Annotated in this window: 94 protein-coding genes, 9 pseudogenes and 1 riboswitch; of the genes and pseudogenes, 73 read left to right on the top strand and 30 right to left on the bottom strand. The window is 39.5% G+C overall.

Annotation, left to right across the window (positions count from 1 at the left end; all coding sequences use genetic code 11):
• Positions 1-176 precede the first annotated feature (176 nt).
• Entirely contained in the window at positions 177-416 is a 240-nt protein-coding gene (locus ABT996_RS06470) for a hypothetical protein (RefSeq protein ID WP_035446916.1), read from the bottom strand.
• Between the two features lie 256 nt (positions 417-672).
• Here ABT996_RS06470 and ABT996_RS06465 point away from each other — a divergent pair, with 256 nt between their 5' ends.
• Positions 673-2,868, top strand: coding sequence for a PTS transporter subunit IIBC (locus ABT996_RS06465; protein ID WP_035446918.1), 2,196 nt, complete (start codon positions 673-675; stop codon positions 2,866-2,868).
• A 67-nt stretch (positions 2,869-2,935) separates the two neighbouring features.
• Positions 2,936-3,745 carry an endonuclease/exonuclease/phosphatase family protein gene (locus ABT996_RS06460; RefSeq protein ID WP_035446920.1) on the top strand — a complete coding sequence of 270 codons (810 nt, stop codon included), beginning with the start codon at positions 2,936-2,938 and terminating at the stop codon, positions 3,743-3,745.
• 84 nt (positions 3,746-3,829) lie between these two features.
• Here the strand turns inward: ABT996_RS06460 and ABT996_RS06455 are convergent.
• The 3 genes and pseudogenes from ABT996_RS06455 to ABT996_RS06445 all read right to left on the bottom strand — a co-directional run bounded on the left by ABT996_RS06455 (position 3,830) and on the right by ABT996_RS06445 (position 7,346).
• A pseudogene (locus ABT996_RS06455) lies at positions 3,830-4,459 on the bottom strand (ATP-binding cassette domain-containing protein).
• A gap of 380 nt (positions 4,460-4,839) precedes the next feature.
• Positions 4,840-5,835: a LacI family DNA-binding transcriptional regulator gene (locus ABT996_RS06450; RefSeq protein ID WP_010688416.1), complete on the bottom strand. Its 996-nt coding sequence runs from the start codon at positions 5,833-5,835 to the stop codon at positions 4,840-4,842.
• 14 nt (positions 5,836-5,849) lie between these two features.
• Positions 5,850-7,346 carry a sucrose-6-phosphate hydrolase gene (locus tag ABT996_RS06445; RefSeq protein ID WP_035446922.1) on the bottom strand — a complete coding sequence of 499 codons (1,497 nt, stop codon included), beginning with the start codon at positions 7,344-7,346 and terminating at the stop codon, positions 5,850-5,852.
• A gap of 225 nt (positions 7,347-7,571) precedes the next feature.
• Here ABT996_RS06445 and ABT996_RS06440 point away from each other — a divergent pair, with 225 nt between their 5' ends.
• The 6 genes from ABT996_RS06440 (at position 7,572) to ABT996_RS06415 (ending at position 16,977) form a co-directional block, all read left to right on the top strand.
• Entirely contained in the window at positions 7,572-9,500 is a 1,929-nt protein-coding gene (locus tag ABT996_RS06440) for a sucrose-specific PTS transporter subunit IIBC (RefSeq protein ID WP_005919028.1), read from the top strand.
• Between the two features lie 268 nt (positions 9,501-9,768).
• Positions 9,769-10,497, top strand: a complete 729-nt coding sequence (locus ABT996_RS06435; RefSeq protein WP_010688413.1) for a DUF975 family protein — start codon at positions 9,769-9,771, stop codon at positions 10,495-10,497.
• 158 nt (positions 10,498-10,655) lie between these two features.
• Complete coding sequence (locus ABT996_RS06430) at positions 10,656-12,317, top strand: alpha-glucosidase (RefSeq protein ID WP_035446924.1); 1,662 nt, start codon at positions 10,656-10,658, stop codon at positions 12,315-12,317.
• 18 nt (positions 12,318-12,335) lie between these two features.
• Positions 12,336-14,093 (top strand): glycoside hydrolase family 13 protein, encoded by a 1,758-nt coding sequence (locus ABT996_RS06425; protein WP_035446926.1) that lies wholly within the window; start codon positions 12,336-12,338, stop codon positions 14,091-14,093.
• Between the two features lie 65 nt (positions 14,094-14,158).
• On the top strand, positions 14,159-15,106 hold the full coding sequence (locus ABT996_RS06420) for a Dyp-type peroxidase (RefSeq protein WP_035446928.1): 948 nt from the start codon (positions 14,159-14,161) through the stop codon (positions 15,104-15,106).
• 101 nt (positions 15,107-15,207) lie between these two features.
• Positions 15,208-16,977, top strand: a complete 1,770-nt coding sequence (locus ABT996_RS06415; protein ID WP_035446930.1) for an alpha amylase N-terminal ig-like domain-containing protein — start codon at positions 15,208-15,210, stop codon at positions 16,975-16,977.
• 168 nt (positions 16,978-17,145) lie between these two features.
• On the opposite strand, the gene ABT996_RS06410 is transcribed toward ABT996_RS06415, so the two are convergent.
• Positions 17,146-18,483 (bottom strand): C40 family peptidase, encoded by a 1,338-nt coding sequence (locus tag ABT996_RS06410; protein WP_035446932.1) that lies wholly within the window; start codon positions 18,481-18,483, stop codon positions 17,146-17,148.
• Positions 18,484-19,044: 561 nt separating this feature from the next.
• Between ABT996_RS06410 and serC the strand changes: the two genes are divergently transcribed.
• On the top strand, positions 19,045-20,145 hold the full coding sequence (gene serC / locus ABT996_RS06405) for a 3-phosphoserine/phosphohydroxythreonine transaminase (protein WP_035446934.1): 1,101 nt from the start codon (positions 19,045-19,047) through the stop codon (positions 20,143-20,145).
• Between the two features lie 125 nt (positions 20,146-20,270).
• Positions 20,271-20,846 (top strand): uracil-DNA glycosylase family protein, encoded by a 576-nt coding sequence (locus ABT996_RS06400; RefSeq protein WP_035446936.1) that lies wholly within the window; start codon positions 20,271-20,273, stop codon positions 20,844-20,846.
• Between the two features lie 124 nt (positions 20,847-20,970).
• On the opposite strand, the gene ABT996_RS06395 is transcribed toward ABT996_RS06400, so the two are convergent.
• Positions 20,971-21,504 (bottom strand): folate family ECF transporter S component, encoded by a 534-nt coding sequence (locus tag ABT996_RS06395; RefSeq protein ID WP_010688405.1) that lies wholly within the window; start codon positions 21,502-21,504, stop codon positions 20,971-20,973.
• A gap of 58 nt (positions 21,505-21,562) precedes the next feature.
• A riboswitch (THF riboswitch) is annotated at positions 21,563-21,667 on the bottom strand.
• A gap of 283 nt (positions 21,668-21,950) precedes the next feature.
• Between ABT996_RS06395 and ABT996_RS06390 the strand changes: the two genes are divergently transcribed.
• A complete protein-coding gene (locus ABT996_RS06390) occupies positions 21,951-22,604 on the top strand; it encodes an HD domain-containing protein (RefSeq protein ID WP_035446938.1) in 654 nt (217 codons plus the stop codon).
• Positions 22,605-22,949: 345 nt separating this feature from the next.
• On the opposite strand, the gene ABT996_RS06385 is transcribed toward ABT996_RS06390, so the two are convergent.
• Genes ABT996_RS06385 through ABT996_RS06375 form a run of 3 tightly spaced genes read right to left on the bottom strand, consistent with a single transcriptional unit; the run spans position 22,950 to position 25,292 of the window.
• A complete protein-coding gene (locus ABT996_RS06385) occupies positions 22,950-23,750 on the bottom strand; it encodes a metal ABC transporter permease (protein WP_035446940.1) in 801 nt (266 codons plus the stop codon).
• Positions 23,750-24,409: a metal ABC transporter ATP-binding protein gene (locus tag ABT996_RS06380; protein WP_010688402.1), complete on the bottom strand. Its 660-nt coding sequence runs from the start codon at positions 24,407-24,409 to the stop codon at positions 23,750-23,752. The genes ABT996_RS06385 and ABT996_RS06380 overlap by 1 nt, the downstream gene beginning before the upstream one ends.
• A 16-nt stretch (positions 24,410-24,425) precedes the next feature.
• Complete coding sequence (locus tag ABT996_RS06375; RefSeq protein ID WP_035446942.1) at positions 24,426-25,292, bottom strand: metal ABC transporter solute-binding protein, Zn/Mn family; 867 nt, start codon at positions 25,290-25,292, stop codon at positions 24,426-24,428.
• Between the two features lie 309 nt (positions 25,293-25,601).
• On the opposite strand from ABT996_RS06375, the gene ABT996_RS06370 reads away from it, so the two are divergent.
• The 4 genes and pseudogenes from ABT996_RS06370 (at position 25,602) to ABT996_RS06355 (ending at position 28,577) form a co-directional block, all read left to right on the top strand.
• Positions 25,602-25,973 carry a PD-(D/E)XK nuclease family transposase gene (locus tag ABT996_RS06370; protein ID WP_161633755.1) on the top strand — a complete coding sequence of 124 codons (372 nt, stop codon included), beginning with the start codon at positions 25,602-25,604 and terminating at the stop codon, positions 25,971-25,973.
• Positions 25,974-26,146: 173 nt separating this feature from the next.
• Positions 26,147-26,782 (top strand): annotated as a pseudogene (locus tag ABT996_RS06365) (IS607 family transposase).
• Positions 26,783-26,801: 19 nt separating this feature from the next.
• Positions 26,802-27,911 carry an RNA-guided endonuclease InsQ/TnpB family protein gene (locus ABT996_RS06360; protein WP_349924649.1) on the top strand — a complete coding sequence of 370 codons (1,110 nt, stop codon included), beginning with the start codon at positions 26,802-26,804 and terminating at the stop codon, positions 27,909-27,911.
• A 258-nt stretch (positions 27,912-28,169) separates the two neighbouring features.
• Positions 28,170-28,577 carry an RpnC/YadD family protein gene (locus tag ABT996_RS06355; protein ID WP_005917884.1) on the top strand — a complete coding sequence of 136 codons (408 nt, stop codon included), beginning with the start codon at positions 28,170-28,172 and terminating at the stop codon, positions 28,575-28,577.
• A gap of 58 nt (positions 28,578-28,635) precedes the next feature.
• Here the strand turns inward: ABT996_RS06355 and ABT996_RS06350 are convergent, their stop codons facing one another.
• From ABT996_RS06350 to ABT996_RS06335, 4 genes are all read right to left on the bottom strand, one after another.
• Positions 28,636-28,902 carry a hypothetical protein gene (locus ABT996_RS06350; protein WP_005917882.1) on the bottom strand — a complete coding sequence of 89 codons (267 nt, stop codon included), beginning with the start codon at positions 28,900-28,902 and terminating at the stop codon, positions 28,636-28,638.
• 77 nt (positions 28,903-28,979) lie between these two features.
• Positions 28,980-29,267 carry a hypothetical protein gene (locus tag ABT996_RS06345; protein WP_005917880.1) on the bottom strand — a complete coding sequence of 96 codons (288 nt, stop codon included), beginning with the start codon at positions 29,265-29,267 and terminating at the stop codon, positions 28,980-28,982.
• Positions 29,268-29,599: 332 nt separating this feature from the next.
• Positions 29,600-30,241: an HD domain-containing protein gene (locus ABT996_RS06340; RefSeq protein WP_010688398.1), complete on the bottom strand. Its 642-nt coding sequence runs from the start codon at positions 30,239-30,241 to the stop codon at positions 29,600-29,602.
• Between the two features lie 14 nt (positions 30,242-30,255).
• Complete coding sequence (locus tag ABT996_RS06335) at positions 30,256-31,035, bottom strand: alpha/beta hydrolase (protein WP_035448684.1); 780 nt, start codon at positions 31,033-31,035, stop codon at positions 30,256-30,258.
• A 137-nt stretch (positions 31,036-31,172) separates the two neighbouring features.
• Here ABT996_RS06335 and rsmG point away from each other — a divergent pair, with 137 nt between their 5' ends.
• From rsmG to ABT996_RS06265, 14 genes and pseudogenes are all read left to right on the top strand, one after another.
• Entirely contained in the window at positions 31,173-31,916 is a 744-nt protein-coding gene (gene rsmG, locus ABT996_RS06330; RefSeq protein WP_010688396.1) for a 16S rRNA (guanine(527)-N(7))-methyltransferase RsmG, read from the top strand.
• Between the two features lie 2 nt (positions 31,917-31,918).
• Entirely contained in the window at positions 31,919-32,755 is an 837-nt protein-coding gene (gene noc / locus ABT996_RS06325) for a nucleoid occlusion protein (RefSeq protein ID WP_035448682.1), read from the top strand.
• An 11-nt stretch (positions 32,756-32,766) separates the two neighbouring features.
• A complete protein-coding gene (locus ABT996_RS06320; protein WP_035448680.1) occupies positions 32,767-33,534 on the top strand; it encodes a ParA family protein in 768 nt (255 codons plus the stop codon).
• The gene (locus ABT996_RS06315; RefSeq protein WP_010688393.1) at positions 33,524-34,405 is read left to right on the top strand and encodes a ParB/RepB/Spo0J family partition protein; all 882 of its coding nucleotides are present in this window, start codon (positions 33,524-33,526) and stop codon (positions 34,403-34,405) included. The genes ABT996_RS06320 and ABT996_RS06315 overlap by 11 nt, the downstream gene beginning before the upstream one ends.
• A 13-nt stretch (positions 34,406-34,418) precedes the next feature.
• Entirely contained in the window at positions 34,419-34,604 is a 186-nt protein-coding gene (locus tag ABT996_RS06310) for a DUF951 domain-containing protein (RefSeq protein ID WP_010688392.1), read from the top strand.
• 25 nt (positions 34,605-34,629) lie between these two features.
• The gene (gene ychF / locus ABT996_RS06305) at positions 34,630-35,730 is read left to right on the top strand and encodes a redox-regulated ATPase YchF (RefSeq protein ID WP_010688391.1); all 1,101 of its coding nucleotides are present in this window, start codon (positions 34,630-34,632) and stop codon (positions 35,728-35,730) included.
• 19 nt (positions 35,731-35,749) lie between these two features.
• Positions 35,750-36,472: a DUF1129 family protein gene (locus ABT996_RS06300; protein ID WP_103050413.1), complete on the top strand. Its 723-nt coding sequence runs from the start codon at positions 35,750-35,752 to the stop codon at positions 36,470-36,472.
• A gap of 281 nt (positions 36,473-36,753) precedes the next feature.
• On the top strand, positions 36,754-37,380 hold the full coding sequence (locus ABT996_RS06295; RefSeq protein ID WP_136363788.1) for a hypothetical protein: 627 nt from the start codon (positions 36,754-36,756) through the stop codon (positions 37,378-37,380).
• Between the two features lie 123 nt (positions 37,381-37,503).
• Positions 37,504-38,202, top strand: a complete 699-nt coding sequence (locus tag ABT996_RS06290; RefSeq protein WP_225361420.1) for a DeoR/GlpR family DNA-binding transcription regulator — start codon at positions 37,504-37,506, stop codon at positions 38,200-38,202.
• A gap of 6 nt (positions 38,203-38,208) precedes the next feature.
• Positions 38,209-38,334 (top strand): annotated as a pseudogene (gene araD, locus ABT996_RS06285) (L-ribulose-5-phosphate 4-epimerase); the annotation flags it as partial.
• Between the two features lie 130 nt (positions 38,335-38,464).
• Positions 38,465-39,661, top strand: coding sequence for an acetate/propionate family kinase (locus tag ABT996_RS06280; protein WP_035448678.1), 1,197 nt, complete (start codon positions 38,465-38,467; stop codon positions 39,659-39,661).
• 113 nt (positions 39,662-39,774) lie between these two features.
• Positions 39,775-40,296 carry an HdeD family acid-resistance protein gene (locus tag ABT996_RS06275; RefSeq protein WP_005921008.1) on the top strand — a complete coding sequence of 174 codons (522 nt, stop codon included), beginning with the start codon at positions 39,775-39,777 and terminating at the stop codon, positions 40,294-40,296.
• Between the two features lie 61 nt (positions 40,297-40,357).
• Positions 40,358-42,874, top strand: coding sequence for an excinuclease ABC subunit UvrA (locus ABT996_RS06270; RefSeq protein ID WP_035448676.1), 2,517 nt, complete (start codon positions 40,358-40,360; stop codon positions 42,872-42,874).
• A 265-nt stretch (positions 42,875-43,139) separates the two neighbouring features.
• On the top strand, positions 43,140-44,009 hold the full coding sequence (locus tag ABT996_RS06265; protein ID WP_035448674.1) for an Rpn family recombination-promoting nuclease/putative transposase: 870 nt from the start codon (positions 43,140-43,142) through the stop codon (positions 44,007-44,009).
• A 66-nt stretch (positions 44,010-44,075) separates the two neighbouring features.
• Here the strand turns inward: ABT996_RS06265 and ABT996_RS06260 are convergent, their stop codons facing one another.
• The gene (locus ABT996_RS06260; protein WP_137422624.1) at positions 44,076-44,156 is read right to left on the bottom strand and encodes an IS3 family transposase; all 81 of its coding nucleotides are present in this window, start codon (positions 44,154-44,156) and stop codon (positions 44,076-44,078) included.
• A 206-nt stretch (positions 44,157-44,362) separates the two neighbouring features.
• On the opposite strand from ABT996_RS06260, the gene ABT996_RS06255 reads away from it, so the two are divergent.
• From ABT996_RS06255 to ABT996_RS06240, 4 genes are read left to right on the top strand one after another with little or no spacing between them, the layout of a single operon-like run.
• Complete coding sequence (locus ABT996_RS06255) at positions 44,363-45,085, top strand: metal ABC transporter ATP-binding protein (protein ID WP_035448672.1); 723 nt, start codon at positions 44,363-44,365, stop codon at positions 45,083-45,085.
• Positions 45,066-45,452, top strand: a complete 387-nt coding sequence (locus tag ABT996_RS06250; protein ID WP_225361414.1) for a hypothetical protein — start codon at positions 45,066-45,068, stop codon at positions 45,450-45,452. Before ABT996_RS06255 ends, ABT996_RS06250 begins: the two co-directional genes overlap by 20 nt.
• A gap of 12 nt (positions 45,453-45,464) precedes the next feature.
• The gene (locus tag ABT996_RS06245; protein WP_225361415.1) at positions 45,465-45,866 is read left to right on the top strand and encodes an ABC transporter permease; all 402 of its coding nucleotides are present in this window, start codon (positions 45,465-45,467) and stop codon (positions 45,864-45,866) included.
• Between the two features lie 4 nt (positions 45,867-45,870).
• Positions 45,871-46,491: an alpha/beta hydrolase family protein gene (locus ABT996_RS06240; protein ID WP_010688382.1), complete on the top strand. Its 621-nt coding sequence runs from the start codon at positions 45,871-45,873 to the stop codon at positions 46,489-46,491.
• Positions 46,492-46,554: 63 nt separating this feature from the next.
• Here ABT996_RS06240 and ABT996_RS06235 read toward each other — a convergent pair whose 3' ends face one another.
• Both ABT996_RS06235 and ABT996_RS06230 read right to left on the bottom strand, forming a co-directional pair.
• Positions 46,555-47,226 carry a histidine phosphatase family protein gene (locus ABT996_RS06235; protein WP_035448670.1) on the bottom strand — a complete coding sequence of 224 codons (672 nt, stop codon included), beginning with the start codon at positions 47,224-47,226 and terminating at the stop codon, positions 46,555-46,557.
• A gap of 100 nt (positions 47,227-47,326) precedes the next feature.
• Positions 47,327-49,192: a monovalent cation:proton antiporter family protein gene (locus ABT996_RS06230; RefSeq protein WP_035448668.1), complete on the bottom strand. Its 1,866-nt coding sequence runs from the start codon at positions 49,190-49,192 to the stop codon at positions 47,327-47,329.
• Positions 49,193-49,320: 128 nt separating this feature from the next.
• Between ABT996_RS06230 and helD the strand changes: the two genes are divergently transcribed.
• Positions 49,321-51,621, top strand: a complete 2,301-nt coding sequence (gene helD / locus ABT996_RS06225; RefSeq protein ID WP_035448666.1) for an RNA polymerase recycling motor HelD — start codon at positions 49,321-49,323, stop codon at positions 51,619-51,621.
• A gap of 311 nt (positions 51,622-51,932) precedes the next feature.
• Here helD and ABT996_RS06220 read toward each other — a convergent pair whose 3' ends face one another.
• Positions 51,933-52,496: a GDSL-type esterase/lipase family protein gene (locus ABT996_RS06220; RefSeq protein ID WP_035448663.1), complete on the bottom strand. Its 564-nt coding sequence runs from the start codon at positions 52,494-52,496 to the stop codon at positions 51,933-51,935.
• A gap of 92 nt (positions 52,497-52,588) precedes the next feature.
• Between ABT996_RS06220 and coaA the strand changes: the two genes are divergently transcribed.
• The 3 genes and pseudogenes from coaA to ABT996_RS06205 all read left to right on the top strand — a co-directional run bounded on the left by coaA (position 52,589) and on the right by ABT996_RS06205 (position 55,800).
• Positions 52,589-53,509 (top strand): type I pantothenate kinase, encoded by a 921-nt coding sequence (gene coaA / locus ABT996_RS06215; protein WP_010688377.1) that lies wholly within the window; start codon positions 52,589-52,591, stop codon positions 53,507-53,509.
• A 136-nt stretch (positions 53,510-53,645) separates the two neighbouring features.
• Positions 53,646-55,199, top strand: a complete 1,554-nt coding sequence (guaA, locus tag ABT996_RS06210; RefSeq protein ID WP_010688376.1) for a glutamine-hydrolyzing GMP synthase — start codon at positions 53,646-53,648, stop codon at positions 55,197-55,199.
• A gap of 250 nt (positions 55,200-55,449) precedes the next feature.
• Positions 55,450-55,800: pseudogene (locus ABT996_RS06205) on the top strand (YjdF family protein).
• Between the two features lie 440 nt (positions 55,801-56,240).
• Here ABT996_RS06205 and ABT996_RS06200 read toward each other — a convergent pair.
• The 3 genes from ABT996_RS06200 to ABT996_RS06190 form a co-directional block, all read right to left on the bottom strand.
• Positions 56,241-56,369 (bottom strand): hypothetical protein, encoded by a 129-nt coding sequence (locus ABT996_RS06200; RefSeq protein ID WP_263851999.1) that lies wholly within the window; start codon positions 56,367-56,369, stop codon positions 56,241-56,243.
• 2 nt (positions 56,370-56,371) lie between these two features.
• Positions 56,372-56,659, bottom strand: a complete 288-nt coding sequence (locus ABT996_RS06195) for a type II toxin-antitoxin system RelB/DinJ family antitoxin (RefSeq protein WP_035448661.1) — start codon at positions 56,657-56,659, stop codon at positions 56,372-56,374.
• A gap of 81 nt (positions 56,660-56,740) precedes the next feature.
• Positions 56,741-57,217: a flavodoxin gene (locus ABT996_RS06190; RefSeq protein ID WP_010688372.1), complete on the bottom strand. Its 477-nt coding sequence runs from the start codon at positions 57,215-57,217 to the stop codon at positions 56,741-56,743.
• 563 nt (positions 57,218-57,780) lie between these two features.
• Here ABT996_RS06190 and ABT996_RS06185 point away from each other — a divergent pair.
• A complete protein-coding gene (locus ABT996_RS06185; RefSeq protein WP_052006376.1) occupies positions 57,781-63,660 on the top strand; it encodes a Rib/alpha-like domain-containing protein in 5,880 nt (1,959 codons plus the stop codon).
• A 58-nt stretch (positions 63,661-63,718) separates the two neighbouring features.
• Here ABT996_RS06185 and ABT996_RS06180 read toward each other — a convergent pair whose 3' ends face one another.
• The 5 genes from ABT996_RS06180 to ABT996_RS06160 all read right to left on the bottom strand — a co-directional run bounded on the left by ABT996_RS06180 (position 63,719) and on the right by ABT996_RS06160 (position 68,839).
• Positions 63,719-64,696 carry a LacI family DNA-binding transcriptional regulator gene (locus ABT996_RS06180; RefSeq protein WP_035448658.1) on the bottom strand — a complete coding sequence of 326 codons (978 nt, stop codon included), beginning with the start codon at positions 64,694-64,696 and terminating at the stop codon, positions 63,719-63,721.
• Positions 64,697-64,802: 106 nt separating this feature from the next.
• Positions 64,803-66,197 carry a glycoside hydrolase family 32 protein gene (locus ABT996_RS06175; RefSeq protein WP_035448656.1) on the bottom strand — a complete coding sequence of 465 codons (1,395 nt, stop codon included), beginning with the start codon at positions 66,195-66,197 and terminating at the stop codon, positions 64,803-64,805.
• 16 nt (positions 66,198-66,213) lie between these two features.
• Positions 66,214-67,491: an MFS transporter gene (locus tag ABT996_RS06170; protein WP_035448654.1), complete on the bottom strand. Its 1,278-nt coding sequence runs from the start codon at positions 67,489-67,491 to the stop codon at positions 66,214-66,216.
• Between the two features lie 179 nt (positions 67,492-67,670).
• Positions 67,671-68,234 (bottom strand): GNAT family N-acetyltransferase, encoded by a 564-nt coding sequence (locus ABT996_RS06165; protein WP_010688366.1) that lies wholly within the window; start codon positions 68,232-68,234, stop codon positions 67,671-67,673.
• Positions 68,231-68,839: a sugar O-acetyltransferase gene (locus ABT996_RS06160; RefSeq protein WP_035448652.1), complete on the bottom strand. Its 609-nt coding sequence runs from the start codon at positions 68,837-68,839 to the stop codon at positions 68,231-68,233. The genes ABT996_RS06165 and ABT996_RS06160 overlap by 4 nt, the downstream gene beginning before the upstream one ends.
• Positions 68,840-69,257: 418 nt before the next feature.
• On the opposite strand from ABT996_RS06160, the pseudogene ABT996_RS06155 reads away from it, so the two are divergent.
• The 4 genes and pseudogenes from ABT996_RS06155 (at position 69,258) to ABT996_RS06140 (ending at position 73,007) form a co-directional block, all read left to right on the top strand.
• Positions 69,258-70,548, top strand: a pseudogene (locus ABT996_RS06155) (MFS transporter).
• Between the two features lie 190 nt (positions 70,549-70,738).
• Positions 70,739-71,884, top strand: coding sequence for a DUF3114 domain-containing protein (locus ABT996_RS06150; protein ID WP_035448650.1), 1,146 nt, complete (start codon positions 70,739-70,741; stop codon positions 71,882-71,884).
• Positions 71,885-71,908: 24 nt separating this feature from the next.
• Complete coding sequence (locus tag ABT996_RS06145) at positions 71,909-72,265, top strand: PadR family transcriptional regulator (RefSeq protein ID WP_035448648.1); 357 nt, start codon at positions 71,909-71,911, stop codon at positions 72,263-72,265.
• Complete coding sequence (locus tag ABT996_RS06140) at positions 72,240-73,007, top strand: DUF1129 family protein (RefSeq protein ID WP_010688361.1); 768 nt, start codon at positions 72,240-72,242, stop codon at positions 73,005-73,007. The genes ABT996_RS06145 and ABT996_RS06140 overlap by 26 nt, the downstream gene beginning before the upstream one ends.
• A 200-nt stretch (positions 73,008-73,207) precedes the next feature.
• Here the strand turns inward: ABT996_RS06140 and ABT996_RS06135 are convergent, their stop codons facing one another.
• Positions 73,208-73,957 carry a macro domain-containing protein gene (locus ABT996_RS06135; RefSeq protein WP_035448646.1) on the bottom strand — a complete coding sequence of 250 codons (750 nt, stop codon included), beginning with the start codon at positions 73,955-73,957 and terminating at the stop codon, positions 73,208-73,210.
• 225 nt (positions 73,958-74,182) lie between these two features.
• Here ABT996_RS06135 and ABT996_RS06130 point away from each other — a divergent pair, with 225 nt between their 5' ends.
• The 16 genes and pseudogenes from ABT996_RS06130 (at position 74,183) to ABT996_RS06055 (ending at position 86,620) form a co-directional block, all read left to right on the top strand.
• Positions 74,183-74,497, top strand: a complete 315-nt coding sequence (locus ABT996_RS06130; RefSeq protein ID WP_005919046.1) for a response regulator — start codon at positions 74,183-74,185, stop codon at positions 74,495-74,497.
• Positions 74,498-74,588: 91 nt separating this feature from the next.
• Entirely contained in the window at positions 74,589-75,197 is a 609-nt protein-coding gene (locus tag ABT996_RS06125; RefSeq protein ID WP_005919050.1) for a metallophosphoesterase family protein, read from the top strand.
• On the top strand, positions 75,194-76,000 hold the full coding sequence (locus tag ABT996_RS06120; RefSeq protein WP_035448644.1) for an alpha/beta hydrolase: 807 nt from the start codon (positions 75,194-75,196) through the stop codon (positions 75,998-76,000). The genes ABT996_RS06125 and ABT996_RS06120 overlap by 4 nt, the downstream gene beginning before the upstream one ends.
• A 3-nt stretch (positions 76,001-76,003) precedes the next feature.
• On the top strand, positions 76,004-76,630 hold the full coding sequence (locus ABT996_RS06115) for an HAD family hydrolase (RefSeq protein WP_035448641.1): 627 nt from the start codon (positions 76,004-76,006) through the stop codon (positions 76,628-76,630).
• Positions 76,631-76,694: 64 nt separating this feature from the next.
• Positions 76,695-76,880 (top strand): annotated as a pseudogene (locus ABT996_RS06110) (nucleoside transporter C-terminal domain-containing protein); the annotation flags it as partial.
• Between the two features lie 22 nt (positions 76,881-76,902).
• Positions 76,903-77,841, top strand: coding sequence for a pyrimidine-specific ribonucleoside hydrolase RihA (gene rihA, locus ABT996_RS06105; RefSeq protein WP_035448639.1), 939 nt, complete (start codon positions 76,903-76,905; stop codon positions 77,839-77,841).
• A gap of 213 nt (positions 77,842-78,054) precedes the next feature.
• The gene (locus ABT996_RS06100) at positions 78,055-78,588 is read left to right on the top strand and encodes a PfkB family carbohydrate kinase (RefSeq protein WP_052006375.1); all 534 of its coding nucleotides are present in this window, start codon (positions 78,055-78,057) and stop codon (positions 78,586-78,588) included.
• Complete coding sequence (locus ABT996_RS06095) at positions 78,540-78,815, top strand: hypothetical protein (protein ID WP_035448637.1); 276 nt, start codon at positions 78,540-78,542, stop codon at positions 78,813-78,815. The genes ABT996_RS06100 and ABT996_RS06095 overlap by 49 nt, the downstream gene beginning before the upstream one ends.
• A gap of 65 nt (positions 78,816-78,880) precedes the next feature.
• On the top strand, positions 78,881-79,207 hold the full coding sequence (locus tag ABT996_RS06090) for a hypothetical protein (RefSeq protein WP_146024643.1): 327 nt from the start codon (positions 78,881-78,883) through the stop codon (positions 79,205-79,207).
• 485 nt (positions 79,208-79,692) lie between these two features.
• Positions 79,693-80,511 carry a sugar-phosphatase gene (gene yidA, locus ABT996_RS06085; protein ID WP_035448633.1) on the top strand — a complete coding sequence of 273 codons (819 nt, stop codon included), beginning with the start codon at positions 79,693-79,695 and terminating at the stop codon, positions 80,509-80,511.
• A gap of 258 nt (positions 80,512-80,769) precedes the next feature.
• A complete protein-coding gene (locus tag ABT996_RS06080) occupies positions 80,770-81,249 on the top strand; it encodes a PTS sugar transporter subunit IIB (RefSeq protein ID WP_225361416.1) in 480 nt (159 codons plus the stop codon).
• A 14-nt stretch (positions 81,250-81,263) separates the two neighbouring features.
• Positions 81,264-82,252: pseudogene (locus ABT996_RS06075) on the top strand (PTS transporter subunit IIC); the annotation flags it as partial.
• A gap of 162 nt (positions 82,253-82,414) precedes the next feature.
• Positions 82,415-82,624 (top strand): helix-turn-helix domain-containing protein, encoded by a 210-nt coding sequence (locus ABT996_RS06070; protein WP_035448631.1) that lies wholly within the window; start codon positions 82,415-82,417, stop codon positions 82,622-82,624.
• A 12-nt stretch (positions 82,625-82,636) separates the two neighbouring features.
• Positions 82,637-83,896 carry a DNA (cytosine-5-)-methyltransferase gene (gene dcm, locus ABT996_RS06065; RefSeq protein WP_035448629.1) on the top strand — a complete coding sequence of 420 codons (1,260 nt, stop codon included), beginning with the start codon at positions 82,637-82,639 and terminating at the stop codon, positions 83,894-83,896.
• Between the two features lie 20 nt (positions 83,897-83,916).
• Positions 83,917-85,323 carry an McrB family protein gene (locus ABT996_RS06060; protein ID WP_052006374.1) on the top strand — a complete coding sequence of 469 codons (1,407 nt, stop codon included), beginning with the start codon at positions 83,917-83,919 and terminating at the stop codon, positions 85,321-85,323.
• Positions 85,307-86,620 (top strand): 5-methylcytosine restriction system specificity protein McrC, encoded by a 1,314-nt coding sequence (locus ABT996_RS06055; RefSeq protein WP_035448627.1) that lies wholly within the window; start codon positions 85,307-85,309, stop codon positions 86,618-86,620. Before ABT996_RS06060 ends, ABT996_RS06055 begins: the two co-directional genes overlap by 17 nt.
• A 108-nt stretch (positions 86,621-86,728) precedes the next feature.
• On the opposite strand, the gene ABT996_RS06050 is transcribed toward ABT996_RS06055, so the two are convergent.
• Positions 86,729-87,889, bottom strand: coding sequence for an AIPR family protein (locus ABT996_RS06050; RefSeq protein ID WP_035448625.1), 1,161 nt, complete (start codon positions 87,887-87,889; stop codon positions 86,729-86,731).
• Between the two features lie 59 nt (positions 87,890-87,948).
• On the opposite strand from ABT996_RS06050, the gene ABT996_RS06045 reads away from it, so the two are divergent.
• On the top strand, positions 87,949-88,260 hold the full coding sequence (locus tag ABT996_RS06045; protein ID WP_225361417.1) for a helix-turn-helix domain-containing protein: 312 nt from the start codon (positions 87,949-87,951) through the stop codon (positions 88,258-88,260).
• Positions 88,261-88,412: 152 nt separating this feature from the next.
• Here the strand turns inward: ABT996_RS06045 and ABT996_RS06040 are convergent, their stop codons facing one another.
• On the bottom strand, positions 88,413-88,823 hold the full coding sequence (locus ABT996_RS06040; protein WP_035448623.1) for a hypothetical protein: 411 nt from the start codon (positions 88,821-88,823) through the stop codon (positions 88,413-88,415).
• A gap of 394 nt (positions 88,824-89,217) precedes the next feature.
• On the opposite strand from ABT996_RS06040, the gene cas6 reads away from it, so the two are divergent.
• The 13 genes and pseudogenes from cas6 to ABT996_RS05975 all read left to right on the top strand — a co-directional run bounded on the left by cas6 (position 89,218) and on the right by ABT996_RS05975 (position 99,146).
• Positions 89,218-89,817 (top strand): CRISPR-associated endoribonuclease Cas6, encoded by a 600-nt coding sequence (gene cas6 / locus ABT996_RS06035; RefSeq protein ID WP_081797087.1) that lies wholly within the window; start codon positions 89,218-89,220, stop codon positions 89,815-89,817.
• Positions 89,810-90,415 (top strand): HD domain-containing protein, encoded by a 606-nt coding sequence (locus ABT996_RS06030; RefSeq protein WP_052006372.1) that lies wholly within the window; start codon positions 89,810-89,812, stop codon positions 90,413-90,415. The genes cas6 and ABT996_RS06030 overlap by 8 nt, the downstream gene beginning before the upstream one ends.
• Before the next feature lie 3 nt (positions 90,416-90,418).
• On the top strand, positions 90,419-92,119 hold the full coding sequence (gene cas10, locus ABT996_RS06025; protein WP_081797086.1) for a type III-A CRISPR-associated protein Cas10/Csm1: 1,701 nt from the start codon (positions 90,419-90,421) through the stop codon (positions 92,117-92,119).
• On the top strand, positions 92,109-92,519 hold the full coding sequence (gene csm2, locus ABT996_RS06020; RefSeq protein WP_052006370.1) for a type III-A CRISPR-associated protein Csm2: 411 nt from the start codon (positions 92,109-92,111) through the stop codon (positions 92,517-92,519). Before cas10 ends, csm2 begins: the two co-directional genes overlap by 11 nt.
• Positions 92,520-92,524: 5 nt before the next feature.
• Positions 92,525-93,202, top strand: coding sequence for a type III-A CRISPR-associated RAMP protein Csm3 (csm3, locus tag ABT996_RS06015; RefSeq protein WP_035448619.1), 678 nt, complete (start codon positions 92,525-92,527; stop codon positions 93,200-93,202).
• Complete coding sequence (csm4, locus tag ABT996_RS06010) at positions 93,202-94,089, top strand: type III-A CRISPR-associated RAMP protein Csm4 (RefSeq protein WP_035448617.1); 888 nt, start codon at positions 93,202-93,204, stop codon at positions 94,087-94,089. The genes csm3 and csm4 overlap by 1 nt, the downstream gene beginning before the upstream one ends.
• Before the next feature lie 9 nt (positions 94,090-94,098).
• Complete coding sequence (gene csm5, locus ABT996_RS06005) at positions 94,099-95,100, top strand: type III-A CRISPR-associated RAMP protein Csm5 (protein ID WP_035448615.1); 1,002 nt, start codon at positions 94,099-94,101, stop codon at positions 95,098-95,100.
• 7 nt (positions 95,101-95,107) lie between these two features.
• Positions 95,108-96,007, top strand: a pseudogene (gene cas1, locus ABT996_RS06000) (type II CRISPR-associated endonuclease Cas1).
• Positions 96,007-96,315, top strand: coding sequence for a CRISPR-associated endonuclease Cas2 (gene cas2 / locus ABT996_RS05995; protein ID WP_035448613.1), 309 nt, complete (start codon positions 96,007-96,009; stop codon positions 96,313-96,315). Before cas1 ends, cas2 begins: the two are co-directional and overlap by 1 nt.
• A gap of 583 nt (positions 96,316-96,898) precedes the next feature.
• Positions 96,899-97,429, top strand: a complete 531-nt coding sequence (locus tag ABT996_RS05990; RefSeq protein WP_035448610.1) for a hypothetical protein — start codon at positions 96,899-96,901, stop codon at positions 97,427-97,429.
• A 5-nt stretch (positions 97,430-97,434) separates the two neighbouring features.
• The gene (locus ABT996_RS05985; RefSeq protein ID WP_035448608.1) at positions 97,435-98,067 is read left to right on the top strand and encodes a hypothetical protein; all 633 of its coding nucleotides are present in this window, start codon (positions 97,435-97,437) and stop codon (positions 98,065-98,067) included.
• A gap of 46 nt (positions 98,068-98,113) precedes the next feature.
• Positions 98,114-98,578, top strand: a complete 465-nt coding sequence (locus tag ABT996_RS05980; RefSeq protein ID WP_146024644.1) for a hypothetical protein — start codon at positions 98,114-98,116, stop codon at positions 98,576-98,578.
• Between the two features lie 22 nt (positions 98,579-98,600).
• Positions 98,601-99,146 carry a hypothetical protein gene (locus ABT996_RS05975; RefSeq protein ID WP_010688313.1) on the top strand — a complete coding sequence of 182 codons (546 nt, stop codon included), beginning with the start codon at positions 98,601-98,603 and terminating at the stop codon, positions 99,144-99,146.
• 111 nt (positions 99,147-99,257) lie between these two features.
• On the opposite strand, the gene ABT996_RS05970 is transcribed toward ABT996_RS05975, so the two are convergent.
• Positions 99,258-99,788, bottom strand: coding sequence for a sunset domain-containing protein (locus ABT996_RS05970; RefSeq protein ID WP_035448605.1), 531 nt, complete (start codon positions 99,786-99,788; stop codon positions 99,258-99,260).
• 148 nt (positions 99,789-99,936) lie between these two features.
• On the bottom strand, positions 99,937-100,608 hold the full coding sequence (locus ABT996_RS05965) for a sunset domain-containing protein (protein WP_052006369.1): 672 nt from the start codon (positions 100,606-100,608) through the stop codon (positions 99,937-99,939).
• Between the two features lie 163 nt (positions 100,609-100,771).
• Between ABT996_RS05965 and ABT996_RS05960 the strand changes: the two are divergent.
• Positions 100,772-100,890 (top strand): annotated as a pseudogene (locus ABT996_RS05960) (6-phospho-beta-glucosidase); the annotation flags it as partial.
• Positions 100,891-100,972 lie beyond the last annotated feature (82 nt).

Raw genomic sequence — 100,972 nt, 5'->3', positions numbered from 1 at the left:
CGAACACAGAAGTTAAGCTTTGTAACGCCGATAGTAGTTAGGGGATCGCCCCTTGCGAGGGTAGGAAGTTGCCACGCGACCAAAGTCGTTAGTCGATTTGACTAGCGGCTTTTTTTGTGCAGTTAGAAAAAACTCAGCAGTAATAAAGCCACTGCTGAGAGGTAGTAGACAAAAGATCATAAAAAGATGATGAATAGCAGACAGAGAAAGACAAAGAGTAGATATAAGCTCGTTTCGAACCAAGATGTCCCACGCTGATACTTATTAGAGAAGAAAGTCTGCATGATAAGTAAAATAAATGCCGTTCCATAGCCTAAAATACGGAGTGTGAGATCAAGCTCAAAAAATAATTCAATGATCAGTAGACCGATCAGCAAAAGATCGCTCAATAACAGATAGAGATCAAACTTCTTCATCAAATATCTCCACCTTCCTTAGCTCAATTTTAAATTAACTATAGCACATTTTCATTGGTCTAGTTTATTTGTTGCCTATGTAAACAGCTAAAATATTTGCTTTTAGATAAGTTTAAAAAAATTATGTGAAAAATATAAGCGAAAGGGTTTACATTTTTAAGAAGAGTCGCTATAATAAAAAATGTAATGAAACCGATTGCATAAACCGGTTGCATAACTTAACGATTTAGAGATAATTTTTAAAGGAGTGAGGTAGTTGAAAGCACAATTTCAAAAGTTTTTCAGTTTCGAATTTTGGCAAAAGTTCGGTAAATGTTTGATGGTCGTTATCGCCGTAATGCCTGCTGCTGGTTTGATGATCAGTATCGGTAAAACATTGGCAATGATCGATCCGAATATGACCGCCCTAGTTACGACTGGTGGGGTTATTGAACAGCTCGGTTGGGGTGTTATCAATAACTTGAATATCCTCTTCGCATTAGCGATCGGGGGTAGCTGGGCTAAGGAACGTGCTGGCGGTGCTTTTGCTGCAGGTTTAGCATTTATTTTAATTAACATCGTAACTGGTACTGTCTTTGGCGTTAATGCTGAAATGATGGCAGACTCTAAGGCTTATGTACATACCATCTTTGGTAGCAAGATCTTAGTTAGTGATTACTTTGTTAACGTTTTAGGTGCACCAGCACTTAACATGGGTGTGTTTGTCGGTATTATTGCTGGTTTTGTTGGGGCTACAGCTTACAACAAATACTACAACTTCCGTAAATTGCCTGATGCTTTATCATTCTTCAATGGTAAGCGCTTTGTTCCATTCGTAGTTATCTTACGTTCCACGATCGTAGCGTTAATTTTAGCTATTATTTGGCCAGTTATCCAATATGGGATCAACAGTTTCGGTATGTGGATCGCTACTTCCCAAGAAACAGCACGCTTCTTGGCACCATTCCTATATGGTACTTTAGAACGTCTCTTACTTCCATTTGGTTTACACCACATGTTGACGATCCCGATCAACTACACCTCATTAGGTGGGACTTACGAGATCTTAACTGGTGCTCAAGCTGGTCACCATGTGTTCGGACAAGATCCATTGTGGCTTGCTTGGACAACTGACTTGGTCAACTTGAAGGGTGCCGGCGACATGGCTAAATACAACTATGTCTTAACACACTGGACACCAGCTCGTTTCAAAGTTGGTCAAATGATCGGTTCAACTGGTATTTTGATGGGTCTAACACTTGCAATGTATCGCAATGTTGATCCTGATAAGAGAAAACAATACAGCTCAATGTTTATCTCAGCTGCACTTGCTGTCTTCTTGACCGGTGTTACAGAACCACTTGAATACATGTTCATGTTCGTTGCAGTGCCACTATATATCGTTTATGCGATCATGCAAGGTTTAGCCTTTGCATCAGCTGACCTTATCAACTTACGTGTTCATTCCTTTGGTAACATCGAGTTGCTTACACGCTCACCAATGGCATTTAAAGCTGGTTTAGGTCAAGATATCTTCAACTTTGTTTGGGTATCCTTGCTCTTTGCTGTAGCAATGTACTTTATCGCAAACTTCATGATCAAGAAATTCAACTTGGCAACACCAGGGCGCAATGGTAATTACGATGGTGTCGATACTGGTGATACAGGTTCTGATTCTGCAACAACAGCTGATGGTCAAGCTGATCCTAACTCACAAGTTGTTAAGATCATCAACTTGCTTGGCGGTCGCGAAAATATTTCCGACGTTGATGCCTGCATGACGCGTCTACGTGTAACTGTTAAAGATAGTGCCAAAGTTGGTTCTGAAGAAGAATGGAAGCAAGTTGGTGCGATGGGCTTGATCGTTAAAGGTGAAGGTGTACAAGCTGTTTACGGTCCAAAAGCCGATGTTTTGAAATCTGACGTCCAAGACTTACTTGACTCTGGTGTCGAAATTCCAAAAGTCGACGTTATGAGCGGTACAGTCACAGAAGAAAAGAAGATCCAATTCAAAGGTGTAACTGAAGAGATCCATACTGTTTCTGATGGTGATGTGATCAAGATCGAAGACGTTAATGATCCCGTCTTCTCACAAAAGATGATGGGTGATGGTTTCGGGGTCAAACCAGATAACCAAAATGTTTATGCTCCAGTTTCTGGGACAGTAACAAGCGTCTTCCCAACTAAGCATGCGATCGGTCTAGTAACTGATGCAGGACTAGAAGTCTTAGTTCACATGGGACTTGATACAGTTGGACTTGACGGTAAACCATTTGAAGTCAAAGTTAATGACGGGGCTAAAGTTAAAGCCGGTGACTTACTTGCCTTAGCCGATCTTGAACAGATCAAGGCAGCTGGTAAAGATGATACAATTGTTGTAGCATTTACTAATGTACAGGATATCAAGGAAGTCAAAATTGATAAATTAGGCCATCAAGCTGCTAAGACAGTTGTCGGAACAGTTGAAGTCTAAATGATTTAAAACTAAGCGACGCCCAGATATCTGGCGTCGCTTAGTTGTGTTTATGGAGGAATTTTACGTGGCAAAATTTTTAACGTTGAATACACATAGTTGGTTGGGTGAAGATTCAGAGCTTGCTTTGGAGATCTTAGGTAAACAGATCTTGGCTGCAGATTATGATGTGATCGCATTACAAGAGGTAAATCAACGGATCGATTCACCCGATGTTTTGCAAGCGCCGTATACGCTAGAAAATCAACATCATCTGCACGAAGATAATTATGCTTTAAAATTAGTCGAATATTTAAAAGAACGTGGCGTAAATTATTATTTCACATGGGCTTACGGTCATATTGGCTATGACGAGTATCATGAAGGGGTGGCTTTGTTATCTAAACAGCCATTCACCTCAGAAAGAAGCGTTTTGACGTCAAATGTTGATGATGAATACGACTATCATACGCGTCGGGCGTTGATCGCTAAGACACAGGTCGCAGGTCAGGAAATGTGTGTTGTCAGCGGGCATTTCTCATGGTGGAAGAATGATTTTAAATCAGAATGGCATCGCTTAGAAGCTACTTTGGCTACCGAAGAAGCACCATTGGTCATCATGGGAGACTTTAATAACCCAGAAAATACTCCAGGTCATGAATTGATCTTAGCTAGTCCTTTAAAACTAAAAGACAGCCATTTAGCTGCTAAAGAGGTGACTGGTGGGGCAACGATCTTGCAAGATATCGATGGATGGGAAAATAATGACAAAGCTTTGCGGATCGACTATATCTTTATCAGTCAACAACTTGAAGTTACGCAAAGTCATGTGCTTTTTGATGGTAAAGAGCAACCCTTGATCAGTGACCATTTTGGCGTGGAATGTGTGATCAAATAGAGAAAATAAATAAAGGCGTTATCCCTGAACACTTGGGATAGCGCCTTTATTTTGTGTCTAAAAGTAGTTTTTACACTAATCAAATTATTCACTGAGCTCATCTAAAGCGATTTTTTTAGTAAAGAGAGCCTGTTCTTTAGGACTTAATTTATGGGCGATCTCGATCACAGTCCCGTTGAAGTGGGCGATCACTTTCTCATGGATCATTTCCGAAAGCTTGGGATCTAAGGCAGAAGTACCTTCGTCGATTAATAAGATCGGGCGGTCTTGTAGTAGGGTGCGTGCCAATTCGATCCGTTGCTTTTGGCCTCCAGAAAGATCTGCACCAGCTGGCTACAATACGGAATCTAGACCGCGTTGTGTGACTAATTTGGTCAACCCAGTCAGTTCAATGACCTGTGCTAATTTTTCTTTTGGCACATCTTTACCTAAGCATAGGTTAAATTGCAAAGTATCAGCAAAAATATGCGGTTCTTGTGCGACATGGGCAAAATAAGCATGAACAGTTGCAGGGTCAACGTTTGTCTGGTTGAGCGTGTATGTTCCAGTATCAGGAACAAGTTCACCCAGTAGGAGCTTAAAGAACGTGGTTTTTCCGAAACCAGATGGTGCTGTCCAGAGGATCTTTTCATGATTTAGAACTTGTAGATCTAAATCATGATAGAGTTTTTTGAAGCTTACCTGTTTTAAGGAAAGCGAATCAAAATCTTTTATTAAATAATTCGATCTGTGAAAAACAAATGTTGGGTCTAAAACCGATAGTTGAATCTTTCCTATGTTCGCCCTTTCAAAGGGTCCCCGAGCGTATAAAACGGACGCTGATCTGTTTTGGCTTTAGATGTTGAAGTTTAGTGAATAACAAAAAACCAGACACAATGCAAAAAACGCATAGTGTCTGGTTTCTATTTATCTGAATGGCGTAGGGTGCCAGCTTTCACACTCTATTGAAACGTGCTCGGCTATGCAGCGCCTAGTGAATAACAATAAAGTCACCATGATGCCAAAAACGCATCACGGTGACTTTAACGTTATTCATACGGCTCAACCCGCATATCCTCACACTCTATTGAAACGTGTTCGGTAGCTCAGCTCCCTCACACTCTAAACTTTGTCGAATCTCTCTGTAAGAAGCTCACCGGTAGAGTGTATTGCATTTGTTTTAGCGGTTCGCTTGGTTGCTTGATCCTAGCCTTTAAGACTTCAACTAGGACCTCGGCGATGTCAGAGATCGGTTGGACGATCGTGGAGAGCTCAGGATGATAGAGCTGGACTTGGGTCGTGCCGTCAAAACCTGTGACCTTTAATTGTTCTGGAACTTTGATCGCTAGCTCTTTGGCCGCTTGTAAAACCAAGATCGCTGTTAGATCATCAGTACATACGATGCCGTCAGCCACACTTTCAGTCAGTAATTTTTTGATCGAAAATAACTTGAGTGAAGGTGATTCTGAAAAACTCACCGTATGGATGTGCCGACTTAGCCCCAAACCGTCGATCGTGTCACAGTAACCGGCTAAACGCTGATCGGTCGGGTTACCATTTTGGTGTGGATTTCCCAGGAAATAAATGTGGCGTGCCCCAGCATTATAGAGCTCTTCGACCGCCATTTTTCCCCCAGCATAATTATCACAAGAAACGATCGGGATCTGCTCGGAAAGCTTACGGTCAAAGGAGACGATCGGAAGTCCGACCCGATTGTATTCGTCAATCCCTAGATTATGAGCCCCCGCAATGATCCCATCGACTTGGTTAGCTAATAACATTTTTAAATATTCACGTTCTTTTTCTTTATCTGAACCAGCATTGCACAAGATCACTTTGTAGCCCTCGCTAAAGAGCTTTTGTTCGATCTGTTCGACTAATTCGGCAAAGAAGGGGTTTGTGATCGCTGGAAAGATCAAACCAACGAGATTGGTGCTCTTGCCATGTAAAGAGCGCGCTAGGGAGTTGGGTTGATAGTTCAACTCTTCCATCGCGGAAAAAACTTTGTCCCGTGTTTTTTGACTGATATAACCGTAATCATTGATAACACGAGAGACAGTTGTGACAGAGACGCCTGCTTTCTTGGCGACGTCAGTTAATTTGGGACGCATAGGCTCCATCCTTTCTAGATGCTTTTAAGCTTCCAGAAAGTACCCCGATAGTTTAACGCAGCCTCAGTTGGTGAAGTGAGAGCGATCTGTTTGTTGCCAGCTTCGGCAAAGAAACGTAGAGTGATCACATGTTCACCACCGTTGACAAAGATTTCACAGAGCGAATGATCGATAAAGATCTCCAGGTCGAGTGCTTTTTGGTCTGGGAGCAAAATGGTGCGCGTTGTCCCAAATTCGGTTGCAAATTGAGCGCCGATGTCTGCACGTGAAACGGTCAAATATGCGTCTTTTCCAGTTGAGAATTCAAGCTTCAAACTTTGACTAAGGTCATCATTGCCAGCTAAATGGAGGGTACCATTCTGGTCAGTATCTAAAGTCAATTTTAACTCATATTGCTCGCCACTTTCAGCAATTATTTGCTGTTTAGCGTTAACTTTTTCTGCTGTTTGAAGTGAAATGCCTTTTTCACGCAGATCAGCCATGGAAACGACCGGACGTTGAATAAGTTTGCCATCCTTTAATGAAAGCTCTTTGACTTGGCTCAAGCAACTAGCCCAGTTTTCTTCATCAGTTGGATATGAAACATCAGGTAATCCGACCCAGCTGATCAGATAAGCTTTGCCGTCTGGAGTATTGAATGCTTGGGAAGCATAAACATCGAAACCATCATCTAAGTTTTGGATCTGATTATCTCCAGCTTCAAATTTGGCTTTGTTTAGTTGAACATCTTCACCTAGAAGATACATATTAGGGTAGATATTGTCGTAAGCTACGACATCTTTGTCCAAACCTTGGGGGCAAAAGACCAAAAGTGGTTTGTCATCGACAAAGATCAAGTTAGGACATTCGATCATATAGCCCATTTCAGCTTCAGTAAATTCAAGATAGCCTAGATCAGTGAACTCCTTAAGGTCTTTGAATGAGAATAAGGAGATCTTACCAGTCTTAGTTTCTTTATCTTGAGCGCCCAATACGACATAGTAGAGATCACGATGTTTGAAAACTTGTGGATCGCGGAAATGATCAGTTGTGTGGGCAGGTTGAGTGATCAAGGGTTCATCTAATTTTGTGATCTGGCCAGCTTGATCCATCCAAGCTCCAAGCTGGAATGGATGTCTGATCCAATCTTGATCACGATGATTACCGGTGTACATTAAGAATAATTTATCATCGACAGGTAAAGCGGAACCAGAATAGGCACCATGGCTATCAAATTTTGTATCGGGTGCAAGTGCTAGGCCGAGATCTTTCCAATGTACGAGGTCATCGGAGACTAAGTGCATCCATGACTTAAGGCCGTGAGCAGCACCAAATGGAAATGATTGATAAAAAACATGCCATTGACCGTTGAAATATGAAAAACCATTAGGGTCATTTAAAAGCCCGGAACTTGGGCGGATATGGTAACCCAATTGGTATTGTGAATTAGCTGCTTGTGCTTGTAATTTTAAGAGTGTTTCAGCGCTCCAGTCGGCATATGCCCGATAGCGCGTTTCGCGTGTCCATTCCATAGTTGAAGATCCCTTCTCTTTTAGTGTTTTTGAAAACGTTGTCTATATATTGAATTTTAACTTTTACGGTGGTTTGTGTCAAACGTATATCATTTTATATCGAAATAAATTTCTGTGTTTAAATTTTTTAAAATAAATTTGTGATAAACGATTGACATATTTTAAAAATACGCTATCATTATAGATGTAGAAAATGTAAAACGTTTACAAAAAGGAGTGCTTACGATGGATCACAAAAAAGTGGCAAAAGACGTCATCGCAGCAGTCGGTCGCGACAATATGGTGGGGGCAGCTCACTGTGCGACACGTTTGCGTCTAGTCTTAAAAGACGATAACAATATCGATCAAGCAGCGTTGGATAACAATCCAGACGTTAAGGGGACATTTAAAACAAATGGTCAATATCAGATCATCATTGGGCCAGGGGATGTCAACTTTGTTTATGATGAATTGATCAAAGATACTGGTTTGAAGGAAGCTTCAACGGAAGATCTTAAGAAGATCGCTGAACAAGGTAAGAAGTTCAACCCGATCATGGCCTTTATCAAGCTCTTATCTGATATTTTTGTTCCGATCATCCCAGCTTTAGTTGCGGGTGGTTTGTTGATGGCTTTGAACAACTTCTTAACATCAAAAGGTTTATTTGGACCACAAGCGATCGTAGAAATGAATCCAGCGATCAAAGGCTTGTCTAGCATGATCCAATTGATGTCGGCAGCACCATTTATCTTCATGCCGATCTTAGTTGCGATCTCGGCGGCTAAACGTTTCGGGGCTAACCAATACCTCGGGGCAGCGATCGGGATGATCATGACAAGTCCTGACTTATTAGCCGGTAAATCATGGGATATCTTTGGGATGCAAGTTATGCAAAATAACTACTACTACCAAGTTATTCCAGTTTTAGCAGCAGTTTGGATCTTATCTGTTTTAGAAAAATGGTTACACAAACGTTTACCATCAGCAGTTGACTTCACATTTACACCATTGATCGCAGTTATGTTAACAGGTTTCTTGACCTTCACGATCGTTGGTCCTGCAATGAAGACACTTTCTGATTGGGTAACAAATGGTATCGTTTGGTTATATGACACAACAAGCTTTATCGGGATGGGTATCTTTGGTCTTACTTACTCAGCTATCGTATTGACTGGGTTACATCAAAGTTTCCCTGCGATCGAAACACAACTTATCACAGCCTTCAGTAACGGTAAAGGCGCAGGTGACTTTATCTTTGTTGTAGCTTCGATGGCTAACGTTGCGCAAGGTGCTGCGACCTTTGCAGTTTGGGCATTGACAAAAGACAAGAAGATGAAAGGTCTTGCATCTTCAGCTGGTGTTTCAGCTTTACTTGGGATCACAGAACCAGCATTATTCGGGGTCAACTTGAAGTATAAATTCCCATTCTTCTGTGCTTTGATCGGTTCTGGTATTGCAGCGATGTTTGCTGGTTTGATGCACGTTATCGCAGTTTCTCTTGGTTCCGCTGGTTTCCTTGGTTTCTTATCGATCAACGCTTCATCGATCCCAATGTACATCGTAGCTGAACTTATCGCCTTTGCAGTCGCATTTGCCTTGACATTTATCTATGGTAAGAGCCACAGCCAATTATTGAATCCAGCTCCAGTGGCAGCACCAAGTGAACCAAAAGAAGTTAAGGAAGCAAAGACAGAAGCTAAAAAAGTTTCTGGAGTTGAAAATCAAGTAGTTGATTCACCAGTTGATGGGGAATCTATCGACTTGAGCCAAGTTAACGATCAAGTCTTCTCCACTAAGATGATGGGGGATGGTGCGGCAGTTGTTCCAGCTGACGGCACGATCTATGCGCCAGCAGATGGTGAGATCACAGTGGCTTATGAAACAAAGCATGCTTATGGTATCAAGACAGATCAAGGTGCAGAAGTCTTGATCCACGTAGGTATCGATACAGTCAACTTGAAGGGTCAACATTTCACATCTAACGTAACTCAAGGTCAAAAGATCAAGAAGGGTGACGTTTTAGGAACAGCTGACTTGGAAGCTATCAAGCAAGCTGGTTACGACACAACGGTAATGGTGATCGTAACTAACACGATGAACTACGAAAGTGTAGAGCGCATCGATGTCGACGAAGTAAAACACGGTGACAACTTGATCGCGATCACTGCTGAATAAAAAAACGAGTGCGAAAAAAAGCGGTTAGCTCCATAGAAATAACGGTGTGCCCCCTAGGATGCGTATTTTGCATCCTAGGGGGCGCATTGTTATTTCCTAGGAGCTGCTTTTTTTCGCACATTACAGCAGAAAAGGGAAACGATTGCCACGTTTACCCATATGTGGCACACTTGTCCCAAAAAAGATTGCGACAAATAGTTTTTCTTGTCGTTTTTGTAGGTAATATAGTATAATGAGATTTATTAAATAAATTTAGGAGGTTTTTCTAATGAAAACTAGAGGCGAACTTAAAGCCGAAGCGCGCGAGTTGCTTGCTGGTAACTGGGGAAAAGCTATCGTGTTGAATATTATTCCGATCTTGGGTGCAGTTTTTGCTGGTGTTATTATTGCTGGTGCAATTGCTCTTGTCGCATACTTGGCCCAAAGCGGTGCTTTTTCTGGTAGTGAAACTTCGATCACTGAAACAGCAAGTAATGGTGCAGCTAATAGTGGTGGCCAATTATTTAGTGGTTTGATCGGTACTTTGATCACAACAGGTATCGCCTATACGACACTTGATTGGTTGCGGACTAAAAATAATGATTTTAGTCCAGTTCGTGGGATGTTCTCCGTCTTCTCCCGCGAATACTTTGTACCAGTTTTAGTCTTGTATATTTTACAAGCGATCTTTACTTTCTTGTGGACCTTATTATTTGTTATCCCAGGACTCATCAAGAGCTATTCCTACTCACAAACATACTATATCTACAAAGATGTAAACCAAAAAGGTGAAGCCAACAACTTGAATTATCTTGACTACATCACACTTAGTCGAGAATTGATGAACGGACATAAATTCGAAATGTTTGTTTTACAATTGAGCTTTATCGGTTGGTGGTTGCTTGTCTTTCTGACCTTTGGGATCGCAGCTATCTGGGTCTACCCATACTACCAAACAACGATGAGTGCCTACTACAAGAACTTAGCTGGCGATAAATTTATCAATTATCGCGGTTAAGCCTAAGTAAGCGAAATACGTTCGGAGCTATTTTCTCCGAGCGTATTTTTTTGTGGTCAATTAGCAAATAACTGAAAAATATTTTTGCAAGCGATTGCAAAAAGTCTGATTATTTTATAAGATTAGGGTATGAGTTTTTATAGAAAGGTGGGAAAAAAGTGAGTACATTAAGTGCTAAAGAGCGCATTATCTATCAAATATATCCTAAAAGTTTTAAGGATAGTAATGATGACGGGATCGGGGATCTTAAGGGGATCACAGCTGAGCTCGAATATTTAAAGCAACTAGGGGTAAATACTTTGTGGCTCAATCCGATCTATGTTTCACCACAAATTGACAACGGTTACGATGTGGCGGATTACTATCAGATCGATGAAAAATTGGGCATCATGGCAGATTTTGATGAATTAGTGACCAAAGCACATGCCTTGGGCTTAGATATCATTTTAGATTTTGTAATGAATCATACCTCTGATCAACATCCGTGGTTTCAAGCAGCTTTAAAGGACAAAGACAGTGAATTTCGCAATTGTTATTTATGGCATCGAGGGAAAAATGGGGGCCCACCCAATAATTGGGGTTCCTTTTTTGGCGGAAGTGTGTGGCAAAAAGATCCGCTTGATCCAGATAATTACTATTTTCATCTATTTGCTAAGGAAATGCCCGACCTGAATTGGGCTGAACCAAAAGTCCAAGTCGAAATGCTCAAGATCGCTAAGTTTTGGCTCGAGCATGGGGTCGATGGCTTTAGATTGGATGCTTTTATCCATATCGCCAAAGCCGACTTCGAGCAAGATATGTTAGCTGAGTCAGCTGAGCCCCAGATCGCCGAGATGTTTTATGCTAATTTACCGCAAGTTCAAGTTTACTTAAAAGAATTTATCGCTCAATTACACCAAATAAAGCCGGATATCTTCATTTTAGGGGAAGCAGCTAGTGCCGACATCGATCTTGCGGTGGATTATACGACGCCCCCAAAAGAGAGCTGTGATACGGTCGTGACCTTCCGCTACTTTGCCGAAGATAAGCGCCAAGTCGAACCCGACCTGCCTCAGATAGGACAGCCTGTGAAATTAGATATTCCCGGTTTTAAATCCAATATGCTCGAGTGGCAAAAGCGACTTGAAGGAGTGAGCTATCCCACTTTGTATTGGAGCAACCACGACATGCCCCGGATCTTGAGTCGTTTTGCACCTAAAATGGGATCTAAAGCTTGTGCAAAAATGCTGGCAACGTTGATGTACTTACAGCGAGGCATACCTTGCATCTATTATGGGGAAGAATTGGGCATGCGCTCGCAGACATTAGGCACGGTGGCGGACTTTGAAGATCCGCAGATCGTTGATTTTGCTAAGCAAGCAAAGAAAAAAGGCTGGCGTGATAGTGAGATCTTGCACAAAGCTAGTCAAGCGCATAAAATGGCAGCGCGCTTGCCGTTACCGTTTGATACGACGGCTTATGCTGGTTTTTCTAAAGTTCAGCCATGGAAATGGTCGAAAGACGAAAATGTTGCCAGTATCGCTGAACAAATGGGCGATCCTGACAGTGTATTGAATTTCTACCGCCAAATTTTACAGTTAAAGAAACAACAGATATTTATCCAAGGGCGTTTTATTTTAGAAAATACTAGCTCTGAGTTGTATGTGTATCGTCGAGTGATAGATGAGCATAAACAAGTGTTGGTCATCTGTAATTTGAGTGAACATGAGCAGCGTTATCCGTGTGGTGCCTTTACTAAGGTGCTATTGAGCCAAAATGCTAAAGTTAGTGCAGATCAAGTCAAACTAGCGCCATATGGATCGCTTATTTTACAAAAATAAAAAAAGAGAGGAAAAACAATGGATATTGCAGCAGTTTATCACCGCCCTGACAGTGAAATGGCTTATTTAGGGGCTAATGGAGTTTTTGAGATCCGCTTGAAAGTCAAACACGATGATGTAGCTAAAGTTGAATTGCTATATGGTGACCCGTATGGAACTAAGGTCAATGAAAAAGATGCGGGAGCCTGGGAGCATGAGGCCGTTACGATGGAGAGGGCCTTTATTACTAAGACACACGATTATTTTGTAGCTCGAGTAACGCTACCTTTGCACCGGTTACAGTATGCTTTCAAGCTTACTGACAAAGCGGGCGACCAGTGGCTTTATGATGATCGCAAATTCGTCCCAGCGACGGCGGAAAATATGTTAGCTTTGACCTGTTTTCGCATGCCGTATTTACATGAGATCGATCGGATCGATCCACCTGAATGGGTCAAAGAAACAGTTTGGTATCAGATATTTCCGGAAAGATTTGCCAATGGGGATCTGACCAATGATCCAGCGGGTACCTTACCCTGGGGCAGTGCTGAGCCAACACGGCAAAACTTCTTTGGGGGCGATCTGCAAGGGATCATCGACCACTTAGACTATTTACAAGAGCTTGGGATCACCGGCCTGTATTTGTGCCCGATCTTTACGGCGCATTCCAACCATAAATATGATACGATCGATTACTTTACGATCGACTCGCATTTTGGGGACAAGAAGACCTTTAAATGTTTGGTCGATGAAGCGCATAAACGTGGAATGAAAGTCATGTTGGATGCGGTCTTTAACCATTTGGGCGATTTTTCGATGCAGTGGCAAGATGTGATCGAACATGGGCAAGAATCGCGCTTTGCTTCGTGGTTTCATATCAATGAATTTCCGGTCAGCTATACTAAGACGGATAATGATGAATTTGCTCGTGACCTGACTTATGAAGTCTTCGCTAACACACCGCATATGCCGAAGCTAAACACGGCTTCGCGTGAAGTGCAAAATTATCTGCATGAGATCACATCGTATTGGATCAAACAGTTCAATATCGATGCTTGGCGGTTAGATGTGGCAAATGAGATCGATCACCACTTCTGGCGGCACTTCTATTCATTGACACATCATTTGAAGCCAGATTTTTATGTTTTGGGTGAAGTTTGGCACAATGCTCAAAGTTGGGTCAACCAACATGAATTTGACGGTGCGATGAATTATCCATTTACAGAAACTTTAAGTGATGGGATAGTAGCTAAAAAGATCAGCCTCAGCGAGATGGCCTCACGGTTGAATGAACAGCTGATGCTCTATCGCATGCCGACAAACCAAGTGATGTTAAATTCGATGGATACGCATGATACAGCCCGGTTGTTGACACTTTGCCAAGGTGATAAAGATCTAGCAAAATTGACGTTGACCTTGATGTTTCTGCAAATGGGTTCACCATGTATTTACTATGGGACCGAAGTGGGGATGGCTGGTGGTAATGATCCAGCATGTCGGGCCTGCATGGTCTGGGATAAAGAGGAGCAAGATCAAAAGATGCTCGCTTTTATGAAAGCTTTGATCAAATTGCGTAAAGACCAACAACCTGTGCTCAGTTATGGCGGTTATGCTTGGCAAGTAGATGATACAGCTCAAGTTGTAAAATTAACACGAAAAAAAGATGCTACTAAGCTCTGTGCGGTCTTTAATTTGGGCGAAAAACCGTATGCGGTAGCCCCAATTGGTAAAACGCTCCTGGAACAAAATTTTGCAGACGGTAAATTAGAAAAGAACGGCTTTGTGATCTTTGAATAATATTGCTTGTTGAATTTAGGATAAAGGACTAAAATTAAAGCGAAGATATGAGGGGGGTCAAATAAATGACAGTTGAACCAAAATTAGCTCAAGATGTTTGGAAAGACGCCGGTAAGCACGTGCAATTCACGGTACTTGAATTAAAGCGTCAAGATCAAAAGCATGAACAAGAAGTGATCACCGCTTTTGCTGATCGTTACCAAGCTATCTTGCGTTCGTTGCATATTCGCGACAATGAAGGTTGCTTACGGGCAACGTTTGGGTTTAGTAGTGATGCTTGGGATTATTTATTCCCTAATGCACCGAAACCAAAAGAGCTTGTTCCATATCAGACTTTGCGCGGTGATAAGTACGAGATGCCAGCAACTAAAGGGGATCTTTTCTTCCACATTCGGGCTAACGATGAAGCGGTCGTTTACGAAGCAATGTCACAATTTATGCTCTTTTTACGTGATATCACCAATGTTGTTGATGAAACGAAGGGCTTTCGTTACTTTGAAGGGCGGGCGATCGTCGGCTTTATCGATGGGACAGAAGCACCCGAGATGGAGTTAGCTTCCCAATACGCTTTAGTCGGGGATGAAGATCCAGAATTTGTCAATGGATCTTATGCCTTTGCCCAAAAGTGGTTGCATAACATGGATTTTTGGAACAAGCTCAAGACTGAAGATCAAGAGAAGGCGATCGGACGACAAAAGTTCAATGACCTTGAACTTGATGACGATGAGAAGTTCAAAAATGCGCATAATGTTGTCTCCAAAGTTGAGATCAATGGTGAAGAACAAAAGATCATTCGGATGAATGTCCCTTATTCTGACCCGGCTTCCGGTAAGACGGGAACGTATTTTATGGGGTATTCACGTTATTGGCAAGTGACAAAATTGATGTTACTGTCGATGCTCAAAGGACATGATTTCTTGTTGTCCTTCTCAGATATTTTATCAGGACAACTATTCTTTATCCCATCCAAGACGGTTTTAGATGAGATCGCTGATGGTGAGTTTACCAAATAATTTAATAAGTTAGTTCAAGCAGTTGAGGTTTTCTTGACTGCTTTTTTTGCGCTATCTGGGCTATAATAGAGTTAAATACTTTAGTTAAAAGGAAGGTTTGTATGGAAAGATCAGCTATCTATCACCGCCCAGCAAGCGAGATGGCATACATGGCGGATAAACAAAACTATCGGTTACAATTAAAGACCAAGCATCGCGATATCACGCGGGTGCGGGTGATCTTTGGGGCACCCCAGATGCTGGTCAAAGATTCAGGTCAAACAGATGCGTGGGAATATGCAACTAAAGAAATGGATAAGCGCCTGCAAAATGGGATCTATGACGTCTGGGAAGTCAAATTGCCGATCCCGGCAACGCGTAAGCTAAAATATGCCTTTCATCTACTCGATCGTGAAGGTAATGAGCTTTTATATGACGCTAATTTGATGCAACTCTATACTCCAAAAGCCGTTCAAGAGATGACGGGCTTTTTGACGCCGTATTTAGTATTGGATGAGACTACGACAACGCCAGAATGGACGAAAAAGATGATCTGGTACCGTTTGATGCCAGATCGCTTTGCCAATGGTGATCAGCAAAAAGATCCTAAAGATACACTTGAATGGGGCCAAGAAGCGGATAAAGCGAAGTTTTTTGGTGGCGATTTGCAGGGGATCATCGATAAGTTAGATCACATCCAAGGGTTAGGCTTTAACGGGATCTACTTAAGTCCAATTTTTGATGCTTATTCCAACCACAAATTCGATACGATCGATTACTATGAGATCGACCCAGCCTTTGGTACTAAAGAGAAGTTCAAAGAATTGATCGAAGCGATCCATCAACGGGGGATGAAGGTCATGTTAGATATCACGTGTGATCATCTAAGTGATTTCTCGCTCCAATGGCAAGATGTGCGTAAATATGGGGTCCGGTCGAGTTTTGCCAAATGGTTTTTGATCAAGGAATTTCCCGTGCGTTACGTCCCTAGTGAATTACCTGACTATTCTGAACGTTTGACCTATGAGGCTTTGAACAACAATCCCCATATGCCAAAAGTCGATCTGGAAAATCCGGAGGTCCAAGCGCACTTTGGTAATATTTTGACGTACTGGACACGTAACTTTGATATTGATGGTTGGAGCATTGCGGATTCTAATGAGATCCCGGCTGCCTTCAAACGTTACCTGCTAGAAACACTACGTCAAGTTAAGGAAGATATTTATCTTTTAGGAAATACGATCGCTAAAAAAACTGAACATGATGATGTCTTTGCGGGTAATAATTCGATCGATGTGCGTGAATTAGTTGAGGGAACTTTTATCACTAAAAATATTCCACCGACTGAATTGGCCTATGCGCTAAATGAGCATCAATTACGGGCTGATCCAAGTACGCTTTCGGCTTCGCTTTTGGCGGCAGATAGTCCACAAACACAGCGGATCTTAGCCAAGTGTGAGGGCAATGTCCAATTGTTACGTGCAGTTTTAGCATTTATGTTCATGCAACCAGAATCGCCAAGTATCCTATATGGTACTGAAAAAGGACTTAAAGCAGGGACTGAAGCTGCCTTACAGCCATGTATGGATTGGAAAGATGATCAAGCAAGCGATGAGATGCAACGTTTCTTGAAAACTTTACTGGCGATGCGGACGCGTTACAACAATGTATTGTGTGAAGGTTCATTTGAATGGGGCCAATGTAGCAATCAGTATTCTTATTTGAGTTTTAGCCGTCGTTTAGGTGATAAACGCCTATTTGCGTTGTTTAACTTAGGCTATGGGAGCATTAAGATCGTATTGCCACAAAATTGTAAATTATTACTGGGGCAAAACTTAGTTGAACAAGACAAACGTTTAGGGCAAGCAGGTTTTGCGATCGTTGAATTATAGAGTGTGAGAGCTTGGCCGTCAGCACCGTACAAATAACAAAAAATATCAGCATGATGCAAAATACGCATCATGCTGATATTTTTTGTTAGTCGTAATTTATGCCAGATCTTTTTCAGTGCACAAAAAAAACCATGGAGCCTAAACTCACATGGTCTAAAAAGTTATTTTTTAGTTTACGTGTACGGCAAATGATGGCATGAAGTAAGCCATGTTACCGATCTTAACGCTTTGACCTGGTTCTGGAGCAGCAACGAAGCTGTTACCACCTAAGTAGATCGCAACGTGGTAAGTTGAACCTGGTGTACCCCAGAATAATAAGTCACCAACTTGTGCTTGGCTAACTGGAATATGTGTACCAGCAGATTCTTGAGCAATCGTGTTACGGCCGATTTGTTTACCAAAGTGTGCGTAAACGTATTGTGTCAAGCCTGAGCAGTCAAAACCGGATGGTGTAGAACCGCCCCATACGTAAGGTGTGCCGATAAATGATTGTGCATAAGCTGCGATCGCACTACCATCAGCAGAAGTTGAAACAACTTGTTGTTGAGGTTGTTGTACTTGCGCAGGTTGTGCTTGTTGTTGCACTTGTTGAGTTTGTTGTGCTGGAGCTTGAGTTTGTGTTTGAGCTGGTGCTTGGTTTTGTACAGGTTGTTGTACTTGTTGTTGAGCTTGGGCAGCAGCAGCTTGTTCTTGTGCGGCTTGTTGAGTGGCAGCTTCTTGTTGAGCTTGAGCAGCGGCTTGTTCTTGTGCAGCTTGTTGAGCAGCAGCTTCTTGAGCTGGGTCTTTAGCTGGATCATTGATCGTCAATGTTTGACCAACAAGTAAAGTAGCGCCCAAGTTGTTAGCAGAACGTAAAGAATCAACAGTTACACCGTAAGCTTGTGCGATCGAGTAAAGTGATTCGCCAGCTTGTACTGTGTGAGTTGTGTGGTTAGCTGAAACAACAAGTTGAGGTTCTTGAGCTTGTTCTTGTGTAGCTTCTTGTTGTACGACAGGTTGTTCTGTTTGTTGTTGCACTGGTTGTTCAGTTTGAGCAGGTTGTTGTGTTGCTTGAACTGTACCATTGACCTTCAAAACATTACCTGGGTGAATGAGGTAAGCATCTGCAGCTAAGCCGTTCAATTCACGTAATTTTTCAACTGATGTGTTGTATTGTTGTGCAAGTGTCCAAAGTGTGTCACCAGCTTTAACAGTTACATCAGAAGTGTTTTCTGTGTCAGCTTTCTTGTCAGCAGCTTGAGCTGTATTGTTGTTTTCAGAAACTTGAGCATCTTTAGCTGGAACTTTCAATGTTTGACCAGTAACGATCAAGTGAGAGTTTTGGTCGATGTTGTTCAAAGCTTCGATCGCTTGGATAGAAACACCATATTTTTGTGAAAGATCCCAAACTGTATCGTTCTTAGCAACTTTATGAGTTGTATCTGCATTTGCTGTTGCTGTTGTAGCCAAGAATAATCCGGCTGCTCCGACTGTACCGACTAAAAGTTTTTTTGCTGTATGATTCAAAATTTATATTCACTCCTAATAATTTTCAATAATTTCTAAACGACTAACTTCAATTTGACTGATACATTTATTTTAATCCATTTATGTTGCAACCTAATGCAAAAAAGATTACATTTTACCAAATTTTGTAATAAATAACCGCGAAACCTTGAAAATATTGGGGAAATAAATTTATTAAGATTTAGTAAAGATGAATAAAACGTTATAAACGTTGATATAACAAGGCTTTTGGTGAAGAAAGAGCAAAACATTTAAAAAATAATGTTACAAAAATGTTACAAAAATGTTACAAAAAATATAAGCCACCGCAGTGAAGTAAATGCTAGTAAAATTAAAGTTATTTAGATTTAAAAGTGTAGATCAAGCTTGAAATGATATTACAAAAAAGTTAAATCGATATTAATTAATGTTACTATCAATAATTATTAATGTTTCTAGTAGATATAGTTTAAATATCTCTTTAAAATCACGGTAAATATTGACTTTTGAGGCGAGGTTCAATAAATTTATTATTATCAATTATTAATTTTTAAAATTAGAGACAGAAGGAAGGTACGAGCTGTGGAAGTATATAATTTTTCAGCGGGACCGGCAATGATGCCACCCGAAGTGGTAGCTCAGATCCAAGCTGAGTTAATATCCTATCGTGATAGTGAGATGAGTGTGATGGAGATCAGTCACCGCTCAGCGCTATATGAGGAGATGTTTCAAACTGCTAAAGCCGATCTAAGAGAGCTCTTAGCTGTGCCTAAAGATTACAAGATCTTATTTTTACAAGGGGGAGCGTCGACCCAATTTACGACGATACCGTTGAATCTGGCACGGAAGACGAAAAATATTGCTTTTGTCGACACAGGACACTGGTCGCAAACAGCGATCGCAGATGCTCAACTTGTGCCTGAGCGCAAAGTCGATGTGGTCGCTTCAGGCAAAAGTTCCGCTTATAGCCGTTTGCCACATGAGATCACACTGGATAAACCCTATGATTATGTGCATTTGACGATCAATAACACGATCGAAGGGACGATGTATCGCAAGTTGCCTGAATTACAAGGGCAAACGGTAGTCGGAGATATATCTTCAAACATCTTGGGCTATCAACATGATGTCCAAAAGTATGGCCTTTTGTACGCTAGTGCGCAAAAGAATATCGGTCCAGCTGGGTTGACGTTAGTGATCGTTAAAGAATCGCTTTTAGACAAAGAACAGGATCTGCCTTCAATGCTTGATTATGTGAAGTTGATCAAACGTGACTCTAATTTAAATACGCCGCCAGTTTTTCCGATCTATGCGGCTGGGCTAGTTTTCCAATGGCTAAAAAAACAGGGTGGCGTAAAGCAGATGCAACAACAAAATGAGGCTAAAACGGCACTCTTGTATGAGATGTTGGATAACTCAAAACTCTTTTTGGGAACGGCGCATGCACCCGATCGTTCGTTGACCAATGTTCCTTTTACAACGGAAAGTAAAGAGCTTGATGAAAAATTCATCACTCAAGCTGAAGCAAATGGGCTAAAAAATATTCGGGGCCACATTTTGGTTGGCGGAATGCGGGCAAGTATGTATAATGCCTTTCCGATTGAAGGGGTAGAGGCACTGGTCGACTTTATGAAAGCTTTCGAGCGAAAAGAACGTCCGATCTATGCAACTACGCTGAAATAAACATGGTATAATATAATTCCTTGGCAGGGGCGCTTTGGCGGTCACGTCAAAGGCTTGGTGTCACGCATTTGTGTGGCACTTTTTTTATTGGTGTGCTAGGCTGGGGATAAGGACAGGTGAACGATATGCAAGATACGATATTTGAAGCGATAAAAAATGATCCCGCGAATAAAAAATATACCGAAGCTGGGATCGATCCATTATATGTAGCCCCAAAAGAAGCCAAGATCTTGATCGTGGGACAAGCACCAGGCAAACGGGCACAGGATACACGGTTGTTTTGGAATGACCCTAGTGGTGACAATTTGCGGGCTTGGATGGGAGTTTCTCGTGAAGAATTCTATCAGTCAAAAGAGTTTGCGATCTTGCCGATGGATTTTTATTTTCCAGGTAAGGGCAAAAGCGGGGATCTACCACCAAGGAAAGATTTTGCTAAAAAATGGCATCCGTTATTGTTAGAACAGATGCCTGATATCGAACTGACATTGCTAGTGGGAAGTTATGCGACCAAACATTACCTCCACCTTAAAAGTACTACAAAGTTGACCGATGTCGTGCGCGACTATCAGGTATATTTACCAGAGTACTTCCCGTTAGTTCATCCTTCACCCCGTAACCAACTCTGGCAAAGTAAAAATCCGTGGTTTGCCCAAACGGTCTTGCCAGAGTTAAAAAAACGGGTCCAAGCGATCATAAAATAATGATACTAGGAGCCTCACTATGATCATAGTGAGGCCCTTTGTCGAACATGTTTCCGCTATCTAGCTCAGTTGCTGGTAAAAAATAACCGACTAAGCAGATACTTAGCCGGTGAAATATCAAAAATTAAAGTTTTAAGCGACTATCTAAGCGTGAGACCGCGCGTAGGATCAAGAAGCTGATCGTAGCTTCGATCGGCCACATGATCAGATTTTTTGGTCCGCGGACGCTCAATAGTCCCCAGATCGGTGCTTGATACATCAAATGGATCCATAGCGTGTTGAAGAAAATATTTGAGACAAAGATCTGCACGAACTGATATGTTGCTAGGCGTTGCCAAGAGACCTTTTGTTGGTATAAAAAGGTCCCTGCGATCAAGCCGGCAACAAAGGCACTAAAAGTATAACCGATAAAAAAAGTGCTACCGGTTGAAAAAAGTGTGCTTTTGATCAGATCAGCTAAAACAAGGGCAACACCACCGAGCCATGGTCCCAAAAAGTAACCGATCAAAGTCGTTCCCATAAAACCGAGCCCGAATTTGACTAGATTATCTGAGCCAAATGAGATCTTGGCTAAGACAGTCTGCAAGGCGATGAGCATCGCAGCTAAAGTGATCGTTTTTGTCGTGAGTTTTGGACTTCTCCAAGCTAAATTCGTCATAAAAAAACATCTCCCTAAAATAATTTGGGGGGAGACAAGCACCAGCAATGGTTAGATTATTGGTGAATGCGGAAGATACACGCAGCCAAAATGACGGTTTGGCTTTCTGCTCACGTTCACATTCCGTTCCATGAGCCCGTAACGCATAAATTCCTACCCCTACAAGCGTTGATTTTAGCATTTATTTTTAAATAAATCTACTGGTAAAACACGAACGATAAAAGTTTTTTTAAGTAGAAATATAGTTTAAAAGATGAATAGTTGGTGTAATGGGAAAGTATCTTGTAGAATTAAAGCGAACTGGAAAAACAGGGGGAGATGGTTGGGATAGTAGTGAGTTAGCTAAAAATTGTACATTTCACAAGCAAGCATTTTCTGAATGTTAAAGATTAGGTGGCATTCATTACTCAGCTGTTGCGTTCCTTAAATTACAAAGGAGTTTTTCTATGGAAAATAAAGAATTGGTCGTCAAAAATGCACGCGAATATGTATATGATGCTTTGAATAATGAAGGTAGTGGCCATGATTGGTGGCACATTTTTCGTGTTACTAATAATGCTATCGAAATTGCTAAACATGAAAAAGCGGATATTTATATTTGTGAATTAGCAGCATTATTACATGATATTGCTGATGGAAATTTAAATGAGAGCGAAGAAGCTGGCCAAAAAAGGGTACATGCATGGTTGGTCGATAATGGCGTATCTAGTGAAACACTAGCTCATGTTATGGATATTGTTTCAAAGATGTCATTTAAGGGTGGAAACCAAAAGGAAAATGTTTCTACTTTGGAAGGAAGAATCGTTCAGGATGCTGATCGTTTAGATGCTATGGGGGCGATCGGGATCGCACGGGTAATGTGTTATTCAGGCCACGTTGGGCGTCCGATCCACGATCCGGCTATGAAGCCTAGAGAAAACCTCACTTTGGAAGATTATCGCAATGGTAAGGATACAGCGATCATGCATTTTTACGAAAAATTGCTTAAGTTAAAGGACACCATGAATACAAGCTATGCCACGAAACTAGCGCAGGGACGCCATGAATTTTTAAAAGTATATTTGGATCAATTCTATCAAGAATGGGATGCCAAGCGGTAGTAGTTGGCTATTATCTCATTGAACTGACATTCTAATTTTAAATAAGATCATTATATTTAGTTAGTGATCAAAAAAGTTTTTGCTATACTTGGGATGTTGTTACTTAAGCGCTGGTTAGATGAAAATAATAAGCGTAAGTAGCAAAAATTTTTAACCGTAGTCGTGTCTTCTTGCAAGGACACGGCTATTTTTTTACAAAAAAAGAAGCTCTCTTGCTTGCAGATGGACAACTGGTGCTCAAACGAGCCAATTGGATTCAAGATCGGTATAGTATATTATTTATAGCCGTATTTAAACAAACAGGGTAAGTAGCTCGTATCGACACGTTCTACTTACCCTGTTTGTTTATTTTTGATGGTTAGCCCAATGGTCTTTGGCGATCGCTGCCCCATAGATCAGGGCCTCGATCACGGTGATAAAGAAGCTGACTGGCCAATCAGTGAGGTAGCTAAAGTATAGGCCAAGCCAAACACCAGCCAGAATGAAGATGAAATTTAAAACGATCATCTGGTAGAGCCGATGGGCGAAGTATTTTGTCGCCGAAGCTGGGATCGTTAAGAGCACAAAGATCAGTAAAGCACCGACGATCTGAGCTGTAATACTGATCGTTAAGGCGAGCATTACTAAAAAGATGATCGAGATCGTTTTGTTGAAGCGCTGATTGTACTGAGCTCCTTGAGAATCAAAAGAGTTATATGCTAGGCGCTTGAACAAGATCGTGATCGTCAACAATAGTAAGACGCTAAGGGCGATCAAAACTTCGATATCGCTACGGTCGATCCCAACGATGCTCCCAAATAAAATACTTGTCGCATAATTAGCTTGTTTATCTGAGAGTGATAAAAATAAGATCCCAAGCCCTAAGAAAAGGCCGGAAAAGACGCTGATCGAAGCTTCACGCCGTCCGAGCCGTTCACCTGACATCCCGATCAATAAGGCACTAGCCGTAGTAAAAGTCAGCATCCCCGCTAAAGGCGAGATCCCGATAAAGATCCCAAATGAAGCGCCAGAAAACCCGATCTCAGAGAGCGTATGGGTGAAAAAAGATGTTTGGCGTGCTACCACAAAGGTCCCCATAACACTACAGATCAAAGCAATGAAGATCCCTGCAATAAAGGCATAGCGCATAAAATCATAATCAAACATTATTTTTTAGCCCCCTTTTCAAGTAAGACACCAGTTTGATCTTCCAAATGAAGTTCATAGTCGGCGTATTGTTCGATCAGCTCGGGGTCGTGTGTGATAAATAAGATCGTTAGCCCGTGTTGTTGCATGACCTCACGTAGCATTTGTAACAATTCGTGTTTGTTGGTCGTATCTAAGCTCGCGGTGGCTTCGTCTAAGATGAGCAACTTGGGATCAGCACAGAGCGCTTGGGCTAGATAGGCGCGTTGTTTTTCGCCCCCAGAAGCTTTGCCTAAAGGTTGATCTTTGATCCGCGTCAGTTTTGTCTCTGCCAAGATCTGTTCGAGTTTTTCGTTTAAAGGCTTGCGGTTCCAAAAAAAATTGCGCTTTTTGAGACCGAATGCTACGAAATCCTTGATGCAAAGGGGATACTCATCATCAATATTGCGCAATTGTGGTACGTATTGGACTTCATCGCGCTTGACATTAAAGACCGTGTGGACGGTATAGTTGTTAGCTAGATCTTGTAATAAGTGTTTGACAAGCGTTGTTTTTCCGACACCATTTTCACCTGTGATACAGGTCAAACTACCTTGAGGGATCTCAAAGGAGAGGTTGGAGAAAAGCTTGCGGTTGGGGATGGAAAGATCCAAGTTATGCACTGATAGGATCGATTTCATGAATAACTACTTCTTTCTATTTTTGAGTATCTAAGACAGCTTGGTATTCGTCTTGTAGCCAAGTTACGTATGTCTTGTTTTTAGGTAGAGTTTCAGTAACTTTGACGACAGGAATGTTGTTTTCTTTGCAGAGTTCAACGATATTTTTGATCACTGAGCTGTCACTTTGGGTATTTTGGACAAAGAAAGCGATCTTTTTACCTTTGATATCATTTTGCAATTTCTTGATGTCAGAATAGGATGGGTCGCTACCTTCTTCAGTTGCTTTAGCGAAGTGGCTGTTAGCGATCTTATAACCCATCTTCTTCAAAGAATAGTCAAAGACTGGTTCTGAAACAGCTACTTTTTGATTATTGCTGTTTTGTTTGATCTTGTCTAGCGTTTGTGTTAATTTAGCTAAAGTTTTTTTATATTTAGTAGCATTTTTCTTGAAGGCAGCCTTATTTTTAGGTTGCATTTTGCCAAATTCAGTTGCTAAACGGTCAGCGAGTTTTTCCATGGTCGTTGGATCATACCAGAGATGTTCATTTTGGCCTTCCTTGACTTTCATGACATCAGCCACAGATAGATATTTTTTACCATTCAATTTTTTGACCCAGCTATCGTAGCCGGCACCGTTATAGATAACAAGATCGGCTTTGGAAACGATCTTAGCTGTTTTAGTTGTTGCTTCAAAGTCGTGGGGATCAACATTAGGGCTAGTGATCAATGAAGTGACAGTTCCGTGATCGCCTAAGACGGCCTTGGCAGTTTCGCCGTAAAAATCAAGGGTCGTTATGACATTTAGCTTGTCAGATGCAGCAGCAGTATTTTTGTGATCAAAGGTGAAGAATGCTAGAAAAGCACTCACGAGTAAGATGAAACTAAATAATTTTTTTCGCATAATAAATATATCCTCTCTTAAATTGTAATGATTACCATTAACGATACTAACGTTTGAATTTACTACTGTCAAGCGTTGGGAAGCCTAAAAAGTTCTAAATTACGATTAAGTATTTTAAGAGAACACGTCAATTAAACTGTGAGAGCTTTTGAATTACGATTTAAAAAATTCTCGGAAAAATTTTGTCAGAGTTTTTAGTGTTAGATTTAAGTCCATTTTAGTGCTATAAATCCCGGTATAAAGGCAAGTCTTTGGGCTTGAAAAATCCTGCGCACAGATCCAAAATAAGGTCAGAAGGGGATGGGGGATTTGAGTACTTATGAAGAGGCCCTTAAAGCATGGAAATTAGCGGGCTTTAAGGATGGAATGATCTTTTCGTGGATCATCTCAGAGCATAAAGACATTTGTTTAGAGCTGTTGCAACTGATCTTACCTGATTTAGAGATCGTGGACGTTAAAAACATCAAAAAAGAGGATACGCATAAGCAAAATACCGTCTTTCACGGGGCGCGCTTCGATATCTATGCTGCAGACGAGCATGGACGAATGTATGACATTGAGATGCAGGTCAGTGATGAACATAATTTAGGTAAGCGGATCTCATGTTATCAAAGTTATTTGACCCAGCATGCTTTGGGGGGGCTGGGCAAGACTATAATGACAGGGTTGATACGTATGTGATCTTTATCTGTGATTTCGATTTTTTTGGTGCAAGTTTACCAGTATACACGACTGAAGTATGCGTAAAAGAAAGTGATCTGATACTCGATATAGGAGTGGTTAACTGTTACCAAAAACATAGAAAAATGTGTTATAACAAACCATGGAAAGAAGTAAAAATGTGGGTGGTTATTATGACAATGTTAAAACCGAAAGAAATGGCTGAACGTTTAGGTGTTACAGTCAGAACTTTGCAAATTTAGGATAGTAAAGGTGTGTTAAAAGCATATCGGACTCCCACCAATCGAAGATATTATACTGAAGAACAATATTTAAACTATATTGGTAAATCAGAGTCCAACAAGCGCAAAGTAGTTGCCTATGCTAGAGTATCAACAAATAGTTAAAGAGATGATTTAAAAAATCAAATTGACTTTATTAGGCAATACGTTAACGCTAAAGGCGTTGTTTTAGATGAAACAATTACTGATGTTGGCAGTGGGCTTAACTACAATCGAAAAGAGTGGAATAAATTGCTAGAAGAAGTAATGAATAATCAGATTGATACGATTTACATTACTTATAAAGATAGATTTATTCGTTTTGGTTATGAGTGGTTTGAACGATTATGTAAAATACATAATACTAAGATTGTGGTATTGAATAATGTTAAAACTAGTCCAACGCAAGAAATGATTGATGATATGGTGAGTATTGTACACGTATTTTCCTGTCGTTTATATGGTTTACGTAAATATAAGCATAAACTAGAAAACGACAGATCTTTGAAGGGTGGTGAAAATAATAGTGTTAAGAACCCAAAAAGTTAGACTTTATCCAAATAAAACCATGCAGAAAGGCTTAGATGACTTGTGTGATTATCGCAGATATTGCTGGAATGCTGGTTTGGCTTTATGGAATGATATGTATGAAGAAGCACTGATCTTAGATGATAAGCGCCTCAGACCAAATGAATACAAGGTTCGCAACGAGTTAGTGGCTAATAAAGCTGATTGGCAATATCGTTTTTCAGCCCGTTGCTTACAACTAGCAATTAGCGACTTAAATAAAGCTTGGAAGAACTTTTTTGATAAGGCACAAGTTGATTGGGGTAAACCACGTTTTAAATCAAAGAAAGCCACTAGACAGGGTTTTAAAACTGACCGTGCCAAGATTATTAAGGGTAAGTTGCGCTTGGATAAACCACATAGAATTAAGAATTGGTATGACATACGCATGAGTGGCGCTAAGTTGTTAACTGGTGAATTAAAAGTTGTTTCAATTTACCGTGAAAATGGTAAATATTGGGCAAGTTTACCTTTTGAAGTCAATATTGAAACAAAGCCTAAAACTGACCATGTAACAGCTATTGATGTCAATGTCGGGCATATCAACTATACGGAAGGCAAAATTAATACATTGCCAGATAATCTAAAACGATTGTATAAGCGTATCAAACATTATCAACGTATGTTGGCTAGAAAGAGTGTTGTGAATGGGAAACGAGCTACTAAAAGTAATAATTATGTTAAGACGAGAGCCAAGTTGCAACGTGATTATCGCAAAGTAGCTAATATCCAACATGATATTATGCAGAAGTTTACAACTCAATTAGTTGAAGAATACGACAAGATCGTAATTGAAGACTTGGCGGTTAAACAAATGCAGATGACTCATGTCGCTTCCAAGGGGCTACAGCGTTCAATGTTTGGTTATTTCAGACAGATACTGAGTTATAAGTGCGATTGGAACGGTAAGAAACTTATCTTAGCTGATAAGTATTATCCAAGCACCCAACGCTGTTCTAAGTGTGGTCATATTAAGACTGGTGAAGAAAAAGTTGGGCTTAATGGCAACTTAAAATATAGAACTAAGCACAACGAATATATCTGTTATGAATGCGGAAATATTATGGATAGAGATGAAAACGTAGTGTTGAATTTATTAGCACTGATATAAAAAATACAGGGGTGGGCTACACCCTTAAACTGTAAGAGTTAGTCACTGTCATTACCCTCTCGTTAGGATATGGGAATACTAATGTTGACGGCAGTAAATAAAATTAGGAAAGGAAAAACTATATAATTCTTTCTAACAATGTAGAAGAATGTACTTAAACTTCTATATTGTTCTACATTTTATATAGCAGAACATAACATTATTTTAAACGCTAAAGCTAAAGATTTTTCGGCTGTTTCACAAGGATCGGCGGCTTTTTTGAAATATGTAGATACAGATGTTCCGACGAGTGCTCTTACATGTAAGATAGCTGATGATATTGTTATTTTGAAAACTAACACGCAAAAGGAAGGTGATTATATGTTCTATGAATTAGAATTTCGTTCACGCCTTGCTAGGGAAACAAAGAAAGTAAGTAAAGAGGCACGAGAAAAAGGTCTAGCCGAAGGGCGAAAGGAAGGACGAAAAGAAGGTAGAAAAGAAGGTAGAAAAGAAGGCCTCACCGAGGGATGGGCCAAAGGTGAAAAAAGAGTTGTTTGTGATATGATCAGTCGCCTGACTGCTAAAGGATATTCCAAACAAGATGTCATTACTACGGTTACAGAATTGAATCATTTTACAGCAGAAGAAGCTATTGTGCTTTATGACAAGTTATTTGTAAAGTGATCGAAAAAGGCTCACGGTGAAAAGTTTTCAGCGTGGGTCTTTTTGACTTGTTAGTAAGTTATTCATTTGGTGCTTCGTAAATATTACTTTGACTTTCAGCACTTGAATCAGAAGCAGGATGTGTTTGCTTTTGAGACTGGGTGACCGGAGCAAGTGCATCATTGAGACGCCCGATCGGATCATAAGCCCACAAGAAGAGGCTGACGACCACTAAGTTGAATAACGTAAAAGCTAACCACCAGTTGAATAAGGCATGCATAATACCATTAGTCGTAGCTTTTGCCTTGAGATAGGCGTGTCTGTATGGATCGTTTTCTGGTTCCATTTTAGCCATCCTTTCTTAGTGTGTTATAAAGTTATTTTTACTTAAAAATAGATTTTTTGCAACTAAGATCATCAATTTTATTCAGCCTGATAGACATCACTTGTATCAGTACTATCTTCTGTAGTTTCGGGTGTGGTGGAATGTTGCTGTTGGGGTCGTGTTTGCTGGACAGTTGTGTTGATCGTTTCGGTTATCCGTCCAACAGGGTCAATGATGATCCAGAAAAACCATAGCATCAAACAAGTGATAATGATATGAAAGAGACCAAAGATCAAATACCAAATAAAGGCTGAACATAAAATACCATTAGTCGTTGCTTTGGATTTCAAATAACGGTCTCTATAAGGGTCGATATCTCTTTTCATAATGATCATCCTTTCTATATATGATGCAGTATCCTATTTTTCTCCACACTTCTATAAAAAAACCTCCGCAAGGGGAGTGCGGAGGAAAAAAGGAGTATGTTTACCTAGTAGTAAGGGGGGCTGACTAGGTAATGTTTCAGCTATAGGACTACACCTGTGTGATGTTTTGCTTTAGCTTATGGTTACAGTATAGGCGCTTAAGCTAAAGAAAAAGTAATCGTTTTCTTAAGGATTAGATACAAAATACTTAAAAATATATAAACAATAAATTTTTATACTAAATTTATTGAAATAAATATCTGATAAGTATTTTATTTGATGATAGCCCAACTTTACCAATCAGTTTTAAAAGCTGTAACGTATGCTACCATTAGCTCGTGTCGCTCTTGGGCGATCGCTTTAGCTTCGGCAGTGTTTAACATGTCTTTGATCTTGAACAGCTTTTCGTAAAAGTGGTTGATGATCGTTTCATTTGAAAGATCACGGTAAGCCGTTTTATCGAGTTTTTCTCGGGGTGGCATCGCGGGATCGTAGAGTTTTTCTTCATGACGTGCACCATAGTAAATGGCGCGAGCGATCCCGATCGCCCCGATCGCATCTAACCAATCGGCATCTTGGACGATCTGACCTTCGAGACTAAGCTCTTGTTTGCCAGCTAAAGAGTGAGAAAATGACATCTTACTGATGATCTCCATGATGTGGTCTTGGTCACTTTGACTCACCTCCAAAGCTTGCATTTGTGCAATAACGCTGGCTTTAGCTTGGTCAATGTCAGTAAATAATTTTTCATCGACAACATCGTGTAATAAGGCAGCAGCTTGGACCACAAAACTATTACCGCCGAGTTTTTCATTTAGGTTACGGGCCATCTTGACAACGCGCTCAATGTGCGCCATGTCGTGACCGGTGTGATCGTGAGAAAGCTTTTCATAAGTGTAGGCATGAAGCTGTGCCAATTGTTGTGTTTGATCCATTTGAACGACCTCGTTTATTTTTTAGTAAAACTATGCTTGATAAACTCGAATAAGAAATCTAAGCTATATGGAGTGAAGAAGGCATCTGAACTCAAGGTCGCCCCCTCAAAATTGAATAATGAAACTTCACTTCCACGCGCTTGGATGGTTGTTAAGAGCTCAGTGGCTTGTTTATCGGTCAGCGTATGGTCAGCTGTACCGTTTAAGATCAAGATCGGTGGTAATTTTTGGCTATTTTGTAAGAGCAATTCACTGAGAAACGGTCCTGAAAAAGGGTGCGGTGTCAGTGACGTTTCCAATAGTAATCCGCCCTTATAGCGTAAAGGAGAACGTCTGACATCTTCATCATTTGACCGTTGTTGACCTTGGTCTAAGATGCTCAAACTGCTCAAATATCCCCCTAGACCTTCGCCAAATAGTAAATAGCGGTAAGGATCAAGATCGTATTTGAAGGCATGATCAAGCAAAAAGCGAGTGGCTGAGTGGATATCTTTGACCATGGCGGTGACGTCAGCAGTGGTGCGGTATGAAACTAAAGCTACAGCATAGCCACGTTTGGCGATCTCGAGCATTTGCGCAAACCGTTCATCGATCTTGACCATATTATGTTCATCGATATCAGGAACATAGATGAGTAGGGGAAAATGAGCTTTAACGTTTGGGGGAATAGGGGGAGTGATGAGATTTAACGTTAAGGGACATCCGTCTTTAAAGGCATAGACGAGATTGGTCTGGATCTTAGGGTAGCGTGGGACAAGTGGTTCATTGAAATTGATGATACTATTTTGTTCCATATTAAAATCCTCCAAATTTAAGCTTGATTTGCGGGGGCGAGACTTGTATTTCCGCATTAAATAAATTACTATTATAATAGCACGTGAAACATATAAATTAAACAATGTTTCACAATTAGATCAGATAAGGGGAACAAATGACACCAGAAGAATTTAGAGCGGCATTGGCGAAGCGGGGAGTGGAACTTTCTGATGAGCAAATGCAACAATTTCAAACCTACTACGAATTTTTAGTTGCTACAAATGAACACGTCAACTTGACTGCGATCACCAAACAAGAAGAGGTCTATTTAAAGCACTTCTATGATTCACTTTTACCGGCGCTTGAAGTCAAAGATATTCAAACACGTGCTTTAAGTATTTGTGATGTTGGTGCGGGGGCGGGGTTCCCATCGATCCCACTTAAGATCGCATTTCCGAATTTGAAGGTCACGATCGTTGATTCTTTGAATAAACGGATCAAATTTTTAGAGGAATTATCCCAAAAATTAAACTTAACAGATACGCATTTTTATCATGCTCGGGCGGAAGAATTTGCCGGTAAAAAGAGTGAATTCCGTGAAAGTTTTGATGTCGTAACGGCGCGGGCTGTCGCGCGTTTATCGGTCCTAAGCGAGTTTTGCTTACCATTGGCCAAGTTAAATGGGCGTTTTATCGCATTAAAGGCGCAAAAAGCCAATGAAGAATTAGCGGATGCTAAGTATGCAGTGGCTACACTTGGTGGTAAAATTGAGGAAGATATCCAGACCGCTTTGCCTAAGAGTGATGAGACACGGCATATCATCGTGATCTCGAAGAAAAAACCAACGCCAAATAAATATCCGCGCAAGCCAGGCACACCAGCTAAGCAGCCTTTACAGGCGCCCCAAGGGAGGAAATAAAAATGGCATTTTCATTTTTTAAGAAGAACAAGGAAGAAGAACCAAACGACAAAAATCGGGTCCAAGAGATCGAATTGAGCAAGATCGTGCCGAACCAAAACCAACCACGGACGATCTTTAGTGAAGAAAGCATCGCTGAATTGGCAGATACGATCTATGATCACGGCTTGTTGCAACCGATCGTTTTGCGCAAGTTAGGTGATGATCAATATGAGATCATTGCTGGTGAAAGACGTTTTCGGGCGGTAACTAAGCTCGGTTATGAAAAAGTTCCAGCGATCGTACGTGAGATGAGTGATGCTGAATCAGCTTCTTTAGCGATCATCGAAAACTTACAACGTGAAGGCTTAACTGCAGTTGAAGAAGCTAAAGCCTATGCTCATTTGATGCAATTAAACGAATTGACGCAAAAACATTTAGCTAAAGAAATGGGTAAGAGCCAAGGGTTTGTGGCGAACAAATTACGCTTGTTGAAGTTACCAACGCAAGTCCAAGATGCGATCTTAGACCGTTCGATCACTGAACGCCATGGTCGGAGTTTGTTGACTGTCGAAGATGAAGCTACCCAATTAGAATTATTAGCTCAGATCAAGGAAAATGATTGGTCAGTTAAAGAAACAGAAGCTGCGATCGCGGCCTTGAACCAACCAAAACCAGAAAAGAAGAAAAAAACTAAGACGACCACAAAGAACGTGGCACCTAACCAAAAAGTTGCTGTCAACACTGTGAAAAAAGCGGTCCAAATGGTTGAAAAATCAGGTGTTAAAGTTAACGTGACCGAAGAAGATACAAAAGAGTTCCATCGCATCATTATTGATATTCCAGTCGCTAAAGACTAGGGGGGATAATTTTGGGAAGAGTTATTGCATTAGCAAATCAAAAAGGTGGCGTTGGTAAAACGACCACCAGTGTTAATTTGGCTGCCAGCCTTGCTGACCTCGGGCAAAAAGTGTTATTGATCGACATGGATGCCCAGGGAAATGCAACGAGCGGTATCGGGATCGATAAAGGACAGATCAAACAAGATATTTATGACGTATTAGTCAATGAAGTCGAGCTAGAAGATGTGATTCTACATACCAAACGCGATAAGTTAGACGTTGTTCCAGCCACGATCCGGTTATCTGGAGCTGAGATCGAGTTGGCCTCACAGTTTGCGCGTGAGAAACGTTTGGCTGATGCTTTGGTCTTGATCAGGGATGAATATGATTTTATCTTGTTGGATTGTCCGCCTTCACTGGGCTTATTGACGATCAATGCCTTTACGACCTGTGATTCGATCTTGATCCCTGTTCAAAGTGAGTACTATGCTTTAGAAGGCTTGAACCAATTAGTCAACACGATCAAATTAGTGCAAAAACACTTCAATCCTACTCTAAAGATCGAGGGTGTTTTGATGACAATGCTTGATTCTAGAACTAATCTAGGCAATCAAGTCGTTGCTGAAGTGAAAAATTTCTTTGGTGACACAGTTTATCAAACGGTGATCCCTCGGAATATCAAGTTATCAGAAGCTCCAAGTTACGGAATGGCGATCGTTGACTACGATCCAAGATCTAAGGGAGCATTAGCTTATGAAACTTTGGCAAAGGAGGTTTTGGCGACTGATGCCAAATAAGAAAAACAAAGCCTTAGGGCGCGGGCTAGAAGCTTTATTTTCGACTTTTGAAGAGGATGCTCAAGCCGAAGAAACTGTGGTCGAACTAAAGATCGATGAGATCCGGTCAAATCCTTATCAACCACGAAAGATCTTTGACGAAGCTGGTTTGGCAGAACTAGCTGAGTCGATCAAACAACAAGGTGTCTTTCAACCGATCATCGTGCGTTCGTCAAGTGTAATGGGCTACGAATTGATTGCGGGCGAAAGAAGATACCGTGCTTCCAAGCTAGCTGGCAAAAAAACGATCCCAGCGATCGTGCGTCAACTAGATGAAGAAGAGATGATGGAGATCGCGGTGCTAGAAAATCTTCAGCGCGAAGATCTCACACCTTTGGAAGAAGCGCAAGCCTACAACACGCTGATGGAAAACTTGCATTTGACCCAAGCTCAAGTTTCCGAGCGCTTAGGGAAGTCAAGGCCTTATATCGCTAACTATCTACGGTTGTTGAGCTTACCAAAAGAGGTCAAGGAAATGTTGCAAGAAGGTCAATTGTCGATGGGCCAAGCGCGGACCTTGTTATCATTAAAAGACAAGAAGAATTTAGTTCAGTTAGCTAAAAAGACGGTCAAAGAAAATCTGACCGTCCGCCAATTGGAACAATTAGTCAGTGAACTAAATGGTGAGAAACACCATAAAAAAGCTGCTAAAAGAAAAGTTGCTTTGGATCCACATTTGCAGAAGAGTGAAGACCTATTAAAGGAGCGCTTTGGGACAAATGTTGCGATCAAAAGCACTGCACGCTCAAAAAAGGGCAAGATCGAAATTTCGTATTTATCAATGGATGATTTGAACCGCATTTTGGATATTTTAGATATTCATTTAGATTAAGTGAGGGATGCTTATGTATGAATTGCATGATATCGTTGAAATGAAGAAGGCTCACCCCTGTGGCGTCAATCGCTGGGAGATCATTCGCATGGGGATGGACATCAAGATCCAATGCACCGGCTGCAAACGTTTGATCATGATGCCACGTAAAGAGTTCGATAAGAAGATGAAGAAAGTTTTAGAAAAAGCCGGGGAATAATTTTTTAAGAAAGAGTGGAAAACAAATGGCATTAACAGCAGGTATCGTCGGGTTGCCAAACGTCGGCAAGTCAACACTATTTAACGCGATCACAAAGGCAGGCGCTGAAATGGCGAACTATCCTTTTGCAACGATCGACCCCAACGTCGGGATGGTGGAAGTTCCAGATCCACGTTTAGCACGGATCGATGAGATCATTCCCGCTAAAAAGATCGTACACACGACCTTTGAATTTACTGATATTGCTGGGATCGTTAAGGGTGCTAGCAAGGGTGAAGGACTAGGTAACAAGTTCTTGGAAAACATTCGCCAAGTGGATGCGATCGTGCATGTCGTGCGGGCTTTTGATGATGAAAACATCACCCACGTGGCTAATAAAGTCGATCCTTTGGAAGATATCCAAACGATCAATTTAGAATTAGTCTTAGCCGATCTTGATTCGGTCAACAAACGCTATGCCCGCGTAGAAAAAGTAGCACGTACTAAGGATAAAGATGCAGTGGCTGAATTTGAAGTCTTAAAGAAGATCAAACCAGCTTTGGAAGCAGAACAACCAGTGCGTTCGCTTGAATTCAACGAAGATGAACAAAAGATCGTTAAGGGCTTGTTCTTGTTGACTTCTAAGCCTGTGCTTTACGTGGCAAATATTGCCGAAGAAGATATGGCAGATCCAGAAAGCTCTAAGTACTACCAACAGATCAAAGAATTTGCGGAAAATGAAGGCTCGCAAGCTTTGGCTGTTTGTGCCCGAACTGAAGAAGAGATCGCTGAAATGGATGATGACGAAAAGCAAGAATTCTTGGAAATGGAAGGTGTCGAAGAATCTGGGCTTGACCGCTTGATCCGTGCTTCTTACAAATTACTTGGCTTAGCAACCTTCTTTACTGCTGGTGGTAAGGAAACTAGAGCTTGGACTTTTAAACAAGGAATGAAAGCTCCACAAGTTGCTGGTGTGATCCACTCTGACTTTGAACGTGGCTTTATCCGCGCTGAAACGGTCTCATTTGCTGACCTAGATAAGTATGGTAGCATGCAAGCTGTTAAAGAAGCAGGTCGCTTGCGCCTCGAAGGTAAAGCATATGAAGTTCAAGATGGTGACATCATCGAATTTAGATTTAACGTTTAAGCGATAGGGGGAAAAGTTCATGGTAGAAAGTAAACGCAATGAAAAAGCAGGGCAACAGCAACAAGCACGTGCCAAAGAAGTTGAAGTGACGATGCGTGATGGGAAATTTTCCGGTCTGACCAAGCGTAATGAAGATTATCTTTTCCACTTGGATAAGGCTTTGACCGAAAAAAATTATGATCCGGAACAAAAAGAACAAGTTTTAAACGAAATGTATCAAGAATTAAAGGAGAAACAAAAGCAAGGTATTGTGGCAACTAAGCTCTATGGTACGGTCACCGAAAAAGCTGAATTGATCATCAATGGGCCGAAAAAGTCAGAAGCTCCTACTGAACTACCTAAGTTTTGGATCTTAGCTTTAGATAACGGCTTGATCATGTTCATCATGTTCTGTATCATGTATACCTTATTAGGCGTCTTTTCACCACGACAAGCTGATGTCAGTGGTGGCTGGATCACCTTGTTAGCAACTTCAACGATCGCTGGGGTCGGCTTAGCGTTCTTCTATCGTAGTATGCTATCAGCCCGCAAAGAAAAGGGTAAAAAGCGTTGGATCAAGACTTTGCTGATCACATTAGAATTGATCTTGATCTGGATCGTTGCCTTTGGGATCATCAGCTTTATCCCAGTTTCGATCAACCGGACGATGGAACCGATCGTCTATGCTATCTTAGCCGGTCTAGGTTACCTAGTAAGACGCTACTTGAAGAAGAAATACAATTTCAGAAGTGTAATGTTCTAGCAAAAAATACGGTCAGCGCCGTATAAATAGCGCGGGCACCACTATGATACATTTTTGCATCATAGTGGTGCCCGCGCTATTTTTGTTGACAAGTTTGCTAAAAGGGCTATGATGAAGACAAAATATTTAGGGGATAATTTTCGCTTTTTAGTGTATTTTTTATCACTTATTTAGCAAACTGCTAGCGACTAAGATCAAGTAAATATTTTGTAGAAAAAATGCCACAGCTAAAAAAACAATCAAAATATCAGCAAGTAAAGTTAGTTGATGTAAAGCTTATTTTGAAAAATGGCCAGACGATCCCGATAAGTAAAGAAAAATTAGAAAAGCTCATCAATGAAAATCATAACGTAGCTAACTGGTTCGATGAAAAAGGTCAGCTTAGATATTCACATCATAAAGTGACAGTTTCCAAAACACAGGCCACGTTTGAAACAAAAGTGGCAAAAGCTGATACGAATTTAGCCACTTGCTTAGCTAAGATACGTGGACTGCGCAAGAAGTATGGACATAAATATAGCGTTAAAGGTGGCAAGATCAAACTAGATGCAGCTTTGGCTTATACGCTAAAAACTGCGATCGAAGACCACGGCCAAGCTGGGATCGAAGTGCTCGAACAGACGCAAAAACAGATCGAGGCGAAGTTAGAAGCCAATTGGAATGAGACTTTGCAGATGGCGCGCCAGATCGGGACTGATCTCACGGAAGAAGAAATACTGGCGGTCTTGTATTATGCCGGAGCTGATAAGGAAAGCTTATATACCAAGCCAGTTGAGAAACTAAACGAGCAATTAAAACCACTAAAGCAGCTAAAAGAAGATCTAGCTGACTTTGATACGGCATTTGACAAGAGCATCAAAAAACGGATCGCTGATGATCAAGAATTAGCGGGAGAATTTGGGCTATGATGATGAAATCTGTTTGCTTTTGTCCGTTTATGTTATAGTTGAATTATCATAAAATTAGGGGCTAAGGCGATGTTAAAAAAAGAACGTTTGTTAAAAATTTTAGAGATCGTTGATCAATAAGAGATCGTTACGGTAAATGAACTGATCAATACGCTAGGTGTTTCAGATATGACGATCCGGCGTGACCTAGATGAACTCGATAAGAGCGGTAAGTTGATCCGCTTACATGGAGGCGCTCAAAAGATCGCTAATATTGAAGAGGTCGAACTCTCGCGTAATCAGAAAAAAGAGATCCATTTGGTCGAAAAACAAGAAGTTGCTAAACTAGCTGCGCAAAAGATCAAACCTGGTGACACGATCTATATTGGAGCTGGTACGACTCTTGAATTGATCGTAAATTATGTTGAAAAGCCAGAAACTTTGCGGGTCGTGACCAATAGTTTACCGGTCTTTGAAGCTTGGCAAAAGACCGAAGCTGAATTGATCTTAGTTGGAGGCAATTATCGGCGGCATTCGGGAGAATTTATCGGTGGCTTAACGATCAAATTACTCGAAGATCTCAAGTTTACCAAGGCGTTTGTAGGTGTCAATGGGGTCAATAATGATAACATGATGGCAGCTAACACCGAAGAAGGGCAAGCTGAGGCACTTGGTTTGAATAATGCCCAAGAAAGATATGTTGTAATGGATAAATACAAGTTTAATCGTAATGATTTTTATAGCTTTTATAGTCTCTATAATGTCGATGCCCTCTTGACTAATAGTTCAGTAGCACCAGATACTTTAGAGCATTACCAAACATATACAAAGATCGAAAATTGAGATGCGGTCAGCGCCCAAATGGCATTCCACACGCTACAACTGACGCCTAAACAAGCTAGTGTTCCACAATATTTACTCGACAAACATTATTATCGCAAACATGGGGCCAATGCTTATTACGGCCAAAGATGATCAAAGAAAGCTGGCTACGAAATAGCCGGCTTTTTTTATGCCGAAAAAGAAAGCGCTTATATTTTAAATTTGATTGAATAAAAAGATTATACTATTATAAAGTTAGGTAAATTTTTAATGGGGTGAGCTTATGGAAAAAATTATGATCATCAACTCGGGGAGCTCGAGTTTAAAGTTTAAATTATTTAACAATGAAACACATGAAACCTTGGCAAGTGGGATCATCGAACGGATCGGGATCCACGGCTCAAAGATCAAGGTGAAATATGGTGATGGACAAAAGTATGAACTAGACCATGAGATCACCAACCATTTACAAGGGATCGAACTTTTACTAAATGTCTTAAAAGAATTAAACTTGATCGCGGATCTAAGCGAGATCAAAGGTATCGGACACCGGGTCGTGGCTGGGGGCGAATATTTCAGCCAACCAGTGGTCGTCGATAATGATGTTATCGCTAAGATCAAAGAATTAGCGGAATTAGCACCATTGCACAACCCAGCCAACTTAAACGGGATCAAAGCATTTCGTAAATACCTGCCTAATGCTTTATCCGTAGCTGTCTTTGATACAGCATTCCATCAAACATTACCACAAGAAAATTATATGTACAGTACACCATACGAATGGTATGAAAAATATGGGGTTCGACGTTATGGCGCTCATGGGATCAGTCATGAATACGTGGCTCGTAAAGCAGCTGAATTGATGGGGCGTCCTTTTGAAGACCTCAAATTGATCACTTGTCATTTGGGCGCAGGGGCCTCGATCACGGCTGTTAAGCATGGACGCTCATTTGACACTTCGATGGGCTTTACCCCACTCAGCGGTATCCAAATGGCAACTCGCGCAGGGGATGTCGATATTTCTCTGGCCAACTACATCATGAAGAAATTAAATGTCCAATCGATGTCCGATATGGTGTATCTACTGAATGAAAAATCCGGTTTCTTGGGCGTTTCTGGAGTTTCAGCTGATATGCGAGACGTCGAAGATGCCGCTGCTGCTGGCAACAAGCGCGCTGAATTAGCGGTCAAATTATTCTATAACAGCATTTTACGCTATGTCGGTCAGTATATCACCGAAATGGGCGGTGTTGATGGGATCGTCTTTACTGGGGGAATCGGAGAAAATTCACCTGAGACAAGTGAAGAGATCATGAAACGCTTAGCCTATATGGGCGTAACAATCAATGAAGCTGAAAATAAAAAGCGTGGGGCTGAAACGATCATCTCGGGGCCCGATTCGACGGTGACCGTAATGCGGATCCCAACTGATGAGGAATACATGATCGCCCAACATGTGTGGGAACTTTTAGGAGAATAGGAAAAAGGTGAGTTAGTTTGGCTCACTTTTTCAAGTGTTTTTGCATGACAATTATTTAAGAGAGTGTTAAAATCGGTAACCGATATTAAAATTTTTTAAGGTGGTTTTTCGTTATGCAAACAAAACATCGTGCATTCGACTGGTTTAGTTTGATCGTCGGGATCGTTTTTGTGATCGCCGGGATCGCATCATACATGAACCCCGATGATACTTTGAAATTTATTTCGATCTGCATTGGGATCGGTGCTTTAGTCAAGGGCTTTTATGAATTATGGTTCCGACGTGGGATCGGTAATTTATTTGGTGAAAGCTCGGGTTGGTTGCTCTTTATGGGGATCGTTGACATCATCTTGGGTCTCTTGTTTATCTTCAGAGCAGCTTCGGGTATCATTGTGATCGCCTATATCTTTGCCTTTTGGTTCATCTTTGATTCGATCGCTGAAATTGCTACAGCTGGCTATTTTAAGCAATTGAACCGAGGCTATTACATTTTGAACTTGATCTTAAACATCATTGCTTTGTTCATCGGGTTTGTCTTATTGTTCAACCCCTTGATCGCAGCTACAACATTGGTCTTGATCATCGCCTTTTATTTGATCTTGATCGGGGTCATTAAGATCATTCAAGCATTCTAAATTAATTGAAGCGCAAAGCGGACTTAGCAATGACTGAGTCCGCTTTTTTAGTGAGGTATACATGGAAAAAATAGAAAAACTGCCCCAACAGATCGAAGTTCGTGGGGGCAAAGTGCATAATTTAAAAAATATCGATATTGATATTCCATTACATCAATTTGTGGCGATCTCGGGTCTTTCGGGTTCGGGAAAGAGTTCACTTGCGATGGGGATCTTATATGAAGAAGGTTCACGGCGCTATTTAGAAGCCCTTTCGACCTATACTAGAAGACGACTCAAGACCGGAAATAAAGCTAACGTCGAAAGTGTCAAACATATCCCATCAGCATTAGCCTTACGCCAACGTCCCGCGATCCCATCTGAACGGGCAACAGTGGGGACGATGAGTGAATTGCTAAATGTGATCCGCTTAGTCTTTTCGCGCTTAGGGCGACCTGTTTGTCCCAATGGGCACGCGTTTGGTCCGGATCTGAAAGTTGCCCAAGCGATGAGTAAGTCCGGTGAAGAGATGGGGTTACTGACATGTCCTACTTGTGGAGTGGAGTTTTATGCCTATGGTGCAGAAGATTTTGCTTTTAATTCGACGGGGGCATGTGAAACTTGTCAGGGGACAGGAAATGTGCGCCAGTTAGATGAAAGTAAGTTGATCGCCGATGAAGAGTTATCGTTGGCAGATGGAGCAGTTGCTTCTTGGCGCTTACCGGGGCGTAACTTCATGCCTAGTGTGGCTGAACAAGCAGGGGTCCGGATCAATGTGCCTTTTAAAGAATTGACAGCTAAAGAAAAAGATTTTGTGTTAAATGGACCCCAAAAGAAGTTCAAGATGGATTTTTGCACAAGTACTGGCCGGGTCTTTCATGATTTCAATGTTTTGTATGAAAATGCCCATCAGGCTGTTTTAGAATCGGCGAAAACCAGTAAAAGTGAACGGGCGCAAAAAAAGATCAGTGAATTTTTCCATTATTCGACTTGCCCGACCTGTCATGGAACGCGACTCAAGCCAGAATTGTTGCGTCAAAAAGCAGGTGGATTAAATATTGCTGAAGTTACCGAACTTAGCTTACACGCTTTAGCAGAATGGAAAATGCAAGTCTTAAAAACATTGCCAGCTGAGATGGATACCATGGCACAGGCGATCTTTGCTGAATTTGATGATGATCTCAAACCTTTATTAGAACTAGGTTTGGATTATTTAACACTAGCTCGCAATGGTAACACGCTTTCGACAGGTGAGTTGCAACGGATCCAGTTGGCTAGGACTCTTCGCACAGAAACGACGGGGGTCTTATATGTTTTAGATGAACCGTCGATCGGGTTACATCCTGATAATATAAATGGTTTGTTGAATGTCTTTAAACAATTAGTCGCTCAAGGCAATTCGCTGGTCGTTGTCGATCACAATGTTGATATCGTCAGAGCAGCTGATCATATTATTGAGATCGGGCCTGGTTCGGGGGATAATGGGGGCCAGATCATTGCCACTGGGACTCCAGCGCAATTAGCTAAAAATAAAAATTCGTTGATCGGACCGTATTTGAATGGGACCGCTAAGTTGATAGCTCGTCCGATCCAGCCAGTGGATACAGCTAAAATTACGATCGCTGTGAGCGAGCACTATAATTTACATGATGTCAAAGTTGATCTACCACTTAATCGTTTGACCGCTGTCACAGGCTTTTCCGGAGCAGGGAAGACCAGTTTGATCTTAGACTCCTTAGTGCCAGCGATCAAGGCCAAAGCTAAGGGAGAAGGCTTACCGGCACAAGTGAGCGAGCTTGATTCACCGCTAAAAGATGTTGTCAGCGTCGATGCGAGTCCGATCGGTAAGACTACCCGTTCGACGACAGCAACCTATACGAGCATCATGGACAATTTGCGGAAGTTGTTTGCTAAACAACCACTGGCTAAAGAACGCCACTATACGCCGAGTTATTTTTCCTATAACAATAAGCAAGGTGGCTGTCCTGAGTGTGGTGGAACTGGGGTCGTGACCTTAGATGTCCAATATTTACCTGATATGGAACAGACATGTCCACTGTGTGCCGGGAAACGTTTCCGCCCTGAGATCCAAGCGGTCAAATGGAATGGTTATTCGATCGTGGATATTTTAGATATGGATGTTGATCAAGCTCTGAACGTATTTAAAGCTGAGCCTAAGATCTTACGGGAGTTAGAGTTATTAAAAGAAGTTGGGCTGAGTTATCTGCATTTAGGTGAAAGTACGCCGAGCCTTTCTGGTGGTGAAGCGCAACGTTTGAAATTGGTAAAGCACTTGGATCATAAGCAAGAAACAACGCTCTTTGTCTTTGATGAGCCGACGATCGGGTTGCACCCATTAGATGTGAAAGTCTTGCTTCAAGTCATGCAAAAACTCATCGATCAAGGTGCGACGATCATTACGATCACGCACGATCTGAATTTGATCGTCAATGCTGACTATATCTTAGATCTTGGACCACGCGGCGGAAAACATGGCGGTAAGGTCGTTTTCAGCGGTACAGTATCAGAATTATTGGCTCACCCGACAAGTTTGACTGCCAAAGCCCTAGCGAAGTATTGGCAACGATTCGAACGATAAAAGTTGATAAATACAGAAGACTACTAGAGTTTAGCTTGAAAATTCTAGTAGTCTTTTTATTAAATGTGAAATGATTTAACAACTGATAGGACACTAAAAAGTTACTAATAGGGATGTTATCTTAGCAGGATAAGTCATTGAAGAACTAGCATAGGTCCATGAATATCTGCTATTTTAGTGGAAAAATTACCATTATAGCACCAGTTCGTTATACTTGAGCCTTTCTTATCTTAGGTCCAAAATAGGCTCAAAAGGGGATGAGGAAATGAATGATCAGGAAAAAGATCTTCCAAATTGGGAACAGGCAACTTTCAAAAATAGCGTGATTTTTGCGTGGATCGTTTCAGAACATCCAGAAGTTTGTCTTGAATTACTTCAGTTGATCTTACCCGAGTTAGCGGTTACTGAGATCTTTGAAGTCATAAGTGAATATACCCAAAAAGCTAGCCTTAAAAATCATGGAGTTCGCTTTGATGTCTATACTGAAGATGATCGTGGGCGGATGTTTGATCTTGAAATGCAAGTCGTTGATCAACATGATCTAAGTAAACGGATCTCTTACTACCAAAGTAATTTGGTGCGACGGGCACTAGCTTCGGGATGTGCCTACAATGAAAAGGCTGATACCTATGTGATATTCATTTGTGACTTTGATTACGGTCGCTCTGGTTTACCTTTATACTCGACAAAGATGATTTTACATGAAAATCGCAAGGTACTGGATACAGGTGTCCATAATATCATTTTGAACATTAAATCTAACAAATTGTCATTAGTATCGAAGCGATTAGCTGCATTCTTGAATTACTTAGCTAGTTCCAAAGTGACTGATGATTTTACTCGAAAACTGGATGAGTTAGTCACTGAATTAAAAACAGATACCAGAAAGAAGGACCATTATATGGAATACAAACAAGAAATTGCGTCACTTAAGGCATATATTAGAGAAGAGACTCGAAAAGAAACTCGAGAAGCAACTCAAAAAGAAGAGCGTGAAAAAACGATCAGTGTGATGATCAAAAAGATGGTAGCTAAAGGCTATGATCGGCAAAAAACACTGGCTACGATCTTAGAATTTACAAACTACAGTGCACCGGAAGTAAGTGAGATCTACGACAAACTTTTAGTGAAGTAGAGCTCATAGCTCAAAAAAGACGCATTGCACTGGCACCGTCAAGTAGGCAATTAAATAATTAAAATCCTAGGCAGCCTGATTTCGGTATTCTTCCGGAGTTAGGCTGTTTAGTCTGGTTTGATAGCGTTGTGTATTATAGAACTTGATGTAGTAGTGCTTGATGTTCTACATTTGTCAAATTATATTTAGACAAAAATTAGATTAATATGAAAGGGATTCACTGACCAATCGCTGATTTTACTATAGTTCTTTAACTAAAAAATTAAAATCTTTTGACATAAAAAATTCCTACTTGAATATTTTTTTAATCTATGCAATCATAATATAAAAATTAATATAAGGAGAATTTTTAGGTGATATGTTTAAAAGATGTATCTCTTGGATACGGGAGAGATGTTGTGGTTAAAAATGTTGATTTTATGCTGAGTAAAGGTGATTTCGTTGCATTAGTTGGGGCTAATGGTGTTGGTAAAAGTACATTGATAAATACTTTGGTAGGAATTTTAGAACCAATTACAGGGAAAGTGTTACTTGAATTTCAAACAAAAAGAAAAAATCCATTTAACGATATTGGCTTTAGTCCACAAGATCAAATTATGGATTGGTACATAAATGTGTATGACAATATTATTCAAGGACCTGTGCTCGCTGGTTTTCCTCGTAAAGAAGCAGCCAAAAATTGTAAAAAAATGATTGAATTACTAGATATTACTGAAATAAGTTCATCACCAGTTGATCATATTTCAGGGGGGCAACAACAACGAGTCCAGATCGCACGAGAATTAGCTAAAGATCCACAGATATACATATTAGACGAACCCACTACAGGACTTGATGTTGAAACTTCTGAGAGACTATTTTCATTCTTGAAAAAGCGTAGTCGGCAAGGTGCGCTGATTCTAGTATCATCTCATGATCTCACACTTTTAGAAAATTATGCTGACAAGTTGATTTTCTTAGATAATGGGGAACAAAAATATTTTGGTTATCTAAATGATTTTTTAAATGGGGAAACAAGCTTGCGGGAAAAATACTTGAAAGAAAGAGGGAAGCACCATGGATCCAAAAAATTTTAGAAATATTTCTACTGGGGTAAAAGCAATAAAAATTATTGCTTTTGGAGAATGGCATGCATTTAAACAGAACAAGGGGCTTTTGCTATCAATGGCAATGGAACCACTTATTACTTATGGACTATTAGTTTTGTCATTGAATACGAGCTTGGGGCAAGTAAAAATCGATAATGTAACAGTTTTGTACAAACAATATGCTCTGACTGGGATATTGACATTTTTTATGACAACACAAATGTCACAAGCAATGTACCGCGCAACAATAGATAAAGAATACGGGTTATTAGCACTTAAATTTTTAAATAGTATTCAGCCGTGGCATTATTTAGTTGGAATGAATTGTTTTCCAATTATTGGTTTACTTTTCTAGTGCTTTATCTTATTGTTACTTGGACTAGTATCAGAAGGAATATATAAAGTTAGCTTATTTTTATTAGCTATTTTAGTCGTGATCGTATCGCTAGGATTTTGGACTTCTCTAGGGATCTTATTAAGTACGAAGATAACAACTTATGAGAAAAGAGATGTTGTGATGACCTTGATATTTAGTCCGGTATCGTATGCAGCGCCAACATTATATGTTTTTTCAGATGATCTACCATTGATAGTTAGGATATTGACTATGATCAATCCACTGACATATCAGTTGCAAGCTATTAGAACAGTAGCATTTGGAAGTTTTGATGTCACTGTACTTATCATAGATTTTTTACTTACATTAGGTATGATGTTTATAGCTCAATGTGTTTTGTGTAAAATTCCCTTAAAATTATCAACCAGGTGATCTAATGGAAAAAGAAATAATAGAGTATATATACTTTTTTTCAAAAAAAATAGTTGTATATTTACATGGGGGACCTGATTTTAGTATTAAAAACGAGGATGATGATCCATTCGTAAAATATTTATTAAAAAATAAAATCAATGTGGTCATAGTGAATTATCCTTTGGTATCTGGCGAAGGTGGAACTACGGATTTAAAATTCGTAAGATGTAAAATTTTTGCAGTTATCGAAAAATACAGTGAGTATATTTTATATGTTTTAGGGGATAGTTATGGCGGATATTTAGCAAGCTTATTAACAGATATTTCTAGGATTAAAGAAGTTATTGTTGTTAGTGGATTTATTAGTTTAAGGTATCAATATCTGTTTTCAACAGAAAGATCATGGTTAAAAGAGTATATGGATAAAGGTGCAACTGATTTTTTTGAGATCGTTCAAAAAAAGAGAGTTAACTCGCCAATATTGTTTATTCAAGGTTCCGCAGACGAAACTACACCGATAATTCAGTTTGATATTTTAAAAAATAATATGAAAGTACATAAACTTATTGGGTTTAAGCATCGAGAAAAAGGGGATAAATTAAATGAGGTGCTAAAAATTATCTTATCTCAGATCAATAAGTAAAACCTGCTTGAATTTTTTGTTTAAGAAATTCAAGCAGGCTTTTCTACTTTTTTGTAGGGGATATCAATATTTAGCGTCATCTTGATAGCGATTGAAGTATGCTAATTTGATCTTACCGTTATCGTCCACATCAAACCGAGTCACAGAACCATTCTTGGGACTGACTGTAATGTCGACTTCAGGGGCAAAGCGTGAGGTCAAACTGCGGATCAAAGTTGAATGGGCCACAAGCAAGATCTTGTCGCCATCTGACGCGATCTGGTCGAGATATTCAAAACCTTGATCGACTCGTTGCCAGTATTCAGCGTTATTTTCTGCATCATGGAAGGGATCGACTTCTTTGGTAAAATCACGTGCTTTTTCGATCGAGTACTTGGTGATGATGTCATTAAAGGTCCGACAACCATGATCTGCTCCGATCATCAACCAGGCTTGGCTAGTGTCACTACCTTCAAAATAGCCAAAGTTTTGTTCTCGAAAACTCGGCAAAGCTTTTGGGGTCAGATCTTCAGAACTAGCAACATTTTCTTCTAGGATATAGCGACATGTCCGCGCTGCGCGATTTGTGTCACTGTGAAAGGCATGGGCAAAGTTGAGGTGGGCGAGTCTTTTACCAGCTTGATGCCCATCTTCTATTCCTTTGGGGGTCAAAGGTGAATCACACCAGCCTTGGATCTTATTGTAGCGGTTGAGATAAGTCTGTCCATGGCGGACAAAGTAGATCGAATATGCCATAAAAATTCCTCCCATAACAAATATATTTGTCTTAATTATACCATGAAAGCGGTATACAAAAAGACACGCAAACAAATTAATGTTGCGTGTCATGGTTTATTTATTCATAATCATTTAGTTTACTGATCTTTTTACGGATATCGTTAACAATGTCTTTGTTAGCCGAGAATAATAAGTGGTCACCAACTTGGATCTGCGTATTACCATTGACCGGGATCGCTTTATGATGACGGAAGATCCGGCTGACAGTGATCTCTTTGATAAATGGCAATTTGCGTAATTCAAGCCCAGCAAATTTGGAGTTACGCACAACGACTTCGTATAAACGTGAATCACCAGTGATCAAATCAAGGGTCGATGGGGATTCGATGATCGCCCGCATCATGCCAACAGTGGTAGCAAAAGTCGTAAAGAATTCGACCCCTGCGTCAGAGAGGCGTTTATCCATTTCTGCCATGCTCGTCGGATCGCTATTTTGGATCCGAGTCAAAACGCGTTCAACGCCGTATTCTTTCGCAGCTAAAGCTAAAGAATAGTTGATATCAACATCAGAGTGACCTAAGACCAGGATATCAGTATCAAAGATCTGTTCTTTAATGAGATCTTTTGGTTCAAGACTATCGACCAGGTGCACATTGTCACGATAGTCATAGGTTTTATAATTCTTTTTCCAGTTGGTATACATTTGGATGTCATACCAATCTTCATTTAGCTGTTCAGCTGTATTGATCGTGACCAAGTTGACCCCAATGATCGTAACTTTGGTCTTTTTGAGATCTTCCGGTTCAGGCTTGTGCAATTTATTAAAGACAAGCGGTCCTAAGATACAACTTACAACAGCGGCTAAAATGAAGGCCCCTGATTGTTCGCTTGTAATGACTTTTAAGTTTTGAGCGACCGTCAAAGTAGCCAGAACTAAAGTGATCGTTGTTTGAGAAAGCATCGCGCCAGCTAAAGCATTGATCCGCTTGAAGCGTTGACGCAAGCCAAAGTAAGCTGGAACTTTAGCCAAAACATAAGCCGCAAAAAACAGCGGGATCAAGATCAATGTTTTAGGTGAACCTAGTAGGCCTGGAATGTCGATCTTGGCCCCAGTTAAGATGAAAAAGAAAGGAATAAAGATCCCATAGCCGATCGCATCGAGCTTTTCTTGAGTACTGTGAGCTGGTTGGAGCAATTTGATCACGATCCCCGCGATAAATGCCCCTAAGATATCTTCAGCCCCGACTGATTCGGCTAAAACGACTAACGTGGTGATGACCAGTAAAGCTAAGCGAATGTCGATCTGTGTAGTCGATTTGTTGATCTCATCTAACGAAGTGAAGAAACTCCGGAAACGCTTGAAGATCAAAGCTCCGACGATGAAAAGTAAGAAGATCAACCATGCGCTTTCACCTTTACCTGAAACAAACGAACTGTAAATGGTCAGACATAGTAGTGGAACGACCTCACCGAGGACCGCGATCAGTAGTAGAGCTTGGCCGAGTGGTTTGTTCAACAATTCATTTTCTTTCAAAACAGCGATCACGACCCCTAACGCAACCGTTGAAAACAGGATCGCTGCCAGGACAAAGTTACTGAATAGACCCGAGAATTTAAATAGTAAAGCTAAGGCTAAAGCCATCAACAAACTGCCACCATAGGCGACGACAGCTACTTGAACGGGAGAAGTTGAGGGAGCATTAGCTGCTTTTTTGCGTGCCAGCGGGGTAAGTGGCCCGTTATTTTTCTTGAAAAGTGAAAAATCGATCTCCATACCACTCAAGAAAAGTAAGAAAATAACCCCGTAATTTGAAAGAAAGCTTAAGACACCTTCAGTTTGAACCAGGTCAAAGCCACTTTTACCGATCACGATCCCGACGAGCACTTCTGCTACCGCGGTCGGTAAAACGCTGATCTTAAAGCGTTGTAAGACCATCGGGGTGACAAATGCCACGAGTGTAACTATCAGTACAGAAACTGACATGAGATTTCCTCCTTAGAAAATGTTTGTTTCATTATACACAATCATTTCCTTGAGTTCAAAAACACGACAAAGAAAAATAGATATGCTACAATAGAATATCGAAAATTTGTTTGAGCGGAGGGTAAATAATGGCTGAAAGTATTAAGCAACAAGAACAAAAACGCATGGATCGGGTGGTCGATCAGATCAAGCAAGCGCAAAAAAAGGCGCAAAAAAATATAGCTACCGCTAAAAGCGATGCACAAGCGATCCAAGATGATTTTAAGAATAATCTCCGTATCAAGACGGGGACTTATTCGGGGATGATGGAGACCGCTCTAACTGTGCGCCAGCAACAACAGCAATTAGCCGAACGGGAAAATAACCGAACGCAAGCCGCCAAACGTTTAGATGTGCTCGAAAAGATGGAGAAAAAGCCATATTTTGCCCGGGTCGACATCAAAGAACAAGGTGAACAAAAACAAGAAAAGATCTATATCGGGTTAGCTTCATTTTCTGATGAAAAGGACCGCTTTTTAGTCTATGACTGGCGGGCTCCGATCTCAAGTGTTTACTATGACGGTGGGTTAGGCAAAGTTGAGTACACGACACCCGTGGGCAAGCGTGAAGTCGAACTCGAATTAAAACGCCAATTCATGGTCGAAGATGGCAAGATCGTAACGCTATTTGATACGGATGAAACTGTGGGAGATCAGATGTTGTTGGAAGTCCTAGATGAAGGTTCCGACACGAAGATGAGAAGTATCGTGACGACGATCCAAAAAGAACAAAATAAGATCATCCGTGATACCAATTCAGAGTTGTTATTTGTTCAAGGGGCAGCTGGTTCGGGTAAGACCTCGGCTGTTTTACAACGAGTGGCGTATCTCTTGTATCGCTATCGGGGCAACCTCAACTCCGGTCAAGTAGTGCTTTTTTCACCGAACCAGTTGTTCAATGACTATATCGACCAAGTTTTACCCGAATTAGGGGAACAAAATATGGTGCAGATGACCTATCATCAATTTACCAATCGACGTTTACCAAAAGTTCGAGTTGAAACACTACAAGAACGTTTTGAAGAAGAAAACCAAGGTATCGACCAAAAGATCAAGGCTGTTAAGGATAGTTTGAAATTTTTTAAAGTTGCGACAGCTTACAGTAATTACCTTGAAAAAAGTGGGATGCGTTTCAAAAACATCATGCACAATGGTGAAATTTTCTTCTCTAAAAAAGAAATCAGAGATATCTACTACAGCTTTAATGAAAATTATCATTTAGGAAATCGCTTGAGTGCGACTAAGGAAGCTTTGATCAAGCGCCTAAATTCTAAAGTTGCTCAAGCGGCGAAAACCGATGAAGTTCAAAAAGCGGTCCAAGATCTTTCCCAACAACAACTAAATGAGTTGTATGGCGATCAACCGCGTAATTTTGAAAATGGCGATAAAGAGCTGAATTTCTTAGCGCGCCAATATGTCATGCAAGACTACAAAAAGATCCAAGTTGCGATCATGCGAAATCGTTTCTTAAACATCAATGCCCAATATGTGCATTTCTTACGCAGTGTACCGGAATTGTTGGATCTAAGCGAATTTGAGCTGACTAAAGCAGAGTGGGAAGCGGGTATCGAAAAGACGATCAGCATGCTCAAACAGCGGCGTTTATCCTTGACCGATGTAACGCCATATCTTTACCTATATGATCGGATCACGGGTAAGAAGGGTGAACGTGATATCAAGCATGTCTTTATCGATGAGATCCAAGACTATACGGCCTTTCAATTGGCGTATCTCAAAACCCAATTTCCGCGGGCTAAATTTACGATGCTCGGTGATTTGAATCAAGCAATCTTTACGAAGGAAAACAGTCATACACTTTTGAGCGAGCTAAGCACGATGTTTCCAAAAGAAAAGACAAAAGTCGTGCAGTTGACGACCTCATATCGTTCGACCCAACAGATCACGGACTTTACCAAGGAAGTCTTAGTCAACGGTGAAAAAGTGACGGCTTTTGAGCGTAACGGGAAGAAACCAACGATCATTGTTGACCAGGACAAAGATGCTTTAGTGAATGATGTTGTGGATATTTTAGCTAAAAATGATGCTGCGAAACAGACAACGGCGATCATCGGGAAGAGTTTGGAAGAATGTGAAGAACTTTTTAACTTGTTGCAAGCTAAAGGCGTCAAAACGACGCTGATCCGCACGGAAAATCAGCGTTTGGTCGCTGGAACTTTGATCGTGCCATCTTATTTAGCTAAAGGGCTCGAATTTGATGCAGTCATCATGTGGAATGCCGATCAAAAAAATTACCATGATGAGAGCGAACGTCAGCTGGTCTATACGATCTGTTCACGGGCAATGCATCAATTGGATATTTTAGCCATCAAAGAGTTATCCCCATTGTTTGCAACTGTGGATAAAAATTTATATCATTTGATCAAACGTTAAGCACAGTAAGCTGCCTCACTGAGGTGGCTTATTTTTTTGATCGCTACATTCGTCTTCACATATTTTACGAGACACATTATCAAATACGTGTGTAAAGCTGACAGCATCTAGCAGATAATAAAAAAATCACCACGATGCAAAAAATGCATCATGCTGATCCTTAGCTATTTATACGGCATGTTTCACACTCTATTGAAACGTGTTCGACAAAGCAGCACCTAGCAGATAATAAAAAATCAAGCAGAATGCAAAAAGCGCATTATGCTTGATTTCCCATTATCTGTACGGCACTACCCGCATTGTTTCACACTCTAGTTTAAGTTTGCGAGCTTTGCTTTTAAGAGAGGCTCGAGTTGATCGACGAGATACTGGTAAGCTTTCTTGGAATAATGTAGATCATCTTCTTGAAGTAGTTCTTTTGGATCTTTTGTCTTACAGTAATCAAACCAATCTAGGGCAGGGATCTCGAATTCCTTTGCGACAGTCAAAGTCTCTTTAGCATACTGCTCCATCTTGGAAAGTGGTCGCAGATTGGCGCGCGTTGGCCCCGCGATCCCCGGTGTGACCAAGAGACATTTATTAGGACTGATGCAGGTCAGCATATAAGCTAAATTGTTGTGGTAATTAGCCAAGAAGACTTCTTTGCTGGAAACATCATTGGTGCCAAAGAAGATCACTACGATATCGGGTACCTCATTTAAGACATCCTCACGTAGTCGTTTGCAGGCATTACGTGTTTGATCACCAGGTAAACCACGGTTGATGAATTCAACATCAGGGAATTTATCCTCTAAAAGTCGGGTAAAGATCGGACTTGAATGACCATCAACGACCCCTGCTGTTAAACTATCACCGAATAATACTACTTTAGTCATGTTTCCGCTTCCTTTATTGGTAAATTTATACAAAATCCGTGCTATAATTGTCTATTATAAGATAGAAAACGCTATACAAGGAAATAATACGCATGGAAAATCAAATAAATTACTATAAGATCTCACGTAAAGAGTGGAGTGGTTTTTATAAAGACCATATCGCTCCTTTGACTGAGGCTGAACTGCAAAAGATAAAATCGCTAAATGACCGTATTTCGACTGCAGATGTGGCCGATATTTACATGCCTTTGATCTATCTGCTCAAGATGTTTGTGACTACTCATCAAAAGCTCCAAGATGATCAGGCAAATTTTTTAGGGATACGTCCGCATAAAGTGCCCTTTATCTTGGGGATCGCGGGTTCGGTAGCTGTCGGTAAGAGTACGACGGCGCGTTTGTTGAAGACATTGCTCAGCGAAGTTTATCCCGATAAAAAAGTCGAATTGATCACGACTGATGGCTTTTTATATCCAAATAAGGTGTTAAAGAAAAAAGGCTTGATGAGTCGCAAGGGTTTTCCTGAGAGTTATGATATGGAACGATTGATCAGTTTCATCAATGATGTTAAGAATAATTTACCTACCAAGGCTCCCGTTTATTCACATGAGGTCTACGATATCATTCCCGGTGAATACGAAGAGATCGCTTCGCCAGATATCTTGTTGGTCGAAGGGATCAATGTTTTGCAGTTGCCAAGTAAACAGAAGATCTATGTGAGTGATTTCTTTGATTTTTCTATTTATGTCGATGCTAAGGAAGAAGACATCAAGCAGTGGTATTTGGAACGCTTCGGGATGCTGCTAGATACAGCATTTAAAGACCCTAAGAACTATTACTATCCTTATGCTTTGGGAGATCGCGAAGAAGCTTTTGAGATGGCGGCTAAAGTCTGGGATGAGATCGATCATCCTAATTTGCACGATTATATCTTACCGACTAGAAATCGTGCTGATTTGATCATCGTTAAAGGGAAAAATCATTTGATAAATGAGTTGCTGTTACGCAAATACTAGAGCAGGTTTATTCGGGTTCTAGCTAAAATTTAATTAAATTCATGAAAAATGTACGTGAAAAACGATTGACCCAGCTTAACTCAATGAGTACAATGTAAGATAATACATGCAAAAATTTTATGATGAGGTGAATATCTTGGCTAATGTTGACATGCAAGCTTTTGACAAGATCATTGTATTGGACTTTGGGAGCCAGTATAACCAATTGATCACTCGTCGGATCCGTGAATTCGGTATTTACTCCGAATTATTATCACACAAGATCACGGCTGAAGAGATCAAGCAAATGGCGCCTAAGGGAATTATTTTCTCTGGAGGTCCAAACAGTGTCTACGATGAGGGAGCATTTAAAGTCGATCCTGAGATCTTTAATTTAGGTATCCCCGTGTTGGGTATCTGCTACGGGATGCAATTGATGACACAAGAACTCGGTGGTAAAGTTGAAGCCGCTGATAATAAGGAATACGGTAAAGCAGAGATCACAGTGGCTGATGCTGATACAGTGATGTTCAAAGATCTACCTAAGGAACAAACTGTTTGGATGAGTCACGGCGACTTAGTTACAGAAGTTCCAGCTGGTTTTGAAGTTACCGCTACAAGTGCAAACTGCCCGATTTCAGCAATGGCTAACACAGCCAAGAATTTCTATGCTTTGCAATTCCACCCAGAAGTACGTAACAGTGAATACGGTAATGATATCTTACGTCACTTTGCGTTTGATGTTTGTGGTGCTCGTGATAACTGGTCAATGGAAGACTTTATCGACATGCAAATTGCTAAGATCAGAGAACAAGTCGGTGATCGTAAAGTCTTGCTTGGTCTTTCTGGTGGGGTCGATTCTTCGGTTGTTGGTGTCTTGTTACACAAAGCGATCGGTGACCAATTGACTTCGATCTTCGTTGATCATGGCTTGTTGCGTAAAGGCGAAGCTGAACAAGTTATGGAAAGCCTAGGTGGAAAATTTGGCTTAAATATCATTAAAGTTGATGCTAAAGAACGTTTTATGGATAAATTAGCTGGCGTTTCTGATCCAGAAAAGAAACGTAAGATCATCGGTAATGAATTTATCCGCGTCTTCGATGATGAAGCAACTAAACTCAAGGGTATCGATTTCTTGGCTCAAGGTACACTTTATACTGACGTGATCGAATCTGGGACAGATACAGCGCAAACGATCAAGTCACACCATAACGTTGGTGGTTTACCAGAAGATATGCAATTTGAATTGATCGAACCATTGAACACCTTATTCAAGGATGAAGTCCGTGAATTAGGTGAAAAATTAGGGATGCCACATGAACTCGTTTGGCGTCAACCATTCCCAGGCCCAGGTCTTGGGATCCGTGTTATCGGTGAGATAACGGAAGAAAAACTTCAGATCGTGCGTGACTCTGACCTTATCTTGCGTGAAGAAATCGCTAAGCACGGTTTAGATAAAGAAATTTGGCAATACTTTACAGTGTTACCAGGTATCCGTTCTGTTGGTGTTATGGGTGACGGCCGGACTTACGATTACACAGTCGGGATCCGTGCTGTGACTTCGATCGATGGTATGACAGCTGACTTTGCGAAGATCCCATGGGATGTCTTACAAGAGATCTCCGTGCGCATCGTAAATGAAGTAGCTCACGTTAACCGTGTAGTCTATGACATCACGTCTAAGCCACCGGCAACGATCGAATGGGAATAGAAGGGACTTTTGAACTAAAATAGCCCCCAAATTTTGAAGTACCTTATAATTGTTAGATATAGTTCTAATAATTATAAGGTGCTTTTCTTTTAAATACTGCATACTTGTATAATAAAAATACAGTGCGTAGAATGTAAATAAGAAAGTAAAAACACAATTTCGGTTGGTAGTCCGAATGTATTAATATATCAGTAACCTTCCTCCTAGGATGTCCATCTTTCTTAAAAGCAATTATTAGGAGGGATGCATTGTGATTAAAGGTGCACTGACAATTATTTTCGATTATCCGTTTTATAAAGCTATCTTTGAACGGACTGATGGTAGTGAGTATTATGTTGCTCAAGTAAATCTTGGAACATCAATGCCACATATGCCCCAAATTTTGAATATGGTAAATTTTAAATTTTCTAAACTAAAGTTTTACAAAACTAGTATTGAAAAACAAAAAGAATATCATGTCAATCCAAAATGAGCTCAAAGATTAGCTCATAAGGCTATAAAAAATTCTTCTATTGGAACTAAGGCACAACAAGATTTAAAGAGACAATTCGAAGAAAAGAAAGTAATGAAGAAAAAAGCGATTAAAGTTAGTAAAGAGTAAGAAACTGAAAGACGTTACTTGTTGAGACAAAAGAAAAAACATGCTAAACATCGTGGACACTAACAATGCATTGAAGAGTCTGAGAGAAATTAGTTTCTCATTCTAAATCGACCTAGGTGATTTCATAGCAGTGAGATTATCTAGGTCGATTTTAATTGTTATTATGGATAAGTGAGTCTCTCCTGCCAGCCCACTATTGAACAAATTTTCTGTGTAATTTTAACGGAATTATGCCTAAACTTCAAATGGCTATCCGATAAGGTTACTTTAGTGGCCCTTGAAACAACTCATGATGGCTCCACATTCTTATCAAGCGAATTCTGGGATTGCTTTTATGTGGTAAGTATATTACCAAAACATTAAATTTACCATCAGCAAGATGAAATTCATAATAGCCACTATAGTTTTCGTTACGAGTATTTAGTAGTGTGGTTTATAGACTAGAGGAACTGTCCAGGCATTTTGAGTTCTGTTAAAGCAGTAGCGAGTTCTTTTGAGATTTCTGGATGATTTTTCTTAATATTTTGGTAATAGGTCAAAAACTGTGGTTCAAAGATGACATTAAACATATTTAAACCTCTGAATCAAGAAATTTGATGGCTTCGTCAATGTCATCAAAAGAGACAGAATCATCTTTGATCAATTTTAGTTCTTTAGCCTTAGTGAGAATTACAGTTTTTTCGGTTTTCTCAGTAGGAATATCATCTGAAATTTCAAATGGTAGATGATTTTGGAGCACGAATTGACGCGCTGCGATATTAAAATAAGTGTTAAGAGTGATGCCTAAAGAGTCTAATTCTTTTGTTAACTCTTTTTTTAAATCATCATTAAGGTAAATCGTAGTTGGTGTAGTTGTCATAATGATCACTTTCCCTCTGTGCTTATGGTAGCACAAATTTAGATGAACACTACTATAGTGTCATCTAAATAAATACGGCACCTACCTAAAATTCAATGTTTTCACCCATGTCTCGATTTGGTGCTGATTATTCAACACAGCTCCTTGAGTTATAGTGACATTATAGTTATTTTTCCTTAGAGTACGTTCAATATTAGCTTGCGAGCGTTTATAACCACTGCCACCCGATGTAGCAAATGATGTGAGATTTTTACCGTTAAGATCTAGCTTGTCGATAGCAGTTGTGATCAAGCACGGTGGGATGCCCCACCAAATTGGATGACCAATGATGACATTATTGTAATTGGAAATATCGGGTAGGTCGTCATTGATCTCGACCCGACTATTATGTTGGTGCTGTTCGATCGATATTCTACTCTGGGGATCGTGCCAATCAAGATCAGCGCTAGTGTAGGGGTGTTTAGCATGGAGCTCAGCGATATCTGCATCTAATTTATTGGCGATAACTTGGGCAACATTTTTAGTAGTATAGTACCAGTGCTTCGGGCATAGTATCAACTTCCTTTCTGAGTTTAGTATAGTGAGGAAGTAGTAGGCTGTAAAATGCTTGTTATTCATGGAAATTAATACTTATAATGCATGATGCGATCGTTGTAAATCATCTCAATCGTTTTGCGACGATTTATGGAATCGTCGCAAAATAACCGCGACGATGCTATGATTACGGCGAGAGGAAATGGATAAGACATTTGATGAATGTTTGGCAGGTAAACAGGATCTAGAGTTTGTGATGTTAGAAAAAGAGTTGCAAGAAAAGTTGTTGACAGATATTTTAACACAAAACATTTTTTGACCAAAGTCGGTGCTGGTCGTGCAACAAAATATCGTAAATAACCTAGGAAATATTTCCAAGCCTTGGCCTGATATAGATCAAGGCTTTTTATTTAAAACAATAAATCTATATTACTATAGGTACAGTCTTTTTGTTGTATAAAATAATTTTTATAGAATAAACCAGCGATCGTTCGTGGAAAAAAGTTGTTTTGTTCCAAGAAAAGTTTTATAACAAAGCTGAGCAGGAAGTACAGGGGGAGCATATTCTAAAGATAGGGGAAAGAAATATGCTTTCAAAAAATAATACAGATCTATACGCAAATAAATTAGCACCTAAACGGCAAAAATTTGCGATCAAAAAATTTACGGTGGGAGTCGCATCTGTTTTAGTTGGAACAACTTTTGCTTTATATGCAGGAACTAACCACGTTGCAGCTGACCAAGTCGAACCCAATACAGCGCAAAGTGCAACTAAAGATACAGTTGAACAAAAGGATGAAACTAAAAAACAACCTGAGGCAGTGTCGACTAATGCTCCTGTAGCGCCTGAAACGAAAGTACCACAACAAGCACAGGCAGCTACACCTGAAAAAACAGTGCCAACTCAAACAGATTCGCCGGTGTTAGAACAACAGCCAACTACGCCACAAAAACAGCCAGTTCAACCTGAAGTGGTCCCGAGCCAAGATGCTAGTCATGTGTCAGACATGGCCCAGTTTCAAACGGCATTGAACGATAAAAATGTGGCCGAGATCGTTTTGGACAAGGATGTCACTAATGATACTGACAACTACGTCAACGTTGATAAACCTGGTGTAGCACGGGATGTGACCGTTTGGGGCTCTAAAGTCGATGAACGAAATACGACATTGAACTTAGGCGACCATTCGCTTTATTTTTATAATAAGACCACAACGCCTGACCATAAGTGGCAACTCAACTTTAAAAATGTCAACGTAGAGACAAATGATCCACATGGTTATGGGGTCGTTAGTTTCCAAAATAATGGGACTGATGCCACCGTCAACTTTGATAATGTTAAAGCTAGTGGTAACGGTGTGCTAGTCTATGCACCGAATGCGACCGTTAAATTGCATGATGTATCTGCAACACCGACTTATGTAGAAAGTTCACCGAGTGCCAATGTGACGGCGAATAATGTTGATTTGAGTGGAAATGTTACCTTAACAGCTGGGGTCAATAATACAAGTACACCTCAAAACGTATATGCTAATGGAAAAGTAAACGTAAAGAGTGGCGCTAATGTAGTTTTAACGACCAATAATGCCTATAGTAACGAGACCCAAAATCTTACAGCAGGGGCTTTGCATGTTGAAAAGAATGCTAAATTAAACGTTAAAGTCAATACAACTGCGCCTAATGTAGCAGTGCCAACGGGTGGTACTTGGGAAAGCCTAGTGGTAAACTCACGGGCTGTTGATGTAACAAATGGGAATGCTAAGGTCGATGGCGAATTGACGGTCGATCCGTTCACTAAAGAAAAACGTGGAACGAGTGTGGTAGCAGCTGTAGTTCTCAGTGCTCCTGCAACTACGCAAAATGATCTAGTCATTGGCCCAACTGGGAAATTAGTCGTCAATGCGACGCAAGCTCCCAATACACGTGGGGTCTATTTTGTAAATAATGACCATGCATTTGGCGTGCAACATGGTGGACAGGTACTCCTTAAAATGGGACATGGTGTCTCTAATGCAGTCTGGAATCCCGATAATTTAGTCTTAAGTGATGGGGCTAAGTTAGACGTTGAAACTTACCAAGACAATAATGGCGTAACGAATGTTGGAATCGATAGTACTGGTGATGGTGCCCACTCTGGGGTCATCACGTTAAATTGGGGCAGCAGTGATCGACCTAATAACTCCGGTGTAACGACTGGTAATGTTCATGGGAATCTGACGGTCAAGCCCAATACTCTCTTAAAAGTCGTGCGTAAAGTTGATGAAAATAGCCAGCAAGCAGCAACTCCATTGATTTCTTATGGTGGTGTTGGTGGAAACAACGGGACGAACTCGTTAAATGTCGATCACGGTTCGGTCGTTTTAGAAGATGCGTTGCAAAAGGATAGTTTACAAAAATCTAACCTGGGTTATTATTCCTATTTGGATGTGACGGACAACTATCATTCTCCCGTGTATCCACTCGGGATGGTCTCGATGTGGGGCGTTGGCTCAACAAACCGGGTCAATGTCGTAGCACCTAAGCTATTTAAGATGGTGCGGACAGGTAAACAAAAAGGGATGCTTTTCCGTTTGGAAGCAACGGACAATAAGATCACGATGGATGCTGCCGATGATCAAAGTGTGCCAGTTAAATACGGAACGATCGCCAATGTTAAATACAATAACGATAAAGTATCGCAAGCTAAGAATTATGAATGGAATGTCAAAAATTTGAAATCAGTCAACTGGTTAGGCGACTATTCCATGAATTACTTAAATGCTAGAAAAGAAGGGACGCCATTTGGTTTGTCACCTGATTCAAGTGTAAGTTTTGCCCAAGCTACGCCACAGGCTGCTAAAGATGATTTTAATAATTACTTTAACTGGTGGAGTGCAACTAATTTGGAGATGGGTAGTGACTTAAATGTCTTTCATCCGTTTTACCAACCACTAGCAGTCATGCAAAATACGACACAAAGTGAAAATGTTTTATATCAAGATAGAGTCCAACCAAGCAATGTGAAGTACACGTTACTTGATCCGACGGGTGAATTCAGTTGGGCAAAAGTTGATGCTACAGGGACACTAACAGTAGCACCAACTGTAACGACTGACGTAGGATTATATAATGTCCCAGTAGAGGTCAGCTTTACGAGTGGGCAAAAAGTCGTCGCCTATGCGCCAGTGACCGTGTTGAATAGTGATTCTAAGGCTGTCTTTAATGATCGAAATGTGCTGTTGGGTGAAGTGAAACCAGTCTTCACGCATAAGACGAGTGATAAGGATATCCTACCAGCTCCGATGCAGGCGTTGAATGGTCTGACTGTTTATACCAAAGATGAGAAAACTGGTCGGTATTTGCCAGTTACGACCTATGTTCCAAGTAAAAATGGGAATCTTGTTGATACACAAACTGGGGCTGGGTTGCCAGGTGTGAAAGTAACTTGGGCACAAGCACCAACGACAGTCGTGGCTAAAGATAGCGATAAGACTGAAACTGAGCCGATGATGGCTTTAGTCGATGTCCAAAATAAACAGGTAAGTTTCCCTAAAGTAGGACTTTTCCCAGATCTGGGTAATTTTCCAGTCCCAGTGACGATGTATGGTGCCAGTGCTAAACCAGATGTTCATGCAACAAGAATATTGGAGCAAAGCTTACCGCAAGCTGCTTCAGTACTTCAAATGCCAAATTTAACGGCTCAACACGAAGCTGAAGTAGCAAGTGTTGTTTGGAGTAAAAAGCCAGCTCTAGATCAGACGACTCCTAAAGCTACTGGTATGGTAAGTGTAAAATTTACGGATGGAACTGATTTGAACGTTCCGGTAAATGTAGCAGTTGATCCTAATATGGCTGATTTAAACACCCCTCTTGCACAGGTAGTGAAAACTGAATTGAACAAACTACCTGAAGCTAAAAGTGGGGTAGCGAATAGTGCTGATCTACCTGGAAATACTAAATACAACTGGAAGAGCCCAGTAGAAGTGACAACACCGGGTACTAAACAAGGTACAGTGGTAGTAACATACCCAGATGGCAGCCGAGATGAGTTACCAGTGCAGGTAAAAGTGGAAACAGATGCCGATCTGTACACACCAAAAGGTCAACAAGTGAAAACAGAAGTAGGTAAGACCCCAGATGCTAAAAAAGGAGTGTCAAATAGCCAAGAACTTCCAGTAGATACAAAATACAGCTGGAAGAATCCAGTAGATGTGACAAAACCTGGTACTAAACAAGGCACAGTGGAAGTGACCTATCCTGATGGCAGCAAAGATGAATTGCCAGTACAGGTAAAAGTGGGAACAGATGCCGATCTGTACACACCAAAAGGTCAACAAGTAGTGACAGAAGTAGGCAAGACGCCAGAGGCTAAGAGCGGAGTGGCGAATAGCGCTGATTTACCTACAAATACGCAATACAGCTGGAAAAATCCAGTAAATGTGACAACGCCAGGCGAAAAACAAGGTACAGTGGAAGTGACCTATCCTGATGGCAGCAAAGATGAATTGCCAGTACAGGTAAAGGTAGGAACGGATGCCGACCTGTACACACCAAAAGCTCAACCAGTAAATACCGAGTTGAATAAAGAACCAGAAGCTAAAAGTGGAGTGGCGAATAGTGCTGAGCTACCTGTAAATACGCAATACAATTGGAAGAATTCAGTAGAAGTGTCTACACTAGGTGAAAAACAAGGCAACGTAGTGGTAACGTATCCTGATGGCAGTCAAGACGAGTTACCTGTAAAAGTAACAGTCTTAGCTCCAGCTTCGGACAAAAAGCCAGTGAAGATGATGACCGATGCAGAAAAATATACTCCTCAAAGCCAAAAAGTAACAACAAAATTGGGTAATGTTCCAGCAGCCAAGAGCGGAGTAAAGAATAGTGTTGAGTTACCAGCAGATACTAAATATAGCTGGAAGAATCCAGTAGAAGCATCCACACCAGGCGAAAAACAAGGCACCGTAGTAGTAACATATCCGGATGGAAGTAAAGATGAACTGCCAGTACAGGTAAAAGTAGGAACAGATGCTGACTTATACACACCAAAAGGTCAACAAGTAAATACCGAGTTGAACAAGGAACCGGAAGCCAAAAGCGGAGTTTCCAATAGCCAAGAGCTACCAGTAGATACTAAATACGGTTGGAAGAATCCAGTAGAAGTATCTACGCCAGGTAAAAAACAAGGTACTGTAGTAGTAACGTATCCTGATGGTTCTAAGGAAGAACTTTCTGTACCAGTAACGGTTTTAGCTCCAACTTCTGACAAAGGACCAGTAAAAGTGGTAACCGATGCAGAAAAATATACCCCTCAAAGTCAAGCTGTGACGACGAAATTGGGTACGGTCCCAGTAGCCAAGAGTGGAGTAACGAACAGTGCCGACTTACCTTCCGATACTAAGTACAGCTGGAAGACACCAGTAGACGTGACAACGCCGGGTGCTAAACAAGGCACAGTGGAAATGATGTATCCGGATGGTAGCAAAGATGAGCTACAAGTCGAAGTAAAAGTGGGTACAGATGCCGACTTATACACGCCAAAAGTTCAACAAGTAAGAACAGAGCTGAACAAGCAACCAGAAGCAAAAGATAGTGTGGTCAATAGCGCTACTCTTCCAGCTAAAACACAATACAGTTGGAAGAGTCCAGTAGACGTGACAACGCTGGGTGAAAAACAAAGCACTGTAGTTGTAACTTACCCCGATGGCTCTAAAGATGAACTGCCTGTATCAGTATCAGTTTTAGCTCCAGTTTCTGATAAAGAAAACGAAACATCAACTGATGCAGATAAGTATCAACCGCAAGCACAGCAAGTGACAACTGTTTTAGGTAAGCTCCCAGCAGCCAAGAGTGGTGTAACAAATAGTGGAGATCTCCCAGCCAAAACGCAATATAGCTGGAAAACTCCAGTAGATGTGACGACACCAAATGAGACAAATGCCACCGTAGTAGTGACCTATCTAGATGGCTCCACAGATGAATTACCAGTAAAAGTTGTGGTGCTAAATCCTGTTAAAAAGCAGGTCAAAGCAACTACTGATGCAGATAAATATGCACCACGACCACAAGTGGTAACGACCGAGCTAGGTAAGGTCCCGGCTCCACAGGCAGGTGTAGCTAATAAAGATGAACTACCGGACAAAACTGATTATAGCTGGAAACTGCCTGTCGATGTCACGACTGTAGGCACAAAACATGCGACCGTAGTAGTGACATATCCTGACAAGAGCCAAGCTGAAGTTGGGGTCACAGTAAAAGTTCATGCTAAAACAAAGACTAAACAAGTGACACAACAAGTTTTGGCGGTAAAGGATAATGCTAAGCGAGGCCACGGATCTGTGGGTGGAACACATAAGCATTTGGCTAAACAAGCTTTGCCTCAAACAGGTGAAACTAATGCTGGAGCATATGAATTACTTGGAGCATTCATCACGTTATTAGCCGAAATTTTAGGGCTAGGAGCATTTGTTGAGAAACGTTCGCAAAAATAATTACTAAATAAAAATGAGTCTAGAAACTTGGAATCGGCCAAGTTCCTAGGCTCACTTTTTATCCGGTGATACCTTCACGTAAAGTTACGGGAAGGACATATTCTAGCGAGGTCTCTTCATTATTCATGCGTTGTTTCAAGACTTCAACTGCTGTTTTAGCAATGTCTTCGATCGGTTGTACGATAGTCGTTAAGCCCGGTAAAATGTTGCGGATCACCTGTGTACCATCGTAACCTACGAGTAGAAGGTCTTCTGGGATGCGTTTGCCTTGTTCTAAGGCTAGTTGCATGATCAAAGCAGCATCGATATCATTAGAGGCAAATACAGCATCTAAGTCGGGATGATCGTGGAACATTTGGGTAAAGATCTGCTTTTTTTCACTATAAGGGATATTAAAATCGACCATGATCGTGAGTGGGGTCAGACCGTACTTTTTCATCGTATCTTCATAAGCCAGACGCCGGCGTTTAGTTGGTGTTTCGAGCTCGATCGGTCCATTAGTGTGGATGATCTTTTTAGCACCGCGCTTGATCAAGCGGGTCGTTGCCAAGACCCCACCGTTATAGTTATCGGATTCGATCACGGGAATATCTTGATTCATATTACGATCGATCGCGACGACAGGTAGATGTTCATAATTGTACTCGGCGATCCCGCGATTGTGTGTCCCGACGATCAGACCATCAACTTGCTTTGTTAACAGCTGATTGAGGTAATGCGCTTCTTTTTTAGGATCGTTCATTGAGTTACCGATCAGAACTTTAAAACCTTCGTTATAGAGCCGTTTTTCAAGTTCCGCACTCAATTCACCGAAAAAAGGATTGGCTATCGTGGGAAAAAGTAGTCCGATGATCCGGGTTTGTTTTTTGTATAACTGACGTGCGACGACATTTGGCTGATAATTGAGTTCTTTCATTGCACTATAGACTCGTTCGATAGTTTCCCGACTCAAATAGCCACGGTTATTCAGGACGCGTGAAACAGTTGTTTTAGATACGTTGGCTAGTTTAGCCACATCTTCTAGTTTAGGTCGCAAAATTCATCACCTCTTCTAATCAATTTTAGCAAAATTTTAGCCGAAGAGTTAAAAAAGAGTGTTCAACAGTACTTGGACTGTTGAACACGTCTCACTAGATAGCTTATTATTCAAATGTGATCGCTTGACCGTCTAAGCGATAAACTTGTGTCAAACATTGAGCTTTTGCAGTGAGCCAAACCTGTGGCGCATTATCAAAGTAGAAACGCTCAGTAAAGACAGCTTCACCGTCATTGATGAAGATCTCAAGTGAACTAGTATCGATGAAGATCTGTAGTTTGAGCTCAGAATTAGGCTTGATCGAAGCATAGCGGGCATCACCATTTAGGAGTGTAAAAGTATGTGTCGCTTGATCAAAAGTGAGCTTGACTTGTTTATCTTGATCAGTAAAGGCGAGCTCGAATGCTTGATCTGTTGTAAGGATCAGATCGATCTCAGCTTGATGTTCATTTTCGCAGAGCAAAGTTTTTTCAGTTACCTGTTTGTTCCAAACAGAAATTTCAGCAGTCCGTAATTGAACTGCTTCTTTAACAGGACGCATATAGAGCTGGTCATCTTTTAGCTCTAATTCACGTGGTAAGGTCAAAGCACCCGCCCAACCATCAGCTTTTTCCGGAAATTCACTTTCCCACATATCCATCCAACCAAAAACTAGCCGTCGACCATCGGGAGCCAGTGTTGTTTGGGTCGCATAAAAATCATGACCGTGATCTAACTCAGTGAAACCGCCGTGTTCAAAGGTATTAGTGGAGTAGTCGAAATTCCCGACAAAATAACCTGTTTGGAATAAGTTGAGATATTTTTGGCCTTGTGCTTCGATCCCTTGGGGTGAAAGTAAGAGGATATCTTTACCAGCCAATTCAAAGAAATCAGGGCATTCCCACATAAAGCCTTCTGTGGTCAAACCGTTAGCTTTTGCGATCACACCTAAATATTGCCAATCTTTGAGATCATCAGAACGATAGGTGATCGCCCGTCCAACACCATCTTTTCCTTGGCTACCTAAGATCATGTAGTATTTGCCATCTTTTTCCCAAACTTTAGGATCACGGAAATGGTGGGTGTTATCCTCGGGAGCGCTTGCAATGATCGGATTATTTTCATATTTGGTAAAATTGATCCCATCTGTGCTGTAAGCTAGATTTTGATTTTGCCAGAAATGATCTGGATCACCATCATCATAATAATGATGACCAGTATAGATCAGATACAAGACGTCATCTTTGACGATCGCACTGCCAGAAAAGCAGCCATCTTCATCGGCTTTGGTGTCAGGGGCAAGCGCGATCGGAAGACTTTCCCAGTGCACGAGGTCTTTACTGCGGGCATGTCCCCAATGCATTGGACCCCAGTCAGCGGAGTAGGGATGGTATTGGTAAAAAATGTGATAATAGCCTTTGTAATAACAAAAACCATTTGGGTCATTGATCCAACCAGCTAGGGCACTGACATGATAACCTAAGCGATAGCGGTCGTTGTTTAATTTGATCATTTGTTTCATAAAAATTCTCCTTTAGTTATTTTTCTAGTGGCTGTCCGTTAACAAATTCGTTGTCTTTTTTGATGATAAAGAAACCGTAGATACCAGTGATCAAGACGATGAGGGCGATGATCTTAAATGTCATGCTGTAGCCCATCGAATCACGCAAGATCCCTAGTGGTGTTGATAAGATAATTTGCCCAACTTGAGCTGCGATCTGAAATCCGATCATATATAAAGTTGCCGATAATTTAGTATCAAAATGCAAGGTAAAGTAACGAAAGATCGAAAGAACAAAGAGTGGAACTTCGAGTGAGTGGAGCATTTTGACACCAGAGATCGCGATCGGATCAGTGATAAAACCGCAAAGACCGATACGCAAACACATGATGGCCGTTCCTAAAAGTAAAGTTTTTCGGACACCGATCTTTTTCATAAGGATCGGCACTAGACCAAGCATCAATGCTTCAATGAAAACTTGGATACTATTCAAAGTTCCGTATGTCTGTTGGCCTACTTCGGCAGAAGAAAAGAGGCTGGTGTAAAATTCAGGGAACATTTGCTGATCGAAAACGTTATAGAAAGTCCAAGAAAACATTACAAAAAAGATGATCTGCCAAAGGACAGGCAACTTGAGCAACCCAAACATATCCTTTAATTTAGGGGTAGAGTTATCTGATTTTAGCTCATCGATTGCTTTTAAAGCATCGCGTTCTTCTTTAGGTTTCCAAAACAGCAGGTCTAAAAGCAAGAAAAGCCCGATCAAGGAACCGCCGATGAAGTTGAGGTTTGGATCTTTGACAAAGATAAACCCGGCAATCAGCGCGGAAACAGCGTAACCAAATGAGCCCCATGCCCGTGATTGGCCATAAGCAAAACCAAAGACGCGCGAAAAACGTTCAGTAGTCGCTTCTAAGACCCCGACAGCTGAGAGGTAAGCTGCCGACAAGAAGAGTGCTCCGAGCCATGCACCTAGCATAAAGTGACTTTGAAGCAAGGGAGCATAAACAAAGATGAAAAATGGAGCGATCAAAGTTGCCAGAATAGCATTAAAGATCAATAAGTGCCGTTTGATGAATAATTTATCCTGGATCGTGCCATAGATGAACATTAGAACCAAGCTGGCGACTGAGTTGATCGAAAAGATAGTCCCAACTTCGCTACCTGAGAGGCCTAAACCATTTGACTTAGAAGTTAACCAAAGTTGGAAAAAGCTCCACCAGATGCCCCATGAAGCAAAGAATAAAAACATGGTGCTCGAACTTTGGAGATACGATGGATTTTTTAAATTACCGAGTTTATGTTGCCAATTCATTAAATTTCACCTTCCCAAATTAGAATCAAAAAAATGTCAACCGGTTGACATTTTTTGTGTTAGCGCTTTCTTTCTATAATTTAGTTATATCATTTATTTCCTCTTTGTGTCAACCGGTTAACATAAATTTAAAAAATAAATAGCCTGACCCTGAAGAAATAGCAAAGTCAGGCGTAATTTTAATGGGGAGTGGACGCCGTATATTCAGCCTGAGTGATCATCCAAAGGTTGGTATCGAGCATCCCAGCGGCTGAAGGTAAATAGTTTGGTAAAGTCCCGATACATTTCAGCCCGATCTTTTCAAGGACACGGGCACTTTGCGGATTAGATGTGAGCTGGTAAGCTTGGATGTATTTTAGGTCTAAGTGTTGAAAGGCTAGCTCTAGCAGTGCTTGGGCAGCTTCGGGAGCTAGGCCTTGGCCCCAAAATTTACGATTGAGAACATAGCCGATCTCAGCACCATGTGGGGTCAGATCCATTAAGCTGATCGTCCCAATAAATTTATTTGTTTGCCGATGAATGATCCCAAATCGACCTAAAGGAGCCACCATGAAGTGATCAGCGATAGCTTTTTGAGTGTCAGCTAAAGTTTGGTGTTGCTCAAAACTAACATATTCGATCACTTTAGGATCGCTCGCATATTCAAACATATCAGCGGCATCACTTAACTGAATTGGCCGAAGCGTCAGCCGACTGGTTTCAAGCGTTGCATATTTTGCTAAAGGTAGATTCAAAGATGTCATGTTAACTCCTCCCATCTTATTTGGCGGTCTTTAAAGTAATATTTACGGTCATGTTCATTTAGCGGACGCAATATCTTACAAGGATCGCCGACTGCAACTACATTGGCGGGGAGATCTTTAGTGACGACACTCCCAGCGCCGACTACCGTGTTATCACCGATCGTAATGCCGGGTAAAACGACGACTCCAGCTCCTAACCAGCAATTTTTTCCGATATGGATCGCTTGATTATGTTGGTAGCCTGCTTGTCTGAGTTCGGGTAAGATCGGGTGCCCGGCTGTTGCTAAAGTCACGTTGGGGCCAAACATTGTATGATCTCCAACATGGATATAAGTATCATCGACCACAGTTAAATTAAAATTAGCGTAGATATGATCACCAAAGTAACAATGTTTACCTCCAAAATTAGCATGAAAAGGTGGTTCGATATAGCAATTTGGTCCGATCTTGCCAAACATTTTTTGTAATAGTTCACGGCGCTTTTTTTGTTCACGGGGGCGCGTCTGATTGAAATCGTAGAGCAATTCTAGGCAGGCGGTTTGTTCGGCTACAATCGTCTCATCGGTAGGTAGATATAGTTCGCCGGTATGCAATTTTTCACGCATACCATCACTTCCTTTCAAAATAATTTTTATAAAGTATACGCTATCAAAAAGCGGAAAACAAGCATCTTAACTGTTATTTCTAAAATTTTAATTAATATTCTTGTTGTTTTTTAATTTATTGTGTGATAAACTTTGGCTTATCAAATTTAAGTGAGGCGAAAAAAGATGAGAACAATGGCTAAACGATCTCAAGCCAACAACAGCATTATTATTATTCGGATCATTTCTTAGGTGGTGCGGATAGTTTAGCTCGTCTGCATCACAGCTGGTGCAGACAGGAAGTCTCGATCTTTTAGGCGCGACAACTGTTTGACGAAAATGGTTGGCGCGCCTTTTTTGTAGCTTAAATTTCAAAGGAGGGTCGAAAATATCGAGTAGTTATGGTGCAGTAGATACATAAGTAAAGGGGACGATAGAAATGGAAACAAAATTACAGGAAACAGCAGTTGTTAGAAGTTCAGTCAAGACGGTGATCTTAGCTTCGATGATCGGGACAGCGGTCGAATTTTTTGATTTTTATGCTTACGGGACAGCTGCAGCTGCGTACTTTCCCAAGGTCTTTTTCCCACAGATGACACCACTATTGGCAACGGTCTTGAGTTTATTGACTTTTGGTGTCCCGCCCAGTCGGCTCATTTTTATTCGGGCATTTTGGCGATAGCTTGGGTCGCAAGAAGACCTTAGTATTATCGATGCTAGTCATGGGAGGTGCAACGATCGCGATCGGCTTTTTACCGGGTTATCACAGTGTTGGAGTTTGGGGTGCGTTACTCTTATGCGCTTGTCGTTTTGTCCAAGGGATCGGGCTTGGCGGTGAGTGGTCAGGGGCAGTTTTAGTAGCAACAGAAAACGCACCAGCTGATAAACGCGCTTTATACGGAGCATTCCCAGAAGTTGGTGCTCCACTGGGATTTTTCTTGTGTAATGGTTTATTTTTTGTACTTGAAAAATTATTGACGCCACAGCAGATGTTAGCTTTTGGCTGGCGCGTACCATTTTTAGTTTCTGCGGTATTGGTAGTGATCGGTTTATATGTACGTCATCATTTGCAAGAGACACCGTTATTCCAAATGGCACAAGAAAATGACACCACGACTAAGACGCCACTTAAGGAACTCTTTTCCTGCTATTGGAAAGATATCGTTAAAGGAACATTTATCATGGGTGGGACTTATGCGATGTTTTACACTTTGACGACTTGGTCTTTAGCATATGCGACGACAGCGTTGGGCTTTAGCCATTCGGAAATGTTGTTGTTTTTGATGGGAGCGATCGTTGAATTTGCAGTCTTGATCATGACGACTTCGATGTTAGCGGATAAAGTTGGACGTAAAAAGGTATTATTGACAGCTACAGTTGGCTTAGTTGGTTTTTCGTTAGTCTTCCCGTATTTTTTAAGTGGTCAACACAATGTTTTAGGGATGTTTCTCTTCTTAAATGTTGGCTTTGTCATCATGGGAACACTGTATGGCCCAGTTGGTGCGGTCTTACCAGAGCTTTTCCCGACCAAAGTTCGTTACTCAGGTGCGGGAATCACGTATAATTTAGCAGCGGTAGTAGGTGCTGCCGTAGCTCCATCAGTAACGACTTGGCTGATCGCACGTTTTGGTCTCCACGCAGCGGGATTATATATGTTCGTCCTAGCAGTAGCTTCAGTTATCGCTTGGTTGACAACTAAGGAAACTAAGGATGTGGATTATACTAAATAGAGTGTTTGCCTGCACGGGTAGCTCCGTATAAATAATGGTGTCCTACTTATGATGCGTATTTTGCGTCATAAGTAGGACACTGTTATTTTCTAGGAGTTGCTTTTTCTCACACGTTTTTGCAAAATAAGTCATTTGCGTGAAAAGAAAGTTATTTTCATGGTATTGTTACTTAAAAAGCGAAAGGAATACGATGGAGATGATGAACTTAGAGCAGCAATTGTCAAATTTAGCCAAAGAAGGTTGGGATAAGCGCAGTTTACGCTATTACCGGCGAAACTATTTCAAACAAGCTGCTAGCGCACCGATAGATTGTTGGCAAGAGATCCATGAAGTTGGGACCCCACTATATACTAAAATGTTGCAGCGCTCTTGGTTGCCAGCACGCTTGAAAATTCAGTTAGTGTTGAATCATTTGGGAACATATGTAGATGAACATAACTTTTTACAGCTTGCTCCAACAGCTAAATATCATATTTGGGCTGACCTCGCACCGTTAGCTGAATTTAATGTGCTTTTTAGAACTTTAGTCTTGCAATTATATGGAAAAGCACCTAAGAATAGCCGACCGTTAGTACAAGAAAATTCTGATTTTACTCGATGCTTAAATCTTTTCCGGGGTTATATCGATCGGCAAGCCATCAGTTATTTACGTCAAACATATCCGGTTTTGCCCAATGATTTTTGGCGTTTAGCCGTTTATGCCAAGCAATGTGGCGTGGAGCTGGATTTTGAAACGGGGGCAAATTATCACAATCGCCACTTAGCTGAACAAAGTGATTTTGTACCAGAAAATATGAAGGTACAACTAGCTAAAAACTCGAGCTATGGGTATTTTTCGCGTTTCAACGATGCACGAATGGTAGAATTTATCATCAATGTCGATACGTTGGAGTTTGTCAGTCAGTGGAATGTGATCAAGCAGGAAAAAACAGGAAAATTTTGTTCAGATCCTGAAAAATACACCGTTTCAGAATTGCGAGCATTGGCAGATACTGAATCTTTTAATTATGGGATCCCACATGGAAAAGGGCGTGTGCCGTGGCGCTATCGCTATTCACATGGCAATCTTGATGGTGTTAATCCGCTTGAATCTGATCTGCGGAAACGGGCGAAAAAGTTCTGGCATGCAGATGGTGATGCTAAAAAAGAGGCAAACGGTTACGGAGATCTAGTAAATAGTAATGGTATCGCTGACATTTTATGCTGGCAAAATGTTTCACGTGAAAACCGCTTAGCACTATATCGGAACTACACCAGTTGGTTATATCAGACAAAGCGCACATCTACAGGGATATTTCGCTATTATGCTTTACATAGTAGTGGAGAAAATATATAATTGGGGCGTAGGAGGGTGAAGCTGATGAATAATTCACAACTGTTGAAAGGAACGTTGGAAGGCTGTGTCTTATTAGTGATCAGCCAACAAGAAGTTTATGGCTATGAATTAGTTACCAAGCTACAGAATTTAGGCTTTTTTGATCTCAGTGCAGGGACGGTCTATCCTCTTTTACAAAAACTAGAAAGGCAAGGCTATTTAGAAAGTCAGTTACGTGCGTCAAATGAGGGACCAAAGCGAAAGTATTATCACTTAACTACTAGTGGCCAAATGCAGACCCAAAATTTTATTACTGATTGGCAACAACTTATAGCGACAGTGACAGCGGTCATCGAACAGACAGGGGAAAATATGGATGGAGCTATTGAGCGAACAAAATAACCATTTACGTGAAAAGTTAACGCCTGAGAATCGAAAATATTACGAAAAGCTTTTGTTATATTTACGGGCAAAAGGTAAAGACGAGGTAGTAACAGAAGAAATATTGTTAGAGATCTTGCAGGATATGCTCGAAGCGCAGGCGGAAGGGCAAACAGCACAACAATATTTTGGCACTGATCCTAAGATGGCAGCCGATGAACTACTAACTGAGATAAATGCTGATAAGCAAACGAACTTAAAAGAAAAGTTGAGTCTGAGTGTATTCATCTTTTGTTTGCTAACATTATTAGCATTTATGCATACCGAGATCGATCTTGTCGAATATGTTATTGAGATAGTCGGGATGGTCATTTTACTCAACATCATGCTTACTTTGCTGGGCAATGATGCTTTCAACCGTGTCCCGTGGCGTAGCTATTTGGGCACGGGTGTAGCATTCATGATCTATTTAGGGGTATTGCTATTGAGTGATCATTTTACGCCAAAAACTTTGATCTATCCCCTTGGCCCTACGATACTGTGGGGGATCGGGCTGTTATTTGTGATTTATCTAGGACTATATTTTAAGTGGCCTGATTACTTTCGTAGTGGGCTTTTCTATATTGTAGCTTTAGCTTTTGTGGCTACGTTGGTGCATTTACCGCTCACAAGTAACATTTTTCAAACACTTTGGGGCCAAGTGAGTTTAATGGTGGTGTTTGCACTGATCTTAACATTTAAAGCATTCAAATTTAAGAAATAAATTTTATCTAGGTGAAGTAGGCAAAGTCATAGAAAATACGTTGACTATTAGCTATATTTACAAAGAATTAGGTAAATAGATTGGCTAGCTTAGGTATCTTGATCGGCTGGCGAAGACACAAGAGATCTGATAAGTAGTCACTGAGTGTTGATACAACAAAAGAGGAGCTGAGACTCATAGAGTTTCAGCTCCTTTTTTGGCTAGTTATTTAATAAATAGTGGTAAAGATTACGATCGATGTCTTTATAAGGGCAAAAAATGATTTTTACTTCAGGATGTTTAGCATGAAAGCTTTCAGTGACATCGAGTGCGATCTGAGCAGCTAATGGGCTGGGGAAATTTTTATGTCCAGTCCCTAGACTGCAAAAAGCTATCGAGCGGAGGTTATTTTCTAGCGCTAATGTCAAAGTAGCCTCATAGCAAGCAGCTAGCTGTTGTTGGAGTTGTAAGGTCAGTTCGCCCGTAACTTTAGGTGCTAAGGCATGAATGATGTGTTGGGCTGGTAGATGGTGCCCAGCAGTGATCCGAGCTTGGCCAGGTTTTAGGTGCGTGTGTTGCATCACCAAAGCACATTCTTCGCGCAACCGACTCCCGGCTAGAACGTGGATCTCATTGTCCAAACAGATATGTTCTGGTTCAAAGCAGCCAAGCATTTGGTCTGAAGCAGAATTGACGATCGCATCGACTTTCAATCGTGTTAGATCACCTTTGGCCAAATATATTCCCGGTCTATATTCGGTTAGATCGCTGAGTTCAACGTAGCCGCGCTTTTGCCAGATGAGATCTAATAGTTGATCTTCTTGTTGTAAGTAATGTTTGGGTAAGTCTCCTGGCTGGCGTCTAGTCACAAGTTGACGCCAGTAGGCAAATTGGGCTGAGACATCAGTTGGAAAAGGCCCGGTTGGTGCAAGTTTAGTGATCAATTCGGGTAAGAGTTCGGTAATTTGCATAAAATATATTCGCTTCCGTTACAGATTGGCGGTCCTTTGTTGTTTCAAGCCGTCACTTCATTATAGAAAAATTTTTAAGAATTTTACAGTGGATAGGTCTGAGCTTTTTGAGAATAGATTTCTTGTATTAAGGTAAGAAAGTGATTCAAAGTGAGTTGACCTTGCATAAATAATGATCCCCTATGATGCAAAATGCAACACGCATCATAGGGGGATCATTATTTAATGGGAGTTGTGTTACCGTTGATGGACGGTTTTACCCTGATCGAAAAGTTACGCCAAAAAGGAAATATCGTTCCCGTCTTGATCTTGACGGCTAAAGACTCCCTAGCCAATCGGGTCAAGGGCTTAGATATCGGGGCGGACAATTATTTGGTGCGACCCTTTGAATTTGAAGAATTACTAGCGCGGATCCGGGCCTTGCTTCGGCGAAAAAAGCGGGAAGTTTTAAGTGATACGGTCCAGCTTAAGGATGTGACCATCAATATTGCTAAAAAACAGGTCAAAAGAGCTGAGAAAATTATCAAGCTGACCGCTTAAGCGGGGATCAGGCTACGTTATCGAAGAAGCGTGACTTTGGTTTTGCGCTAGCTACCTAAGACGGTTATACTAAGTTTTGGGGGGTGAAGTGATGATATTTGTAACTTCAGATACGCATTTTTTTGATGAACATTTGTTAGGGATCACGGATTTTGCGGTCCGTCCTTTTTTGTTAGCCTCAATGATGAATGAAGCGATCATTGAAAATTGGAATAAAGTGGTCGATCCAAGCGATACGGTCTATCATTTAGGTGATATCGCCGTGCATTTTATCCGGCCGGAAAGAAAGGCCCAGCAAGACGTTTATGATGTTTTAAAACGTTTGAATGGCAATTTAGTGTTGATCAAGGGAAATCACGATAATCGAGATTTATTTAAATATTTAGCCAAACACAATTATGAGGTCAACGGCAAGCCTAAGTTTACTTTCCATGACGTAGGTGCCTTGATCAAATACGATCACCGCCAATACTACCTGACACACTATCCACTGATGCTTGGTATCGCACCAAAGATCATCAACTTACACGGCCATATCCATCACTATGCCGTCAATGCTAAGGAAAATATCAATGTTGGAGTGGATTCACCAGAATTTGATTATCTAACAACTAAACCAGAATTTGGCCAGCCACTTTCAATGGCACAAGTTGAAGCGATCGTTGAAGCTAAAAAGGATGATTATTTAAAGAGACGATGAAAAAGATACTAAAAATATTATTAGGCCTCGTAGCGTGCTTGCTATTTAGCATGCAGACCGCCCAAGCTAAAGAAAATATCCCGACGCTTTTTGTTCACGGTTGGGGCAGTAGTTACCGCGCTGAGGAGCACATGGTCAAGGCAGCTGTCAAAGCTAAAGTGACTAATACCATTGTGCACATTGATGTCGATATTTACGGGCAGGCCCACTTAGTTGGGAATTTACCTAAAAATGCCAAGGATCCATTGGTCGAGATCAATTTTGAAAATAACAAGAATGTCAATGCGATGATGGAAGCGCAATATTTAAAAGCAGCCGTTGAGCTTTTACAGACTAAGTATAAATTTAAAAAGCTAAACTTTGTCGGACATTCGATGGGTAATTCGGCGATCTTATTTTATTTGCGCGATAACGCTGGTGATCCTAATTTACCCAAATTAAATAAGCAAGTAGCCTTAGCCGCTTTTCCTAACGGGTTAGTCGACCAAATGCCTGCTGATGTGACGCTTGATCAAGCGGGCAGACCCAATGTCACAGCGGGGGATTTTGAGAATTTTTTAGTTTTACGTGAGACCTATCCAGCAGGGGCAAAGGTGTTGAATATTTATGGTGATGTCTTGGATGGAAGTGAGTCTGATGGACCAGTACCAGTCAAGTCGGCACAAACCTTGCGCTATTTAGTCAGTCCACGCGCTAAAAGTTATCAAGAAAAAGAGATCCGTGGTAAAATGGGGCAACACAGTAAGTTGCACAATAATTCACAAGTTGATCGCGCTTTGATCAAGTTTCTATGGGGGAAATAATAAATGGAAAATTATATGTTTGATTTTGATGGAACTTTGGCTGATTCGGGGGAGACTGCGGTTTTAGCGACTCAAGCGACATTTAAAGATTTTGGGCTCCCTTTGCCAAGTAGTGACCAGATCCGAGGCTACATGGGGATCCCGATCGAAAAGTCATTTCCACTGATGGGAGCTAAGACTGATCTACCAGCGATGTTTACCGGCTTTCGGGAGCATTATCAGGCACTGGAAGCTAGTCAGGTCAAGTTATATCCGGGGATCAAAGAAGTGTTAGCTAAGTTGAAAGAGAATGGTAAAAAGATCTATGCGGTCTCTAGTAAGCACAGTGAAGCACTACGCCGCAATTTAGAGCTTTTGCAGATCGCTACCTACTTCGATGATCTAGTCGGATCAGACCAAGTAGAAAATTATAAACCCGCTCCAGATGGGATCGATGTCTTGTTGGAGCGCTATGGACTTGATCCAGAGCAATCAGTCATGATCGGGGATGCGATCTATGACATCCAAATGGGACATGCAGCAGGAGTCAAAACGGCGGGCGTTCACTGGGGAGCCTTTGATTGGGAGGCTGTCTTGGAACAAAAGCCAACTTTTGCGCTCACAGAAGTCCAACAACTGGGTGAGATCTAAAAATATTAAAAAGCCTTCCGCTTCATTTAGAGAAGTTGGAAGGCTTTTTAAGTGATCATTTAATAATACGATCGTTTCAGCCTATTTGGTCTCATTTGCTAACTTTGGCACGGTCGGGATCATCACTGGTTCATTAAAAGCGATCAGTGAAAAGCAAGGTGCTTAGGTAGCCAAGTTCTCAATGAAACTTTTACTTGGGGCGACCTTAGCATCTGTCTTGACGGGAACGATCGTCGGGCTGTATTTTTAAAGTATGAAAGGACGTGGTGATTTTGACGAAAAAAATTATCTTGGATTGTGATCCAGGACATGATGATGCTTTAGCATTATTGTTAGCAGTAGCTTCTCCAGAAATTGAATTGAAAGCGGTGACAACATCGGCTGAGAATCAGACACCCGAAAAGACTTTGAATAATGCAATGCGGACTTTACAATTATTAGGGCAAACCCAGATCCCCGTGGCTGGTGGCAACCAGACGCCACTAGTCAAAGAATTGGAAACAGCAGGCAATGTTCATGGTGAATCCGGTCTGGATGGGGCTGAGCTACCGACACCGACATTTGAAGTTCAGCCAATGACCGCGATCGAATTGATGGCGAAAGTTTTACGGGAAAGTGATGAAAAGGTGACTTTAGTGGTAACGGGTCCGATGATCAATGCTGCCTTATTCTTGCGCGTCTATCCTGATCTGGCTAAGGAAAAATTAGCGCAGATCGTCTTTATGGGTGGCGCCATGGGACTTGGTAATTGGACACCATCAGTCGAGTTTAATATTTTTGTTGATCCTGAAGCCGCCAAGATCGTATTAAATGCGGGGATCCCATTGGTGATGGCACCGTTAAATGTGACTCATCAAGCACAGATCTTAGAAGATGAGATCAAACAAGTAGGACAGATCGATAATGAAGTAGCCAAAGCCTTTCATGGTTTATTGGAGTTCTTTGGAATTTACCATAAAGATCCTAAATGGGGCTTTGATGGCGCTCCTTTACATGATCCATGTACGATCGCTTGGTTGATCGATGAGACGTTGTTTGAAACTAAGAAAATGAACGTGGATGTTGAAACAACGGGTGAATTGACTCGCGGTGAGACGGTTTGTGATTACTATGAGTTGACGGGTAAAGAAAAGAATACGGAAGTCATGTTAGGGATCGATCGGCCAAGATTTATCCAACTTATCATGGATTCATTGCGCTCATTTGGGTGAGTAAATCAGGTGGTGAAGTTAAAGACACCACCTTTTTTGCGCACTGTAATGAAGTCGTGCTCCGAATTGCAACTCCTAGGAAATAACAATATCTCATCCACGAGGCAAAAAGCGCCTCCTGACTGAGATACCGTTATTTCTACGGAGTTTACCGCAATTCTTTACACTGTAATGGTATAATTGAGCTAATGACATTAACGGAGGAGATTTATTTTGGCAACTAAGCGGGAACAAGAAATTTTAGCACTGATCAAGCAAGATTCCTTGATCACGCAGGCACAATTGGCTGAAAAAACCGGAACGACGCGCTCAAATATCGGATCGCATATCTCTAACTTGATCAAAGAAGGCTTGATCGTTGGTCGGGGTTATGTCTTTCCAGCGGAAAATGAAGTAACTGTGATCGGAGCTGTCAATTTAGACGTATTGGGGGCTGCCAAAGCCCAAGTAAGTACTACAGGATCGACTCCGGGCCGAGTATATTCATTTATCGGAGGGATGGGCTGTAATATTGCTACGAACTTGGATAATCTAGGGCTCAAGACAAAGTTGATCACGGTGTATGGAAATGATACTAACGGTGATCTGTTCCAAGCTGAAGCCCAAAATAATGAGTTAGACCTAAGTGATGCTTTGCGGGTCGAACGTCCGACGGCTACGTATGTGTATTTAAATGATGTCGATGGTCGCCGGATAAATTGCAGTCATGGGGCTGTGAACGTGTCTGTGTCTATGTCGATGGTCTAGGGATCTATTATCAAATACCGACGGCAGCTAAATTTGTCGCCTACCATAAGGCAAAATTAGTCAACACAAACGGTGCTGGCGCAGCGATCATGGCGACTAGTGTCTACGCTAAATTGCAGGCCAAAGATCTTGACCAAACACTAGCTTTGATGCAAAGCGCCGATGCACTTACAGCTCAAGTCATTGAGGCTGTGACACCTAAATTAAGTGAGATCATTGCAGAGTAGAAGATATATGGGAGAGTTGGATCAAGGCTACTAGTGAAGGGCTTGGGTCCGCTGAAGCTTACACATTGGATCTGGTTGAAGGATATATGGAAATAATTGAGGGCGAGAGTTTAGTTGATGATAAACCAACTATCACTAAAGTTACTATTTCAAATGGTCAATTTGAACAAATCAATACTGTTTTAGATAGGTTAGAGATAGATAAATTTCAAGAATACTATATCTTTCCTGGGGTATGTGATGGTACACAATGGTCATTTACTGCTTATTTAGCTAGTGGCAAAATCCTAAAGACAAGTGGGAGTAACGCTTGGCCAGAAGGTTTTGAAGAATTTATTCGTTTATTTGAAACCGTCAGGGGAGATAAAGAACTTTGTGAAGAAGATGATTGAAATATATTTTATGTTGCTTCATAAGGTAGTGGCATATTGATGAGAACACAAAATAATATATGGGGGAATATTTATGGATGGATCGATCGAAAAAAGCTCAATTACAAAATCGAAAAAAACTGCAAAAAGTGTCCTTTCAGATGCAGGGTCATCACCAGATAATATGGAATTTGTGGATAAAAAGTGGGTATGACAGATCTAGTTTCATTGAGCAAAAGTATTCCAACCGTTACGGTAGATAATGAAAAAACACTGACAGATTTTCTATACGATGATGGGGGATATTAAATGGAGCCGTGCTCTGTGTTAGCATACAGCGGTAATAATAGTGGGGAGAACGTTCTGCAAAAATGAGGATCCAACTGCTAAGATATGCCTAAAACTAATTGAGATCAAAGAATTAGTCCAAAAGTATCATTATGTGTTAGTTGATAGCGCTTTAGTGTAGAATATAGATAGATGTAATAGAAGGTAGGAATTTTGTTATGGATATTAAACTGATCGCGATCGATATTGATGGGACTTTGGTCAATTCTAAAGGGAAGCTAACGCCCAAAGTCAAAGAAACCATCAAGCAAGCTACTGCTCAAGGGATCAAAGTCGTTATTTGCACAGGACGTCCGTTAGCAGGAGTGACTGATTTCTTGGCCCAGCTAGATCTAGCGGACCAAGATGACCAATATGTAGTTTGTTTTGGTGGGGCAGTCGTTGAGACCACGAGTGGTAAGCTGATCTTCCAAAAAGGGATCAGCTACGACGATTTTGTCGATTTAGAAGCGATCGCTCGCAAATTAAATTTGCATTTCCAGGCGATCAACACCGATCGGATCTATACGTGTAATAAGGATATTGGCTATTACACACTCTACGAAGCAAACTTGGTGTCGATGCCGGTCTCATATCGGACGCCCGAAGAAATGCGCGAGATCCCGCTTGTTAAAGCTATGTATATCGAAGATGCTGAAATTCTTGACCCTGCGATCGCCAAGCAGGAATATTTTGAACCTGTCAAAGATCGCTTAGACTTGATGAAGACAGCACAATTTTATTACGAAGCCTATGCAAAAGGCGTCAATAAGGGTAATGCACTTGTTAAATTGTGTGAGATCCTTGATTTGACGGCGGATAATGTGATGGCGATCGGGGATGAGGAAAATGATATCTCAATGCTCAAATTTGCAGGTACAGGTGTTGCAATGGGGAATGCGATCCCAGCGGTCAAAGAAGTTGCCACACACCATACCGTGGATAACGACCATGATGGAGTAGCCCAAGCGATCATGGAATTAGCACTGAAAAAATAACGATAAATAGAGGACTTAGACCTATGCTGAACGGTGTAGGTCTATTTTTGTTGTGCAAATTATAAAAAACATCGGATATTAGTGAGTCTTAGTGTTGAAATTCTATTTGAAAATGATGCGTTTTAAGTAAGAAAGAAATAAATTGTTGAGCAATTGGAGGACACCATGCAAAGAAAATACAAGTTAGTTGTTATCGTGATCCTTAGTTTATTTTTGATAGGAGGAGCTAGTATGGCAATCATCAAGTGAGTAGAACATTTGCGGATCGAAAAGCAAAAGCGTCAAAAAGCCGAGTCGATCAAGGAAAGTAAAAAAGAAGTCAAAGACCAAGCCGAAGCCAGACAGAAGATAGCATTGTGGGTCGTACAGCATTATGAAGGAGCGGAACCTATCAAAACAATTGAGGTGGGAAAGATAAAGACACATGGAATATTGGGGGCCGGCGGAAGTAGTGTATCTATTGTTATAAATTCAAAGAAGAAAAATATGATTGAGGGTATAGGAGTTAATGAGCAAGGGAATCCAACAAGTGCAGGATTCTCTTTTTTTAAAGGCTTAGCAAGTGTGTTACCAAAATATGATATTTACGTTTGGATCGCCAAACCAACGCAAGAGATCCAAGATATTTGTGATAACCACGGGATCGCTGATGTCAATGGGGGCAATATTTTGACAGGGAATAATGCTGAAGATTCATTTAGAAAGATCATTTGGGCATTGCAACAAATGGCAAGTTGAAAGAGGTGAGCTAAATGGAAGTCTTAAAAGAGATCGTCAATTTTGTCTTGAATTTAGGTGGTCCTGTGTTTGTGCCACTTATCATGTTGATCATTGCGCTAGTCGCAGGTCTGTCGTTTAAGAAATCATTTATTGCAGCGATCACCTTGGGCGTGGACTTTTCGGGGATGAATCTAGTTGTTAACTATATGCAAGAGATCATTGCACCAGCTGGAAAGGCGATGTCTAAAGCGCTAGGAGTGACTCTAAATGCAGTTGATGCCGGGTGGACCGGTGTGGCAGCGATCACGTGGTCATATAAAGTAGCTTTTCTCTTTTTCCCGTTGTTATTAGCGATCAATTTTGTGATGTTGACCTTCAACTGGACTAAAACGCTCAATGTTAATATGTGGAATGTTTAGAACAAGATTTTTACCTATGTTATCGTGTATTACTTTACCAATAATATGTTTTTAGGCTTTATTGTCGCTTCGATCCAGATCATCTTTGAACTCAAAATCGGTGATGCTTGGCAACGCCACATTGAAGATATGACAGGGATGGAAGGAGTAACGGTCCCGCATTTCATTACGTTATTTGCCGTTATCCTTAATCCGATAAATAAATTATTAGATTACATTCTGATCTTCAACAAGCCATTTGACTCAGAAGCGATCCAAAAAAGATCAGGATCTTCGGGGAAAATAAAGTTATGGGCTTTATCATCGGGATCTTGTTAGGTTTTGGTGCTGGGTATGGATTATCAAAATCATTGATGCTAGCGATCCAAGCTGCAACTGCGATGACACTATTCCCAGTGATCTCTAAATTATTCATGGAGGCTTTGAACCCGATCGCAGATGCTATGAGTAATTTTATTAAAAAACATTTCAAAGATCGCCAAGTTTACATTGGTTTAGATTGGCCAATCTTAGCCGGACGCAGTGAATTTTGGGTGACTGTTATCGTTTTAGTGCCAGTTGAACTACTCTTTGCGATCATCTTGCCAAATAATAATATCCTATCTTAATATGGTTATTTTAGGGACTCTTACTTACTATATTAACTTGATATATATTCAAAGTATATCTAGTATTACGTTATATTTTCCAACTTAATTTAAAGATTTATATATGTTATAATAAAAAAAGTTCTGTTTTTACGGAATTTTTTTAGGAGGATTACTGTGTCATTTGATTATTCTAAATTATGGTCTTTAGTGAGAAAAGAAGGCATAAATAAAACGCAATTGAGAGATAGTATAGGAATAAGTAATGATTGTTTATCAAAACTAAGTAAGAATGAAAGGGTTAGCATGAATACGTTAGCAAAGTTATGTAAGAAATTTAATTGTGATATTGGAGATATAGTGGAATATATAAATGAAGAAGATTAGAGGAATTTTTATATGAACAAATTGAGATTAGCCACTGCTTTTAGCGGCATAGGTGCTATTGAACACGCAATCGAACGTTTAAATATCCCTTATGAAATTGTTTTTGCTTCTGATAATGGGGAAATTGAATTAGATATGTCAGAAGAAGAAATTAAAAAAAATATTGTCGGTATGACACAAGTTGAAAAGAAAGAATATATTGATCAGTTATATCTAAATAGTAGGAAGACAAATTATGTAGAGAAATCTTATTTTGCTAATTATGAAATTAGTAAAGATAAATTTTTTCAAGATGTAAGATTTATTGATGGATACGAATTTAGAGGAACTGTAGATCTGTTTGTGGGCGGAAGTCCCTGTCAAAGTTTTTCAATGGTAGGAAAAAGGGGGGGATTTGATGACACTCGAGGAACGTTATTTTATGAGTATGCTCGACTAGTTAAGGAAATACAGCCAAAAGCTTTCATTTATGAAAATGTTAGGGGACTATTGAGCCATGATAATGGGAATACTTGGGAAATAATGAAAAATGTTTTTAGCGATTTAGGATATGATTGGTCCTACAAAGTAATGAATTCTAGGCACTACGGTGTTCCTCAGAATAGGGAAAGAATTTATGTTGTAGGGATAAAAAAAGATATAGCACATAAAAAATTTGAATTTCCTGAGCCTGTAGAATTGAAAAAGACAATGAAAGACTATTTGGAAAGTAATGTAGCAGAAAAGTATTACCTAGGTAAAAAAGGTATAGAGTTTGTAATAAATCATAAAAATCTCATGAAGCGATATACACAAATAAATGGTGATGTAGCGTTATGTGAGACAAAAAATCAACAATTTAATTGGCATGGAGATTTTCGTTTCGAACCTTTTGAGTCTATTGATTCAGAAGATGGAAAAGAAATTGCTGAAAAATATTATTTATCAGATAAGTTAGTTAACTACGTTATGTCTTCTGGAACAAAAGGATTTTATTCTAAACCTGAAATTGATTTAGATGTTGCAAGACCATTGTTATCTACAATGATGAAGATGCACAGGGCAGGAGTAGATAATTATGTAACTACTGCAGGAAGAATTAGGAAGTTGACACCTAGGGAATGTTTAAGATTGATGGGATTTAGTGATACTTTTAAAATTGAAGTATCTGATACACAAATTTATAAGCAAGCAGGAAACTCTATAGTTGTTGATGTCCTTATGCGTATCTTAATAAATTTAATAGATACAAGGGTATGGGATAATTCAACAGAGCAAATTGCATTATTGTAAAATTAGGAGTATGAAAACAGATGGTTGAAATATATAGTAAGCTAATAAATATACCTAGTAGTTTTGTTTTAAAAAATCACAAGTTAAAATCTGATACGGGGTCAGGAGAAGCAAAAATCTATATAGGATCTACTAGTGATGTGGAGTTATATAATTTTTTTGATAATTTCGATGATAGTAATAAATATATTATTGATATTGGAAATTTAAAAAAATATTTTGAAGAGTCACTTGTAGAATATACTACTGAGAAGTATAAGTGTACGGATACGTATAAAAATATCCAAGATAATATACAGTTTATAAAAGATATTCAAAAGAATTATAACTATGTGGCAATAAATTTGAAGAAATATGAGGATAGTACACGGGTATATTTTAAATTTGAGGATAAGAAAATAGGAGATGGATTACGGAATTTATTATTTCCAAGAGTTTCACACATTGAGTTTAGAAAAGATAAAAATCAATTCAAAATGATTTTTAAATATATTAGTGGTGGGACTGAATCGGATGATCAGAGCTATACCGAATATACTAGTAAATTAATAAAGGCAAAAAATATTATTCTCCATGGTGCTCCAGGAACAGGAAAAACATACTTAGCTAATAGAATAGCTATGGAATTAACAGGACTATCAAAAGATAAACTAAGAAATAGCGATCAATATGAATTTGTTCAATTTCATCCTAACTATGATTACACGGATTTTGTTGAAGGATTACGTCCAGTTTTGAATAGTAAAAGTAAAGATGACGATGAGAATAATGATGGCAACGATAAAGGTGAAATATCGTTTGAAAGGGTTGACGGATCGTTTAAGCACTTTTGTAAGGCTGCCATAAAGAATCCATCTAAAAACTATGTATTTGTGATTGATGAAATAAATCGTGGAGAAATCTCTAAGATTTTTGGTGAGTTGTTCATGATTATTGATCCAGGCTACCGTGGTAAGAAAGAATATGCGGTTTCAACTCAGTATTCTAACATCAATGGTAATAAAAAATTCTATATTCCAAATAATGTTTATGTGATCGGAACAATGAATGATATTGATCGCTCAGTTGATAGTTTTGACTTTGCAATGCGACGGCGTTTTCGTTTTATCGAAATTACAGCAGAAGAAGCAATGACAATGTGGAATGGCAACTTAGCTGCTGATGAGATTTCCAAGGCGACTGAACGTTTAAAAGCTCTGAATGAGGAAATATCAAGAATCGATGAATTAAATGAAAACTATCATGTAGGCCCAAGCTATTTCTTGAAATTAAAAGAAATCGATTATGACTATAAAGTTTTATGGACGGACTATCTAAAACCGTTACTAGAGGAATATCTTCGTGGCTCGCTAGATGCAGAAGAATCTTTAAAACGACTTTGGTTCGCATACAATGGTGAAGGTACAGAAGATGAAGATAAGGGATAATACCTATTACCCAAAGCATGAATTTAATAAAAGTTATCCATTACTTTCAGAAAAACTACTTGATCGGACGCTAGCAGATTTAGCTGAAAAAGAGGATATTCTTGTCTTTCCAACTGATTTGTCAAAAATTAAAGATTTAGATGATGATAACAAGATAGTTGAGGGTATAAATGACAGTGTCCACTTTAAAAATATTGTTGGCTTTATTGGACAAGGCTCTGAAAATTTAGTTATTCAGTCACGTTTTTCAGAGCAAAACAGTGATTATTTTTTTAACTATTTGCTTCAAAGGGTTTTGAATATCAATATTGTTGATTTGGAAACAGACATTTCATTTGATCAATACTTTTATCAACTATTGATATATGTATTTCCTAAATATTTAAATTCTGCAATGCGGAAAGGGGTGTATAAAGAGTATCGTAAGTTTGAGTATAATGACAGCAATGTAAGAGGTGTACTAGATATAGCTAGACATGTCCGCGTCAATATCCCTTTTAGAGGAAATATTGCTTATTCCACCCGAGAATTTACTTTTGATAACGACCTTATGGAACTGATTAGGCATACGATTGAATTTATCAAGTTATCCGAAAATAATTCGAAAAATATCTTGCGTAGTTCTAAAATGACCCAAAAGAATGTAGCTGCGGTAATTGAAGCCACACCTAGGTATCAAATCAATAATCGCAGAAAGATCATCAATGCTAATAAAGTAGCTCCTGTACGACATGCTTATTATACTGAGTATCGGATACTGCAGAGAATTTGCTTAATGATCTTGACGGGGCAAAAACATGGTCTTAATAGTAATGGAAATAAGGTAAAGGGAATATTATTTGATGTGTCATGGTTATGGGAAGAGTATGTTAATTTATTGTTGGGTGATGATTTTAAGCATCCACAAAATAAAACAAAAGAAAACGGGATATTTCTATACAGTGAAATGTATAAAAGACATAGAAATCTTCGAGTTTATCCTGATTTTTATAATGCTGCAACCATAATTGATACTAAATATAAGCAACTTGATAGTAGTATCAAGCGTGAAGATCGTTACCAAATTATTTCGTATCTGCACATTTTAAACTGTAAGAATGCGGGAGTTTTTTATCCTACAAAAGAGGTTGGTGGTTTGGATAAAATCGGTAATTTATCTGGTTTAGGTGGAACTATTTTTAAGTATGGGCTAAGTATTCCACAAGAAGTAGCTGATTTTTCTGAATTTTCTGAGGAAATGCTGAAAAGTGAACAAGATGTAATGACCAATTTGGTAGCGAAACTTAATAACGCATAATAAGGGATTTATATCATATCTTCGAAAGTGTACATCAAAAAATACGAGTATCTGTAATTTTTATTTATAACTACAGATACTCGTATTTTATTTAAAAGTTAAGTGTAATTATTTGTTCTTAAGCATTTCGCGGAACATTTCATTTTCTACCTTAGAATAGTTATTGGACCAAATTGAGGTGTTTTTTCCAGCATCTTGAGGATTGTTACGAGAGCTTTCAAGAGTATTTTTTACTAAACTTGAGCCAACCGTATCCCACATTGTGAATGGATTGATTTTCCATGAAAGTTTTTTATTGTTTTCTTCAATTAAGACACGAAATGCACCAAATACGGGTAATATATATCCCGCTGATACTCGGTAGTCCGTATCATTTTCTAAAAAGAGTGTTTGGAGAGGTTTTCCGTTGCTTTTCTGTTTTTCAACGCCACGTAAACCACCAAATTTACCAGTTGGATTATATTCTAAATATTTAGTTCTAAATTCTAATTCGATTTTATCGTATAATTGTACTAGATCAGGCAAGATTTTAGCTAAACTATCATAATAGCCAGTTTTATTATCCAAATCTTTTTTGATATCTTTGAACACCATTGCTTTACCAGAATAAGCTTGAGTTGGAGTGGTATTGGCATTTGGAAACTTATATATATTATAAGCAAATAATAGTTTTAGAAGCTCAATTATTGGTAAGCGTTCCTTAGAATTATCTTTAATAGCAATGTCGTTTGAATAAGGCTCATTTTTAATGGCTTCTTTGATAAAATCAAACTTATCATCTAATTCGTATAAAGCAATATCTGAAACAGAAGCAGAGGTGTTTCGAGCATCGGCAATACGTGAAACAAATAATTCTTTACCAACGATAATTTCTAGCTTAACAAATTTGTCAATAGTTTCAGGTAGCTCGTTTCGATTGTCTATTATTGCAGTATAAGTATGTCCCCCATCTAGAATACCAAATTTTGTGGGATCATCACCTAAATCTAAAACTACAGTGTTATTATTTGAATTAAATTTGAAGCTTTTAGCAACGATAACAATTCCACGATTATTGATATCAAAATCTGTTTCAGGTGCTTTGACGGCAGCTATAAGTGATTTGGCGACTGCTGTGTTCATTTTAGGCTTTCTAGGGTTAACATCTAATGGTAACCCACTAGGTAGGTCTTTGAAGTTGACATAAGTAAAATAAGTTGTGACATTTTTTTGCGAGGGAGAGTTGATTGTTCTAACAGATTCAACTTTAAAATTAATTTTTGATACCATGAGCGGTACCTCCTTTCTATATTATGAAATTATGATATCAACAAAAAAACGTATATAAAATGAACCAAGGTTCTAAATGTGATATAATATCAACTATGACAATAAGAAAAGAAGAAAATCGAAATAAAGATGTTGGACAAGTTTTACAAAAATACCGTCTAAGATTAACTGATATTCCGAAGTCTAGACAGGCATTTATTGATGATCGAAGTAGAAAATTTTTTGATAATACTGAATGGATAAGTGAAAAGACACTTGGTAACTATGAAACTGGAAAAAATATACCGACGTTACTTAATCTAAAAAAATTATCAATGGCTTTAGAAGTTGATATTGAGGAACTACTTACAGAAATTGTAAGATTATTGTAAAATGGATTGTCAATGAATTTTTAAAGTATTAATATGAAATATTGTTAAAGGAAAAGATAGCTTGAAAAAATCTAGATATTTTTAATAGGGATAACATATAAGATAAGGGCAGATATCTCCACACAGTGGTAGCTATCCGCCCTATTTGTGCTCTATCTAAAAGGATAATTCCCGTAAATGATGCCACGCAACGCATTTGCATTGAGATCTTTGGTGAGAAGCCACCATCTTGGCATCATTATGGTGACTGGTTCAAATTCACAGGCTTTGATGTGTTGCATGACATTGACGCGAAGTGAAACAAAAAATGAATTTGGGACCGTCTTCTGTTTTTTAGCAATACTATCTAGCGTGGGTGGAACTGGTCTTCGAAGCTCTCGCCACTTCTTATCTACGTGATACTCAAGGATAGCTGAAGCATAGGAAAGTGATTCTGTTAGATCCATTTTCTCAGTTCGGATGACTAGTTTTTGAATGTCTAAAACAAAAAAATCATAGCCTTCTTTGTCGTTAGCGACTGCAAAAGCTGGAAAATGGAGCATGACCTTAGGTTTTAGTGCCATATATATTTCCCCCTTTTATTTTATATTTAAGTAAATAGATTTACTTGGGACTTCACTGTAGCACTTTTGGTAAGTAAAAGGGGGATAATTAGTAATTTGTTATAATTTCTAGACTTTGGGCACAATAATGTATTTAAGGAAGTCTAAAATGTTTAAAAAATAATAAAAACCAGACTCAATACTATTTAAATTATTAAATATAAAAATACAGGAAGTTGATATAATTGAAATGTGTAATTTTAAGGAGAAAAATATTGAAGAAGATAAGACTATTTATAAAAAATGATGCTATGTTGCAGATAGATGAAAAGTGGGGAAGATATTTACAGGGATGGATGATGGAAAATATAGAACCTAATATTGCTGAAATACTACACGAAAAACATATCAGACCATATTCATTGTCTGTAATAAAGGAAAAAATTCTCATATATTCGAATTTAATTTTTTAAGTGAAGATTTAGATCACAGTATATCTCCTATTTTTGATGATATAAAGATAATTAATTTAAACGATAAACAATTTTTTATAGAAAAAGTTGAAACAAATACTTTATCTACTGCCGAATTAGCAACAAGCTTTTATAAAGAGGATTCCACGAAAGAATTTGAAATTTTTTTCAAGACACCTACGAGTTTTAAATCAAATGGAGAAAATATTTTTTTGCCAAATATGCATTATATATTCCAAAATTTAATGAGTAGATACAGTGAAGTATTTGAAGGAACACCTTTAGTAGAAAAGGAATTATTAAAAGAAGTTTGTAAGAATACAAAAATAGTTAGTTATAAAGTTCAATCGAGCTACTACCCTATCCATAGAGTATACATTCCTGGATTTATCGGAAAAATAAAGATTCGTTGTACTGGTGCACAAACCTTAGCAAATTATATTGGAATGTTATTAAGATTTGCAGAGTATTCAGGAATTGGTGTAAAAACGACAATGGGGATGGGGGCAGTAAAAGTCAGAAAGGTTTATAAGAATGGATAAAAAGCAAATTGCTCTTTTTTATGGAGCAGTATTACATGATATAGGAAAAGCTGTTCAAAGAAAGGATAATTTACAAATAAAACATCCAATTATAGGAGCAAATTATCTAAAACAATTTGATGTATCAAAAGATATTTTAGAGCAAGTTAGGTATCATCATGTTTCATCATATGAAAGTTCAAAAAAAGATGGAATAGAATCTGCGGGTTTAAGTAAAGATAGTTTAGCATATATTACCTATATAGCTGATAACATTAGTAGTGCTACAGACAGGAAACGGAATGATATTAGTGATACTAGAAATAATTATGGAAAATTTTATAGTAATATTGAGCTAGAGGATATATTTAATCGTTTTGGAAATGTACATTCTGAGCGACATATGTTGCCACAGATGTTAGATTTGAAGATAAAAAATATTTTTCCACAAGAGTCGAGGGTAGCACGTAACTTTTCGAAGGGAGAATATGCAGTTATTGTAGATAAAATAACTGAAAATTTATCAAAACTAGAATTTTCTGAAGAATATATGCAGAGTGTTCTTCATTTGTTAGAAGCTACGATGAGTTATATTCCAAGTTCGACTGACAGTAAGTAAGTTATTGATATATCTTTATATGATCATCTTAAATTAACTGCTGCTTTTGCAGGAGCGATTCAACAATATTTACAAGAAAATAGTATTACTGACTATGAAGAAGCATTGCTTAAGAGAGAAAAAAATTTCGTGAAAAAGAAAGTATTTTTATTGGTGGCGTTCGATATCTCTGGGGTGAATGACTTTATCTACACTATTACAAGTGAGGGTGCTTATAAACAGTTGCGAAGTAGGGCGTTCTATGTTTCGATTATTAACGAATGGCTTAGTGATACTTTGTTAGATCGTTGTAACCTGACTAGGGCTAATTTACTCTTTTCATCAATGGGAAAGACATACTTTCTTTTAGCTAATACTTGTGAAAATAAAGAAGTAATTTCAAATCTTGAAAAGGCGTTTAATGAATTTTTAGCGAAAACATATTCTCTAAAGTTACAGGTACATTTTGGAATGAGCGAAGTGTCTGCAAATGACTTGCAAAATAATAATATGCAAGATAAATATAGTGGGATGTTTGAAAATATTGAACAACAAATTAAAAATAAAAAATTATCTAAAGGGTCTGGGAAAATATTGCGGATGTTAAATTCTGAGGTTCCTTTAGATGGACGAGAGTGTAGTGTCTGTCACAGCATTTCTAACCTCGAAAGAGATACCAGTAAATGTTACTTCTGTATGAAATTAGAAAAATTCTCAAATGCGATCCAACAAGAAGAAAATTTTGTAGTAAATGGACAAGATGGTGGTCTTCCTTTGGGATTTGATAAATATCTTCATGCTCTTAGTAATGATGGAATACTTACGTCAAACGATATTACATATACGAAAAACAAATTCAATATAGGATCACAGCCAAAAACATATTTATGGATTCCTGATTATAGTGATTTAGAAAAAAATGAATTTAACTTGTATGTTGAACGCAATTGGACTGACAGAGGCATAAAACGATTAGGTGCATTGATTTGTGGGATCGATGATCTTAAATGGGCTATGTTAGCAGGATTTTCAGAACAAAATGGGGGAATGTTTATGTCTTTAAGTAGGAGTTCTACTTTAATGCGAAGACTAAATATGTTTTTACAAGTATATTTAAATAGTTTTGCCAAAGAAATGAAATTAAAGGGAACTTTCATTCATTCTAATGGAGGAGAGATATTTATTTTGGGAGCATGGGATTCATTATTGGATTTTGCCATGGAAATAAATAAAAAATTTGCTGAATGGACAGGAAAGAAAATGTCAGTTTCGATGGGGTTAGGGATTTTTTCGAAAAAAATTCCAATAAATGTTATTTCAGAGAAAACTAAATTGTTGTATCAGGTGGCTAAAAATAATGATGGAGATTCTATCTGCTTATTTGATCAGAATATTTGCTATAACCTTGAAGATTTTACTGAAAATGTATATGGTGAGAAATTTTCAGAAGTAAAAGAATTCTTTGATAATACGAATGAAAAAGGGAGCAGTTTTATCTATACATTGATTGACTTACTCAGAAATAGCACGAACAAACTTTCTTTTGCAAGATTAGTTTACTGTTTAGCAAAGGTTGAAGAGAGAATAACAGATAAGACGGCATTTAAAAAATTTTCAGATAAGATAGTTGAATGGTTCAATGATCCAATGGAAGCTATGAATTTAGAATTAGCATTAATGATATATGTTTATAAAAATAGAAGGGAAAATAGCCGTGGAAAATAGGGAAAAGCTAGTTAAACCAGTCATAAAATTTAAAAATAGCACATATGTGGATGAAGCAAAGATCGTAATTAGCGAATTAAAAAAAGTTAACTTTAGAGTAAGTGGAGATACTTTAACCACTTCACAGTTGAGAAATTTGTTAAGCTTTACGAGCTCTATTTACGATGAAGCGAGAAATCAAGGTATTGAATCAGTATTAGATCGAATTGCATATTTAAGAGTACAGTTTATTTATCAAAGTGGGAGAAATGCTGCAGTTAGGAAATTAGTTGATCTAACACAAATAGATACAATAATTCGTGTTATTCAACAAAATAAGGATGAAAAATACTTAATGAGATTATGCCACTACATGGAAGCATTAGTTGCGTTTTTTAAATATTATGGTGGCAAGGAGTAAATATTATGAGCAATTATGCAAAATTAAAACTATCAGGTGTTATTGAAATTAAGAGTGGATTACACATTGGAGGAGGAAATGAATTTTCAGCAATTGGTGCTATTGCTTCTCCTGTTGTTAAAGATCCACTGACGAATTTACCGATTATTCCGGGATCATCTTTGAAGGGGAAAATGCGGTTTCTATTATCAAAAGTGTATAATGATCGTGTTTCGATGAGTTCGACACCTAATAATGATAATTATAGAATAACTAGACTTTTTGGCGCTACAAGTGTTGAAGGCAAGGATAATATAATTAGAGCTAGATTGTTATTCAGAGATTCGGAATTTATTAATACTGAAGAACTAAAAGAAAAGGGAGTTCGGTCCTATACAGAGGTAAAATTTGAAAATACTATCAATCGATTTACAGCTGTTGCAAATCCAAGACAAATTGAACGAGTTATCAAGGGAAGCAAATTTTCATTTGAATTGATTTATGAAGTAGATAAAGTTGGTGAAGTAGTAGATGACTTTAAGACGATTTTTGATGGCTTGAAGCTACTAGAGATGGATTATTTAGGTGGCAGTGGTAGTCGTGGATATGGTAAAGTCGCATTTAGAGACTTAAATATTAATAATGTTTTTGGAGAATATAATACTGACGAACTAGTAAAACTTTTAGAAGGATATGGGATTTAATGAAATATAAAATCTATAAATTTAATTTTAAAAGTGCACATTTTGGTAATGGAATTTTAGCAAGCAGTGAACCAACTTTTACAGCTGATCGTTTATATAGTGCTTTGTTTCTTGAAGCCATGAAGTTACATCGAGAAAAAGAGTTTTTAGAATTAACCAAGGAAAATAAATTTAGGATGAGTGATTCTTTTCCGTATATGGGAGAACCTTATTTACCCCTTCCCTTAGAAATTCCTTTGGGTATTCTTGAGCAATCAAACTTAAAAAAGAAATATCAAGATCAGGAGTTGCTCAAACAGGTAGAGTATCTTCCCATATCACTATGGAAAAAATTTTGGTCAGGTGATTTGACGGTAGATGAGTTAATAAATTATCAAAGCGATTTATTTACAACAGAAACATTTGTTAAAAAAGGAAAAGATCCATTTAATATTGGAGTAAATTATTACGGTAAAACAACTCTTTATATTATAGCGACTGAGAGTGAGTTATTGGATACATTGCTGATCAGCTTGCAATATAGCGGATTAGGTGGAAAAAGAAGTAGCGGACATGGAGCTTTTAAACTTGAGAAGATGGATTTACCAGCATTTTTTAAAAATAAGTTGAAGTTTTCGGGGAGAAAATCACTATTACTGACTACAAGCTTACCTAGAGATGAAGAACTAGATGAAGCTTTGGTAGATTCAAAGTATTCATTGGTGAGAAGAAGTGGATATGTTTACAGTGAATCTGCTAAAAAAATGCTAAGGAAAAAGATATTGTACAAGCTTAAAGCAGGATCGGTATTTAGTTATACATATCAAGGGGGAATTTATGATATAAGACCACAGTATTTTGAACATCCTGTCTGGAGTTATAGTAAAGCATTATTTTATCAAATTTAAGGAGCTATTATGAGAAATAAGTATATATTGACATTAATGACGCTTGCTCCGGTCTCTATAGGTAATGGAAATACATATTCTTCTAAAGAATATATATTGGAAGATGGATACTACTATTTCCCAGAAATGAGCAAACTATACAGTACTTTGTGTAATAAGTATCCTGAAAAAGTAAAGCGTTTTGAGAATTTTCTTGGTGAGCCAAATAATAAAAAGAAGACTAGATTGACTGAATTTCTAGTGAAAGAAAATATCGTTGAAAGAGATTTTAATGGATATAAAATAAAGGCAACTGGATATGAGACTGATCGAAGAAATGGAAATCTAAATGAGATCAAGCAATTTACTAAGGATGCATATGGTGTAGCTTATATTCCAGGAAGCTCATTAAAAGGGGCCTTACGGACAGTTTTAGAAAACGAGCATTTTAAGTCAAAAACAATTATTTGGGGTGCAAAAAATAATAGGGAATTTTTTGATATTTTCCATAATATTCGGGTTGGTGATAGTGATGGAATTTCATCGGATCGGTTGACACTTGTTCAAAAATGGGATTATTCTTACCAGAAAAATTGTGTAAAGAAATTAATGGTTCATAGAGAAGCAATTAAACCAATGACAACTGTTAAATTTGAAATTGATACTATAGGGAGTGAGGCAGCTGAATTAGTTGAATTGCTTGAGCTATACTCTAAGCAACATCAGAAACGCTACAGAGATAAATATTTGAATTTAATTCCAGATAAAAGTCTTATCCAAAAAGATTTACGTACAACTTTGTATTTAGGTGCAGGAAGTGGCTTTTGGTCTAAAGTCGATATGGAAAGAGTAAATTTAGATAAAATTGGACCTAGACGTGGAAAAATGAAGATGAAAGGAAGAGGAGCCTTTAAATTGACAAAGTATTACAATAAAGCATCACACGGTGAAAAAGAGTATGGATTAATAAATAACAGGCAAAATTTATATGAGATGGGAAAATGTATTTTTTCGATCGAGAAAGTTGAATAAGTACTAAATGCGCAATATAGTATACGTTGAAAATCGGCAGGTAGTTACTGTCAAAAAGTATAGTCTTAGATTTTTTAATATGGTAACCAAAGAGGAACGGTTTATTCCGTTTGAAGATATTGACTATCTCATTTTTGATACAGGGAGTAGTTTATTTTCTGAAAAATTAGTTGAGAAATGTATTGAGAATAGGATATCATTACTGTTTATGGATCGTAAGCATACTCCAGTTGCAGCGTATGAATCAATATATGGTCAAGAAAATAGATTAAATACATTAAAAAAATAATTTAAAGCTACTAGTCGTTTTAAAAGGCGCATATGGAGAAAAATAGTAATTGCAAAGATTCAAAATCAAGCAATTTGTATTGAGCAAAATTGCAATGATGAAGAAACTCCTTATTTATTACGAGATGTTAGTCAGAAAGTAACTGAAGGTGACGGTAAAAACTATGGATCGTATGCAGCAAGAAAGTATTTTCCGATTTTATTTGGAAAGAATTTTAAACGTGGAAGATATTCTGATATTGTAAATGCTGGGCTAAATTATGGATATGCGATTCTGAGATCAGTTATCAGAAATGAATTGATCATGCATTCATTGGAACCAAGTTTTGGCATTCATCACGTTTCGGTCAATAATCCTTATAACTTATCGGATGATTTGATTGAGCCCTTTCGTCCTTTTGTTGACAGTTTGGTATTTGAAAATATTTATGATAAGGGGACAAATGAATTGGACAAGAAAATGTTAGTAGGCGTTTTGATGGAACGCTGCGTTATTGACGGAAAAGTTTATCGTTTGGGTGATGCGATTCGAAAAACTGTGGAATCTTATTTGAGGTGTCTAAATACCAATGCGATATCTGATATTCTGTTACCACAGATGATAGAAGGTGGACGGTGATGATGTTACTTTTGTGTTTTGGCCTGCCAAGAGATAGTAGGGAAGAGAGAAAACAAGCAGCTGAATATCGTAAACGACTGGTAGAATTGGGATTTTCCATGAAACAGTATAGTTTGTATGAGCGTGAAGTTAGATATAAAAGTACGAGGAACCGATTGATTGAAATCTTGAAATCAGAGTTGCCAGATAGTGGTAAAATTACGCTGTATTTACTACCGGATGAAATTAATAATAACCAAGTGACCATTTTGGGAAATAATGTTAGTATTAATTATACTGACAAAGAACCTAAAGTTATTGTATTATGAATTTGACCTCGGTATGGTCTGTGGGAGTTCCGCTCCTTACAATATGAGGTGAGTTTGAGGACAAGAATTATTTGTTGAATGTGCATGTTGGTGCTGATTTTTATGTATAGTATTTAAAACCTATCTCCGACATAAGGAGACGAAAACCTTCTTAGCCTTCACGTTACCTTTTACTACTACAATTTAAAACCTAGCTCCAATGTAAGGAACCCTAAACTAATCTTTATGTGGAAAACATATTGAAAAAATTATTGAGAGAAGATGTATTATTGAAACAGAAGATATTGAAAATATTCCTTTGCCTAGTTACAGCAATGCTATCCGTATATTATGACTGGGGAATTTATGCTTTTTTTGTACTTATTGGGGCGGTGGCTCTTATTTTTAGTTTTCTAGATGATGGCTCGTTTTTTGAGGATTAGAGTTATCTGACGACCAACAATACTAGCGCTATCTGTGATTGGATAGCGTTTTTTTATGGTGTTTAAAATTATACAACAATAACAAATAGATGATAAAATATAGATATAAGTCAATAATTTTTTAGGTATTTTCACTACTGAGGGGGTGCTCATATGCAGGGATGGAAAGAAGTGTTATTAGCATTTGGAGTGACACTCAGTATAGGTTCATTTATGGAATAGTGCTGTTGCTAAATTCAGGTAGAAAAATCGATAAGAGCCAACAAGAGATCCGCCAAGAAAAAGTCACGCAAGCTCAATCGGCGCGAAACAGTGAATCTAGGTCAGATGCAAAGAGCACCACAATAGAAGTGCCGGAATATGAGACAGAAAGTATTGATGAAGGTAGAGTAGCTAGTAGCGAGAGTATTGAAATCTCAGAATATGAGACACCTAATATTGAAAATGAGATCCCGGAAAATGGTTTTGATCATCAAGAAAGTCCAAGGCATAATCATGATTGGTGGTTATACCCGGAATATTGGCGAGTTCAAGGTGCTAGAAAACTAAATGAAAATGAGAGAGCGTATATATGTATGTCGTGTAATAAGCTAAAAATTGTAGATATTACACTTTCAGTAGCTGAACCACATGAGCATATGTACTCTAGTGATGGTTGTTATATTTGTGGTGAAAAAGCTAACGGGAGATGATCTAGATGGATCAATGGAAAACAGCAGTACTTAGTTTTTTGATAGTGGTATCAACTGGGATAGCTATAACCATGTTGCTTTTGATCAATTCTGAAGGTAGAGCAAATCGTACTCAAAACGAACAAACTATTGTAACTACAAAGCAAAGTAGCTCTAGTAGAGAAAGTGCCAAAACTACTGAAATTATTATAAATGAGCCCGACAATGGTGAGATATCTGGAACTGTGGAAGAGTCCCAAGATAATACTAAAAATATCTCCGAGCCTATACAACAGATCAAAGGAATGGAAAATCCAGTTTGGTTTGATGAGTGTGTGGCAAATGGACACGATGCTTTTATTGTGGGTGCAGTTCATGGGCATACGACAACTTTTGTTTGTAATGATTGTGAAAACAATGAAATGATAGTCAACGAAGAAACTTATCCTTGCCTAATGGAAGAAAGTCTCAGGTTGGAAGGGGCAGGATATGAATTGGTAGGTAAACAACATGGGATATTATATGAATTTCCCGGGTTTATTCAATGTATAAATGATCAGCATCAAACACGTGGAATTACTAATGAATCAACGGGAAATCTAATGATTTGTGATACTTGTAAAAACTATTATATTTTTACTAAGGACTCAGGAAAATAAGAGGCGAATAATGCGAAAGTTATGTACTCCGTTTGGAAAATTTTGGTTGACAGCTGATGATAGTCTAGTTGATTTTACGTTAGTTGATGTGACTAAAACTGCTATTGCAGATATGCAAAAACAAGATTTAGCCTATAACTTGGAAAAAGCGTATATTTTAGTGCCACATTTACCAGAAAATTTTATTGAGCTAACATTGCAACTTTGTGCTAATTTTGAAGTTTGTTCTCAAGAACCAATAGATGTTGTTAGTGATGAGTATTTCTGTGGTGAAATGTGGGCAAGAAAAAATTATGTCTTCGCAGCTGCAGTGAGAGTGGATAATGGTGAACTTGATGAATATGGAACTGCATCAGAAATTGAACTTCCGAGTTATTATAAAGTACCAGCTAAATTTCGTGATAAATTAAGCTTTAAGTTAGCATATAAGCAGTTAGATGATTTTTTAACAGTAGAGAAAAGTAAGTTTTGCGACTTATCACTTGATTTTGCAATGAATATGACAAATTAGAGCATGACTAGGAGATGCCTTCATGAATGGATGGAAAGAAGTATTAAGTATTTTTGCAGTGACGATCAGTGTTGGATTGCTCATTGGGATGCTACTTTTGATCAATTCAACTAAAAAGATCGACAAGAGCCAACAAGAGATCCGCCAAGAAAAAGTTACGCAAGCCCAATCGGAACGAAGCAGTGAATCTAGATCAAAGGCATCAAGCACCACAGTAGAAGTGCCAGAAGCTGAGACGACTTATGATACGACCGAAGAAGTAGCGCCAGCCGTAGAGAATACAGGTGAATATGAGATCGTTGGTGATCCGATCGATTATACCGATGCACCAGGACCACAAGCGCCAGCGTGGTACTATGAGTGTGATGCCAAAAACCATCGGACGCAGTATATTGAGCGTATTCAATCAGACAAATCAACGGATGAAAGACCAGTCTATTGTGGTTCATTTATCTGTCATACAGACCATTTTTATCAAGATTTTGAGAATTTATTCTATATCTCCCCAGAAAAAGAAGCATATATTTCTTCACTGCAAGAATCTTATCGGCAAAGTAGTAGCGATTAAGGTTGTCCCATTTTTGAGAGGCAATTGGACAAACCTGTGTTACCCATACAACATATGTATGATATTAAATAAGGTATACAGAAAATCTCGTTTTCTGTACACCTTATAATTTTATCTCAATGAACGACGATAACCAGCTGCTTGCGCCTCGGCTTCAGTGTTGAAATAGACCGCATTTTCTGAGTTCATACGGTAGCCCCGTTGCCCGGGAACATGATAGATCATGCTTCGAGAATTACCGACGATCGTTCCTTGTGCATTAGCATCAGCGGTGTTCATATCGCCATTGTTAACCGGTGCATTCCCAGCTTGGCTATTGTTGTCGTTATTGTTAGCTTGTGCTTGTTCAGCTTGAGCCTGAGCAGCGGCACTTTCACTAGCTCGACTTGCTTCTTCTTGCGCGATACGTTCACTTTCGGCTTCCTCACTCTCGGATTCGGCAATACTTTCTGACTCTTCACGTTCACTTTCAGCTTCTTCGCTAGCAGCCTTTTCGCTTTCTTCTTTAGCAATGCTTTCTGAACGTGCTTCAGCTTCTGAACTATCTTCGCTACCACTAGAGCAAGCTGTCAAAAATGAAAATGATAGAAAAATAATTGCGATAACACTCAATAAAGAGTGCTTTTTAGACGTTTTCTCCATAATGACATACCCCTTAGATTTATTTTTAAATATAATTTAATTTCACTAAAATGGTAGGGGTTTCACAAAAGGAGATCGCTGTATAAAACCGCTAATTTAGTGTGATCGTACTAAAAAAGAGCACGCTAGAAAAACGTGCTCTTATCGGCTATCTGTAGGCTTTACGGTAACCAGCTGCTTGGGCTTCAGCTTCGGTGTTGAAATAGACCGCATTGGATGAATTCATACGGTAGCCTCGTTGGCCCGGAACGTGATAGATTATGCTATTGGCATTGCCCACGATCACACCTTGTGCATTGGCATCTGCGGTATTCATGTCACCGTTATTGACGGGGTGACCGCCTCCATTTGAGGCAGCAGGCTCTACAGTAGAGCTTTGATCAGCTGCAGTTTGTGCAGCAGCGACGCTTTCTGACTCAGCTTGTGCCTGTACTTTAGCACTTTCGCTAGCTCGACTGGCTTCTTCTTTTGCTACGCGTTCACTTTCTGCTCGGGCTAAACTTTCTGATGAAGCTTGTGCTTGAGCAATGCTTTCGGATGCTGCTTTGTTACTTTCAGCTTCTTCACTGTTTTTCTTTTCACTAGCAGCTTTTTTCTCTCTCGCTTTGCGTTTAGATTCAGCTTTAGCAGACGAGGCGATACTTTCGGAACGCTTTTTAGCTTCATCTGCTTTCTTTTTGGAACTCAAACTAGCCTGTGCTTCTGAACTATCAGCTTCTGTTTTAGTGGTTGGCGCAAAGGCTCCACATAAGATAAAGGCTAACACCGCAACGATGATGCTAGCTTTAGCGTGGCGTTTTTTTTTGGCTTGAATTTCCAAAAATAAATACTACTGATGAGAGCGCATAAAAAGATAAATGCAAATAAACTACTCACTATCAAAACTCATTTATATGAAAAATAATAAAGCTTAATTTTATATTAAATCGTACGCAATACGCAACCACTTGCAAGCAGTGGGCGTAGATCTTGTCTATTTGTTGTACTACAACAGTCGTGTCTTAAGTGGACAACAAAAAAGAATACAGAAGGAAGAGTCTTTTTTTCGCCGAAAAATCCATATCTAAAAGCAAGTGAGTGGGGCTGGCTGATCGATGCTTTGCCAAAGGGTCGATCTGAGGATGGAGTAGAAATCTAGGGAGCGCCTACGCAAAGAATCACTTTATTGGTACCAAGACTGGATA

It is taken from the genome of Ligilactobacillus sp. RTP31139st1_D10_RTP31139_211217 (assembly GCF_040226755.1).
Lineage (GTDB): Bacteria > Bacillota > Bacilli > Lactobacillales > Lactobacillaceae > Ligilactobacillus > Ligilactobacillus animalis.
The sequence above is the reverse complement of the archived record's forward strand: the minus strand, read 5'-3'. Positions and strand labels throughout refer to the sequence as shown.

Coding starts and splice junctions, on each gene's coding strand:
- ABT996_RS06150 (WP_035448650.1), top strand. CDS start 70,739: ATGGAGATGATGAACTTAGAGCAGCAATTGTCAAATTTAGCCAAAGAA.
- ABT996_RS06310 (WP_010688392.1), top strand. CDS start 34,419: ATGTATGAATTGCATGATATCGTTGAAATGAAGAAGGCTCACCCCTGT.
- ABT996_RS06250 (WP_225361414.1), top strand. CDS start 45,066: ATGGATCCAAAAAATTTTAGAAATATTTCTACTGGGGTAAAAGCAATA.
- ABT996_RS06420 (WP_035446928.1), top strand. CDS start 14,159: ATGACAGTTGAACCAAAATTAGCTCAAGATGTTTGGAAAGACGCCGGT.
- ABT996_RS06130 (WP_005919046.1), top strand. CDS start 74,183: ATGGGAGTTGTGTTACCGTTGATGGACGGTTTTACCCTGATCGAAAAG.
- ABT996_RS06240 (WP_010688382.1), top strand. CDS start 45,871: ATGGAAAAAGAAATAATAGAGTATATATACTTTTTTTCAAAAAAAATA.
- noc (WP_035448682.1), top strand. CDS start 31,919: ATGGCATTTTCATTTTTTAAGAAGAACAAGGAAGAAGAACCAAACGAC.
- ABT996_RS06060 (WP_052006374.1), top strand. CDS start 83,917: ATGGTTGAAATATATAGTAAGCTAATAAATATACCTAGTAGTTTTGTT.
- dcm (WP_035448629.1), top strand. CDS start 82,637: ATGAACAAATTGAGATTAGCCACTGCTTTTAGCGGCATAGGTGCTATT.
- ABT996_RS06390 (WP_035446938.1), top strand. CDS start 21,951: ATGGAAAATAAAGAATTGGTCGTCAAAAATGCACGCGAATATGTATAT.
- ABT996_RS05975 (WP_010688313.1), top strand. CDS start 98,601: ATGAATGGATGGAAAGAAGTATTAAGTATTTTTGCAGTGACGATCAGT.
- csm5 (WP_035448615.1), top strand. CDS start 94,099: ATGAGAAATAAGTATATATTGACATTAATGACGCTTGCTCCGGTCTCT.
- ABT996_RS06135 (WP_035448646.1), bottom strand. CDS start 73,957: ATGCAAATTACCGAACTCTTACCCGAATTGATCACTAAACTTGCACCA.
- ABT996_RS06055 (WP_035448627.1), top strand. CDS start 85,307: ATGAAGATAAGGGATAATACCTATTACCCAAAGCATGAATTTAATAAA.
- ABT996_RS06045 (WP_225361417.1), top strand. CDS start 87,949: ATGAACCAAGGTTCTAAATGTGATATAATATCAACTATGACAATAAGA.
- ABT996_RS06030 (WP_052006372.1), top strand. CDS start 89,810: ATGGATAAAAAGCAAATTGCTCTTTTTTATGGAGCAGTATTACATGAT.
- ABT996_RS06115 (WP_035448641.1), top strand. CDS start 76,004: ATGGAAAATTATATGTTTGATTTTGATGGAACTTTGGCTGATTCGGGG.
- ABT996_RS06145 (WP_035448648.1), top strand. CDS start 71,909: ATGAATAATTCACAACTGTTGAAAGGAACGTTGGAAGGCTGTGTCTTA.
- coaA (WP_010688377.1), top strand. CDS start 52,589: ATGGAAAATCAAATAAATTACTATAAGATCTCACGTAAAGAGTGGAGT.
- ychF (WP_010688391.1), top strand. CDS start 34,630: ATGGCATTAACAGCAGGTATCGTCGGGTTGCCAAACGTCGGCAAGTCA.
- ABT996_RS06200 (WP_263851999.1), bottom strand. CDS start 56,369: ATGTTTAATGTCATCTTTGAACCACAGTTTTTGACCTATTACCAAAAT.
- ABT996_RS06470 (WP_035446916.1), bottom strand. CDS start 416: ATGAAGAAGTTTGATCTCTATCTGTTATTGAGCGATCTTTTGCTGATC.
- ABT996_RS06125 (WP_005919050.1), top strand. CDS start 74,589: ATGATATTTGTAACTTCAGATACGCATTTTTTTGATGAACATTTGTTA.
- ABT996_RS06165 (WP_010688366.1), bottom strand. CDS start 68,234: ATGACATCTTTGAATCTACCTTTAGCAAAATATGCAACGCTTGAAACC.
- ABT996_RS05985 (WP_035448608.1), top strand. CDS start 97,435: ATGGATCAATGGAAAACAGCAGTACTTAGTTTTTTGATAGTGGTATCA.
- ABT996_RS06040 (WP_035448623.1), bottom strand. CDS start 88,823: ATGGCACTAAAACCTAAGGTCATGCTCCATTTTCCAGCTTTTGCAGTC.
- ABT996_RS06375 (WP_035446942.1), bottom strand. CDS start 25,292: ATGCGAAAAAAATTATTTAGTTTCATCTTACTCGTGAGTGCTTTTCTA.
- ABT996_RS06195 (WP_035448661.1), bottom strand. CDS start 56,659: ATGACAACTACACCAACTACGATTTACCTTAATGATGATTTAAAAAAA.
- ABT996_RS06270 (WP_035448676.1), top strand. CDS start 40,358: ATGGAAAAAATAGAAAAACTGCCCCAACAGATCGAAGTTCGTGGGGGC.
- ABT996_RS06275 (WP_005921008.1), top strand. CDS start 39,775: ATGCAAACAAAACATCGTGCATTCGACTGGTTTAGTTTGATCGTCGGG.
- ABT996_RS06350 (WP_005917882.1), bottom strand. CDS start 28,902: ATGGAACCAGAAAACGATCCATACAGACACGCCTATCTCAAGGCAAAA.
- ABT996_RS06335 (WP_035448684.1), bottom strand. CDS start 31,035: ATGGAACAAAATAGTATCATCAATTTCAATGAACCACTTGTCCCACGC.
- csm4 (WP_035448617.1), top strand. CDS start 93,202: ATGAAATATAAAATCTATAAATTTAATTTTAAAAGTGCACATTTTGGT.
- cas2 (WP_035448613.1), top strand. CDS start 96,007: ATGATGTTACTTTTGTGTTTTGGCCTGCCAAGAGATAGTAGGGAAGAG.
- ABT996_RS05970 (WP_035448605.1), bottom strand. CDS start 99,788: ATGGAGAAAACGTCTAAAAAGCACTCTTTATTGAGTGTTATCGCAATT.
- ABT996_RS06175 (WP_035448656.1), bottom strand. CDS start 66,197: ATGAAACAAATGATCAAATTAAACAACGACCGCTATCGCTTAGGTTAT.
- rsmG (WP_010688396.1), top strand. CDS start 31,173: ATGACACCAGAAGAATTTAGAGCGGCATTGGCGAAGCGGGGAGTGGAA.
- ABT996_RS06265 (WP_035448674.1), top strand. CDS start 43,140: ATGAATGATCAGGAAAAAGATCTTCCAAATTGGGAACAGGCAACTTTC.
- yidA (WP_035448633.1), top strand. CDS start 79,693: ATGGATATTAAACTGATCGCGATCGATATTGATGGGACTTTGGTCAAT.
- ABT996_RS05990 (WP_035448610.1), top strand. CDS start 96,899: ATGGAAAGAAGTGTTATTAGCATTTGGAGTGACACTCAGTATAGGTTC.
- ABT996_RS06170 (WP_035448654.1), bottom strand. CDS start 67,491: ATGAATTGGCAACATAAACTCGGTAATTTAAAAAATCCATCGTATCTC.
- ABT996_RS06360 (WP_349924649.1), top strand. CDS start 26,802: ATGCAGAAAGGCTTAGATGACTTGTGTGATTATCGCAGATATTGCTGG.
- ABT996_RS06415 (WP_035446930.1), top strand. CDS start 15,208: ATGGAAAGATCAGCTATCTATCACCGCCCAGCAAGCGAGATGGCATAC.
- ABT996_RS06400 (WP_035446936.1), top strand. CDS start 20,271: ATGCAAGATACGATATTTGAAGCGATAAAAAATGATCCCGCGAATAAA.
- ABT996_RS06450 (WP_010688416.1), bottom strand. CDS start 5,835: ATGCGTCCCAAATTAACTGACGTCGCCAAGAAAGCAGGCGTCTCTGTC.
- ABT996_RS06385 (WP_035446940.1), bottom strand. CDS start 23,750: ATGTTTGATTATGATTTTATGCGCTATGCCTTTATTGCAGGGATCTTC.
- csm3 (WP_035448619.1), top strand. CDS start 92,525: ATGAGCAATTATGCAAAATTAAAACTATCAGGTGTTATTGAAATTAAG.
- ABT996_RS06445 (WP_035446922.1), bottom strand. CDS start 7,346: ATGGAATGGACACGCGAAACGCGCTATCGGGCATATGCCGACTGGAGC.
- ABT996_RS06345 (WP_005917880.1), bottom strand. CDS start 29,267: ATGAAAAGAGATATCGACCCTTATAGAGACCGTTATTTGAAATCCAAA.
- ABT996_RS06300 (WP_103050413.1), top strand. CDS start 35,750: ATGGTAGAAAGTAAACGCAATGAAAAAGCAGGGCAACAGCAACAAGCA.
- helD (WP_035448666.1), top strand. CDS start 49,321: ATGGCTGAAAGTATTAAGCAACAAGAACAAAAACGCATGGATCGGGTG.
- ABT996_RS06185 (WP_052006376.1), top strand. CDS start 57,781: ATGCTTTCAAAAAATAATACAGATCTATACGCAAATAAATTAGCACCT.
- ABT996_RS06380 (WP_010688402.1), bottom strand. CDS start 24,409: ATGAAATCGATCCTATCAGTGCATAACTTGGATCTTTCCATCCCCAAC.
- ABT996_RS06235 (WP_035448670.1), bottom strand. CDS start 47,226: ATGGCATATTCGATCTACTTTGTCCGCCATGGACAGACTTATCTCAAC.
- ABT996_RS06395 (WP_010688405.1), bottom strand. CDS start 21,504: ATGACGAATTTAGCTTGGAGAAGTCCAAAACTCACGACAAAAACGATC.
- ABT996_RS06220 (WP_035448663.1), bottom strand. CDS start 52,496: ATGACTAAAGTAGTATTATTCGGTGATAGTTTAACAGCAGGGGTCGTT.
- ABT996_RS06120 (WP_035448644.1), top strand. CDS start 75,194: ATGAAAAAGATACTAAAAATATTATTAGGCCTCGTAGCGTGCTTGCTA.
- ABT996_RS06230 (WP_035448668.1), bottom strand. CDS start 49,192: ATGTCAGTTTCTGTACTGATAGTTACACTCGTGGCATTTGTCACCCCG.
- ABT996_RS06050 (WP_035448625.1), bottom strand. CDS start 87,889: ATGGTATCAAAAATTAATTTTAAAGTTGAATCTGTTAGAACAATCAAC.
- ABT996_RS06140 (WP_010688361.1), top strand. CDS start 72,240: ATGGAGCTATTGAGCGAACAAAATAACCATTTACGTGAAAAGTTAACG.
- ABT996_RS06280 (WP_035448678.1), top strand. CDS start 38,465: ATGGAAAAAATTATGATCATCAACTCGGGGAGCTCGAGTTTAAAGTTT.
- ABT996_RS06315 (WP_010688393.1), top strand. CDS start 33,524: ATGCCAAATAAGAAAAACAAAGCCTTAGGGCGCGGGCTAGAAGCTTTA.
- ABT996_RS06435 (WP_010688413.1), top strand. CDS start 9,769: ATGAAAACTAGAGGCGAACTTAAAGCCGAAGCGCGCGAGTTGCTTGCT.
- ABT996_RS06340 (WP_010688398.1), bottom strand. CDS start 30,241: ATGGATCAAACACAACAATTGGCACAGCTTCATGCCTACACTTATGAA.
- ABT996_RS06440 (WP_005919028.1), top strand. CDS start 7,572: ATGGATCACAAAAAAGTGGCAAAAGACGTCATCGCAGCAGTCGGTCGC.
- ABT996_RS06425 (WP_035446926.1), top strand. CDS start 12,336: ATGGATATTGCAGCAGTTTATCACCGCCCTGACAGTGAAATGGCTTAT.
- ABT996_RS06160 (WP_035448652.1), bottom strand. CDS start 68,839: ATGCGTGAAAAATTGCATACCGGCGAACTATATCTACCTACCGATGAG.